The 104,968-nt window shown below is 59.0% G+C and carries 127 protein-coding genes; 67 read left to right on the top strand and 60 right to left on the bottom strand.

The window, feature by feature from the left end:
• Both J7394_RS18105 and J7394_RS18100 read left to right on the top strand, forming a co-directional pair.
• A partial coding sequence (locus J7394_RS18105; RefSeq protein WP_209255176.1) for a hypothetical protein occupies positions 1 to 215 on the top strand: 215 nt, incomplete at its 5' end.
• Positions 216 to 498: 283 nt separating this feature from the next.
• Complete coding sequence (locus J7394_RS18100) at positions 499 to 1,197, top strand: hypothetical protein (protein WP_209255174.1); 699 nt, start codon at positions 499 to 501, stop codon at positions 1,195 to 1,197.
• On the opposite strand, the gene tnpB is transcribed toward J7394_RS18100, so the two are convergent.
• The 5 genes from tnpB to J7394_RS18075 form a co-directional block, all read right to left on the bottom strand.
• Positions 1,132 to 1,416 carry an IS66 family insertion sequence element accessory protein TnpB gene (gene tnpB / locus J7394_RS23130; protein ID WP_371812073.1) on the bottom strand — a complete coding sequence of 95 codons (285 nt, stop codon included), beginning with the start codon at positions 1,414 to 1,416 and terminating at the stop codon, positions 1,132 to 1,134. The genes J7394_RS18100 and tnpB overlap by 66 nt on opposite strands.
• Positions 1,417 to 1,478: 62 nt before the next feature.
• Entirely contained in the window at positions 1,479 to 1,916 is a 438-nt protein-coding gene (locus J7394_RS18090; protein ID WP_209255164.1) for a hypothetical protein, read from the bottom strand.
• 194 nt (positions 1,917 to 2,110) lie between these two features.
• Positions 2,111 to 2,425: a DUF1244 domain-containing protein gene (locus J7394_RS18085; protein ID WP_209255162.1), complete on the bottom strand. Its 315-nt coding sequence runs from the start codon at positions 2,423 to 2,425 to the stop codon at positions 2,111 to 2,113.
• A 76-nt stretch (positions 2,426 to 2,501) separates the two neighbouring features.
• Positions 2,502 to 2,741, bottom strand: coding sequence for a DUF6868 family protein (locus J7394_RS18080; protein WP_170642471.1), 240 nt, complete (start codon positions 2,739 to 2,741; stop codon positions 2,502 to 2,504).
• Between the two features lie 61 nt (positions 2,742 to 2,802).
• The gene (locus tag J7394_RS18075; protein ID WP_209255160.1) at positions 2,803 to 3,540 is read right to left on the bottom strand and encodes an N-formylglutamate amidohydrolase; all 738 of its coding nucleotides are present in this window, start codon (positions 3,538 to 3,540) and stop codon (positions 2,803 to 2,805) included.
• Positions 3,541 to 3,667: 127 nt separating this feature from the next.
• Between J7394_RS18075 and pyk the strand changes: the two genes are divergently transcribed.
• From pyk to rplT, 5 genes are all read left to right on the top strand, one after another.
• On the top strand, positions 3,668 to 5,113 hold the full coding sequence (gene pyk, locus J7394_RS18070) for a pyruvate kinase (RefSeq protein WP_170475104.1): 1,446 nt from the start codon (positions 3,668 to 3,670) through the stop codon (positions 5,111 to 5,113).
• Between the two features lie 245 nt (positions 5,114 to 5,358).
• Positions 5,359 to 5,796, top strand: a complete 438-nt coding sequence (locus J7394_RS18065; protein ID WP_209255158.1) for a universal stress protein — start codon at positions 5,359 to 5,361, stop codon at positions 5,794 to 5,796.
• 14 nt (positions 5,797 to 5,810) lie between these two features.
• A complete protein-coding gene (locus J7394_RS18060; RefSeq protein ID WP_209255156.1) occupies positions 5,811 to 7,361 on the top strand; it encodes an alanine/glycine:cation symporter family protein in 1,551 nt (516 codons plus the stop codon).
• Positions 7,362 to 7,542: 181 nt separating this feature from the next.
• On the top strand, positions 7,543 to 7,743 hold the full coding sequence (rpmI, locus tag J7394_RS18055; RefSeq protein WP_010443552.1) for a 50S ribosomal protein L35: 201 nt from the start codon (positions 7,543 to 7,545) through the stop codon (positions 7,741 to 7,743).
• 14 nt (positions 7,744 to 7,757) lie between these two features.
• A complete protein-coding gene (gene rplT / locus J7394_RS18050; protein ID WP_008756009.1) occupies positions 7,758 to 8,123 on the top strand; it encodes a 50S ribosomal protein L20 in 366 nt (121 codons plus the stop codon).
• 91 nt (positions 8,124 to 8,214) lie between these two features.
• Here the strand turns inward: rplT and J7394_RS18045 are convergent, their stop codons facing one another.
• Both J7394_RS18045 and J7394_RS18040 read right to left on the bottom strand, forming a co-directional pair.
• A complete protein-coding gene (locus tag J7394_RS18045; protein WP_209255154.1) occupies positions 8,215 to 9,033 on the bottom strand; it encodes a DUF2189 domain-containing protein in 819 nt (272 codons plus the stop codon).
• A 142-nt stretch (positions 9,034 to 9,175) separates the two neighbouring features.
• Positions 9,176 to 10,567, bottom strand: a complete 1,392-nt coding sequence (locus tag J7394_RS18040) for an aspartate aminotransferase family protein (RefSeq protein WP_209255150.1) — start codon at positions 10,565 to 10,567, stop codon at positions 9,176 to 9,178.
• Between the two features lie 224 nt (positions 10,568 to 10,791).
• On the opposite strand from J7394_RS18040, the gene J7394_RS18035 reads away from it, so the two are divergent.
• The gene (locus J7394_RS18035; protein ID WP_209255142.1) at positions 10,792 to 12,420 is read left to right on the top strand and encodes an acyl-CoA synthetase; all 1,629 of its coding nucleotides are present in this window, start codon (positions 10,792 to 10,794) and stop codon (positions 12,418 to 12,420) included.
• Here J7394_RS18035 and J7394_RS18030 read toward each other — a convergent pair.
• The 4 genes from J7394_RS18030 to hmgA all read right to left on the bottom strand — a co-directional run bounded on the left by J7394_RS18030 (position 12,417) and on the right by hmgA (position 16,105).
• Positions 12,417 to 12,752 (bottom strand): DOPA 4,5-dioxygenase family protein, encoded by a 336-nt coding sequence (locus tag J7394_RS18030; protein WP_209255134.1) that lies wholly within the window; start codon positions 12,750 to 12,752, stop codon positions 12,417 to 12,419. The two genes, J7394_RS18035 and J7394_RS18030, sit on opposite strands and share 4 nt — an antisense overlap.
• 90 nt (positions 12,753 to 12,842) lie before the next feature.
• The gene (fahA, locus tag J7394_RS18025) at positions 12,843 to 14,099 is read right to left on the bottom strand and encodes a fumarylacetoacetase (RefSeq protein ID WP_209255132.1); all 1,257 of its coding nucleotides are present in this window, start codon (positions 14,097 to 14,099) and stop codon (positions 12,843 to 12,845) included.
• Between the two features lie 20 nt (positions 14,100 to 14,119).
• Positions 14,120 to 14,743 carry a LysE family translocator gene (locus tag J7394_RS18020; protein ID WP_209255130.1) on the bottom strand — a complete coding sequence of 208 codons (624 nt, stop codon included), beginning with the start codon at positions 14,741 to 14,743 and terminating at the stop codon, positions 14,120 to 14,122.
• Positions 14,744 to 14,749: 6 nt separating this feature from the next.
• A complete protein-coding gene (gene hmgA / locus J7394_RS18015) occupies positions 14,750 to 16,105 on the bottom strand; it encodes a homogentisate 1,2-dioxygenase (RefSeq protein ID WP_209255128.1) in 1,356 nt (451 codons plus the stop codon).
• Positions 16,106 to 16,162: 57 nt separating this feature from the next.
• Between hmgA and J7394_RS18010 the strand changes: the two genes are divergently transcribed.
• The 3 genes from J7394_RS18010 to J7394_RS18000 all read left to right on the top strand — a co-directional run bounded on the left by J7394_RS18010 (position 16,163) and on the right by J7394_RS18000 (position 19,341).
• Positions 16,163 to 16,603, top strand: coding sequence for a MarR family winged helix-turn-helix transcriptional regulator (locus tag J7394_RS18010; protein WP_209255126.1), 441 nt, complete (start codon positions 16,163 to 16,165; stop codon positions 16,601 to 16,603).
• Positions 16,604 to 16,662: 59 nt separating this feature from the next.
• Positions 16,663 to 17,919 carry an adenylate/guanylate cyclase domain-containing protein gene (locus J7394_RS18005; protein WP_209255124.1) on the top strand — a complete coding sequence of 419 codons (1,257 nt, stop codon included), beginning with the start codon at positions 16,663 to 16,665 and terminating at the stop codon, positions 17,917 to 17,919.
• A gap of 81 nt (positions 17,920 to 18,000) precedes the next feature.
• Positions 18,001 to 19,341 (top strand): serine hydrolase, encoded by a 1,341-nt coding sequence (locus tag J7394_RS18000; RefSeq protein WP_209255122.1) that lies wholly within the window; start codon positions 18,001 to 18,003, stop codon positions 19,339 to 19,341.
• Positions 19,342 to 19,501: 160 nt separating this feature from the next.
• Here J7394_RS18000 and J7394_RS17995 read toward each other — a convergent pair whose 3' ends face one another.
• Positions 19,502 to 20,437, bottom strand: a complete 936-nt coding sequence (locus tag J7394_RS17995; RefSeq protein ID WP_209255120.1) for a hydrogen peroxide-inducible genes activator — start codon at positions 20,435 to 20,437, stop codon at positions 19,502 to 19,504.
• Positions 20,438 to 20,560: 123 nt separating this feature from the next.
• Between J7394_RS17995 and J7394_RS17990 the strand changes: the two genes are divergently transcribed.
• A complete protein-coding gene (locus tag J7394_RS17990; RefSeq protein ID WP_209255112.1) occupies positions 20,561 to 21,247 on the top strand; it encodes a GNAT family N-acetyltransferase in 687 nt (228 codons plus the stop codon).
• Between the two features lie 57 nt (positions 21,248 to 21,304).
• Here J7394_RS17990 and J7394_RS17985 read toward each other — a convergent pair whose 3' ends face one another.
• Positions 21,305 to 22,114, bottom strand: a complete 810-nt coding sequence (locus tag J7394_RS17985) for a division plane positioning ATPase MipZ (RefSeq protein ID WP_170380504.1) — start codon at positions 22,112 to 22,114, stop codon at positions 21,305 to 21,307.
• Between the two features lie 217 nt (positions 22,115 to 22,331).
• Here J7394_RS17985 and J7394_RS17980 point away from each other — a divergent pair, with 217 nt between their 5' ends.
• Together J7394_RS17980 and J7394_RS17975 are read left to right on the top strand one after the other, a co-directional pair.
• A complete protein-coding gene (locus J7394_RS17980) occupies positions 22,332 to 23,219 on the top strand; it encodes an AEC family transporter (RefSeq protein WP_170641585.1) in 888 nt (295 codons plus the stop codon).
• 80 nt (positions 23,220 to 23,299) lie between these two features.
• Positions 23,300 to 24,886, top strand: coding sequence for an MFS transporter (locus tag J7394_RS17975; protein ID WP_170662453.1), 1,587 nt, complete (start codon positions 23,300 to 23,302; stop codon positions 24,884 to 24,886).
• 121 nt (positions 24,887 to 25,007) lie between these two features.
• Here the strand turns inward: J7394_RS17975 and rpmE are convergent, their stop codons facing one another.
• Both rpmE and rplS read right to left on the bottom strand, forming a co-directional pair.
• Positions 25,008 to 25,229, bottom strand: a complete 222-nt coding sequence (gene rpmE, locus J7394_RS17970) for a 50S ribosomal protein L31 (RefSeq protein WP_170380502.1) — start codon at positions 25,227 to 25,229, stop codon at positions 25,008 to 25,010.
• A gap of 11 nt (positions 25,230 to 25,240) precedes the next feature.
• Positions 25,241 to 25,624, bottom strand: coding sequence for a 50S ribosomal protein L19 (gene rplS, locus J7394_RS17965; RefSeq protein WP_170380501.1), 384 nt, complete (start codon positions 25,622 to 25,624; stop codon positions 25,241 to 25,243).
• Positions 25,625 to 25,990: 366 nt separating this feature from the next.
• Between rplS and J7394_RS17960 the strand changes: the two genes are divergently transcribed.
• On the top strand, positions 25,991 to 26,797 hold the full coding sequence (locus J7394_RS17960) for a GH25 family lysozyme (protein ID WP_209255110.1): 807 nt from the start codon (positions 25,991 to 25,993) through the stop codon (positions 26,795 to 26,797).
• 6 nt (positions 26,798 to 26,803) lie between these two features.
• Here the strand turns inward: J7394_RS17960 and trmD are convergent, their stop codons facing one another.
• From trmD to J7394_RS17905, 11 genes are all read right to left on the bottom strand, one after another.
• Positions 26,804 to 27,604, bottom strand: coding sequence for a tRNA (guanosine(37)-N1)-methyltransferase TrmD (gene trmD, locus J7394_RS17955; protein WP_209255108.1), 801 nt, complete (start codon positions 27,602 to 27,604; stop codon positions 26,804 to 26,806).
• Positions 27,601 to 28,410, bottom strand: coding sequence for a hypothetical protein (locus tag J7394_RS17950; protein WP_209255106.1), 810 nt, complete (start codon positions 28,408 to 28,410; stop codon positions 27,601 to 27,603). Before J7394_RS17950 ends, trmD begins: the two co-directional genes overlap by 4 nt.
• A complete protein-coding gene (gene rimM, locus J7394_RS17945; protein ID WP_170681331.1) occupies positions 28,410 to 28,913 on the bottom strand; it encodes a ribosome maturation factor RimM in 504 nt (167 codons plus the stop codon). The genes J7394_RS17950 and rimM overlap by 1 nt, the downstream gene beginning before the upstream one ends.
• A gap of 143 nt (positions 28,914 to 29,056) precedes the next feature.
• Positions 29,057 to 29,692, bottom strand: coding sequence for a 5,6-dimethylbenzimidazole synthase (gene bluB / locus J7394_RS17940; protein WP_209255104.1), 636 nt, complete (start codon positions 29,690 to 29,692; stop codon positions 29,057 to 29,059).
• A 12-nt stretch (positions 29,693 to 29,704) separates the two neighbouring features.
• The gene (gene rpsP / locus J7394_RS17935; RefSeq protein WP_170350323.1) at positions 29,705 to 30,094 is read right to left on the bottom strand and encodes a 30S ribosomal protein S16; all 390 of its coding nucleotides are present in this window, start codon (positions 30,092 to 30,094) and stop codon (positions 29,705 to 29,707) included.
• Between the two features lie 42 nt (positions 30,095 to 30,136).
• A complete protein-coding gene (locus J7394_RS17930) occupies positions 30,137 to 30,433 on the bottom strand; it encodes a chorismate mutase (protein ID WP_039541590.1) in 297 nt (98 codons plus the stop codon).
• A complete protein-coding gene (locus tag J7394_RS17925) occupies positions 30,430 to 30,969 on the bottom strand; it encodes a GNAT family N-acetyltransferase (RefSeq protein ID WP_209255097.1) in 540 nt (179 codons plus the stop codon). The genes J7394_RS17930 and J7394_RS17925 overlap by 4 nt, the downstream gene beginning before the upstream one ends.
• Positions 30,966 to 31,514: a GNAT family N-acetyltransferase gene (locus tag J7394_RS17920; RefSeq protein WP_209255096.1), complete on the bottom strand. Its 549-nt coding sequence runs from the start codon at positions 31,512 to 31,514 to the stop codon at positions 30,966 to 30,968. Before J7394_RS17920 ends, J7394_RS17925 begins: the two co-directional genes overlap by 4 nt.
• Positions 31,511 to 32,089 carry a GNAT family N-acetyltransferase gene (locus tag J7394_RS17915; RefSeq protein WP_209255094.1) on the bottom strand — a complete coding sequence of 193 codons (579 nt, stop codon included), beginning with the start codon at positions 32,087 to 32,089 and terminating at the stop codon, positions 31,511 to 31,513. The genes J7394_RS17920 and J7394_RS17915 overlap by 4 nt, the downstream gene beginning before the upstream one ends.
• A gap of 56 nt (positions 32,090 to 32,145) precedes the next feature.
• On the bottom strand, positions 32,146 to 33,648 hold the full coding sequence (gene ffh, locus J7394_RS17910) for a signal recognition particle protein (RefSeq protein WP_209255092.1): 1,503 nt from the start codon (positions 33,646 to 33,648) through the stop codon (positions 32,146 to 32,148).
• 208 nt (positions 33,649 to 33,856) lie between these two features.
• The gene (locus J7394_RS17905) at positions 33,857 to 34,375 is read right to left on the bottom strand and encodes a hypothetical protein (RefSeq protein WP_209255090.1); all 519 of its coding nucleotides are present in this window, start codon (positions 34,373 to 34,375) and stop codon (positions 33,857 to 33,859) included.
• Positions 34,376 to 34,463: 88 nt separating this feature from the next.
• Here J7394_RS17905 and J7394_RS17900 point away from each other — a divergent pair, with 88 nt between their 5' ends.
• Positions 34,464 to 34,994, top strand: coding sequence for a prolyl-tRNA synthetase associated domain-containing protein (locus tag J7394_RS17900; RefSeq protein ID WP_209255088.1), 531 nt, complete (start codon positions 34,464 to 34,466; stop codon positions 34,992 to 34,994).
• Here J7394_RS17900 and J7394_RS17895 read toward each other — a convergent pair whose 3' ends face one another.
• Together J7394_RS17895 and J7394_RS17890 are read right to left on the bottom strand one after the other, a co-directional pair.
• Positions 34,995 to 35,735 (bottom strand): aspartate/glutamate racemase family protein, encoded by a 741-nt coding sequence (locus tag J7394_RS17895; protein ID WP_209255086.1) that lies wholly within the window; start codon positions 35,733 to 35,735, stop codon positions 34,995 to 34,997.
• Between the two features lie 73 nt (positions 35,736 to 35,808).
• Positions 35,809 to 36,390, bottom strand: a complete 582-nt coding sequence (locus J7394_RS17890; RefSeq protein ID WP_209255077.1) for an FMN-dependent NADH-azoreductase — start codon at positions 36,388 to 36,390, stop codon at positions 35,809 to 35,811.
• Positions 36,391 to 36,502: 112 nt separating this feature from the next.
• Here J7394_RS17890 and J7394_RS17885 point away from each other — a divergent pair, with 112 nt between their 5' ends.
• From J7394_RS17885 to J7394_RS17870, 4 genes are all read left to right on the top strand, one after another.
• The gene (locus J7394_RS17885) at positions 36,503 to 37,381 is read left to right on the top strand and encodes a LysR family transcriptional regulator (RefSeq protein WP_209255183.1); all 879 of its coding nucleotides are present in this window, start codon (positions 36,503 to 36,505) and stop codon (positions 37,379 to 37,381) included.
• Positions 37,378 to 38,283: a DMT family transporter gene (locus tag J7394_RS17880; RefSeq protein WP_209255067.1), complete on the top strand. Its 906-nt coding sequence runs from the start codon at positions 37,378 to 37,380 to the stop codon at positions 38,281 to 38,283. The genes J7394_RS17885 and J7394_RS17880 overlap by 4 nt, the downstream gene beginning before the upstream one ends.
• A 59-nt stretch (positions 38,284 to 38,342) precedes the next feature.
• A complete protein-coding gene (locus J7394_RS17875; protein WP_209255065.1) occupies positions 38,343 to 38,618 on the top strand; it encodes a hypothetical protein in 276 nt (91 codons plus the stop codon).
• 84 nt (positions 38,619 to 38,702) lie between these two features.
• Positions 38,703 to 39,116, top strand: a complete 414-nt coding sequence (locus tag J7394_RS17870) for a universal stress protein (RefSeq protein ID WP_209255063.1) — start codon at positions 38,703 to 38,705, stop codon at positions 39,114 to 39,116.
• On the opposite strand, the gene J7394_RS17865 is transcribed toward J7394_RS17870, so the two are convergent.
• Entirely contained in the window at positions 39,109 to 39,453 is a 345-nt protein-coding gene (locus tag J7394_RS17865; RefSeq protein ID WP_209255061.1) for a metalloregulator ArsR/SmtB family transcription factor, read from the bottom strand. The two genes, J7394_RS17870 and J7394_RS17865, sit on opposite strands and share 8 nt — an antisense overlap.
• A 4-nt stretch (positions 39,454 to 39,457) precedes the next feature.
• Complete coding sequence (locus J7394_RS17860) at positions 39,458 to 40,114, bottom strand: hypothetical protein (protein ID WP_209255059.1); 657 nt, start codon at positions 40,112 to 40,114, stop codon at positions 39,458 to 39,460.
• A 363-nt stretch (positions 40,115 to 40,477) separates the two neighbouring features.
• Between J7394_RS17860 and J7394_RS17855 the strand changes: the two genes are divergently transcribed.
• The 8 genes from J7394_RS17855 to J7394_RS17820 all read left to right on the top strand — a co-directional run bounded on the left by J7394_RS17855 (position 40,478) and on the right by J7394_RS17820 (position 45,881).
• Positions 40,478 to 40,810, top strand: coding sequence for an AtpZ/AtpI family protein (locus tag J7394_RS17855; protein ID WP_209255058.1), 333 nt, complete (start codon positions 40,478 to 40,480; stop codon positions 40,808 to 40,810).
• 2 nt (positions 40,811 to 40,812) lie between these two features.
• Positions 40,813 to 41,571 (top strand): F0F1 ATP synthase subunit A, encoded by a 759-nt coding sequence (locus tag J7394_RS17850; protein WP_170641464.1) that lies wholly within the window; start codon positions 40,813 to 40,815, stop codon positions 41,569 to 41,571.
• 48 nt (positions 41,572 to 41,619) lie between these two features.
• Positions 41,620 to 41,844: a F0F1 ATP synthase subunit C gene (locus J7394_RS17845; RefSeq protein ID WP_005981269.1), complete on the top strand. Its 225-nt coding sequence runs from the start codon at positions 41,620 to 41,622 to the stop codon at positions 41,842 to 41,844.
• 86 nt (positions 41,845 to 41,930) lie between these two features.
• Positions 41,931 to 42,482: a F0F1 ATP synthase subunit B' gene (locus tag J7394_RS17840; protein WP_170494159.1), complete on the top strand. Its 552-nt coding sequence runs from the start codon at positions 41,931 to 41,933 to the stop codon at positions 42,480 to 42,482.
• 5 nt (positions 42,483 to 42,487) lie between these two features.
• Complete coding sequence (locus J7394_RS17835) at positions 42,488 to 43,048, top strand: F0F1 ATP synthase subunit B (RefSeq protein ID WP_209255056.1); 561 nt, start codon at positions 42,488 to 42,490, stop codon at positions 43,046 to 43,048.
• A gap of 88 nt (positions 43,049 to 43,136) precedes the next feature.
• Positions 43,137 to 43,952: a hypothetical protein gene (locus tag J7394_RS17830; protein ID WP_209255054.1), complete on the top strand. Its 816-nt coding sequence runs from the start codon at positions 43,137 to 43,139 to the stop codon at positions 43,950 to 43,952.
• Between the two features lie 100 nt (positions 43,953 to 44,052).
• Positions 44,053 to 44,910: a glycosyltransferase family 2 protein gene (locus tag J7394_RS17825; RefSeq protein ID WP_209255052.1), complete on the top strand. Its 858-nt coding sequence runs from the start codon at positions 44,053 to 44,055 to the stop codon at positions 44,908 to 44,910.
• A 185-nt stretch (positions 44,911 to 45,095) separates the two neighbouring features.
• A complete protein-coding gene (locus J7394_RS17820; RefSeq protein WP_209255050.1) occupies positions 45,096 to 45,881 on the top strand; it encodes a class I SAM-dependent methyltransferase in 786 nt (261 codons plus the stop codon).
• A 4-nt stretch (positions 45,882 to 45,885) separates the two neighbouring features.
• Here the strand turns inward: J7394_RS17820 and J7394_RS17815 are convergent, their stop codons facing one another.
• A complete protein-coding gene (locus tag J7394_RS17815; RefSeq protein WP_209255049.1) occupies positions 45,886 to 46,656 on the bottom strand; it encodes a FadR/GntR family transcriptional regulator in 771 nt (256 codons plus the stop codon).
• A gap of 149 nt (positions 46,657 to 46,805) precedes the next feature.
• Between J7394_RS17815 and J7394_RS17810 the strand changes: the two genes are divergently transcribed.
• The 5 genes from J7394_RS17810 to J7394_RS17790 all read left to right on the top strand — a co-directional run bounded on the left by J7394_RS17810 (position 46,806) and on the right by J7394_RS17790 (position 52,980).
• Positions 46,806 to 48,014: a PLP-dependent aminotransferase family protein gene (locus tag J7394_RS17810; RefSeq protein ID WP_209255048.1), complete on the top strand. Its 1,209-nt coding sequence runs from the start codon at positions 46,806 to 46,808 to the stop codon at positions 48,012 to 48,014.
• 35 nt (positions 48,015 to 48,049) lie between these two features.
• Positions 48,050 to 48,445: a hypothetical protein gene (locus tag J7394_RS17805; protein ID WP_209255047.1), complete on the top strand. Its 396-nt coding sequence runs from the start codon at positions 48,050 to 48,052 to the stop codon at positions 48,443 to 48,445.
• A 141-nt stretch (positions 48,446 to 48,586) separates the two neighbouring features.
• A complete protein-coding gene (locus tag J7394_RS17800) occupies positions 48,587 to 52,042 on the top strand; it encodes an AAA family ATPase (RefSeq protein WP_209255046.1) in 3,456 nt (1,151 codons plus the stop codon).
• 55 nt (positions 52,043 to 52,097) lie between these two features.
• Positions 52,098 to 52,448, top strand: coding sequence for a hypothetical protein (locus J7394_RS17795; RefSeq protein WP_209255045.1), 351 nt, complete (start codon positions 52,098 to 52,100; stop codon positions 52,446 to 52,448).
• A 193-nt stretch (positions 52,449 to 52,641) separates the two neighbouring features.
• Positions 52,642 to 52,980, top strand: coding sequence for an acyl-CoA thioesterase (locus J7394_RS17790; RefSeq protein WP_170463236.1), 339 nt, complete (start codon positions 52,642 to 52,644; stop codon positions 52,978 to 52,980).
• A gap of 13 nt (positions 52,981 to 52,993) precedes the next feature.
• On the opposite strand, the gene J7394_RS17785 is transcribed toward J7394_RS17790, so the two are convergent.
• Genes J7394_RS17785 through cobD form a run of 3 tightly spaced genes read right to left on the bottom strand, consistent with a single transcriptional unit; the run spans position 52,994 to position 56,044 of the window.
• Complete coding sequence (locus J7394_RS17785; protein WP_209255044.1) at positions 52,994 to 54,157, bottom strand: lytic murein transglycosylase; 1,164 nt, start codon at positions 54,155 to 54,157, stop codon at positions 52,994 to 52,996.
• Positions 54,158 to 54,167: 10 nt separating this feature from the next.
• On the bottom strand, positions 54,168 to 55,088 hold the full coding sequence (cbiB, locus tag J7394_RS17780) for an adenosylcobinamide-phosphate synthase CbiB (RefSeq protein ID WP_209255043.1): 921 nt from the start codon (positions 55,086 to 55,088) through the stop codon (positions 54,168 to 54,170).
• Positions 55,085 to 56,044, bottom strand: coding sequence for a threonine-phosphate decarboxylase CobD (cobD, locus tag J7394_RS17775; protein ID WP_209255041.1), 960 nt, complete (start codon positions 56,042 to 56,044; stop codon positions 55,085 to 55,087). The genes cbiB and cobD overlap by 4 nt, the downstream gene beginning before the upstream one ends.
• A gap of 181 nt (positions 56,045 to 56,225) precedes the next feature.
• On the opposite strand from cobD, the gene J7394_RS17770 reads away from it, so the two are divergent.
• Positions 56,226 to 56,588: a response regulator transcription factor gene (locus tag J7394_RS17770; RefSeq protein WP_170556374.1), complete on the top strand. Its 363-nt coding sequence runs from the start codon at positions 56,226 to 56,228 to the stop codon at positions 56,586 to 56,588.
• Here J7394_RS17770 and J7394_RS17765 read toward each other — a convergent pair.
• Positions 56,570 to 57,559: a glutathione S-transferase family protein gene (locus J7394_RS17765; RefSeq protein ID WP_209255036.1), complete on the bottom strand. Its 990-nt coding sequence runs from the start codon at positions 57,557 to 57,559 to the stop codon at positions 56,570 to 56,572. The two genes, J7394_RS17770 and J7394_RS17765, sit on opposite strands and share 19 nt — an antisense overlap.
• 212 nt (positions 57,560 to 57,771) lie before the next feature.
• Here J7394_RS17765 and J7394_RS17760 point away from each other — a divergent pair, with 212 nt between their 5' ends.
• Positions 57,772 to 58,125: a hypothetical protein gene (locus J7394_RS17760; protein WP_170380466.1), complete on the top strand. Its 354-nt coding sequence runs from the start codon at positions 57,772 to 57,774 to the stop codon at positions 58,123 to 58,125.
• 96 nt (positions 58,126 to 58,221) lie between these two features.
• Here J7394_RS17760 and J7394_RS17755 read toward each other — a convergent pair whose 3' ends face one another.
• Positions 58,222 to 58,749, bottom strand: coding sequence for a murein L,D-transpeptidase family protein (locus tag J7394_RS17755; RefSeq protein ID WP_209255034.1), 528 nt, complete (start codon positions 58,747 to 58,749; stop codon positions 58,222 to 58,224).
• Positions 58,750 to 58,752: 3 nt separating this feature from the next.
• A complete protein-coding gene (locus J7394_RS17750) occupies positions 58,753 to 59,925 on the bottom strand; it encodes a MalY/PatB family protein (RefSeq protein WP_209255027.1) in 1,173 nt (390 codons plus the stop codon).
• A 94-nt stretch (positions 59,926 to 60,019) separates the two neighbouring features.
• On the opposite strand from J7394_RS17750, the gene def (J7394_RS17745) reads away from it, so the two are divergent.
• From def (J7394_RS17745) to speB, 6 genes are read left to right on the top strand one after another with little or no spacing between them, the layout of a single operon-like run.
• Positions 60,020 to 60,538 carry a peptide deformylase gene (def, locus tag J7394_RS17745; RefSeq protein WP_209255024.1) on the top strand — a complete coding sequence of 173 codons (519 nt, stop codon included), beginning with the start codon at positions 60,020 to 60,022 and terminating at the stop codon, positions 60,536 to 60,538.
• A complete protein-coding gene (gene def, locus J7394_RS17740) occupies positions 60,535 to 61,029 on the top strand; it encodes a peptide deformylase (protein ID WP_209255022.1) in 495 nt (164 codons plus the stop codon). Before def (J7394_RS17745) ends, def (J7394_RS17740) begins: the two co-directional genes overlap by 4 nt.
• A gap of 43 nt (positions 61,030 to 61,072) precedes the next feature.
• On the top strand, positions 61,073 to 61,987 hold the full coding sequence (gene fmt / locus J7394_RS17735; RefSeq protein WP_209255020.1) for a methionyl-tRNA formyltransferase: 915 nt from the start codon (positions 61,073 to 61,075) through the stop codon (positions 61,985 to 61,987).
• A gap of 6 nt (positions 61,988 to 61,993) precedes the next feature.
• Positions 61,994 to 62,230 carry a hypothetical protein gene (locus tag J7394_RS17730; protein WP_170380460.1) on the top strand — a complete coding sequence of 79 codons (237 nt, stop codon included), beginning with the start codon at positions 61,994 to 61,996 and terminating at the stop codon, positions 62,228 to 62,230.
• A 1-nt stretch (position 62,231) separates the two neighbouring features.
• Positions 62,232 to 62,468, top strand: coding sequence for a GlsB/YeaQ/YmgE family stress response membrane protein (locus J7394_RS17725; protein ID WP_209255018.1), 237 nt, complete (start codon positions 62,232 to 62,234; stop codon positions 62,466 to 62,468).
• Between the two features lie 59 nt (positions 62,469 to 62,527).
• Positions 62,528 to 63,349 carry an agmatinase gene (gene speB, locus J7394_RS17720; protein ID WP_209255016.1) on the top strand — a complete coding sequence of 274 codons (822 nt, stop codon included), beginning with the start codon at positions 62,528 to 62,530 and terminating at the stop codon, positions 63,347 to 63,349.
• Positions 63,350 to 63,351: 2 nt separating this feature from the next.
• Here the strand turns inward: speB and J7394_RS17715 are convergent, their stop codons facing one another.
• The 7 genes from J7394_RS17715 to J7394_RS17685 all read right to left on the bottom strand — a co-directional run bounded on the left by J7394_RS17715 (position 63,352) and on the right by J7394_RS17685 (position 67,825).
• Positions 63,352 to 63,954, bottom strand: a complete 603-nt coding sequence (locus J7394_RS17715) for an alpha/beta hydrolase (RefSeq protein ID WP_209255014.1) — start codon at positions 63,952 to 63,954, stop codon at positions 63,352 to 63,354.
• Positions 63,955 to 63,990: 36 nt separating this feature from the next.
• Positions 63,991 to 64,614, bottom strand: a complete 624-nt coding sequence (locus J7394_RS17710) for a trimeric intracellular cation channel family protein (RefSeq protein ID WP_209255012.1) — start codon at positions 64,612 to 64,614, stop codon at positions 63,991 to 63,993.
• Positions 64,611 to 65,078, bottom strand: a complete 468-nt coding sequence (gene rnhA / locus J7394_RS17705) for a ribonuclease HI (RefSeq protein WP_209255010.1) — start codon at positions 65,076 to 65,078, stop codon at positions 64,611 to 64,613. Before rnhA ends, J7394_RS17710 begins: the two co-directional genes overlap by 4 nt.
• Positions 65,071 to 65,664, bottom strand: a complete 594-nt coding sequence (locus tag J7394_RS17700) for a class I SAM-dependent methyltransferase (RefSeq protein ID WP_209255001.1) — start codon at positions 65,662 to 65,664, stop codon at positions 65,071 to 65,073. Before J7394_RS17700 ends, rnhA begins: the two co-directional genes overlap by 8 nt.
• Positions 65,661 to 66,113: a DUF3429 domain-containing protein gene (locus J7394_RS17695; RefSeq protein WP_209255000.1), complete on the bottom strand. Its 453-nt coding sequence runs from the start codon at positions 66,111 to 66,113 to the stop codon at positions 65,661 to 65,663. The genes J7394_RS17700 and J7394_RS17695 overlap by 4 nt, the downstream gene beginning before the upstream one ends.
• Entirely contained in the window at positions 66,110 to 67,060 is a 951-nt protein-coding gene (ispH, locus tag J7394_RS17690) for a 4-hydroxy-3-methylbut-2-enyl diphosphate reductase (RefSeq protein WP_209254999.1), read from the bottom strand. The genes J7394_RS17695 and ispH overlap by 4 nt, the downstream gene beginning before the upstream one ends.
• Before the next feature lie 189 nt (positions 67,061 to 67,249).
• Positions 67,250 to 67,825 carry an NYN domain-containing protein gene (locus J7394_RS17685; RefSeq protein ID WP_039541714.1) on the bottom strand — a complete coding sequence of 192 codons (576 nt, stop codon included), beginning with the start codon at positions 67,823 to 67,825 and terminating at the stop codon, positions 67,250 to 67,252.
• Between the two features lie 138 nt (positions 67,826 to 67,963).
• Here J7394_RS17685 and folK point away from each other — a divergent pair, with 138 nt between their 5' ends.
• The 9 genes from folK to rnc all read left to right on the top strand — a co-directional run bounded on the left by folK (position 67,964) and on the right by rnc (position 75,206).
• Positions 67,964 to 68,533: a 2-amino-4-hydroxy-6-hydroxymethyldihydropteridine diphosphokinase gene (gene folK / locus J7394_RS17680; protein WP_209254998.1), complete on the top strand. Its 570-nt coding sequence runs from the start codon at positions 67,964 to 67,966 to the stop codon at positions 68,531 to 68,533.
• A 96-nt stretch (positions 68,534 to 68,629) separates the two neighbouring features.
• Complete coding sequence (gene rpoZ, locus J7394_RS17675) at positions 68,630 to 68,983, top strand: DNA-directed RNA polymerase subunit omega (RefSeq protein ID WP_170380450.1); 354 nt, start codon at positions 68,630 to 68,632, stop codon at positions 68,981 to 68,983.
• Positions 68,984 to 69,009: 26 nt separating this feature from the next.
• Positions 69,010 to 71,142, top strand: coding sequence for a bifunctional (p)ppGpp synthetase/guanosine-3',5'-bis(diphosphate) 3'-pyrophosphohydrolase (locus J7394_RS17670; protein ID WP_209254997.1), 2,133 nt, complete (start codon positions 69,010 to 69,012; stop codon positions 71,140 to 71,142).
• A gap of 16 nt (positions 71,143 to 71,158) precedes the next feature.
• Positions 71,159 to 71,857, top strand: coding sequence for a DUF2062 domain-containing protein (locus tag J7394_RS17665; protein ID WP_209254996.1), 699 nt, complete (start codon positions 71,159 to 71,161; stop codon positions 71,855 to 71,857).
• A complete protein-coding gene (locus J7394_RS17660; RefSeq protein ID WP_209254994.1) occupies positions 71,850 to 72,596 on the top strand; it encodes a pyridoxine 5'-phosphate synthase in 747 nt (248 codons plus the stop codon). The genes J7394_RS17665 and J7394_RS17660 overlap by 8 nt, the downstream gene beginning before the upstream one ends.
• Positions 72,593 to 73,216 (top strand): LysE family translocator, encoded by a 624-nt coding sequence (locus tag J7394_RS17655; RefSeq protein ID WP_209254992.1) that lies wholly within the window; start codon positions 72,593 to 72,595, stop codon positions 73,214 to 73,216. Before J7394_RS17660 ends, J7394_RS17655 begins: the two co-directional genes overlap by 4 nt.
• Positions 73,213 to 73,632 carry a holo-ACP synthase gene (gene acpS, locus J7394_RS17650; protein WP_209254990.1) on the top strand — a complete coding sequence of 140 codons (420 nt, stop codon included), beginning with the start codon at positions 73,213 to 73,215 and terminating at the stop codon, positions 73,630 to 73,632. The genes J7394_RS17655 and acpS overlap by 4 nt, the downstream gene beginning before the upstream one ends.
• 57 nt (positions 73,633 to 73,689) lie before the next feature.
• Positions 73,690 to 74,529, top strand: a complete 840-nt coding sequence (gene lepB, locus J7394_RS17645; protein ID WP_209254988.1) for a signal peptidase I — start codon at positions 73,690 to 73,692, stop codon at positions 74,527 to 74,529.
• On the top strand, positions 74,526 to 75,206 hold the full coding sequence (gene rnc / locus J7394_RS17640; protein ID WP_209254986.1) for a ribonuclease III: 681 nt from the start codon (positions 74,526 to 74,528) through the stop codon (positions 75,204 to 75,206). Before lepB ends, rnc begins: the two co-directional genes overlap by 4 nt.
• A gap of 129 nt (positions 75,207 to 75,335) precedes the next feature.
• Here the strand turns inward: rnc and J7394_RS17635 are convergent, their stop codons facing one another.
• Positions 75,336 to 76,712 carry a multicopper oxidase family protein gene (locus tag J7394_RS17635; RefSeq protein WP_209254984.1) on the bottom strand — a complete coding sequence of 459 codons (1,377 nt, stop codon included), beginning with the start codon at positions 76,710 to 76,712 and terminating at the stop codon, positions 75,336 to 75,338.
• A 158-nt stretch (positions 76,713 to 76,870) separates the two neighbouring features.
• On the opposite strand from J7394_RS17635, the gene era reads away from it, so the two are divergent.
• The 3 genes from era to J7394_RS17620 all read left to right on the top strand — a co-directional run bounded on the left by era (position 76,871) and on the right by J7394_RS17620 (position 78,533).
• Positions 76,871 to 77,779 (top strand): GTPase Era, encoded by a 909-nt coding sequence (gene era, locus J7394_RS17630; RefSeq protein WP_209254982.1) that lies wholly within the window; start codon positions 76,871 to 76,873, stop codon positions 77,777 to 77,779.
• Complete coding sequence (locus tag J7394_RS17625) at positions 77,776 to 78,105, top strand: DUF1491 family protein (protein WP_209254980.1); 330 nt, start codon at positions 77,776 to 77,778, stop codon at positions 78,103 to 78,105. The genes era and J7394_RS17625 overlap by 4 nt, the downstream gene beginning before the upstream one ends.
• A gap of 104 nt (positions 78,106 to 78,209) precedes the next feature.
• Positions 78,210 to 78,533 carry a SemiSWEET transporter gene (locus J7394_RS17620; protein WP_170662549.1) on the top strand — a complete coding sequence of 108 codons (324 nt, stop codon included), beginning with the start codon at positions 78,210 to 78,212 and terminating at the stop codon, positions 78,531 to 78,533.
• Between the two features lie 7 nt (positions 78,534 to 78,540).
• Here the strand turns inward: J7394_RS17620 and J7394_RS17615 are convergent, their stop codons facing one another.
• Positions 78,541 to 79,209, bottom strand: coding sequence for a hemolysin III family protein (locus J7394_RS17615; protein ID WP_209254978.1), 669 nt, complete (start codon positions 79,207 to 79,209; stop codon positions 78,541 to 78,543).
• A gap of 122 nt (positions 79,210 to 79,331) precedes the next feature.
• Positions 79,332 to 81,617, bottom strand: coding sequence for a fatty acid cis/trans isomerase (locus J7394_RS17610; protein ID WP_209254974.1), 2,286 nt, complete (start codon positions 81,615 to 81,617; stop codon positions 79,332 to 79,334).
• A 141-nt stretch (positions 81,618 to 81,758) separates the two neighbouring features.
• Between J7394_RS17610 and recO the strand changes: the two genes are divergently transcribed.
• On the top strand, positions 81,759 to 82,484 hold the full coding sequence (recO, locus tag J7394_RS17605; protein ID WP_209254971.1) for a DNA repair protein RecO: 726 nt from the start codon (positions 81,759 to 81,761) through the stop codon (positions 82,482 to 82,484).
• On the opposite strand, the gene J7394_RS17600 is transcribed toward recO, so the two are convergent.
• The 3 genes from J7394_RS17600 to J7394_RS17590 all read right to left on the bottom strand — a co-directional run bounded on the left by J7394_RS17600 (position 82,468) and on the right by J7394_RS17590 (position 85,340).
• Positions 82,468 to 82,860 carry an META domain-containing protein gene (locus tag J7394_RS17600; protein WP_209254969.1) on the bottom strand — a complete coding sequence of 131 codons (393 nt, stop codon included), beginning with the start codon at positions 82,858 to 82,860 and terminating at the stop codon, positions 82,468 to 82,470. The two genes, recO and J7394_RS17600, sit on opposite strands and share 17 nt — an antisense overlap.
• Before the next feature lie 43 nt (positions 82,861 to 82,903).
• Complete coding sequence (locus J7394_RS17595; RefSeq protein WP_371812069.1) at positions 82,904 to 83,452, bottom strand: hypothetical protein; 549 nt, start codon at positions 83,450 to 83,452, stop codon at positions 82,904 to 82,906.
• Positions 83,453 to 83,648: 196 nt separating this feature from the next.
• Positions 83,649 to 85,340 carry an acyl-CoA dehydrogenase family protein gene (locus J7394_RS17590; RefSeq protein ID WP_209254967.1) on the bottom strand — a complete coding sequence of 564 codons (1,692 nt, stop codon included), beginning with the start codon at positions 85,338 to 85,340 and terminating at the stop codon, positions 83,649 to 83,651.
• A 144-nt stretch (positions 85,341 to 85,484) separates the two neighbouring features.
• Between J7394_RS17590 and J7394_RS17585 the strand changes: the two genes are divergently transcribed.
• Complete coding sequence (locus J7394_RS17585; RefSeq protein WP_209254965.1) at positions 85,485 to 86,249, top strand: sulfite exporter TauE/SafE family protein; 765 nt, start codon at positions 85,485 to 85,487, stop codon at positions 86,247 to 86,249.
• A 4-nt stretch (positions 86,250 to 86,253) separates the two neighbouring features.
• Here the strand turns inward: J7394_RS17585 and J7394_RS17580 are convergent, their stop codons facing one another.
• The 3 genes from J7394_RS17580 to J7394_RS17570 all read right to left on the bottom strand — a co-directional run bounded on the left by J7394_RS17580 (position 86,254) and on the right by J7394_RS17570 (position 89,062).
• The gene (locus J7394_RS17580; RefSeq protein ID WP_247748283.1) at positions 86,254 to 86,718 is read right to left on the bottom strand and encodes a hypothetical protein; all 465 of its coding nucleotides are present in this window, start codon (positions 86,716 to 86,718) and stop codon (positions 86,254 to 86,256) included.
• A 111-nt stretch (positions 86,719 to 86,829) separates the two neighbouring features.
• Positions 86,830 to 87,120 (bottom strand): hypothetical protein, encoded by a 291-nt coding sequence (locus J7394_RS17575; protein WP_170380432.1) that lies wholly within the window; start codon positions 87,118 to 87,120, stop codon positions 86,830 to 86,832.
• Between the two features lie 343 nt (positions 87,121 to 87,463).
• Positions 87,464 to 89,062, bottom strand: coding sequence for a phosphoenolpyruvate carboxykinase (locus tag J7394_RS17570; protein WP_209254963.1), 1,599 nt, complete (start codon positions 89,060 to 89,062; stop codon positions 87,464 to 87,466).
• A 60-nt stretch (positions 89,063 to 89,122) separates the two neighbouring features.
• Between J7394_RS17570 and J7394_RS17565 the strand changes: the two genes are divergently transcribed.
• Genes J7394_RS17565 through J7394_RS17530 form a run of 8 tightly spaced genes read left to right on the top strand, consistent with a single transcriptional unit; the run spans position 89,123 to position 94,833 of the window.
• Complete coding sequence (locus J7394_RS17565; RefSeq protein WP_209254961.1) at positions 89,123 to 89,389, top strand: hypothetical protein; 267 nt, start codon at positions 89,123 to 89,125, stop codon at positions 89,387 to 89,389.
• 21 nt (positions 89,390 to 89,410) lie between these two features.
• Positions 89,411 to 90,115, top strand: coding sequence for a response regulator transcription factor (locus J7394_RS17560; RefSeq protein ID WP_209254960.1), 705 nt, complete (start codon positions 89,411 to 89,413; stop codon positions 90,113 to 90,115).
• A 32-nt stretch (positions 90,116 to 90,147) separates the two neighbouring features.
• Entirely contained in the window at positions 90,148 to 91,866 is a 1,719-nt protein-coding gene (locus tag J7394_RS17555; protein ID WP_209254958.1) for a sensor histidine kinase, read from the top strand.
• Positions 91,867 to 91,869: 3 nt separating this feature from the next.
• On the top strand, positions 91,870 to 92,340 hold the full coding sequence (locus J7394_RS17550; RefSeq protein ID WP_209254956.1) for an HPr kinase/phosphorylase: 471 nt from the start codon (positions 91,870 to 91,872) through the stop codon (positions 92,338 to 92,340).
• Positions 92,337 to 93,218, top strand: a complete 882-nt coding sequence (gene rapZ / locus J7394_RS17545) for an RNase adapter RapZ (protein WP_209254954.1) — start codon at positions 92,337 to 92,339, stop codon at positions 93,216 to 93,218. The genes J7394_RS17550 and rapZ overlap by 4 nt, the downstream gene beginning before the upstream one ends.
• Complete coding sequence (locus J7394_RS17540; RefSeq protein WP_170484001.1) at positions 93,215 to 93,607, top strand: PTS sugar transporter subunit IIA; 393 nt, start codon at positions 93,215 to 93,217, stop codon at positions 93,605 to 93,607. The genes rapZ and J7394_RS17540 overlap by 4 nt, the downstream gene beginning before the upstream one ends.
• Before the next feature lie 16 nt (positions 93,608 to 93,623).
• Positions 93,624 to 93,893: an HPr family phosphocarrier protein gene (locus tag J7394_RS17535; RefSeq protein ID WP_170380425.1), complete on the top strand. Its 270-nt coding sequence runs from the start codon at positions 93,624 to 93,626 to the stop codon at positions 93,891 to 93,893.
• A gap of 40 nt (positions 93,894 to 93,933) precedes the next feature.
• Entirely contained in the window at positions 93,934 to 94,833 is a 900-nt protein-coding gene (locus J7394_RS17530) for a lysophospholipid acyltransferase family protein (protein ID WP_209254952.1), read from the top strand.
• A 75-nt stretch (positions 94,834 to 94,908) separates the two neighbouring features.
• On the opposite strand, the gene J7394_RS17525 is transcribed toward J7394_RS17530, so the two are convergent.
• On the bottom strand, positions 94,909 to 95,784 hold the full coding sequence (locus tag J7394_RS17525; RefSeq protein ID WP_209254950.1) for a 3-hydroxybutyryl-CoA dehydrogenase: 876 nt from the start codon (positions 95,782 to 95,784) through the stop codon (positions 94,909 to 94,911).
• 173 nt (positions 95,785 to 95,957) lie between these two features.
• On the opposite strand from J7394_RS17525, the gene J7394_RS17520 reads away from it, so the two are divergent.
• A complete protein-coding gene (locus J7394_RS17520) occupies positions 95,958 to 96,785 on the top strand; it encodes a DUF6473 family protein (protein ID WP_247748282.1) in 828 nt (275 codons plus the stop codon).
• Positions 96,786 to 96,844: 59 nt separating this feature from the next.
• Here J7394_RS17520 and J7394_RS17515 read toward each other — a convergent pair whose 3' ends face one another.
• From J7394_RS17515 to J7394_RS17490, 6 genes are all read right to left on the bottom strand, one after another.
• Positions 96,845 to 97,774, bottom strand: a complete 930-nt coding sequence (locus tag J7394_RS17515) for an electron transfer flavoprotein subunit alpha/FixB family protein (RefSeq protein ID WP_209254948.1) — start codon at positions 97,772 to 97,774, stop codon at positions 96,845 to 96,847.
• The gene (locus J7394_RS17510; RefSeq protein ID WP_170463230.1) at positions 97,774 to 98,532 is read right to left on the bottom strand and encodes an electron transfer flavoprotein subunit beta/FixA family protein; all 759 of its coding nucleotides are present in this window, start codon (positions 98,530 to 98,532) and stop codon (positions 97,774 to 97,776) included. The genes J7394_RS17515 and J7394_RS17510 overlap by 1 nt, the downstream gene beginning before the upstream one ends.
• A 423-nt stretch (positions 98,533 to 98,955) precedes the next feature.
• Positions 98,956 to 99,528, bottom strand: a complete 573-nt coding sequence (locus J7394_RS17505) for a cob(I)yrinic acid a,c-diamide adenosyltransferase (RefSeq protein ID WP_170380420.1) — start codon at positions 99,526 to 99,528, stop codon at positions 98,956 to 98,958.
• Between the two features lie 2 nt (positions 99,529 to 99,530).
• The gene (locus J7394_RS17500; protein WP_209254947.1) at positions 99,531 to 99,731 is read right to left on the bottom strand and encodes a twin transmembrane helix small protein; all 201 of its coding nucleotides are present in this window, start codon (positions 99,729 to 99,731) and stop codon (positions 99,531 to 99,533) included.
• A gap of 79 nt (positions 99,732 to 99,810) precedes the next feature.
• Entirely contained in the window at positions 99,811 to 100,638 is an 828-nt protein-coding gene (locus J7394_RS17495; protein ID WP_209254946.1) for an SDR family NAD(P)-dependent oxidoreductase, read from the bottom strand.
• 69 nt (positions 100,639 to 100,707) lie between these two features.
• The gene (locus J7394_RS17490; protein WP_247748281.1) at positions 100,708 to 101,334 is read right to left on the bottom strand and encodes an SH3 domain-containing protein; all 627 of its coding nucleotides are present in this window, start codon (positions 101,332 to 101,334) and stop codon (positions 100,708 to 100,710) included.
• 202 nt (positions 101,335 to 101,536) lie between these two features.
• Here J7394_RS17490 and parC point away from each other — a divergent pair, with 202 nt between their 5' ends.
• The 3 genes from parC to J7394_RS17475 form a co-directional block, all read left to right on the top strand.
• Entirely contained in the window at positions 101,537 to 103,885 is a 2,349-nt protein-coding gene (gene parC, locus J7394_RS17485; RefSeq protein ID WP_209254940.1) for a DNA topoisomerase IV subunit A, read from the top strand.
• A gap of 97 nt (positions 103,886 to 103,982) precedes the next feature.
• Entirely contained in the window at positions 103,983 to 104,573 is a 591-nt protein-coding gene (locus J7394_RS17480) for a hypothetical protein (protein ID WP_209254938.1), read from the top strand.
• Positions 104,574 to 104,688: 115 nt separating this feature from the next.
• Positions 104,689 to 104,968 (top strand): GTP-binding protein (locus J7394_RS17475; protein ID WP_209252860.1); only part of this gene is annotated, 280 nt, incomplete at its 3' end.

The raw sequence follows: 104,968 nt of genomic DNA, 5'->3' as shown, positions 1-104,968 counted from the left end.
AAGTCGTTGTTGTAGGCTTTGCTGACGCTACCAGTTTGTTGGATGTAGCGAGTTGGAGTGAGCTAGCGCGCACCCCTTCAAATCCGCCGCTCAACAGCAAGACGCAGTGGCTCGCAAGTCAAAACAAGCAATTCATGATTGACCGAGATAGTCTTTCGATAACCGAACCAAGGTTCCTCCGTCCGTTACCCAAGAAACTGGTTTATTTGAATTAGCGGCCATTCGCGCAATCGTTGCAAATTGGCACTTTGTCCCACCGACCTACCATCCGACACTGAAGTTTGAACGTCTGGAATGTGCGGTTAGCATCCTGCCGCATGAGCAATATCCTAAAGCACGATCAATGGCGGCTTCGGGCTCAGTGCCACCACTGAACACTTAAGCAGCAAAGGACTGTTACAGGGCGATCCACAAAGTACATTGCACACTCGGTACCAACGATTAAGTTGAAACAAAGCAGAGTTGTCTCATCCAACTGATCCTATATTTTTGTAAGATATGAATAATTTTGATGCCACGGATTGGGAAATCCGACTGTCCAATGCTTTGAGCGGACTTGCAAAAGTCCAAGACAGTTTCTTGCGAGATTATTGGGAAACCAATGGGTATCCGACGCAGTATACTTACAATGGAAAGGACGAAACTCCATTTCCGACAGAGGCCTACTACCAAGTCTACAATGATGCATTGACCGCCAAACTGGGCGATCAAAGGCGATACTACAAACCGCTAGTAGGGGCGCTTGCGCCGGTAAGATCTCTTCTGCGCATCCACCCAGCATTTGCTTCGATACTCAGGATGCAGCTTGGACCTGAAGCTGTTCATGTTGGAATTTTGAACGGCAGCACTTACACTGACGTCGCCCAACTCATTTCTGGGGTGATGGCTCGACAATACTATCGATCCAGCAAAAAATTCCTGAACACTGTCCAGGAGTTAAATTCTTTGCTGTCGCTTGCGTCGCGACATGCGACCTCGCCCTTGAGTAGTGATTTCGACTTGGGCTTGGATGTCGATCTGTTTTATGGCGTAGAAATTCCGCATAAGATCGAGCTGGGCTATGGGCTCGTAGGGGAAATTGCAGAGGTCGTGGACAGCGGTAGTTGGACCATTGCCAGCAATAAAAGAATATCATGCAGCCACGGGGCGTCGGCTGTATCGCGGTGTAACGCATTTCCAATCAAGCCCTTCAAATAGAGCTTCAAACTGCGATTTGTTGATGCTGATAACGCCATCCCGCATTTGCGGCCATTCAAATCCCCTGCCTTCTATTCGCTTGTAGGTCATCACAAGACCAGTTCCATCCCAGACGATGAGTTTGAGTCGATCCGACCGCTTGGAACGAAAAATGAAGATAGCGCCACTGAATGGGTCGAGGTCAAATTCGTTCATAACAATGGATGCTAATCCGTCCATACCCTTCCTGAAGTCGACCGGCCTAGTTGCAACGTAGAATTTGAAGTTCCCTGCTGGCGCGATCATGTGTCGCCCTCAAACGATTTGATCAACGCAGTGAGCTGATTGAGTGGGTAATTTGAAGGAAGCAGGACCTCACAGGTGCCACGCTTGAAGATGATGTGCCCTTGTGCCACTGGCATCGGCTCTTCGACCGCGTCGACCTTAATCTCTGCAAAGACAGGTTGCGATTTTACCTTCAGAGTAGAGTGCGGTCCTGGAGCTTTCCGCTCAGCGTCTTTTTTCCATTCGGAGGCGGTACCACTTGAGATGCCGCATGTCTTTGCGACATCGCGTGTTGATAGACGTCCAGTTCTCATGCGTTGACCCACTTCATTTTTGAATTTTCTGGGCCACAGTCGACGGCCGTCCTTCCCAACGGGAATTGAATAGCCATAGGCATGGAAGACTTTTTCGATTTTCTGGTCACTTGCGAGTTCACCTAGAGCTTGAGAATTCATGATGCCTGTATCCTTTTGGAGGCATCATGTACTTCTAGGTGTTGGCTGATGAGATACTATCTAAGGGGTCAGATGCAACGCTTACCATCAACCTAAACTCGAGAAATGTGAGCACGCATCAAAACGTGCTCTTGGGTGCTGCCATACGGGAACTAGTCATCAGTCGGAGTAATTGGCCTATTGGCGTCAAGGTTTCAGCCCCTCTTTGTGACATTTTCCTCAAACGCGACCTTGAAGGCGGCCTGTTTGTCGGGGCTGGCTTCGGTCTGGTAGTTGGCTTTCCATTCATCCATGGTCATGCCGTAGAAAATCTGACGGGCTTCGTCTTTGCCAATCTCTATGCCTTTTTCGTTGGCCGCCTCCTGATACCAGCGTGACAGGCAGTTGCGGCAGAAGCCGGCCAGATTCATCATGTCAATATTCTGAACGTCCGTGCGATCTTCCATCAAGTGCTTTTGCAGCCGACGGAATGCTGCGGCTTGAAGTTCGATTTCGGTTTGCTTGTCCATGGTCTGGCTCCGAAGAATTGGATGGGGTCTGTTTCCGAATTAACGCTCTGATGTGCGTGTTTCAACTGACTCTGCATTAGGCCAGTTTCAATGCCAGCCACGGAATGATGCAGAAAATCAGCGTGAGGATTTTGTAGTTGGCCAGATAGCGAAAATAGGCACGCTTTACATCAGGCTGTTCCATTTGGAACATTCCGGCATGAACGCCTGCAATCCAATCCTGTAGCAGCACAATCATAAGGGTTGTGAACAGCAAAACAGCGATGTTCAGTATTGCCATCCAGCCAAAAACACTTGTCACCAACTCGTGTGTCATGGTCACCTCCTCCCCAGTCTCTAATGTGGGGGCTGAAGGTGCAGCTCACAATAATGTGCGATCAAAGGCCGCTGTCTGCTAGCGCATCCTGAAGGATCACTGCGAGCCGTTCTGCCCAGGCCCGCTGTCCCGCGTGATCCGCGATCAGATCATTGCGAAGCTCGATCAATGCATTTGGTCGACCGTGCGAGGTGCAATGCGTGTCGATGGCATCGCCGGGCAGAACGCCGGTATAGGGCTCATTCACGCCGACGCACAAACCGTCTTCGGCCTTCAGGCGGTTGATCAGAGGGCGTGAGAAGCGCTCATCCGGGGTGTGCAGAACGCCTACATGCCAAGGGCGTGGTTCGCGACCGCGGAGTTGGCGGGTGAAAGAGTGCATAGACACGATCACCGCATGGGGTAGGGCGGCCAACCTCCCAAGCGCGTCGTGATAAGGACGGTAGCACATGTCCAAACGCCGTTCACGCTCGGCCGCATCAGCGTGGCGATTGCCGGGTATGATCGAACCGTCATAGAGCTTCATCAGCAGGGTCGGGTCATCCTCACCCCGGTTCGGATCAATCACAAGGCGCGAGAAATTGGCTGCGATGACCGGCGCGTTCAGGATCTCGCCCAGATGTTTCGAGACCTCGTAGGCGCCGACATCATAGGCGATGTGGCGTTCCATATCTTCGCGCGGCAACCCCAGATCCCCGCCGTTGATTTCGGGAGGGACGGTGTTGGTCGCATGATCGCAGGTGATCAGCCATCGGGACGGGCGATCCTCGCCATGGATAAAAAACGGAGTGTATGTCATGTGCCTGTCATCAAGTTTGCGGCAGGTGTATGGCAGTTGCTTCCAAAAGGGAATTGCGCAATAACCACCCACATACTGTTTGCGGTAACATTGCCGCATGACCGAGGGATTGAGGAGAGCGAAACCAGTGCGACGCCTTAGAAATGTAAAAATCGTGGCGACGCTGGGACCGGCGTCCAATGACTATGACACCATCCGGGCTTTGCATGAGGCAGGGGCCGACGTCTTTCGCCTGAACATGAGCCATGGCAGCCATGACGAGATCCGCGAACGGCATCGTATCATTCGTCAGGTGGAAAAGGATCTGGACAGCCCGATCGCGATCCTGGCCGATCTTCAAGGCCCGAAGCTGCGCGTTGGGGTTTTTGCTAATGATGCGGAAGAACTGGTAGAGGGCGCGGCATTCCGGCTGGACCTCGACCCCGAGGCCGGAGACATCAACCGTGTCTGCCTACCACACCCAGAGATTTTTGCGGCGCTGGAACCCGGTGCGCGGTTGCTGGTCAATGACGGTAAGATCCGTCTGACCGTGCAGGATTGCGGTCAGGATTTCGCCAATTGTACTGTCGAAGTCGGAGGGACGATTTCGAACCGCAAGGGTGTGAACGTGCCTGATGTGCTGCTGCCACTGGCGGCCTTGTCAGCCAAGGATCGCGACGATCTGGAGTTTGTGTGCCAACTGGGCGTGGATTGGCTGGCGCTTAGCTTTGTGCAGCGGGCCAAGGACGTGTTCGAGGCGCGCGCGCTGGCGGATGGACGAGCGTCGATCCTGTCGAAGATCGAAAAGCCCGCAGCGGTTGAGGCGTTTGACGATATCCTCGACGCATCGGATGGGATCATGGTGGCCCGTGGCGATCTGGGGGTTGAGCTGCCGGTTTCGGCTGTTCCTCCGATCCAGAAACGTCTGGTTCGCAAGTGCCGCGGGGCGGCTAAACCGGTGATCGTGGCGACCCAGATGCTGGAGAGCATGATCGAAAGCCCGATGCCAACCCGCGCCGAGGTCTCGGACGTTGCAACCGCGATTTACGAAGGCACGGATGCCATCATGCTCAGCGCGGAATCTGCGGCCGGTTCTTACCCGATCGAGGCCGTGCAGACCATGAACAAGGTCGCCATCGAGGTCGAGGCCGACCCGACCTACACGCAGATCATCGCGGCCTCGCGGACTGCCAAAGGGTCGACCATCGCGGACGGTATCGTGGCAGCTGCGCGCGAGATCGCGGAAAAGACTGACATCAAAGCGATCTGCTGTTTCACTCAAAGCGGCACCACAGCGCTGTTGACTGCGCGTGAACGGCCCGGCGTGCCGATCATCGCCATGACGCCAGCGACCGGAACCGCCCGCCGCCTGTGCCTGAGCTGGGGCTGCCACTGTGTGATGACGCCCGAGCTTGAGCGGTTCAAAGGGGCCGTGGTCAATGCGGCCCGCGCCGCGCGCGCAGGGGGCTTCGCCGCCGAGAGCGATCAGATCGTTGTCACTGCAGGCGTTCCGTTCAATGTCCCCGGAACCACCAATATTCTGCGTATTGCCCCTTGTGACGAGCGTCTGATCTACAACACCGATCCGGGATGAGTCCGCCCGGATTTCAGGAAGGATCATATTGAGAATTCCCAAGCCGCCTATTTTTGGGCGGCTTTTCTTGTTTGTTTTCAAGAGGAAGGTGCCCGTAGGGTTGTATTCAGCAAAAATACCTCTGTTTTTTGGTGATTTTGCCGGATACTGAGCCTTAGGGCGATCATCTTAGATAGTTCCAGGTTCCGGTCGCCCAACCGGGGGCACGGGTCCCGGTCAAACCAGAAAAATAATGGAGGAACGTCATGACAACAAAGATTGTCATTGGACTGGACGGGACAGAAACCGGAGAGCGCGCCATCGCCTTTGCCAAGGATTTGGCCGGGCGAATTGGCTCATGCGAAATGCTGGTTGTCTATGTCATCGAATGGTCCCCTTTCACTTTCCAAACACCGGAAGAAAACGCCCAACGGCACAAGCGGCGCGAGGAAGAGGTCGAACTGGCCACGTCGCGGATCATTGCCCCTACGGTTGAGGCACTGAAGGCCGATGGGTTCGAAGCAAACGGCATAGTGCGCCATGGCGACGTGGCCGAGACGCTGAACGCGATCACGGTTGAAAACGGCGGCACTCAGATCATCGTCGGCCGCGCCTCGGCGGACGGGTTCAAGAAACGGCTGTTTGGAAGCTCGACTCAGAACTTGGTGATGCATGCCGACGTGCCTGTCACGGTCGTGAACTGAGCGGAGGGATTAGGATGAATATGCTTCAAAAACTGGGCTTTGGTGCGACCATGGCTCTGATCTCCGGCCCCGCTTTCGCGCAAGAGGCGCCGGGTCTGGACGACAAGATCAATCAGGCTTTTGCCGATGCTACGGGACCCTTCGTCAGCTTTATCTTCGCGCCGTTTCCGGGCACTGGATTCCCATGGATTGTGGGGTGGCTGGTCGTCGCGGCCACAGTGTTTTCGCTCTATTTTGCCTTTGTGCAATTCCGATTCTTCGGACACTCGATCAGCTTGGTTAAAGGCGATTACTCCGACCCCAATGACGCGGGTGAGGTCAGCCATTTTCAGGCCCTTGCCACCGCGCTGTCGGGGACCGTTGGTCTTGGCAATATCGCCGGTGTGGCGGTTGCCATAGGGATCGGTGGTCCGGGTGCAACATTCTGGATGATCGTTGCGGGCCTGCTGGGCATGGCGTCGAAATTCACCGAATGTACGTTGGGTGTGAAATACCGCAACGAATATGAAGACGGCACCGTCTCGGGTGGCCCGATGTATTACATGTCAAAGGGCTTTGCCGAGTTGGGCCTGCCGGGCGGCAAGATCCTGGCCGTACTGTTCTCGATCTTCTGTATCCTAGGCGCATTGGGCGGCGGCAACATGTTCCAGGCCAATCAGGCGCACCAGCAGATTGCCGGGATTGTCGGAGACTATCCGGGCTGGATCACAGGTCTGGTCTTTGCGGGCATCGTCTTTGCGGTGATCGTGGGTGGCCTGAAATCCATTGCGCGCGTGACCGAAAAGGTCGTGCCGTTCATGGGTGTCATGTACGTGCTGGCGGCGCTGGTCATCATCCTGATGCACGCCGACCAGATCGGCTGGGCCTTTGGTCAGATCTTCGCAGGTGCCTTCACCGGGCTTGGCGTTGCTGGCGGCATGGTCGGTGCGCTGATCCAGGGCTTCCGTCGTGCGGCGTTCTCGAACGAAGCGGGCGTGGGTTCCGCGGCGATTGCGCACTCGGCCGTGCGGACCAAAGAACCGATCACCGAGGGCTTCGTCTCGCTGCTTGAGCCGTTCATCGACACGGTTGTGATCTGTACCATGACTGCGCTGGTGATCATCATCACCCAGCAACTGATCGTTGACCCGGCAACCGGCAACTACATGCTAAACGAAGCGGGCAATGCGATTGCAACGGTCGACGGCAATACCGGCGTCAGCCTGACCTCGGCGGCCTTCGGCAGCGCGTTCAGCTGGTTCCCGTTCATTCTGGCGATTGCCGTGGTCCTGTTTGCCTTCTCGACGATGATCAGCTGGTCCTATTATGGCCTCAAGGCCTGGACCTATCTGTTCGGCGAAGGCCAAACCAAAGAGTTGGTCTTCAAGATCATCTTCTGCATCTTCGTTGTCATTGGTGCGGCGGCCAACCTTGGCCCGGTCATCGACTTCTCGGATGCGGCGATCTTTGCGATGGCGGTTGTGAACGTCTTTGCGCTCTACTTCCTGATGAAAGTGGTGCGTCAGGAGCTGGCCTCCTACTCCGAACGTCTGAAGAGCGGCGAAATCCGCAAATTCAGCCACTAAACACTTTACCGGGGCAGCCCTGTGCTGCCCCGGTGCATTGGCCACTGCGAAAAGCGCAGATTCTGAGCCAAACCCCCTTGCCAGTATGACCGAACTTGCGTAAACGGCGCATCTGATCGCGTGACCGGCCGAGATGGCATGCCGAGTCGCGTTTAGTACCGAACCCTGAAAGGAGACGGAAATGCCTAAGATGAAGACCAAGTCGAGCGCCAAGAAGCGCTTCAAGGTGACTGCGACCGGTAAGGTCCTTGCTGGCCAGGCCGGCAAACGGCACGGCATGATCAAGCGGACCAAGAAGTTCATCCGCGATGCTCGTGGCAACACCACCCTGTCCGCCCCCGACGCCAAGATCGTCAAGGGCTACATGCCCTACGACCGCTAAGAGGAGATTAAGAGATGTCCCGCGTTAAAGGTGGAACCGTAACTCACGCCCGTCACAAGAAGGTTATCAAGGCCGCCAAAGGTTACTATGGCCGCCGCAAGAGCACCTTCAAAGTTGCCCGTCAGGCCGTAGACAAGGCCAACCAGTATGCAACTCGCGACCGTAAGAACCGCAAGCGCAACTTCCGCGCGCTGTGGATTCAGCGTATCAACGCTGCTGTCCGTTCGCATGACGAGGCTCTGACATATTCCCGCTTCATCAACGGCCTGAACCTGGCCGGTATCGAAGTGGACCGCAAAGTTCTGGCCGACCTGGCCGTACACGAACCGGAAGCGTTCGGTGCGATCGTCGCCAAAGCTCAGGCCGCTCTGGCTGCCTGATCTCTGAAAAGAGAGACAGTGAACAAAGGGCCGTCCCATTTGGGGCGGTCCTTTTTGTTTCGGATGTGCCTGTCCCCTAATGGGGCCAAGATCAATCCTCGGCTGGTGGAACGGCACGCTGATATAGGTGCCACGTGGTGTGGCCAAGGATCGGCAGGGTGAAGATCAGGCCCAGAAAGGCTGGGATCAGCGAGAGCAGCATGGTTGCCGAGATGATTGCCGCCCAACCCAGCATCACCACCGGGTTCTCGGTGACGACCCGGATCGAGGCCAGCATGGCCGATACGAAGTTGGTCTCTCGGTCCAGAAGCAGCGGCATAGCGACGACGGTGACCGAAAACAGCACGGCCGAAAGGCCCGCGCCGATGCAGGTGCCAATGGCTAGAAACGTCCAGCCCTCGGACGTGAAGAAGACGGTGTTCAGAAACCCGTCAAAATCCGAGAAGGAGGCATTCTGCAGGATGATCGCCAACCAAAGGCGCACCTGATAGACCCAAACCCAGAATATAAACAGGGTGACAAAGGCCATCCAGCCCATCTCGCGTTTGCGTTGATTGGCCATCACCGTCAGGATATCGGACCAGCCGAACTGTTCCCCACTCTGCAATCGTCGGGACATTTCATACAGCCCGGCAGCGGCAAAGGGCGCGACCAGTGGAAAGCCCACAATGGCCGGAATGATCATCCAGACCTTGCCGAGCCAGATCAGGCACCACACAAAGACAAGGCCAAAAACGGCGTAGAACAGGCCGAAAAACCCGCTCATGACAGGGCGGGCCAGAAAGTCCGCCACGCCCGCCTTCAACGAGTCCTTGATATCCTGCGCGCTTACAGTGTTGACCTTGAGCGCTGCACCTTGCGGCGATGCCATATCGCCCGACGGGTCCGTGTCTGAGGTTTTGGGTGTCATGATACACTCCTCTGCATGCAAGTCTGCGCCGGTTGATACGCAAGAGCAAGAGGTGTGTCTGATCTTCTGGTTAGTAAAAAGGCTTGCGACCCAGAGGTCGGGAAACCGGGGCGCGATTGCCCGGTTTCCCGTTTTTCATTCTCTAGCCGAACACACGTCCCAGCGCGCCGTCGACCGCATCGGTGATCTGGTCGATATCATCCGCCGTCGCGATGAGCGCAGGCGAGAAACACAGCGTGTTGTTGCGACCCGGCAGCGAGCGGTTGGTCGCGCCGATGATGACACCCTGCGCCATGCAGTCTGCCACCACGGCCTGTACCTTCTTTTCGTCCATCGGTTCACGCGTGGAGCGGTCTGCAACCAGTTCAGCGCCCAGGAACAGGCCTTTGCCGCGCACATCGCCGATGACCTTATGCTTCTCCATTAGCGCTTGCAGGTTACCCATCATGCGATCGCCCATGTCGACGCAGTTGCCCAGCAGGTTCTCATCCTCGATGATACGCATATTCTCGATCGCAGCCGCCGGGCCAGCGGTGCAGCCCCCGAAGGTCGAGATGTCGCGGAAGTAGTTCATCGGATCCGCCGCATCGTCTTTGAACATGTCAAAGACCTCTTCGGTGGTAACCAGACAGGCGATGGCCGCATAGCCCGAGGCAACGCCTTTGGCCATGGTGACAAAGTCAGGCTTCACGCCATACTGCTGGTAGCCGAACCAAGTGCCTGTCCGACCGACGCCGCACACGACCTCATCAATATGCAGCAGCACATCGTACTTCTTGCAGATCTCCTGAACGCGCTGCCAGTAGCCTTCGGGTGCTTCGATCACGCCGCCACCTGCGGTCACCGGCTCAAGGCAAAGTGCGCCAACGGTGTCTGGCCCTTCGCGCAGGATGACCTCTTCGATCTGGTCCGCGGCCCATTCGCCAAAGTTCTCTTCCGGCGCGCCGTTCAGTTCGTGCTTGCGGTATTCCATGCAATGGGGAACACGTACGAAATCCGGAGCAAACGGGCCGTATTGCGCGTTGCGCTCATCCTGACCACCCGCCGACATCGCCGCCAGGGTCGAGCCGTGATAGTCGCGGTCGCGATACAGGATCTTGGTCTTCTTGCCGCCGTATTTCTTGTGGGCGATCTGGCGAACCATCTTGAAGGCTTTCTCATTCGCCTCAGAACCCGAGTTCATATAGTAGACGCGGCTCATGCCCGGCATCTTTTCAATCAGCTTTTCTGCGAAGATAGAACCGGGAATCGACCCTGCCGAATTCGCAAAATAGCAAAGCTTCATCAGCTGATCATAGACCGCCTTGCAGATGGATTCGCGGCCATAGCCGACGTTCACCGTCCAGACGCCGCCCGAGACCGCATCCAGATGCTCTTTGCCTTTCTGGTCCCAGACACGCATGCCTTTGCCTTCGACAATGATGCGGGGATCGTTTGTTTCAAAGGGTTTATGCTGGATCAGGTGGTGCCAGATATGGGCGCGGTCGGCCTCGACCACGCGGGAAAGATCGTTTTCGTTGAACGTGCCGTCCATGACATGTCCTTTCAGTCTGATGCGGTGTGCAGATTGCGGGATCGGTCCCACGATAGCATGAAATTGCGATGGCCCAGATCACCGCGAATGGGGTCGCGAATATAGGGCCAGATGTCATCATAGCGTATCGCCAGAGCCCCGCCACTTGTCGTATTTCTACAAGATGGTCACAGCCCCGTGTTTATGGTCATGTGGCGACACACGCGAATTGGGAGGGTTGGCGGATGCAAGCAGCCAATATGTATGAGCGTCATCTGGATAAGAACCGTGCGAATTACACGCCGCTATCCCCGCTAAGCTTCATTGAACGGACGGCGGCGGTGTATCCCGATTACCCGTCCGTCGTCTATGGAGACCGTCGCTACAGCTGGGCGCAGACCTATGCGCGCTGCCGCCGTCTTGCCAGCGCCCTGACGGCCCGTGGGGTGGGCAAGGGCGATACCGTCTCGATCATCGCCGCGAACATCCCTGAGCTCTATGAGGCCCATTTTGGCATTCCCATGGTTGGCGCTGTTTTGAACGCGATCAACACGCGCCTCGATGCGCCGATCATCGCCTTCATCCTTAACCACTCCGAGGCCAAGGTGCTGCTGGTCGACCCTGAGTTTTCCGCCGTCGTTAAAGAGGCGCTGCCGCAGGTCGATCATGACCTTCTGGTGATCGATATCGAAGATCCCAGTTTTGAGGGTGGCGAACGCCTTGGCAGCCTGACTTATGAGGCCCTGCTGGATGAAGGCGACCCCGAGTTTGAATGGTCTCTGCCCGCGGATGAGTGGGACGCGATCACGCTCAACTACACCTCTGGCACGACCGGCAACCCCAAGGGCGTGGTCTATCACCACCGAGGCGCGGCCCTGAACGCCCAGTCCGACCTGCTGGATTGGGGCATGCCGAAGCATTCGGTCTACCTGTGGACCCTGCCGATGTTCCACTGCAATGGCTGGTGTTTCCCCTGGGCCATGGCGCTGAATGCCGGGGTCTCGGTCTGCTTGCGTGCGGTTCGGGCCGAGCCGATCTATGCCGCCTTCCGGGAAGAGAAAGTCACCCATTTCTGTGGCGCGCCGATCGTGCTGAACATGCTGGCGCATGCCCCCGATCACCTCAAGGATTTCGACCACCAGATCAAAGTGATGACTGCCGGTGCCCCGCCGCCTGCCGCCGTAATCGAAGCGATGGAGGGGATGGGCGTCGAGGTGACCCATGTCTACGGCCTGACCGAGACTTATGGCCCTTCGGTCGTCTGCGCGTGGAAGGATGAATGGAACCAGAAGAGCGCGGCTGAACGGGCCGCCCTCAAGGTTCGGCAAGGCGTGCGCTATTCGGCGCTTTCGGGCCTGATGGTGGCCGATCCCGAAACGCTAGAGCCTGTGCCCGCCGATGGCGAAACCATGGGTGAGATCTTCATGCAGGGCAATGTGGTGATGAAAGGCTACCTCAAGAACCCCGATGCCACCGACAAGGCGTTCAACGGCGGTTGGTTTGCCTCGGGCGATCTGGGGGTGATGTACCCCGATGGTTATGTCGCGCTGAAGGACCGGTCCAAGGACATCATTGTCTCGGGCGGTGAGAATATCTCATCCGTCGAGGTTGAGGGGGTTCTTTACAAGCACCCTGCCGTCATGGAGGCCGCAGTGGTCGCCCGCCCGGATGAGAAATGGGGTGAAACCCCCTGCGCTTTCGTTGAGCTAAAGCCCGAGGCCAGCGCAACCGAGGCTGATCTGATTGCGTTCTGCCGGGACAACATGGCCCATTTCAAAGCACCCAAGACCGTGGTGTTCGGGACTTTGCCCAAGACATCCACCGGCAAGGTTCAGAAATTCGTGCTTAGGGATCAGGCGCGGGCGTTGGGCTAGGCCTTGTCGAAAATCGACAGGTCCAGATCCAAAAGCTCTCCCATCCACAACGCGTGATCACGGTGGTCGGCCAAGTGATCGCCGGTCTCAGCATGGGTGAAGATCGTCAGGCCCTGCCGGTTGAACATCAACCACGGGATGACCTGATCAAACGCGTCGGCGGCAAAGCCCAGTTGGCAGCTCCACCTCGGATGCGGGCCAACCGGGCGCGCGTGCATGCGTCCCATCTGCACAGGAAAAAGGCGGGCCGCCTCTTCGCAGATGTGTTGCGCTAAATCCTGTGTGTCGGCGTCGAAATAGACATGGGCGTGATAGCCGGTGATCTCAGACATCGGGGGCCTCATTGCTTGGATGCAATGAACCTAGGCGGTCTTGGTCCTCAATCCTACCAACACCGGCACACAGGTGCTGTGCGGCATGGCTCAGGGTTTGAGAGGGTCCTCCAGCGCCGGAAGTACAGTGCCATGGCAGGTTCCGAACCCGATTGTATAGCCATCCCCTTGCGCAGAGCCGGACAGGGTGAGCGTGTCTCCGTCTTCAAGGAAGCTGCGGGACTCACCAGTCTCAAGGCTCAACGGGTCCTTGCCGCCCCAGCTGAGTTCCAGCAGCGAACCTCGGGTATCGCGCGTCGGCCCGGAAATCGTGCCGGAGCCCAGCAGATCACCGGTGTTCATCGGGCAGCCTGAGCTGGCGTGATGGGCCAGTTGTTGTGCGGCGGAATAGTACATCTCGCTGTAATTCGTGCGGGTGATTGTGGTCGCCGCCTGGCCTTCGGGGGCCAGCGTCACCTCAAGCGAAAGGTCATAGAGCATCGGGCCACAATCCTTTAGGTGATCCAGCAACTCGAATTCGCGTTCGGGAGTGTCACAGCGGAACGGTTCCAGCGCTGGTTTGGTTACGATCCAAGGGCTGATTGATGTGGCCGTGGCCTTGGCTTGGAACGGCCCAAGGGGCTGATACTCCCACGCTTGAATGTCACGGGCGGACCAGTCGTTCAGCAGAACGTAGCCGAAGATATGATCGTCCGCCTGCTGCACCGAGATCGGGCCGTCGGACGGAGTGCCAACGATTGCCCCCATTTCAAGCTCAAAGTCGAAGCGGCGGCTGGGCAGGAAGGCGGGTTTGTCCTGATCGGGCGACTTCAGTTGCCCCCACGGACGGCGGATATCCGTACCCGACACCACGACCGAGGATGCCCGGCCATTATACCCAATCGGTATATGCAGCCAGTTCGGCGGCAGCGCGTTCTCGGGGTCCCGGAACATCGAGCCCACGTTGAAGGCGTGATGCCGGCCGGCGTAGAAATCGGTGTATTCGCTGACCGCGAAGGGCATGTGCATGACAACCGCGCTTTGCGGTACCAGCAAGGGCTCCACCACCTCTTGCTCCGTCGCGCCTTCGGACAGAAGCGCCGTTAGGCGGTCGCGCAGGGCGGCCCAGACGGCAGGGCCTTGCTCCATCAAAGGGTTCCAGAACGGCAGGTCGAAAAGCGGCTCATCGGTCAGAGTGATGACCCCTTCGGCCTCGGCTGCGGTGACATCCAGGATCATGTCCCCAATGGCAACGCCGCATCTGGGCTCCTCATCGCTAAGGGCAAAGACCCCATAGGGCAGGTTGTTCAACGGAAAGGGATGGGTCGCGTCATTGGCCGAGGCGACCCAGGATTTCAGCAAAGGCATCTTTTGATCCTTGTCTTGGTTTATTGAGCGTCTCGCAGGGACTTCAGCCCCAGCAGAACGGCAGCCAGAATCATGAACCCGCCACCCGCGCGATCCAACCACAGCCGCGCAGACCCTTTGAGCCGCGTCGCGAGCCAACTGGCGCTGGCACCGTAAGCGGTCAGAAACAAGCCGTCCATGATCAGATAGGTGGCTGAGAGGATCGCGAATTGCGGCCAGAAGGGCAGCGCGCTGTCGATGAACAGCGGAAACAGTGCGGCAAAGAACACTACTGCTTTGGGATTGGCGGCTGAAGTGATGAAGCCCTGCATCCACAAGGTTTTTCGGCTGGCCAGCTGTGCGGTTTGCGCTGTTTGAGGTTTGGCTTTGACAATCGCTTTGACGCCGAGAAAGACAAGATATGCGACGCCCAGCCATTTGATCACAGCCAGCGCGGTGCCCGAGGCCGCAATGATCGCGGCAAGCCCGAGACCCGCCGCCAACATCTGCAACAGGTTCGCCGTCAGATCACCAGCAGCCGTGAACACGCCCCGGCGCAGCCCGTTGGTGGCCGAGTTCGACAGCATCAGAAGCTGGCTTGGTCCTGGAGTGCTCATCAGCAGCAGGACGGTGGCGACATAGGTGATCCAGATATCAAAGCTCATGGCAGGTTATTTCTTTCCCGGTGTTCCATCGAACTTTTTCTTAAGCGAGGACCAGCAGTCAATATAGTCGTCCTGCAAGGGGGCCTCGGTCGCGGCGAAGGCGGTCAGATGCTGTGGGAAGCGGGTTTCGAACATGAAGGACATCGTGTGATCCAGCTTGTCCGGCCCCAGATTGGCGTTTGAGGCCTTTTCGAACGCTTCGCGGTCCGGGCCGTGGGGGATCATCATGTTGTGCAGGCTCATGCCGCCGGGAACAAAGCCCTGAGGTTTGGCGTCATACTGGCCGTAGATATTGCCCATCAGCTCGGACATGATGTTCTTGTGGTACCACGGCGGGCGGAAGGTGTCTTCGGCCACCATCCAACGCTCGCGGAACAGGACGAAGTCGATATTGGCTGTGCCGGGCTGGCCCGAAGGGGCCGTCAGGACGGTGAAAATCGACGGATCCGGGTGGTCGAACAAGATTGCGCCGACCGGGCAGTAGGTGCGCAGGTCGTATTTATAGGGCGCATAGTTGCCGTGCCAGGCCACTACGTCCAGCGGGCTATGACCGATCTGAGTGACGTGGAACTGCCCGCACCATTTGATCGTCACGGTTGAAGGCACCTCTCGGTCCTCGAACGCCGCGACGGGCACTTTGAAGTCGCGCGGATTGGCCATGCAATTGGCACCAATCGGACCGCGCCCTGGCAGTTCGAATTTCTGCCCGTAATTCTCGCAGACAAAGCCCCGAGCGGGACCTTCCAGCACTTCAACACGGTAGAGCAACCCGCGCGGCAGGATCGCGATTTCCTGTGGCTCCAGATCAATGATCCCAAGCTCGGTCACAAACCGCAGGCGGCCGTCTTGCGGAACCACCAGCAGCTCGGAATCGGCCGAGAAGAAATAGTCGTCCACCATCGAGTCGGTGACCAGATAGACATGGCTGGCCATGCCGACCTGCGTGTTCACATCCCCCGCCGTTGTCATGGTGCGCATACCGGTCAGCCAGGTCAAAGAGGCGTCAGAATGCGGAACCGGGTCCCAGCGATACTGACCAAGGCTGATCACATCCGGGTCGATACAGGGCGCGGACTTCCAATAGGGCAGGTCGATTTTCTCATAGCGATGCGAATGCTTGACCGACGGGCGAATGCGGTAGCACCACGTCCGCTCGGGCGGATTGGCCGTGAAGGCCGTGCCGCTGAGCTGTTCGCCATAGAGGCCATAGTTGCAGCGTTGCGGGCTGTTCATGCCCTGCGGCAACGCGCCAGGCAAAGCCTCGGTCTCAAAGTCATTGCCGAAGCCTGGCATATAGCCGGGATGCGTTCCTACAGGTGTGACGGCCTGCGTCAGACCATGCGGTTCAGCCTTGTTGGACATCGTGAACTCCTCGGTTTTCTGCTTGTGAATTATTAGTTGTTTTTGTAACTAACAAGCATGTCCCAAGAAAAAGATGATTTTGATCTGCAGAATTTTTTGCCGTTCCTGTTGAATCAGGCAGCTGAAGCAGCCTCATTGGAGTTTCAGCGCCTCTACAAGGAACGCTATGGCATGCTGCGCAGTGAATGGCGGGTGCTGTTCCATCTGGGTGTCTTCGGCACTCTGACCGCGAAAGAGATTGGCAAGCGCGCGAAGCTGCACAAAACCAAGATCAGCCGCGCGGTGTATAAGCTGGAACAAAGCCGCTACCTCAAACGTACAAGGGATGAGGATGACCGAAGGGTCGAATGGCTGACGCTGACGCCCGCCGGTCAGACCGTCTATCGTGAACTGAGCGGTATAGCTGAGCGCTATGACGCGAAACTGGCGGGCGCATTCTCGGAAGAAGAGGCCGCCATGCTGAGGAAAATGCTGCGGCGACTGGCAGGGATGGCTTAAGGTCTGGTAATTTCCATCACGCAGCCCACATTCAGGGCAGTACTTTGACGGACAATTCCATGACCTCTTCAGATCCTATCTTTGACCTTATCGACTGGCTTGTTTCCAAAGGGCTTGAAGGGGCTGGTCAGGAAGAATTGCTGGATGGCTTTTGCAACCGCCTGATTGATCTGGGCCTTCCCCTGATGCGATTCCACGCGGCGCAGTCGACGCTGCATCCGCTTTATGGCGGCACTGGCTATAGCTGGTATCGGGATTCCGGCGGGGAATCCGAGCGGTTCGCAAACACCGACACCCCCAGCGAAGTCTGGCAACGCAGCCCTCTCTATGCGCTTTTGCATGAGGACATGGATGACCTGCGCGTGCGGTTGGTGGACCAGAACGAACCAAGCCGTTTCCCCTTGTTGAATGACCTGCGCGAGATCGGAGCGACGGATTACTACGCAACGGGCGTGTCGTTTGAACGCTCCGAACAGGTCCGTCCGGCGGGTGAGAAAAAGATCGGTGACGGAGTGCTGATGTCCTGGACCAGCGACGCTCCCACCGGTTTTGATGACAGCGATCTGGGGAAAATCCATGTAGCTCTGCCGCATCTTGGGCTTGCGTTGAAATCCGCCAAGAACCAGACCATGGCCAAGGATCTGATGCGCGTCTACCTTGGACGCGATGCGGGGCGGCGTGTCCTGTCTGGCGAGATCCGTCGCGGTTCGTTGCAACAGATTGATGCGGTGATCTGGAACTTCGACCTCGAAGGCTTCACCACCCTGTCCGAGGATCTGCCGGGTCACGAGATCATAGACATGCTGAACGACTATCTTGCCGTTGCCGTGGGCGTCGTGCACGACAATGGCGGCAACATCCTGAAATTCATGGGTGACGGGCTGATGGCCATGTTCGACGTGGGAGAGAGCGACGCTGATGCCCGCGCGGCTCTGGCCGCTGTCGCCATGCTGCAAAGCCGGATGGAAGAGCTGAACGCGCGGCGACTGGTAGATGGGCAGAGGGTGGCAAATTTCACCCTGGCGCTGCATTCGGGTGAGATCCTCTATGGCAATATCGGATCAGAAACTCGGCTGGATTTCACGGTGATTGGTCCTGCGGTGAATCAGGCGGCCCGGATTGCCGGGATGCACCGGTCGTTGGGCCAGAGGATTCTCGTCTCCGACGACGTTGCCCGTGCCGCTCAACCCTGCGCGCAGGAGTTGATCTCTGTCGGGCGCTACATGTTGCGCGGCGTTAACGAACCGAAAGAACTTTTCACCATATACAAACAAGCAAGCGGCGCCAAAAAGTCAGAGGTCAAGAACGCAACGTAACGGTGGCGCGATGTTCGCGGGGGTGAAACCCTCTGATCAAATGGCATAGAGGGGCGGGCCGCTGAGGTCCGAAAGGGGCGCATGTTCGAGAAGGTTCTAAAATACGCGGTTGGCGCATGCGCGCTGGCTGTTGTTGCAGCAGGTGGCTACCTGTGGATCGCGCCACCGGATTTGTTGAAAGTGGGCACCAACTATTCGGCCAAGATCGTCTGTTCGAACGTGTTCCTGGCCGGGCGCGATGCCGATACCGTGCTACAAAGCGATGTGCAAGCGCCGGGACATCCCTTGCTGAAGCAGGTTTCGGTCAGTGTCGACGAACAGGCCCAATCGGTTGAGGCGCGGATGTTTGGATTCTTCGCTCCGGCCACATCCCAATACCGCCCCGGATTGGGATGCACTAATGTGCACGACGTAGAGCTGACAGATCACACGCTGCCCGAACCCGCACCTGTACCCAACGGTCTTTGGCCGCATGGAAATGAGGTCGTTCTGTCCGCGAACCCCGCGCTGACCGATGTTTTGTCGGACCCGTCCTTGCTGGGCGAAGGCTATCGCGCGGTCGTGGTCGTCAAGGATGGACGCATCATTGCCGAGGCTTATGCTGATGGCTTTGACACCGAAACGCCCTTGCTGGGATGGTCGATGACCAAAACGATCACCGCAGGGTTGATTGGTACGCTGATCCAGTCGGGCGACATGGCGCTGGGCGATGATCTTACGGATGTTTTCCCCGACTGGGCCGAAGACTCGCGCCGCGACATCACGGTCGAGGACATGCTGGCCATGTCCAGTGGCCTGCAATGGGATGAGGAATATGGCGACGTCTCGGACGTAACGCGCATGCTGTATCTCAAGGATGACATGGTCGATTTCGCCGCCGGACGCCCCGCTGCATATCCCACGGCGACCGAGTTCAGCTATTCCTCGGGCACGTCCACAGTTCTGTCTCGTGTGTGGCAGGGCCAGCTTGAAGAGGGCGACCTCAGCTACCCCCGCACAGCGTTGTTCGACCCTCTGGGCATGCACTCAGCTGTGGTGGAGACCGATGGGGCGGATACATTTGTGGGCTCAAGCTACATGTACGCCACCGCGCGCGACTGGGCGCGCTTTGGGCAGTTTCTGCTACAGGGCGGTGTTTGGAAAGGGCAGCGGATCTTGCCCGAAGGCTACACCGATTGGATGTTTGAACCCGTCGCGACCTCAGACGGGGCTTATGCCAAAGGGCATATGTGGTTGGACGGCCCACGTGGTGAGCCGCAATTCGAGGACACCGTCTGGCTGCAGGGTCATGACGGCCAATCCGTCGGCATTTTTCCCTCGCATGATATGGTGGTGGTGCGTTTGGGGCTGACGCCGTCACGGTTGGGATATTCGCCACTGCCTTTGGCCAAAGCTCTGATCGCGACTGTGGGTGACGGCTGAAGTGCTGCAGCGTACAGACGGCGGTCGCAGGTTTTCCTCTTGCTCAGACCTGTTGCGTCGATCTCTGAAAAGAGATTCCAGAGCGGATTGGCCAAATTCGGGTTTCTATCCTGAAATAGAAACACCTGCTCGCAGGCAAATCGGTCCAAACGCAATCCTCCTAGCCTTCGATGCTGACCAGTCCCGAAAACTCATTTCTGGCGACACTTAGAATAATCTCCGAAAGGAAGGCGAACGTCTGGTGGTGACCGCTAGATTTTCGCCAAACCAGACCGATGGACCTGTTCAACCGTCCCGGGCGATAGGGCACCAGAACCACATCTCCGCCAACCTCTGGAATTTCAGATGCGGCGTAAAGCGACGGAAGGAAGGACACGCCGATATTCATCGCTGTCATCTGCCGAATTGCGTCAAGACTCGTGCCTTCGTAGTCGTAGAGGAGGTTGGCCCCCAAGCTATTGGCGAGGTCTGCAACTTGGTTGTGAAGCGTGAATCGACGAGAGAGCGCCAGAATGCTCTCACCCTTCAGATCTTCGTCATTGGCCAATTCTTTTTGGGCAAGGCGGTGATTTCGGGCCACCGCAAGTTTCAGAGGTTCCCGAAGCAGGCGTAGGATCGTGACGTCTGACGAGCTCACCGGCAGTTGCGTCAAAATGAAATCGTGCACCCCGCTCAGAAGCTCTTGCAACAGCTCGGACGGTGCCCCATCTCGCACGATCAGTTTTAGGCTCGGGTGGTTTTCGTGCAGGTGGTGAAAAACACGTGGCAAAAGGTACGGGCCGAGGGTTGGTGATGATCCTAGTCGGAACGTGCCCGCAAGCTCGGATTTCATCCGACCGGAAGTTTCTTGCAGCAAAGCGACCTCTGACAAGATGCTCCGAGTTTTTTCCAGTACTTCGCGCCCTTCAGGTGTCAGCACAGCTCCGGCTCTGCCGCGCTCGACCAGTTTCAGTTCAAGCGCGGCTTCGAGATTGGCAATCTGCAGGCTGAGAGATGGCTGGCTGATACCTATCCGCTCAGCGGCTTTTCTGTAGTGACCAGTTTCGGCCAGCGCTCGAAAGTAAGCCAGTTGTTTTAGCGTCAGTTGCAATTCCATTGATAGGTTTTTCCAATCAAAGATTCTAACACAATAGGCTATTATACTGGGCCGAAACAACCATCATTACCAAGTGGCCTATTTTAGAGCGCTTGTTTTTGGTGCGTTTGCTCGGAGGATTTCATGAATATTCAAAACGAATTCGCTAGAACTGACGGCGTCCGCGCGTTGCGAGACTCAATCCAATTGCCAACTTCGCGTTCGCAGGGTGTCCTTTCGCAGGGCGAAATTGACTGGTGCAAGGTGCGCGGCATTGAATTGGCATATGATCCTGTGCAAATCGGATGGGTGCCTCTGCTCTGTGAGGATGACATATCTGAAACATCCAGCCGGCCTCAATCTCGGCAAATTCAGTTACGCCCTTGGCAGGCGCAGGATGCAGCTGACTATGCTGCCATGCTGTCGTCAGAACGCTTGTGGCATTATTTGCCCGACCGATACCCGGGCCCAATCAGCGAGGATGACGCGCGACAGTTGATCGAGTTGACGGGTGAAGACCATCACGAAGTCTTGGCCGCTTCGATAGACGACACTGTCATCGGACAAGCCCGAATGCTGAGAGTGGGACAAGACAGCGCCGAAATCAGCTATTGGATCGGTGAGCAGCATTGGGGCAAAGGGTATGCCAGCTCTGTCGTGGCGCAATTCTGCACTCAGTGCTTGCGTCAAAACCCTGAGATTATTCGGCTTTTTGCGGTTGTGCACGAGAGCAATATTGCATCTCAATCAATCCTCAAGAAGTGCCGCTTCACCGAGGCCTCTCGCGACACTGTCTGGATAACATTCGAACGCTTCCGTCGCGCATCTTAGGCTGTCGTGCCCGAAAGGGGGCGGCGCGGTCTGGTGGGGAAGGGGTTCAAGTAGCGCCTAGAAGTCGATTTCGACGCCGGGCAAGTTCAACTCGCGCATCATGTCGCGCAGTTCCTGACGCGCTGCGATGTTAGAGATGTTCAGCTGTTTGACGCCTATATCTTTGAGGTCCAGCAGGGTCAGGCCGCGAGGAAAAAGCTCACGGAAGATGACCCGCTCGGAAAAGCCCGAAGCGACGCGGAACCCGATGCGTTGCGACAGCATCTCGATCGCGCGTTGCATTTTTTCCTTGTTGACCATGCGCTGAGTACCGACCCGGTTGCGCACGACGACCCAGTCGATCGGTTTCAAGCCTGCCTGCGCCCGCAATTGCCGCGCGTTCCAAACCATTTCGGAATAGACCGACGGGCCGAGGATCTTCTCACCTTTGGAGTCAATCCGGGCTAGCAGGTCGAAATCAATGAAACTGTCGTTCAGCGGTGTGATCAGCGTATCGGCCAGCGAATGCGCCACTTGGCTGAGACGGGTATGTGAGCCAGGGCAGTCGATCAGGATAAAATCGCTGTCATTCTCAAGCTGCGAAACAGCCGCCGACAGGCGATGGTCATAGATATTCTCGCCAGGTTTCAGGGTGCTGGCGTCGATCTCGGGCAGGTCGTGGTGGCGTGGGCTGGGCAGGCTTGCCTCAGCGTTTTTCAAAAAGTTCGCCCGGTTCTCGAAATAGCGTCCCAAGCTTCGCTGCCGCAGGTCAAGATCCAGCGTGCTGACCTTGCGGCCCAGACGCGCCAGAGCGGTGGCCACATGCATGGAAACGGTCGATTTGCCTGCGCCGCCCTTTTCGTTCCCCACTACGATGATATGTGCCATGCCGTCGTTCCCAAGCCCTGCCGTGTTTGTCCACACGTTGTTATTAGCCACTATATGTTGTGTCAGCGGGGAAGAAAAGAACCTCGGGGCGTTGTTTCGACCAATATCAGGCTCTAATTTGGAAAACCCAATCGCTTTGGCAGTTTAGAACGCCATGCTTGCCAAAACCGGGCCCGTGATTCACTCTTTAATCGAGGATCGGACAGGAGGATACCGGTTGGAGCAACTGTTCCTGAGCGTTCTGAACGTGGTTTTACCGGTCCTGATTTGCGTGGGCATCGGGTATGGGCTGGCGCTTACCAAGTCTCCGTTTGACAATAAAGTGGTCGGAGGGATCGTCTCGCGGGTCGGCTATCCGACCCTGATCCTGTCGCATCTGGCGGGCACCAAGCTGAATGTGGGCACGTTTCTGGATATGATGAGCGCTGCTGCGCTGGCTGTGGCCAGCTTTGGCGTTCTGGGCTTTGTGGCTTTGCGGCTTCTGCGCCTGCCTGTAAGGGCGTTCCTGACGCCCCTGATGCATGGGAATGTGGGCAATATCGGCCTGCCGATCACTCTGCTGGCGCTGGGCGACGCGGGGATGGCCTACACAATGGCCTTTGTCGTCGTTGTCCTGATCAGCATCTTTACCGTTGGAATGTGGATCCCGGCCGGTGTGTTCTCGGTTAGAAAGCTGGTCACATCACCGATCATCTATGCCGTGGCCCTGTCGTTGATCCTGATGGCCACAGGGACCAGCCTGCCGCAACCGATCGCCAAGTCCTTCGATATCCTGGGCGGGTTGTCGATCCCGCTGATGTTGCTGACACTGGGCCACACGCTGGCGACGCTAAGGATTGCCAGTCTGGGGCGTGCAGTCTTGCTGACCGGACTGCATCTGGTCATGGCTGTGGGTATTGCCATGGGTCTGGTCTGGCTCTTCGGCTTCACGGGTGCCGAGCGCGGCGCCCTGATCCTGTGCTGCCTGATGCCATCCTCGGTGGCAACATACCTGTTCATTGACCAGCACGTGCCGGAATACGGCCCGGATGTCGCCGGGTTCATCCTAGTGTCTACCTTGACGACCATACTCGTTCTACCGCTGGCCTTGACCTATTGGATTTGACGTAAACCCTATGCGTGGCTGCAAAAATCGCTAATCTACTGATAAATTGCGGTAAAGAGCCACAAGCTCAGGGTGACACGATGAACGGAAAGACGCCGACAGACGTAACCCCACAAGCCCGCGCCCGCGTGGTGCTGGCAATGACGGCAATCTGCATGATGGTTGTAGGGTTTAACACCACCGCCGTTGCGACGATCCTACCTAACCTGAAGGCCGAATTCGACCTGACACCGTCCGGCCTGCAATGGGTAATGGCGATCTATACCGTCGCAAGCGCCTCACTTGTTACCATCGTCAGTCGTCTGGGCGATATCACCGGCAAGATGGGGGTTTTCTTCTTTGGTATGGTCGTCTTTGCCTTTGGGTCTGGCTCGGTCCTGTTTGCGCAAGACGCAACCATGCTGTTAATCGGGCGCGGTGCGCAAGGCGCGGGGGCAGCGGCGTTGTTCGGAACTTCTCTTTCCCTGCTGACAGCGGCGACACCTGAGGAACAGAGAGCCGGTGTCACCGGTTTCTGGGGCGCGATTGTCGGGCTGGCTATCGGAGTTGGTCCCATCGTAGGCGGTGCCTTTGGGCATTACATTAGCTGGCGCGCGGTGTTTGCCGCCGATCTGGTTCTGCTGGTCGTGGCCTTCACCATTGGATTGCATGTCAGCAAACGGAAGTACGTGCCTGACACGCGCCTTGCCGGGGCACGTTTCGACTATCCCGGAGCAGTTGCCATTCTGCTATTTCTCGGGCCGCTGTCCTTTGCGCTTAGCAATGGGGAAAGCGGCGGGTGGAGCACACCACTGACGCTAATACCGCTGGCTGTGGCGGCCCTGGCGACCGTCCTGCTGGTCATTGTCTCGCGTCGCAGTGATGACCCGTTGATCGAGCTGCGGTATTTCCGTCATCCGCGTTATTTCATGGCCGCCGCGGGAATGTTCTTTACCGGTTTCACGCTTTTCTGTTTCTTTGTCTATTTCAACACGTTTGTGCAATCGCCGGATGCCTTTGGCTATACCTCCATCGGCGCGGGATTGGCGATCATGCCGCTTAGCCTCAGCATGTTTGTCATATCTGTCACCGCGCCCCGGTTTCTGGCACCCTACAGTTTCCAGTGGCCGGTTGCGATCGGACTGGGGGCAATGGCATGTGGGTTCCTGTTGCTGACGACAGTCTCGAATACCACGCAATATTCCGAGATCTGGTGGAAGCTGCTGATCGTCGGGATCGGGTTGGGTATCTGTTTCTCGCTCCTGCCGCGCCTTGGCCTGCGCCTTCTGCCCGAAGAGCATGTTGGACAGGGCTCAGGCGTGATTAACGCCTGTCTCTATTTCGGAGCAACCATGGGGGCAGTGGTCGGTGGGTTGGCAGAGTCTATCACCATACGTCGTGGCTTGTCCGAAGTGATTGACGCACTGCCCTCCGGATCAACGCAGCGTGCTGATCTGGCGCATGCGCTGACCCACGGCAAACCTGGCGAGGTCCAGCAGTTACTCACCAGCTTGGAGCCGACGGCAGGAACAGCTCTGGCTGAGGCTCTGCGGGATTTGCAGGACAACGCCTTTGACAGCGCAATGGTGGTCGCTGCGATTGCCGCTCTGATCGGGATGGTTTTGGCGCTGTTGCTGCTTCGCGGGCCAGTGCCACCACTGCACAGTGCAGTGGAGCTGACGAAGTAAGAAAGTTGCCGATCCGATTTTGTTTTCGAAACAGGTCCGCGTGGCGTGCATCATGCATTTAGTCGGAAACAAAAAAGGCCGCCCCCAAGGGACGGCCTTACGAAATCGAACATGGCAAGACTTAGAAGCCCAGACCTTCGTATTTCTTTTTGAACTTCGACACGCGGCCGCCGGCGTCCATCAGGCGCGACGAACCACCAGTCCATGCGGGGTGCACGGAGGGGTCGATTTCCAGAGCCAGCTGATCGCCTTCGCTGCCCCAGGTGGATTTCATCTGAACAACGGTGCCATCGGTCATTTTGACGTCGATGACGTGATAATCGGGATGGATGTCTTTTTTCATCTTTCCGTTCCTTACGCTTCGGCGCCAGCTTTGGGCTTGTAGTTGGTGACCTCTGCGATACGTGCGGATTTACCACGACGGGTGCGCAGGTAGTACAGTTTGGCGCGACGGACGCGGCCACGGCGAACAACGGTGATGCTGTCGATGTTGGTCGAATGCAGCGGGAACACACGCTCTACGCCTTCGCCGAACGAGATTTTGCGGACGGTGAACGAACCGGCGATGCCGTTGCCACCTTTACGCGCGATGCAGACACCTTCGTAGTTCTGCACACGGGTACGCGACCCTTCGGTCACTTTAAAGCCGACACGAACGGTGTCACCGGCTTTGAAATCGGGGATGTCTTTCCCCAGGGCGGCAATCTGTTCCGCCTCAAGCTGTGCGATCAAGTCCATCGCATTCACTCCTATCTGCTCGTGGTTGGTCCACGAAGTTTGGGCACGGCCTGAGAGCTCTTGGTCTTCATCGGGTCCTGCGTACAGCCCGCCAGAGGTCAGATCGAATGTTCCTTTGGTCCGGTCTGCCCTGACACGCGTTGCCCGAAGAAAGCCAAGCGGTGCGCCATGAAACAAACCAAAACACCGGAGTCGCATCACGCGGCACCGGATTGCGCTGCTTTAGGGGGTTTGCGGACAGGGATCAAGCCTAAATCGCAGGCACCGGCGGTGGGATTTTGCCAATTCCTGAATGCGACGTTGCTTTGTGCGTTGGATCAGGCATTCTGAGGTCAATTACAAGAGCAGTTATTTCAGGCTGAAACAATGACCCGATTTGCAATCATGCTGGCCCTGGCGGCCGCTGTTTTGGTGTCCTGCGGACGCAGAGGACCTCCGCCGCAGGTCGTAGAGGTCACGCCGGGCGTAGACCGGACCGCGCCCGCCGTAATCTACCCCGATTTTGGCGATGCAGATCCACATGACTGGGATGGGCGACATCCCGGGCTTTACCCTGTTCACGGGTTGGATGTATCGCGCTGGCAGGGGCCGATTGATTGGCGTCAGGCCAAGGCCTCGGGCGTCAGCTTTGTGTTCATGAAAGCGACCGAGGGGGGTGATTTCCTCGACCCGATGTTCGCAGAACATCGCCGCGGCGCGCAGGCAGCGGGTGTGCCGTGGGGGGCGTATCACTATTACTATTTCTGTCGGCCAGCCCGTGAACAGGCGCAGTGGTTCATTCAGAACGTCCCGAAAGGTGCGGACCTGCCGCATGTGCTGGACATGGAATGGACGCCGCATTCTAAAACTTGCACCCTGCGTCCCGATGGCAAGATCGTCCGGGCCGAGGCGCAAAAGTTCCTCGATATCCTCGAACGTCATTATGGCCGCCGACCAATCGTCTACACCACTGTGGACTTCTACCAGGACACTAACATCTCACGGCTTCCAAAGACTGATTTCTGGCTGCGCTCGGTAGCGGGACATCCCCGTCAGGTTTATCCCGGCGCGGTCTGGAGGTTCTGGCAATACACAGGCACCGGTCTGGTGCCGGGGGTTCAGGGTAAGGTCGACATAAACGTCTTCAGCGGCCCGCCCGAGATCTGGGCGCAGTGGAAGAACCGCCCATCCTGAGTGGTGTCAGCTTTCGCGTGACTTCTTGTAGTCGTCCCAAACATCAGGCCGCCGTTCCCGCGTTATGTCCTCGGCCATCTGATGCCGCCATTCTGCGATGCGCCCGTGGTGACCGGACATCAGGACCTCGGGGATTGGGCGGCCGTTCCATTTCGCGGGGCGCGTGTATTGCGGGTGTTCTAGCAGGCCCGAGGAAAAGCTCTCTTCCTCGGTCGAGGCTTGGTTGCCAAGCACGCCGGGGATCAGCCGCACGGTGGCGTCGATCAGAGCTTGCGCTGCGATCTCTCCGCCGGTCATGACGAAATCGCCGAGGCTGACTTCTTGCACGCCGTAATGCTCCAACACACGCTCGTCTACGCCTTCAAAACGGCCGCAGAGCAAGGTCATCCCGTCGCAACGCGCGAGGTTCTGCATCATCCGCTGGTCCATGCGCTTGCCCCGCGGGCTAAGGTAGATCAGTGGCCAGTTGCCCCTGATACCGGCCATGGTCTGTTCGATGGCAGGCCCCAAAACGTCGGCGCGCAATACCATACCCGCGCCGCCGCCTGCGGGTGTGTCATCCACATTGCGGTGTTTGCCGATCCCGAACTGCCGCAGATCAACCGTTTCCAGTTGCCAAAGCCCCTCTTGCAAGGCTTTGCCCGTTAAGCTTTCGCCTAGAACGCCGGGGAAGGCGCTGGGAAACAAGGTGATGATCTTGGCCTTCCACACGCCGTGCAGATCCGGGGTCGGAGTCATCAACTCGCGCGGTTGCAGAGTGGGGCGGATGGCCTTGCGGCCGTGGGATTTGCTTGGTGTATCTGTCATGACTGGGAAACCAGATCGTCCTTGGCGCGTTTGATGAGGGCCTTCTTTTGCGCCATCAAAGCCGCATCGTCCAGCGCCGAACGGTTCAACTCGAGCAGTTCCAGCAGAACTTCATCGGTCGGACGGGCCTTGTGCGGCTCCGGCGCGACCAATTTGAACATCTTGTCGCGCGGGAGGTTCAGAAATGTCGCAAACGGAGCGCCCGGCCCGAAGCGGCGCTTACGCAGGTCCTCCATCCACTCGGTCTGGACTTTGACCAGCGGCAGCCGGTCCTGAAGCGTATCCGCCGTCTCTTTCGGCGAGGGCAGGTGGTTCAGCGCCTCCCGGAATTCGTCATAGTCCTGCACCAGCCGTGTCCGCCGCAGATCATGTGCCCAGAGGCTGCGCAGCCAATCCTCACGCTGTCGCAAGGACAGATAGATCGTAAGGTCGACCGGCCCCAGCCGATCTGTCACCTGCTCCACCAGCGTCGTCGCCAATTCCGGGGTCGCCCCGTAGCCTTCGGCGCTGTTGCGACTCGGGCGCAGTCCGGCAAAGTTCTCCTCGCTCAGGATCAAGCCGCGCCTGGTGCCAAAGTCGATGGGGTCCAGAAGCGCGCGGAAACCGGTTTCGAACTCGGCCAGTGTGCTGTGCAGCCGATAGATCGAATGCCGCGTGGCGATGTCTGCAATTCCGGTTTTGCGGGTCTTGTAGGGCAGGATCAATGAAAAATGCGGCCAGATCAGCTGACGGTTCTTGTAGAGAAACGACTGCGCAACGGTGGTGCCGGTCTTGTGCAACCCCAGATGCAGCAGAACGCGCCGCATCAGATCAGGCCTTCTGGCGGGTCAGCGACGATGCGACCGGCCTCAAGATCAACTGTCGGAACAGCGTCCAGAGTAAAGGGCAGCAGGACAGTCGATTTCAGACCCGGCCCGTGCAATTCCAACAAATCCGCCGCGCCGTGATTTTGCACGGATTTCACCCTACCCAGCAAGGTGCCGCCGGTGTCATACACCTCGAGCCCGATCAGGTCGGTGTGATAGAACTCGTCATCCGGCAGTGAAGGCAGTTGATCCCGCCGGGCATACAGGCGCAGACCGTTCAGGGCGTCCGCCTCTTCCTTGGTTTCAACCCCGCCCAGACGCGCAGCAAATCCGTTCTTGATCGCGCGGGTGAGCACCACGGGAAAGCGCTCTTTGCCGTCTTCGTCGGTTAGTGGCGAATAGGCTTCGATGTCTTCTGGCACGGCGCAAAAGCTTTTCAGCCGCACCTCGCCGCGCACACCGTATGATCCCGCAATGCTGCCGACGCAGATCAGATCACTCATTTGAGCCTTCCGTTATACATAGTCCGTTTCGCCATTGCCCGATCACTTCGCAGGCTTCACGCTGGTTATTGCGTTCAAAGAACACGCCGACAATAAATGCGATCAGCAACAGGATGGGAAGCCGTAACAATCCGAACATCGGCCTATCGCACCTCGATCGGCAGAGTCTCGTCGCGGTCTTCCCAACCGGCCCGTTCCAGCTCGGGCGTGTCGGACTCTTCTTCCGGCCAGCCGACGCAGAAATAGCCGATCAGCCGCCAGTTGTCTGGGACGTTCAGATCGGTGTTCATCTGCTCGGGATCCAGGATCGAAACCCAGCCCAGCCCCAGCCCCTGCGCGCGCAGGGCCAGCCAGAACAGGGTGATAGCGGAGACAACGGAATAGCGCCGCATCTCGGGCATGGTGCCCGCGCCCAGACCCTGGCCTTTGCTGGTGGTGTCATCGCAGAACACCGCCAATTGCACCGGCGCTTCTTGCATGCCCGACAGTTTGAGGCCGCTATACAGCTGTGCTTTCTCACCGGAATACCCGGCCAGAGCGTCCGCATTGGCGGTTTGGAAATTCTTGAGCGCCGCGTCGCGCGCGGCCTTACTTTCGACGCGGATCACGCGCCAGGGTTCGCTGAGTCCCACGGATGGGGCCAGCAGAAATGCGTCGAGGCAGCGCGTCAGCACTGCCTCGTCCACAGGGTCGGTGCGGAACCGACGCACATCGCGCCGGAGCCGCATCAACAGATCGAACTGCGTGCGAAAATCCTCGGTGAAAGCCTGATCCTGCACGCGTCAGCCTGCTTATTCTTCTGCTGCAGCTTCTTCAGCCGGTGCAGCAGCAGCCTCGGCAGCTTCAGCAGCCTTTGCAGCTTTCTCTTCCGCGCGCTCTTGGGCTTTCTTGCCCGGAGTACCCTTGTTCGGGTTGTTGCGCTCGGCTTTGTCACGGGTGCCAGCAGCTTCGAGCATACGCGCGATACGGTCGGTGGGCTGAGCGCCCTGATCCAGCCAGTACTGGATGCGTTCCATGTTCATTTTCACGCGCTCTTCGCTGTCTTTCGGCAGCAGCGGGTTGTAGGTGCCCAGTTTCTCGATGAAACGGCCATCGCGGGGCATACGGCTGTCAGCCGCAACAATGCGATAGAAGGGACGTTTTTTCGAGCCGCCGCGGGCGAGACGAATTTTCATTGCCATGGTGGTATCTCCTTTGAATGGCGTATCCGGCGTGGTGCCGGTTTAGTTCTGGTGTTTCTTATGGTGTCGGATGACTTCCTGAATGATGAAATTCAGGAAAGCCTTGGCGAAATCGGGGTCCAGATCGGCCTCTTTCGCCAGGTCTTCTAACCGTGCAATCTGCGCAGCCTCGCGCGAGGGATCGGACGGGGGAAGGTCGTGTGCGGCCTTGAGCTTGCCAACGGCCTGCGTGTGCTTGAACCGCTCACCCAGCGTGTAGACAAGGATCGCATCCAGCCGGTCGATGCTTTCGCGATGGTCTTTCAACAGCGCGGCGGCCTGAGTCACGGGGTTGGTCATTGGCCGGTCCTCTCGGTGGTCAAATCTATCTTCGGATGGCGCCAGATCTGGGCGTGTTTGCCCAGCAGCTCAGCTCTTTCGATTTCCAGCGTCGCACCAAGCCGCTCCGCCAAAACGCGCGAGCGATCGTTGGCATGGGCGATGTACGAGATAACTCCGTTCAGCCCCTGATGACGTGCCGCATAGTCACGCGCTGCATACGCAGCTTCGAAACCCAGCCCTTTGCCTTCGGCCTCGGCCATCAGTGTCCAGCCCAGTTCGGGCTCGGCCCATCCGGGGACGTAGATCATGCCAGCCCACCCGACGAACGCACCGCCGGCTTTCTCGGTCAGATGCCACAGGCCATAGCCACGCAGCGCCCAATGTCCCAGCCGGTTCGACAATGAGCCCCAGCATTCGAAGGCATCCTTGGGTCCGCCGACCATATGGCTGCGGCTTGTCGCGAAGAATTCGGTCATCGCAGGCAGATCATCCAAATGTGGCGCGCGCAGAAGCAGGCGGTCGGTTTCGACGGTGGGGATTGTGAAGGTTGTCATGCGTAGGCCTCCATACCGCCATTGATCAGATCGCCCGGGGCAGGGTGCCGCCAGATTTCGGAACGCCCATATTTGGGGTGGTCATAGTGGTATTCGAACTGCGCGCCCAGGCGTTTGGCCACTGCCTTGCTGGCGTGGTTGTCCAGATCGATCAGCGAGATCGCCGTCTCCCATCCCAGCACATCATAGGCATGCGCCCGGGCGGCCATCGCCGCTTCGGTCGCATAGCCTTTGCCGGTGGCATGATTCATCAGTGTCCAGCCGATCTCAGGTTCGGGCCAGCCTTCGGGGAACCAAAGGCCGATGCGCCCGACATAAGCGCCGGTGTCTTTCTCGTCGACGCTCCAATACCCGTAACCGCGCACAACCCAATGCCCCAGAAGCGAGGCAAACACCCGCCACACCTCATCCCGGCGCAGCGGTCCACCGACGAATTTCGCGGCCTCGCTGGCGAAGAACGCGGTATCGGCGTCCAGATCAGCCTCAGACGGCGCGCGCATGATCAGGCGTTCGGTTTCAAGTTGGGGAATAGTAAGCAAGGTCATACCAATTCCCCGGCTTGGGCAGGCAGGTGACGATAGACCAGAGTGGTCCCATCGGCCTCAGCAATCTCACGTTCGACGGACGCGCCCAGCCGTTCGGCCAGACGTTGCGACCGCGCATTTCCCTTCACGATGAAGCTTGCGATTGTGTTCCAACCCAACTGGTCGAAGGCAAAATCACGCGCCGCGCTGGCTGCTTCGAACGCATATCCGTGGCCTTCGCCCTCTTCGGTGAAGATAAAGCCCAGCTCGGGTTCCGGGTCCTCAGGCTCGAACCCAAGAACGACGAAGCCCAGCAGTTGACCATCGGCCTGCGCTTCAACCGACCACAACCCGTGGCCGCGCAGCGACCAGATGGCGACCATCTGTGCGAAATCGTACCACGCGTCCTCACGCGACATGACGGTCAAATACCGCGCTCGCGGACTGGCAACGATCTGGGCGTAGGTGTCGAAATCCGACAATTGAGGCGCGCGTAGAATCAAGCGCTCGGTTTTGAGCGTTGGAATCGCAGCCGCCACCCGAACCGCTAGCTCAACCCCCTGAGCGTTCGGCGCAGCTTCAAACCGGAAGGTCATTGCAGGACCTCCGGTTTGGCGCATGAGCGCATGGATATACAGGGGTGAAGGCCACGTTACTTCTTCTTCCCGAACCCGCTGAGCCCCGGAGGTAGGGCCATGCCGCCACCCATTCCGGGCAAGCCGCCGCGGCCACCCATCGCCTTGGCCGCCTGTTCCAGCGCCTTGGGGTCCATGCCTGCGGCCATGTCCTCGGGCGAGGGGCCGCCTTTGCCGAACATGCCCTTCATGGCCTGTTTCAGCATCTTGCCTTTGCCCATCTTGCCCATCTTCTTCATCATGTCCGACATCTGCCGGTGCATCTTGAGCAGTTTGTTGAGGTCGCTGACCTCCATCCCCGACCCTGCGGCAATGCGCTTCTTGCGGCTGGCCTGCAGCAGCTGCGGGTTGGCGCGTTCGCGTTTGGTCATCGACTGGATCATGGCGATCTGCTGGCGCAGGATCTTGTCGTCGAGACCAGCCTGATCCATCTGCTTGGCCATCTTGCCCATGCCCGGCATCATACCCATCATGCCCTGCATGCCGCCCATCTGGATCATCTGTTCCAGCTGCATTTTTAGGTCATTCATGTTGAACTGACCTTTGACCATGCGCTTCATCATGCGCTCGGTCTGTTCCATCTCCATCGTTTCCTGGGCTTTTTCGACCAGAGCAACGATGTCGCCCATGCCCAGAATACGACCGGCGATCCGGTCCGGCTCGAAAGTTTCGAGCGCATCCATCTTTTCGCCCAGACCGACAAAGCGGATCGGCTTGCCGGTGACCGCGCGCATCGACAGCGCTGCACCACCGCGTCCGTCACCGTCCATTCGGGTCAGGACGACGCCCGAGATGCCGACCTTGGCGTCAAATTCCTCGGCCACTTCAACGGCCACCTGACCGGTCAGGCCGTCGACGACCAGCAGAGTTTCGCGCGGATCAACCGCGTTGCGGACCTGTTCCACCTCGTCCATCAGGACTTCGTCGATATGCAGACGGCCCGCGGTGTCGAGTATGTAGACGTCATAGCCGCCCAGTGTCGCCTGCTGCTTAGCGCGTTTGGCGATGTCGACCGGCGACTGGCCCGGAACGATCGGCAGCGTATCGACGCCGACCTGAGACCCCAGGACGGCCAGCTGATCCATCGCCGCCGGGCGATAGACGTCGAGCGAGGCCATCAGGACCTTCTTGCCCTCTTTCTCTTTCAGTCGTTTGGCGAGCTTACCGGTGGTGGTCGTTTTGCCCGAGCCCTGCAGGCCGACCATCAGGATCGGAGCGGGTGGGTTGTCGATCTTCAGTTTGCCGGGGTCTTCCTCGCCACGCAGGGTTTCGACCAGTGCGTCATGCACGATCTTTACGACCTGCTGACCGGGTGTGATCGACTTGGTCACCGCCTGTCCGGTCGCCTGTTCCTGCACCTTTTTGACGAACGCGCGTGCGACGGGCAGCGAGACATCGGCCTCAAGCAGGGCAACGCGAACCTCGCGCAGGGCGGTTTTGACGTCTTCCTCGGACAGCGCGCCTTGTTTGGTCAGCCGGTCAAAGACGCCAGAGAGGCGTTCGGATAGATTTTCAAACATGCCTTCGGCCTCCTATGCCGGTTTAGATGTGGCATCCCCTAAGTAGGAAACGCCGGTTAAATGCACAATTGCCCCCTCCCACTGAATTAGACGTGGGGGTAATGCCAAATGGCATTGCCCCCACGGGCGAAACTCGCTGGTGGGGGGCGATCCCTGAACGACTCAAGGGACCGGAAGGTCATACGCTTCCGGATGTTTGGATGGGGCTTTAGGCGGATTGGCTGTCAGAGTCAACCTTGTGCGCCGGAAGCCAATCATTGACCGCATCGACCAACCTCTGCGCGCCGCCTCCGCTGACATAGGCTTCGACAATCGGGTGACGGCCGGCGCTCATACCCTTTTCCAGGATTAGAACAGGGCGATGCATCTTGGACGAGGTTCCTTTGCGGCTCGAGGTGGTGGTCTCCACCTCGGCATGGGAGAGGTTCGACAGATCATGTTCCACGGTGTCATAACCAAAGATCGATTGGCGACGGATCACGATGCTGTTTGTGCGACGGTCGAGTATGACCTGCACGCGTCGCACAAAGACGCAGAAGGCGCCAAAGCCCAAACCTCCACCGACCAGTGCAAAGAAAATGCCAAAAAAGATACCCTCACCCCCTTCGGTGGCCATGAAGAGGCCTGCGCCGACGAAACAGAGGATGAAGACAACCAGCATGATGCCCATCAGCCAGGGTGTATTGGATAGGATCAATTGGTCGGGGGTGTTGCGCGTAACTTTCATGGCGGCACGCTAGCATCGAATTCTGGGGCTGTCGTGGCTTGAATTTGCCCGCGTGTTGCGCGATGAGCGCTTCAAACAGGAGGCTCTCATGGACGCATCATCCGCCTATCAAGATACATTGCCGCTCAGTTCCGATGCGTTGTTGGCGCAGTTGGATGATTGGGGGTTGGCGTATCGGCTGCATTCTCATGTGCCACTGCGCACAGTTGAGGATGCGAAGGCAGTTGAGGGCCAGTTCATGGTGCCGGGCGAGAATGCGTTGCGGTTGAAGAACCTGTACCTGCGCGACAAGAAAAAGCGCAATTATCTGGTGACGCTGGAGCAGAGCCGCGAGATTGACCTCAAAGCGCTGGGCGCTGAATTGGGGATCGGTAACCTGTCTTTCGGCTCGGCGGATCGCTTGGTGGAGAACCTCGGCATCCGTCCGGGTGCAGTCAGCCCGCTGGCGATGATCAACGGGGTGCAGAATAACGTGCGGTTCTTCATGGATGCAGCGGGGCAGCAGGCCGATGTGATCTATATGCACCCGCTGGTCAATGACCGAACCGTCGCGATGACGCAGTCCGATTTGATGGCGTTCTTCGACCGGATCGGATGCGAGGTGACCTGGCTGGCTTAGTCATTCTTCCAACGCCTGTTTCAGTGCAGCGGCGACATGGGCCGCCGACGGGTTGATGAACAAATGTCCGTCGGCTTCGAATACCGGGTCGTCCAGATGGTTGGGGAAAGCCAGTGGCAGTTCCGTACAAGCCAGAAGGATGGCCGTGCCCGGTTCTGCATGCTTGTTGCAAAAGGTGAGTAGCCGGTCATGAGCGGATTCTGACGCACCGCCGTAAAACTCGCTGTCGATCATGGCCTGCATCTCGGCGATTTCGGCTTCGGGCAGCCGATCATTCGCGGCGACGCCCTCCTGTGCCAACCTGTCGGCGTAGTTGGTCGCCTGCATGGTCACGGTTGTACCCAAAACCAGCGCCCGTGAAGCGCCTGTTGACGCGGTGACCTCGGCCGTCGCGTCGAAGATGCTGAGAATTGGCATCGACACGCCCTGCCGGATCGCATGAAGACGCGCGTGCGGAGTGTTGGAGGCGATGATTCCAAAATCACATCCCGCGTTCTCCAAGGTCAGAAGCGCCTCTCGAAACACCGCGTCGAATGCGGTCCAACTGGCCTCATCGCCGGCCATACCGCGCAAGGCCCGTGTTTTGGCTTGCGTGACGGATTCGATTGTCATCGGTGGAATGGGTAGGGGGGACTCGTGTCCGCGTTCGGCGAAATATCGCCCGGCCCCTTCGGAAATCGCGCGGTAGTAGTCCACCGTCGAGGCCCAGCCGACGCCCCCAAGAATTCCGATCTTTTTCATGACAAACGCCCAATCCGCAAGAAGCTACTGCGGCGCAGATTGGACGTTTCGATCTTCTTTGACCAGAGCCTGATCAGGCGGCCAGTTCACCAATGGCTTTGTGGGCATTTTTGACCGACGAGTCGGCGTCAATTGCCAATTGATCTGCAGCTACGATGTCAACGTCAGTGATGCCGATGAAGCCTAGAACATGTTTGGCATAGTCGGTTGCAAAGTCGATTTCAGATCCGACGGCCGTGCCACCTGATGCGATTGCCAGAACGGCGCGTTTGCCTTCCAGCAAGCCTTTGGGACCGTTTTCGGTGTAGGAGAATGTCAAACCGGCCCGGGCAACCAGATCAATCCATGCCTTGAACGCCGCCGGGACCGAGAAGTTGTAGATGGGCAGGCCGATCACGATGGTATCGGCGCGTTGCAGTTCGTTCACCAGTTCGTCGGACAGGGCCAGTTGATCGCGCTGAACAGCATCGCGTTGGTCTGCCGGAGTGAAGTTAGCGGCGATCCAGTCCTCGGTCAGCAGGGGCAGGGGGCTGGCCAGATCGCGGCGGATGATGCGTTCCGCGCCAAGATGCTGGACGACGCGATGCGACAGGTCGCGGGTTGCTGATCCGGTACGGCGGGCCGAGGCGTCGATATGCAGGATCGTTTTGGTCATGATGTCCTCATTGGGGAAATTTCGCTCTGCTCCCAATATGAGCGTTGCGCTGACGAACAAAACTCGGCTAAGTCAACATTGAGTGTTTGAAATTGCACACTATGAGGTCGTGATGGACAATTGGGACGAAGTCAGAACCGCGTATCAGGTGGCCCGTATGGGAACGGTCAGCGGCGCGGCCGAGGTTCTTGGCGTGCATCATGCAACGGTCATTCGCCATATCGACGCCATTGAGGCGCGTCTGGGCGTGAAACTGTTCCAGCGTCATGCGCGCGGTTACACCCCGACCGAGGCGGGTGAGGACCTGTTGCGCGTGGCCCAAGCCACAGAAGATCAGTTCAACCAATTGGTTGGTCGCATGAAAGGGCGCGGCGATGACGTCTCGGGTGAGCTGGTCGTGACCTCTCTGGCGTCGCTGGCCCCTCTGGTCGTGCCGACATTGACCGAGTTTCAGAAGTCACATCCGGGCCTGATCGTGCGCTATCTGACCGGAGATCGTCTGTTCCGGCTGGAATATGGTGAGGCGCATGTGGCCATTCGTGCAGGCGCCGCGCCCGATCAACCTGACAACGTGGTACAGCCCTTTGTCGCGCAGGAGGTGGGGCTCTACGCCAGCAAGGATTATATCGCGCGGCGCGGCAAACCTTCGGGTGTCGAGGATTTTGGCAACCATGCCTTTGTCGGCAATGACGATGAAAACAGCCGTGCGCCGTTCTCGCGCTGGCTGCGCGCGAACGCACCGGCCGAAGCGATGACCTTCCTCTGTTCCAACAACTTCACCTGTGGTGAAGCGGTTCTGGCCGGCGCAGGGATAGGCTTCATGGCCCGGTGGGAGGCCGCGCGCCATCCTGAACTCGAAGAGGTCATGGAGCCGCTGCAGGAATGGTCCGGCAAGCTGTGGCTGGTGACCCATGTGGACCTGCATCGCACAACCAAGGTGCAGTCTTTCCTGCAATTCCTGAAGGACCAGTCCAAGGGCTGGCTGCCATGAGCCCACAAGCGCGTGGCCATCTGGCCATGCTGGTCTTCTCGGCCCTGGTCGCGGGCAGTTTCTCGTTGGGGTCGATCATCGCCAATGAGATCGCCCCGGCGGCGCTGAATGCGGTGAGGTTCGGGATAGCAGCAGGTGTGATCGGCCTTGCTGCATTGGCCACCACCGGTTTGCCACGCAGTGCAGCGCAAGCGCCTTGGCGGTATCTTGTGCTTGGCGCGTTGTTCGCCACCTATTTCGTGCTGATGTTCTACGGGCTGCAAACCGCCCCACCGGTCAGCGCGGCTGCAGTGTTCACCTTGACGCCCGTGATCGCCGCCTTCGCTGGGTGGACGCTGTTGCGTCAGGTCACAACGCCCCGGATGGCACTGGCCTTGGTGGTCGGTGCGACAGGCGCGCTTTGGGTGATTTTTCGCGCTGATTGGCAGGCGTTCCGGGCGTTCTCGATCGGAGGGGGCGAGATCATCTATTTCTGGGGCTGTGTCGCCCATGCAATCTACACCCCGATGGTGCGCAAACTGAACCGGGGCGAGCCGGCCGTGGTGTTTACCTTCGGCACGCTCGTCGCCGGGTGCCTGTTGCTGACCGGCTTTGGCTGGCGCGATATCCTTGCAACCGACTGGGCCAACCTTCCGGGTATCGTGTGGCTGGGCCTGTTCTACCTGTCCTTCTTTGCAACAGCTGTCAGTTTCGTACTGGTGCAGTTCGCCGCTTTGCGCCTGCCCTCGGCCAAGGTGATGGCCTATACCTATCTGGTCCCAAGCTGGGTGATCTTGTGGGAGATCGCGCTGGGCAACGGCATCCCGACAGGCCTTATTCTTGGTGGGGTCGGGCTGACCATCCTCGCGCTTCTGATGCTGTTGAAGGACGAAGCGCCCGCTCCGCAAACAGCGCCGGAGTGACTCTTGTGCTTGATCCCAGCTGCGGCAGAATTCGACTATTGCACGAAAGGAACGCAAAAATGACCCGAGTTTTGGTGATTGGAACGGCCCTTTTCCTCTGTGGCTGTGCCTCGAACGGCTCTGACCAGAAAGGATCAGATCTACAGGCCAGTTGTGAGGCGCTGGTCTCGGCGGAAACTGGGGTGGCATTTGGTGATGTCCAAGCGACCTCAACCCAGTCAGAGGCAACGGGAACGGTCGTGAGCGTCTCTGTGGCGGGGGCTGAAGCACCTTGGATTTGTCGGGCCGATGTGACCGGTGTGATCACCGATGTAGAATACAGCCAAGAGGGGTAAACCGGCCCTTCTAGGGGGTTGAGCCAGATCAAGGCCTTAAATTGCGATGTCCTCTAATCTCAAACCCGGAGAGAGGAGAAATTCATGTACAATCACATAATGATCCCTGTCGACTTGCACATGCCGCCTGAGGTCCAGAAGGCAACTGCAGTCGCGACTGAAATCGCCAAATGGCAGAGCGCCAAGGTTACCCTCGTCAGCGTGACGGGTATGCAGCCTGGCGAGGCCTTGCAAACGGATGAGGCGATTGCCGAAAGCCTATCCGCGCTGGCAGACGAGATCGGCAAACTAAGTGGCACCGAGGTTGAGACGCGCAATATCCACTCTGTCGATGTGGCCGCTGAAGTGGATGGGGATCTTGCGAAAGCCGCCGAAGAGATTGGCGCAGACCTGATCGTTGTTGGCACACACGCCCCCCGGATCACAGACTACATCTTTACGAGCCACGCCGGGAAACTGGCGCAGCATTCGAAAGTGTCGGTCTTCGTGGTCAGATAGCTTCGGGGTCGTCTCCCGACGGTAGCTCGACTTCCAAAAACCGTTCGAACGCGTCCAGATTGACGGGTTCGAACTGCCCGAAGCCCTGCATCCAGACCGAGGCCGCGCGCAGGGCGTCCGGCTCCAGCTTGCACCATTTCACCCGCCCGCGTTTTTCCTGACTGATCAGCCCGGCCCGGGTCAGGATGACCAGATGTTTCGAGATCGCGGCCAGAGACATCTCGAACGGTTCGGCCACATCGGTGACGGCCATGTCATCCTCCAGCAGCATCGCAAGGATGGTGCGGCGAGTCGGATCGGCAAGGGCCGCGAATACGGTGTCGAGGTCGTTGGGCATGTGCTTAGTCCGAAATCACATTACAGCGTAGCAGGTCCCAGTCCTTTGCCACTTTCGCTGCATTCAGGGCGGTGGCGAGGCGGTCGCTCAGGATCGGCGCGTCAATGATAACTGGATCGAACCAAATGTCTGGGCCAGTCAGGACCATTTCTGAGAAAACCAAATCCCCATCGTTCACATGATCATTGCCTCGCACCATGAAGAGTTCAACCGGATCTCCTAAGGGTGTGACCCCTTTAGATGAATCTCCCTCAAAACAAGGCTTTCCATCCCCTAGCACAAGGTAGTGCCAATCTCCATCTAGCTTGGTCTTTTGATCAGGGTGCAGAAGTTCAACGGGGACAAGTCTTGATGATCCCATATCGTGGTCGCGTAAGATATTTGCAGAAGTGGATGAGACGACCAGCGCACCGCCAGCACTAAAAATATTTCGTTTGCGTCGCTTATGATGTGCCCAACGCCTAACAGCGTAAAGCTGTCTTGGAAATTCGTGATCTTCGATGGGCAAATGCTCGGTTTGCCGCTTTGTGACAGAGCTAAATGCGACTCCAATTTCATTGTCCCTCGGCGGCCTTGGCACATCCGGAAACCCTACCGGTCGATAGCCGTAAGTCGCAGAAGGATTGCGGTGCATATTGCTCAGCCAAACTACATCGCTCATTCTCTGCCCTCATGTTCTCAGGCGCTTCTTGTTTCAAAGGTGACTCCCTTGAGAGCGCAGAGGCAAATTCATTTCTTCTGTCGTTTGGCCCGAACTTGGCAGTGCTAACCAAAACCGATTTGGCGCCAACACGCTGCGTAAGCTACTTATGGGGGGACAAAGATCAACCAAAAGGTTGAATATGCGGATTCAGGTGAATTTGCCCAACCCGTCTGTGCTGCATCGGATGATGCCTATTCGTGATCATATTTTTTAGTATAAGAATCATGCCCTTATTGGGGATTTGGGTGCGACCTATACGCCGTTGACTCTGCGCCCCATGCCCCTTAGCACCCTACACAAGACTGTACGAGGGAAACGCCCGTGACCGATAACGACCAAAAGCAGCGTATGGCGCAGCTTGAGGCCAAGATCGACGCGGCGAAAAAGGCGAAACAGCCCAAACCCCGTGCAGATGCTGACGTGTCCGGGGGCGAGCTTGCCTGGAGGATGGTCATCGAAATGGTATCCGGTCTGGGGATCGGATTTGGCATCGGATACGGGCTGGACAGCCTGCTCGGGACAATCCCGATCTTTCTGGTGCTGTTCACATTGCTGGGCCTTGTCGCGGGCGTGAAGGTTATGCTCCGCAGCGCGAAAGAGGCCCAAGAGAAACAAATGGCGGCGACGGCTGCCGAGAAGGACGAGAGGGACTGAACGTGGCAACTGAGACCACCGCAGCAGAAGGCAGCAGCCTGGTATTCCACCCAATGGATCAGTTCATCGTCAAACCGCTGTTTGGCGACGGCGCTGTTGGCATGTTCACCATCACCAACGTGACACTGTGGCTGTTCTTTGCAATCGTCGCGGTTGTTCTGCTTCTGGTTCTGCCTACGTCGAAACGCGCAATCGTTCCGACGCGTATGCAGTCTGTTGCAGAGCTGACCTACGGTTTCGTCTACAAGATGCTTGAAGACATCTGCGGCAAGGAAGGCGTCAAGTTCTTCCCCTATGTCATGACCCTGTTCATGTTCATTGTCTGCGCCAACTTCCTGGGCCTGATCCCGACCTCGTTCACTACAACCTCGCATTTCGCGGTCACCATCCCGCTGGCGCTTGCTGTGTTCCTGACCGTGACCGTTTTGGGCTTCGTCAAAAACGGCGCCGCGTTCCTGGGCCTGTTCTGGGTGTCCAGCGCGCCTCTGGCCCTGCGCCCGATCCTGGCGATCATCGAGCTGATCTCGTACTTCGTGCGCCCTGTCAGCCACTCAATTCGTCTTGCCGGTAACGTCATGGCTGGCCACGCGGTTATCAAGGTTTTCGCAGGCTTCGCTGCGGTTGCCGTAATCTCGCCCGTGTCCGTTCTGGCGATCACCGCAATGTATGGTCTTGAGGTCCTGGTGGCCTTCATTCAGGCCTACGTATTCACCATTCTGACCTGTGTTTATCTGAAAGATGCGCTGCATCCGTCGCACTAAGGTCCGAACACCCAACATCGAAACTTCCAATTCGTAAGGAGATACATCATGGAAGGCGATCTCGCACACATCGGCGCAGGCCTGGCAGCAATCGGTTCCGGCGCAGCCGCAATCGGGGTGGGCAACGTAGCAGGCAACTTCTTGGCCGGCGCTCTGCGCAACCCTTCGGCGGCTGCTTCGCAGACCGCAACCCTTTTCATCGGTATCGCGTTCGCAGAAGCCCTGGGGATCTTCGCATTCCTGGTCTCGCTGCTGCTGATGTTCGCCGTATAATCTGCGGAACCTGATCCTTACGCGCAGGTGGGCCCAAGCCATAGCGGCCCACCTGTTGTAAAGACACGTTTCCGACGGAGGATATCATGGCGACTGAACCCATTACAAAAGAGGTAGCTGGCTCGTGCGTCGACTCCTATGGCTCTGCCATCGGGATGCCGCAGCTCTGCTTCGATTGGTTCCCCAACCAGATTTTCTGGCTGGTCATTACGCTGGTCGTCATCTTTCTGGTCCTGTCCCGCGTGGCTCTACCCCGCATCGCGGCAATCCTTGCTGAACGTCAGGGGACCATTACAAATGACCTGGCTGCGGCCGAAGATCTGAAGGCCAAGGCGGTCGAGGCCGAAGAGGCCTATAACAAGGCGCTGGCCGATGCCCGTTCTGAGGCACAGCGTATCGCAGCGGAAGCCCGCGCCGAAATCCAGTCGGGTCTGGATGACGCGATTGCCAAAGCGGATGCGGAAATCGCTGCAAAGGCGGCTGAATCGGAGAAGGCAATTGCCGACATCCGTGCCGGTGCGCTGGAAAGCATTCAAGTGGTTGCCAAGGATACGGCGGCTGAACTGGTGACTGCACTGGGCGGCGAGGCAGATGCCAAAGCCATCGACAGTGCCGTTGACGCGCAGATGAAAGGATAAGTGACATGCGGAACACTCTTGCCCTTATCCTGACCTTCGGCGCAGCCAGCCCCGCATTGGCGGCCAAAGGCCCGTTCTTCTCGCTGGGCAACACCGACTTTGTCGTCCTTCTGGGCTTCATCGTCTTCATCGCGGTTCTGTTCTACTTCAAGGTCCCCGGCATGATCGGTGGCGCCCTGGACAACCGTGCCGAGGGCATTAAGTCCGAACTCGACGAAGCCCGCGCCCTGCATGAAGAAGCCCGCAGCCTGCTGGCCTCGTATGAGCGTAAGCAGCGTGAAGTGCAGACGCAAGCGGACGCGATCGTTGCTGCTGCGAAAGAAGACGCAGCCCGCGCGGCCGAGCAGGCCAAGGTCGATCTGGAACAGTCCATCGCACGCCGTTTGGCTGCCGCGCAGGATCAGATCGCTTCGGCTGAGGCTTCGGCGGTTAAAGAGGTTCGCGATCAGGCGATCTCGGTTGCGGTATCTGCTGCAAACGCCGTTCTGGCGAAGCAAATGACCGCGACGCAGGCGAACAAGCTCATCGACGCGGCAATCGCCGATGTTGGCGAAAAGCTGCACTGATAAAACCTTGTACTTTTTTGGATGACCCGGAAGCACGCTTTCGGGTCATCTTCGTTTCAGAGCCCAGATTGAGAGTGCCCGAATCCTTATGAACATTCTTGGAGTTGTTCGAGATGGCGGCACGGCCCTAAGTGCGACCCTCTCGCGCATTCAGAGCCTAGGAGAGCGACTTGAAGACAGTCGTGTCATCATTGCAACCAATGATAACTCTGACGGCACTGATCAGGTTTTGGCGAGCTATGCCGCCTCCCATGAGAATGTCGAAATACTCACTCTTGAGGGCCTGGCCGCGCGCCATGATGAGAGGGTCGAGCGTATTGCGGCAGCCAGAAATGCCGTGTTGAAGCATCTGTTTGCCTGCGGAAAGCAATTTCCGTTCACGATGGTTCTCGACATGGATGGTCCGAACACGGAGTTGGATGCGGATCAGGTTTTGCGCGCGCTTTCTCGGGAAACCCCAAGGTGGGACGCCGTATTCGCAAATTCACACCCTGTTTACTATGACCTCTACGCGCTACGCCGAGAAGGTTGGTGTGCCGCTGATCCGTGGCGGGAACTCGTCAGTTTGACCCCGCCCAGAATGCTGCGCAGCGTTTGGTTTCGCCGCATGAAACGCAAAGTCATTTACTCCAGACAGTACCATATACCGTCCGACGTCCCTCTTATCGAGGTTGATAGCGCTTTCGGCGGGCTCGGGATCTACAGAACCGACGCGTTGCGGAAAGCAGAATACGCGGCGCGTGATGCTTCGGGTATGATCACATGTGAGCATGTCATGCTGCACCAGTTGCTGAGGGAACAGGGCAAGTGTCTTTTCATCGACCCCGGGCTGCTATCGGTTGCGCAGACGGAGCATACCGGACCGGGAAGTGGCCGCAGAATTCCCAAGCACTTAATACGATGAACTTTGCCTCGGACCGTGAAGAAGGGGCCTTGAGCGCGCTGGTTGCTTTGCCGGTATGAGAGTATCTAAATTTGGTTTTTGGCTGTAAGGATCTGAGACAATGGAAATCCCGAAAATAAGTTTGGTGATTCCCAATCTGAATTGCGCTGAGTTCCTGGAGCAAACGATTGTTTCGGTGATCGAACAGTCCTACCCGAATCTCGAACTCATTTTGTCCGACGGCGGCAGCACAGATGGGTCATTGGACATTGCCGAGCGATATCGGGATGCGTTTGCCCATATTATTTCGGAACCAGACACGGGTCAGGCCAATGCGGTGAACAAAGGGTTTGCCTTGGCAACTGGCGATGTCATGGGATGGATAAACTCGGACGACGTCTTGATGCCGGGTGGCCTTGCGACCGTAGGGTCGATTTTAGGTCAGCACGACTCTGTGAACTGGTTGACCGGGCGTATCACGACCATAGACGAAGCCGGCGATATCTTGCACTCACATCGCGCAAGACGCGTATCTTACCCGAGGTTTCTGGCAGGCGACTATCAATGGATTCAGCAGGAATCCACGTATTGGCGGCGAAGCCTGTGGGACAAGGCAGGGGGGCAGTTGGATGAAAGCCTCAAACTTGCCGTCGACGGAGAGTTGTGGATGCGGTTCTTGCGGTTCTCCGAATTGGTGCCCGTTGATGCCCGGATTGGTGCGTTCAGATTTCGGAAAGGGCAGCGATCCGAGGCAATGGATGGCTATCATGAAGAGTTGCTGAACGCGATTGAGAGGGAGCGCCTGAAACCCGCCCTGGACAACAGTCTGACGCGTAGCGTCTTGGGCACCCCTTTGGCTTTGCGCAGCAAGAAAGAAGCGGACAAAGAGTTTCCTGGCTTGTCGATGGCTGATCCCGCCAATTTCTCGCGGTGGCGACTTTGGGCGTTGAAAGCCGCAAGCGGGTGGCGGTCGGCTTAATGCACGCTGGATAGCCACCAGTCGTTATGTTAGATCGCAAAACAGTGCTCGCGGCTGCGTTGAATTTCGGGAATTTGTTTCGTGTTTGTCTGAATGGTTTCCATGCGGTGCCATCCAAGAACGCGGAACGAGAAATCCGGTCACGCCGCCTAAAATATTGCCCCATCTAGAGGACTTCAAAAGAAATGCCGAATTCACCGCTGACCGGGCAAGAAGGAAAGCTCCTGTTTGAAGCAAAGGTAATTGGTCGCCATCCAGCCCGATACTTCCTCGACGAAAGCTGTGGATACATCTGGGTCGATAGTCCGACCTGGTTGGACGAAGCCTATAGCGACGCAATCGCGCTGACAGATACTGGAATTGTCATGCGCAACCTCGGAAATATTGAGACTATTTCAATGACCATGTGGGCGAATGGTCTGCAAAACAAAAAGGGCGTGGACATCGGCGGCGGTTACGGGCTTCTTGTGCGTGGGTTGCGCGATATTGGCGTGGATTTCTACTGGTCCGACCCTTACGCGGAAAACCTGCTTGCACGTGGTTTCGAAGCCGAAGCGGGGGCGTCGTACCAGGTTGCCACCGCCTTTGAAGTGCTAGAGCATTTGCCAAATCCGTTGTCCCACCTTGAAGCTGCCCGTTCGGATTTCGGCTTTGATACGGTCTTCTTCTCTGCAACCTGTTTCGATCCCAAAAACATCCCCGGTCTGGACTGGTGGTATTGGGCATTTGAAACCGGTCAACACATCAGTTTCTTCTCGGAAAATTGCCTGGACTTCATGGCGCAGAAACTGGGAATGAAGAAGGTCCACATTCGCGGTGAGATCTATGCATTCACAACCTTGGATGAACTAAACTGGCCCCGCAGTTGGAAGCGACGCAAGCTGGAGAAGCAAATCAAGGAATGCAGTTTGACCCAGCAGGACTATGAGGCAATGAAACGACGTGTCAAAGGGATGCAAAGCCAAAGCTAAGCAATCACGATCGGCTTGTTTCGTTCATGAGGCGCTGCTGCGCAATAGTCTCGTTCCGCTCCGCCTTTTGCTGATCCTTCATACAGCGCTCGACGAAATCCAAATGCAGTTCCACCGCCAAACGCGCCTCGGCAGGATTGCGCGCTTGTAAGGCGGCGTTGATCGCCCGGTGCTGGTCGAGGATGGCTTCGCGGGTTGCGCGTTGCTGGAACATCATCTGTCGGTTGTAGAACACGCCCTGACGTAGCAGGTCATACATTGACCTCATCATATGCAGCATGATCACATTGTGGCTGGCCTCGATGATGGCCATGTGAAAGTCCGCGTCCAGTTGCGCCTCATCTTGGGTGGCGCCGCGGTCATGGGCTGCCTCCATCCGGTCAAAGATCGCCTGAACGACCTTCAGGTCACTGGTCGACCCCAAACGCGCGGCACGCTCGGCGGCCAGCCCCTCTAGGTCGCGGCGGAAAGAGAGGTAGTCGAACACCGCCTCTTCATGGCTGCCAAACAATCGGATCAGCGCTGGTGAAAAGGCAGATCCCAGCACCTCGGCCACATAGATTCCCGATCCGGCTTTTGCGGTCAGCAGGCCCTGCTCCTGCAATTCGGCGATGGCGTCGCGCAGGGACGGGCGCGAGACACCCATCCGTTCGGCCAGTTCTCGTTCTGACGGCAATCTCTCGCCGGGGCGTAGGATGCCACGCAGGATCAGCAGCTCAATTTGCCGAACCACAGCAATCGATAGCTTCTCGGTCTGAATTTTCTGAAAGGGCATAGGGTCGTCCGAAATTGGTCAAAACATATGACCACAGGGCGCGTGCGGGTTCAAGAACAGGGCTTCACATCGTATGAAACATTGGGTCAGTATTGTTGACTTTATTTAGTGTCCGCATAGGCTGCGCGCATTGAGATCGGAGGAGCCCAATGACTACACATCCGCTATTCGCCACTCGGACACAGAACATGAAGGCATCCGAGATCAGGGAGCTGCTGAAACTCCTCGATCAGCCGGATATCATCTCATTCGCCGGTGGTATCCCCGATCCTGCCCTGTTTCCGGCGGACGCGTTTGCGCAGGCTTTTCAGACGGCCCTTGGTCCGGGCCGGCAGGCCCAAGCGCTGCAGTATTCTGTGAGCGAAGGATATGCTCCGCTGCGCGAATGGTTGGTCGACCATATGGCATCAATCGGGGTCGCGTGTGACATGGACAACATCCTGATCACTTCAGGCTCACAGCAAGCGCTGGACTATTTGGGCAAGCTGTTTCTGTCTCCTGGCGATACCGCTCTGGTCGGGTGGCCGACCTATCTGGGGGCAATCTCTGCGTTCAATGCCTATGAGCCTCTTTTCGACCGACTCAGCATTCCCGGCAATCAGGGGGCCGAGGAATACCGAAAAGCCGCAGGCGCGGGACGGGTCAAATTCGCGTATCTCTCGCCTGACTTTTCCAATCCCACAGGTGAAACTGTCGATTTGCGTGGGCGCGAGGCGCTGCTGGATTTGGCCGAGGATCTGGACTGCGCGACAATCGAAGACGGGGCCTATCAGGCGCTGCGCTATGACGGTGCGCCGATCCCTCCGATTCTGGCGCTGGAGCAAGCGCGGAAGGGGTCGATTGAGGCCTGTCGGACGATCTATTGCGGCAGTTTCTCGAAAACCCTGTCGCCGGGGTTGCGGGTTGGTTGGGTTGTGGCGGCCAAACCTATCATCTCGCAGCTTGTTCTGATGAAACAGGCGGCGGATCTGCATTCGGCCACGATCAACCAGATGGCCGTGCATCAGGTGGCGCAGGCCTGTTTCGAAAGCCATATCCCGAAGGTCCGACAAACCTATCGCGCGCGTCGCGATGCCATGCTGACGGCGTTGCAGGCGCATATGCCCGAGGGCGTCTCCTGGACCAAACCCGAAGGTGGGATGTTCGTGTGGCTGACGCTTCCCGCCGGGACCAGTGGAGCTGCGCTTTTGGCCCGAGCTCTGGACACGGTCAAAGTGGCCTTTGTGCCCGGTCAGGCGTTTTTCCCGGATGGCAGTGGTGAAAACACCCTTCGACTGAGTTTCTCAAACTCTGACGAGGACACCATCCGCGAGGGCATTCTGCGCCTTGGGCAGGTGCTGCGTGCTGGCGGTCAGTAAGGCTTCGTTAACCATATCGCCGTTAGAACGGCAGCATGATGCGCTTACTTCCTATCCTGCTGCTGGCTGCCTGTTCGGGTGGCTCGCCTCATTTCCGCGATATGCCTGCAACGCGGATCGCGGTGAATGGCAGTGTCTTTGACGTGCGTGTGCGTGGCCCTCTGGCCGAGGCGGTGCGGGTGAACTCTCAATACGCGCCGCGGCTGGGGCCGGTTCGCGACCGGGCAGCGCTGGCCATGGCGCAGGTCTCGGGCTGTCCGTTGATGGACGTGCTGGGGGATGCGGCGGTGACGGTGGGCGTGTTGGGCTGTGATAAGGAACTTGGGGAAAAGCTGATCTTTGGCGCGCTGCTGCTGCGGTCCTATGAATGCGTCAACTATGGCTATTCCGGCAGTTCCGGCTATCAGGTCTTCGAGTGTACACCCTACTAGCGCGCGCCGCATTGCGCGTGAAACTGCCAAGATGTTGTGGATAACTCGGGTCCATCGCCCATATCCTGCGCATATCCGTTGACTCGGCCCCAATCCGTTGCGCAGACTTCCCTGTATTAGGAATCATGGGACAGGCGGCCTTTGCGCTTTAGCAAACTCAAACTGACTGGCTTCAAAAGCTTTGTTGATCCGACCGATCTGATCATTGCGGACGGGTTGACCGGTGTGGTGGGTCCCAATGGCTGCGGCAAATCCAACCTTCTTGAAGCTCTGCGCTGGGTGATGGGCGAAAACCGTCCCAAATCCATGCGTGGCGGCGCGATGGAGGATGTGATATTCGCCGGTGCAGCCACGCGGCCCGCGCGCAATTTTGCCGAAGTGGTCCTGACCATGGACAACTCGGAACGTCTGGCGCCTTCGGGCTTCAATGACAGCGATCAGTTGGAGATCATTCGACGCATCACTCGCGATGTCGGCAGCGCCTACAAGACCAACGGCAAGGACGTGCGCGCCCGCGATGTGCAGATGCTGTTTGCCGATGCCTCGACCGGGGCGCACTCGCCGGCATTGGTGGGTCAGAACCGCATTGCCGAGCTGATCAACGCCAAGCCCCGCGCCCGACGCCGCATTCTGGAAGAGGCTGCCGGGATCTCGGGCCTCTACCAGCGGCGGCATGAGGCCGAGTTGAAGCTGAAAGGCACCGAGGCCAACCTGACCCGTGTCGATGACGTACTGGAACAGTTGGGTGGCCAGCTTGCGCAATTGGCGCGTCAGGCCCGTCAGGCGGCCCGCTACCGCGAGATTGGGGAACAGTTGCGGCAGGCCGAGGGGATGCTGCTCTATCGGCGCTGGAAAGAAGCCGATATCGCCCGCCAGGTTGCTGAAGACAAGCTGCGCGACCGGATCACCGAAGCTTCACGCGCCGAGGCCGCTGCCCGCGAAGCCGCCGCCAAACGCGCTAAGATCGAGGAATCCTTGCCGCCCCTGCGCGAGGAAGAGGCCATCGCCGCCGCCGTCCTGCAACGCCAGCAAGTGCAGCGCGATCAGCTCTCGGATCAGGAAACCCGCGCGCGCCAGACCATTGAAACGCTGACCAACCGCATTCAGCAACTCGGCAACGATATCGAACGCGAAACTGGCCTGAACCGCGATGCAGGCGAAATGATCGAGCGCTTGGAATGGGAAGCCCGCGAGCTGATCAAGGCTGCGGAAGGTCATGATGAGAAGGTCGCCGAAGCAGCTGAGGTGGCTCGCGAAGCGGCTTCGATCCTGCAGGAACGCGAAGACCACCTGTCTCAACAGACTGAGGATATGGCCCGCCTGGTCGCACGCCACCAGTCGGCGCAGCGCTTGGTTGAGGACAGCCGCAAGACCTTGGCCCGCTCTGAGGGCGAAGAAGAGAAAGCGCGGGTGGCGGTGGACGAAGCAAAGTCTGCCCTGACGCGCGCGGATGACGCTTTTGAGGCGGCGCAAGAGGGTGAAGAAGAGGCCCGCGAAGCTGCCGAAGCGGCCGAAGAAGCGCTGGCTGCCGCTGATGAGATGCGGACCGAGACGCAGGCGCGCGAGGCTGAGGCAAGGGCCCAACGGTCCGAGGCTGAGGGTGAGTTGGGGGCCATCCGGGCTGAAACCACCGCGTTGGCCAAGCTGGTCGAACGAGACACTGCCGAAGGCGGGCAGGTGCTGGACCTGTTGCGCGTCGCACCGGGCTTTGAAAAGGCGCTGGGGGCGGCTTTGGCTGATGACCTGCGCGCGCCGTTGGTTGAGGGCGACGGACCATCAGGTTGGGTTCAGGTCGCGGGGTATGACGCCGACCAGCCTCTGCCAGAAGGGGCCGAACCTTTGGCGCTGCATGTCTCGGGGCCGGATCGCCTCAGCCGCCGGATCGCGCAGATCGGCTTGGTGGATGGAGAGCTTGGCGCGCGGTTGCAGACGTCCTTGAAACCGGGTCAGCGGCTGGTGTCGCGATCCGGTGATCTGTGGCGCTGGGACGGGTTCCGCGCCTGGGCCGAAGATGCCCCAAGCGCTGCCGCCTTGCGGTTGGAGCAGCTGAACAAGCTGGAGGCCCTAAAGCAGGAACTCGCCCGCACCGAGGCGCAGGCCGAAGGGGCCCGCGCTGCGCATGAAGCCCTGTCGCAGCAATTGGCCGATGTTACCGAAGCCGACCGCCGCGCGCGTGAGGCTCGCCGCGCTGCCGATCAGCGCATGGCCGAAACTGCCCGCGCCTTGTCGCGCGCCGAAGCGGATCGCAATCTGGCGCAGGGCAAGCTGGAAACTCTGACCCTGTCTGTGGATCGCCACAAGGACGACGCCATGTCCGCCCGCGCGCAACTGCGTGAGGCCGAAGCCGCGCTGGCCGAACTGGGTGACCTGGACAGTGCCCGCGCGCAGGTCGAAGACATCAAGCAAACGGTCGAAGCCGCGCGCATCACCATGCTGACCCACCGCTCGACCCATGATGAGTTGCGCCGCGAAGGTGAGGCTCGGACACGTCGCAGCCAGGAGGTGACAAAAGACCTCAGCGGGTGGAAGCACCGGTTGGAGACCGCCGAAAAGCGGATTTCCGAACTGGCTGACCGCAAGGAGGGGTCCGAGGAGGAACTCTCCGAGGCCATGGCCGCGCCCGCCGAGATCGCCGAGGCACGGGAAGAGCTGAACGAGATGATCGAAGCCGCAGAAGCCCGCCGGGCTGAGGCCGCCGATAAGCTTGCCGAGGCCGAAACCCAGCAGCGAGACGTGGTTCTGGCCGAGCGAGACGCGGAACGCTTGGCCTCAGAAGCGCGCGAAACCCGTGCGGCCGCCGAGGCGCGCTGCGATGCGGCCAAGGAAGGCGTCGCGGCAGCGGCGGAACGGATTGCCGAAGATCAGCAGCTGACCCCGAACCAATTGCTGAACCAGTTGGACGTGAACCCGGATCAGATGCCTGCCGCCGATGCGCTCGAGGCAGAGGTCAACCGCCACAAACGCCAGCGCGACGCGATGGGCGCGGTGAACCTGCGGGCCGAAGAAGACAGCAAGGAAGTGCAGGAAGAGTTCGACACTCTGAACGGCGAAAAGGCTGATCTGGAAGAGGCAATCAAGGCTCTGCGCAGCGGCATTGCCAGCCTCAACCGCGAAGGGCGTGAGCGTCTGCTGACCGCGTTTGAACAGGTGAATTCGAACTTCGCCATGCTGTTCAAGCACCTGTTTGGCGGTGGTGAGGCCAATCTGGTCATGGTCGAAAGCGATGACCCGCTGGATGCGGGGCTTGAGATCATGTGCCAGCCGCCGGGCAAGAAGCTCTCGACCCTCAGCCTATTGTCGGGCGGTGAGCAGACTCTGACCGCGACCGCGCTGATCTTTGGCGTTTTCCTCGCCAATCCGGCCCCGATCTGCGTGCTGGACGAGGTCGACGCGCCGCTGGACGATGCCAACGTTACCCGGTTCTGCGACCTGCTGGACGAGATGTGCCGCCAGACCGACACGCGGTTCCTGATCATCACCCACCACGCCGTAACCATGGCACGGATGGATCGGCTGTTCGGCGTCACCATGCAGGAGCAGGGCGTCAGCCAGCTGGTCTCGGTTGATCTGAAAAAAGCCGAGCAGATGGTCGCCTGACCCCCTCACCGCAACGTTATGCCTGTTTCACGACGCTTCGGGCTAGGGTGGCGGCATGATACGTTTTCTGTTGCTCGCCCTGCTATCCGCCAGCCCGCTTTCTGCCGCCGAATGGGCCGTAAAGCCCGGAGACGTGCCTTTAACCTCTGAAGAGCTGAACGGCTTGGCGGGCCGGACTTTGACCTTCTTTGACGACGGTCAGTCCAAATACTCAGCCGGAGGAGCCTATTCCTACACCTACGCCAGCGGAGAATCCGCCTTTGGCACCTATTCCATTGCAGAGGATGGCAGCGTTTGTATCGCCTATCGCAACGGGTTCAGCCGGTGCGATCTCTATGTGCGAAGTGGTGAGCGGCTGATCCTGATAGATGAAAAGGGCAACCGCTATCCCGTGCGGCCCGAGTGATGTTTGGCATTGTGCTGCGGCGCTGGTCTTGCGTAACTGTTCTGAGACCGGCGGAATAGCTGGCCGGATAGTCGCCTCGTAAAGGAATTGATCAGTGACCCAGGACATCGACGCACGGCTGGCCCGCGGAAAGAAGCTCGGATCGCATGGCCGTCAGCAAGCGGAGGGTGTGCTGGTCATTCGCACCATTGCCATGCCTTCGGACACCAACCCGGCTGGTGATATCTTTGGCGGCTGGTTGATGTCGCAGATGGATCTGGCGGCGGGCAATATGGCCGGGCGCGTGGCGCAGGGGCGGGCGGCGACCGTCTCGGTCGAGGCGATGCAGTTTTTGCAGCCTGTCAAGGTTGGGGATGAAGTGACCCTCTATGCGACGCTGGTTCACGTCGGGCGCACCTCCATGCGTGTGCACGTGGATGTCTGGGCGCGCCCTCGGCAATCTCAGAATGGGCAAAAGGTCACGGATGCCGAGTTTGTCTTCGTCGCGTTGGACGAAAATGGCGCGCCACGCCCCGTATTCAAAGATGACTAAGGCAGGCTGAGCCTTACAGCCTGTTCAACAACTCCGCCGTCGGCCAAGCATCTGCAGGTAGGCCCAATCGTTTCTGCTCGGCCTGCACTGCCGCTCGGGTACCAGCCCCTAAAATCCCGTCGATTTTGCCCACGTCATAGTCACGCGCCTGCAGTTTGCTCTGCAATTGCTTCATCTGTGCGCCGTTCAGGCCCGCGGCCGGATTGCCCGCGTCATAGATCTGCGCGCCTTCCAGCCTTGTGCCGAAATAGGCGGCGGTCAGGACATAGGTAAAGCTTTGGTTCCATTCGAAATAGACGTCGAAATTCGGATAGGCCAGAAAGGCCGGCCCTTTGTGCCCCTGCGGCAGGATCAGCGAGGCAGGCAGGTTGGCCAGCGAGCCGCTACGGGCCTGCACACCCATCGCCTGCCAGTCAGAGACGGAACGCGGTTTGCCCGGCCCAGACAGAGACCAATCCATTTGCGCGGGCACCGTGACCTCTTGCAGCCAGGGTTGGCCCGGTTGCCAACCCAGATGGGATAGCATCTTACCCCCCGACATCAGCGCATCCGGGGCCGAGGTTTTTAGCGAGACCTTGCCGTCTCCATCCCCATCCACGCCGTTTTCCAGTATGTCGCGGGGCAGCATCTGAACCATGCCGATTTCTCCGGCCCAGGCGCCAGTCGTGCGGGCGGGGTCGAAATTGCCCTGACTGTACAGCTCCAGCGCGGCGAAGATTTGAGGCCGGAACAACTCGGGGCGGCGGCAGTCGTGGGCCAGCGTGACCAGTGCGTTGCGGGTGTTGAAATCGCCTTGAACCGCGCCGTAGTCGGTCTCAAAGGCCCAGAAGGCCAGCAGGACCCCGCGCGAGACACCATATTCGCGCTCGATCCGGTCGAAGACCGCGTCGTATTTCTGCGACATGGCCTTGCCTCGGTCGATCCGGTTTTGTGAGATCAAGCGGCGCGAAAAGTCGATGAACGGTTTTTGGAACACGCCCTGCGCGCGGTCGGCTCTCAGAACCGCATTGTCCTGCTGGACGCCCTTGAAGAAGGCGTCGACAGTCGGTTTGTCGAACCCCTGCTGGACGGCCTCGGCCTTCAGCCCTTTGACGAAGGAATTGAACCCTCCGCCACATTGCGCAAAGGCGGGCGAGGCGAACAGGGCGGCGGCGAAAAGGCCGGACAGAAAGCGCATGAGGCGTCCTTTAGAAGATCACGTTGATCCCAACCCACACTGAGACGAGGCCAAGCGCAAGCCCCCAGACACGCCAGAGCATGTCGCATGCGCGGAAAACCTCTGCCGCGCCGATCTGACGGCGCGCATCGCCATTGACCCAGGCCAGGTCGCGCAATTGTCCGTCATAGCTACGCGGCCCGGCCAGTGCGACGTCGAGCGCGCGGGCCACGGCGGCCTCGGGCCAGCCTGCATTGGGCGAGATATGGCGGTGGGCGTCCTGCAGGATATCGTTCCAACGTGCCCATTGACCTGACAGCGCCACGATCATCATGCAGGTCAGGCGCGCAGGGATCAGGTTCAGCAGATCGTCGAACCGGGCCGAGGCCCAGCCAAAATCGCGGTGTTTCTCGGTGCGGTAGCCGATCATGCTGTCAGCGGTATTCACTGCCTTGTAGACCAACAGCCCTGGTAGACCCGCCACCAGAAACCAGAAAGCGGGCGCGATAACGCCGTCGCTGAGGTTCTCTGCCGCGCTTTCGATCGCGGACCGGGCGACCTGTTCCTCGGTCATGTCGCGTGTGTCGCGCGAGACGATCATGGCCACCTGCGCGCGCCCGTCCGCAAGCGAGGCGTGTAGCCCTTCGCCGACGGCGCGGACATGGGTCACAAGCGACTTCTGCGCCAACAGGATCGCACAGACCAGAATCTCGATCACTCCGCCCAGCTGTGCCAGTACCCAGCCGACACCAAGGGCTGTCACGACCAGCAGGATCAGCGTGCAGACGCCTTTGGCGCGCCGCCCCGCCCCGTGGTTCAGCCGATTGTCCAGCCATCCAATGGCGTTGCCGATTACCACCGCAGGGTGCCGGATGCGGGACCAGAGCCAGTCCGGCTCACCCAACGCCGCGTCCAGACACATGGCGCAGACCAACAGAAAGGGGATGCTCACAGCGCGGCCTCCAGCCGATCCCATCCATGTGTGGGAGGCAAGCCGAGGCGCAGATAGCGTTGGGAGTAGGGGAAAATGCGGCTCCAGATATATGCCTGTGCCAATCGGTCTTGCCAGAGGGCCGCATCATCGACCTCGTAAAGGCGGAACAGGCTTGTGCCTCCGACCAGCCGCGCGCGTTTATCAGTAACCATGGCGTCCAGTCGGGTGGTCTCGGCCTCCAGACGCACGCGGGTCTCGCGCGCCCAATCCGTGTCCTGCAGGGCTTGTGTTCCGACCCGCAGCGCAGGGCCCGAGACAGCCCACGGGCCGGTCAGGTCGTTCAGTCTGGCAATCAGGTCCGGCGCGCCGATGGCAAAGCCCAGACGCATCCCGGCCAGCCCCCAGAACTTGCCAAAACTTTTCAGCACGATCACGCCGGGCTGTCCGGCCAGATGGATCAGTGAGGCACAGGGCATCACGTCGCAAAAGCTCTCGTCAATGATGGTCAAAGGCGCGGTGGCGTCGCTGACCTGCCACACCCGGCCATCCGGATTGTTCGGGTGTACAATCACGCGCGCATCAGCAGGGCCGGTTTCCTGCACCGACCAGCCTTGAGCCTGAAAGGCGGCGGCATGTTCGTTGTAGGTGGGCATCGTGATCTGCACCCGGCCTTGCGCTGCCAGTGCGGGAATGCGCGCGATCAGAGCCGAAGCTCCGGGCGCGGGCAGGATTGCCGCCTCAGCCGGGACATTCCAGAATTGGCGAGCCGCAGTGCTGAGCCGCTCGAACGCCCCATGATCGGGCAGTTCGGTCCAATCCGAGGGGTGCAGCCCTGCGATCGGGTAGGGATGCGGATTGATGCCGGTGGACAGGTCGATCCAATCGCTGCGTGCGCCGCCATATTGCGCGATGGCCCCATCCAGACCGCCACCATGGTCGCGTTTCGCACGAGGATTCAATTCGCTATCGTTCATCCCACCGCATATCCCAAATGACGTATTCGCCCCGCTTCAAGCGGATTTTCGCCGTTTTGACAAGCAAATCCGCGTGATCAGACCCGTCAGCAGGCAGAGTTAACACTTTGTTAAGGAAATGGCGTGATCACGGGTCTTGGGGGTCGGCACCACTCACCACACCAAGTGCCGAGGTTGTAGTATGAAAGTTTTGATTGTTGAGAGTAACCCCGATCTGGGTCGGGTCTGGAAAAGGCATCTTGAACGACAAGGTGCCGAGGTGACGCTTGTGGCCGGGCAAGAGGCCGCGATACTGGCGCTCTATGGCTCTGAGTTCGAGATTATCGTGCTGGATCTGGTTCTGGAAACCGGCAGCGCGCTGGCTGTGGCCGACTTCGCCAGCTACCGCCGCCCTGAGGCGCGGGTGATTTTTGTCACCAACACCACCTTCTTCTCGGACGGGTCGATCTTTGCCCACAGTCCCAATGCCTGCGCCTATGTGCAAAGCGGCACCCCGCCCGAGGATCTAGCGGCGATGGTGGAACACTACGCGGCGGGGCGCTGATCCCGTCCGTGCGGTTCAAGATAGTCGAGGGTCGGGTTCACCGGGATGATCCGGTGCGGATTGATGCTGTCGTGACTGTAGTGATAGTGCCGCACGATATGGTTCATGTTCACGGTCTGCGCGACGCCCGGCCATTGATATAGCTCACGCGTATAGGCCCAGAGGTTGGGGTAGTCGATCAACCGGCGTTTGTTGCACTTGAAGTGCAGGTGATAGACCGGATCGAACCGGATCAGCGTGGTGAACAAACGCCAGTCAGCCTCGGTCACGCGGTCGCCCATCAGGTAGCGGTTCCGGGCCAGCCGGTCCTCGAGCCAGTCTAACGTGTCGAACAGGGGGTGGATGGCGGCGTCATAGGCCTGCTGTGAGGTGGCAAAGCCGGATTTGTAGACACCATTATTGACGTCCGAATAGATCCGCGCGTTGACCTCTTCGATCGCATCCCGCATTGCCTCGGGCCAGTAGTCATCGCGGTTGCCCGTGATCTCGTTGAAGGCCGAGTTGAACATGCGGATGATTTCCGAGCTTTCGTTCGAGACGATCGTCTCCTGCTGTTTGTCCCACAGGATCGGCACCGTAACCCGACCGGAATAGGCGGGGTCGGCCTTGGTGTAGACCTGATGGGCGTAGTCCAGACTGTAAAGATCATCTCCGGTCGCGCCGTGATCGTCGGTTTCAAAACTCCAGCCCTTGTCCAGCATGTCCGGATGCACCACCGAGACTGAGATCAGATCGGTCAGCCCTTTGAGTTCCCGAAAGATCAGTGTGCGATGGGCCCAGGGACAGGCGTGACTGACATAGAGGTGATAGCGCCCGGGTTCAGCCTTAAAGCCACCTTTGCCGGAGGCGCCAGCGCTGCCATCAGCCGTCAGCCAATTGCGGAATTGAGCGGCGCTGCGCTTGAACGCGCCGCCAGTGGATTTGGTGTCATACCAGGTGTCGTGCCAGGTTCCGTCGACCAACAGGCCCATCTCGCGTCCTCCGTATCTGCGTTTCGGCAAAGATAGGGCGCAGAACCCGGCCTTCCTATCACAGCCCGCGCGCATGCAGCCTGCACCTGCGCACATCACCGGTCTGAGATGTGCGCGCAACATCTGCGAGCGCTTTGAAGTTATGTGGCCAGCTTCACTGGATTTTTACAGTTTTGCCTCCACAATAAGAGATATCGAAGGGGGGAAATTTGATGAGTACCTATGTTTCCAAGGAAATGAGCGCTGAGTTGGAGGCTGCGCGAATCGCCACTTTGAAAAAGACCAGCCGTTTGCGGGTGGAAATGGGCGACAATTACTTCAAAATTCTTAGATTGTGGAAGAATGGCTTTACAGTCGAGGCCGAGACCACGCCGCGTCTGCGCGGGCTAGTCGATATCCATGACGGCGCGAACCATTTGTATCAATGCCTGATCGTCGCGGACGAGGAAGAGGCAGGCGAAATGCGCTATGAGTTCAAGCGCAATACGGCTGCTTCCGACAAAGCTCCGCTGGATTTCTACCGCGCGCCGGATGCGCCGATTGCCCTGCTGGGGCACGAGGACTAAAGCGTTTTGCGTTTTACTTGAGGCAAGTCCATTGAAAGGCGCGTTCGACCGAAGGGAGAGGCAGCGTATGCCGCCTCAAATCAAACGCAAAACGATCTAGGGTCGAATTTCGACGGTCGTTCCGGTCGGAGTCAGGCTCCACAGCTGGGCCATCTCGTCATTGGACAAAGCGATACAGCCAAGCGTCCAGTCTCCGGGCAGGGTGAGGCCAACAACGCCGTTTGGTTGCCCGTGAATGAAGATATCTCCGCCGGGGTCTATGCCCTGTTGCTGGGCGCGGGCGATGTCATCGGGTTGAGGGTAGTCGATCCCAAGTGACAGGTGGAACGCACTGTTCGGATTGCGGCGGTCGATGGTGAACACTCCGACGGGCGTCTTACCGTCACCTTCCTGCTCCTTGTCCCCTTCCGGTGCGAACCCCAACGCAATCTCGCTCTGCAGTACGATGGCGCCGTCCAACGTTGCGGTCAGGCGACGGGCAGATTTTTCGATCAGAATGTGGTCGATCTGTGCAGCGTCAGGCGCCACGGCAGGCGCGGGAGGGCGCGGCCAGTATCTCTGCCAGCCGATCCAGCCTAGCGCTGCGATCAGAAAGACCAGCGTGATCCGAGCCAGCAGGCGCATCCGTTACTGCAGATCCCCGAACGCCTGCTTCAGCCGCGCGCAGGCCTCTTCGACGCGGGCGCGTTGGGTGGCAAGATTGAAGCGTTCGAAAGTCTCGCCGCCCGCACCAAACCCGGGGCCTGACGAGGTCGCGATGCGCGCATCCTTGCGTAGGCGTCGAACAAACTCATCATGGCTCATCCCGGTGCCCGAGAAATCGACCCAAGCCAGATAGGTTGCCTGTAGGGGCATCGACCAAAGGCCGGGAATCTCGGCGATCGTGGCGTCAAACAGCTGGCGGTTTCCATTCAGATGCGCGACCTGAGCATCCACCCACTCCGCCCCTTCGGGCGTGTAGGCGGCGGTGATCATGGCCACGCCAAGGGCGCTTGGTTCATAGTCCAACGTGTCCAGCCGGTGGCGCATCGCCGCGCGCAGTTTCGGATCGGGGATGATCATGTTGCCGGTGCGCTGTCCCGCAATGTTGAACGTCTTCGATGCCGCCGTAAGGGTCACGGTCCAAGGCCGTGCCTCAGGTGCTGCGACATCCATCGGGACGAACTTCGCCCCCGGGTAAACCAGATCATGATGGATCTCATCCGAAACCAGAATCAGCCCGTTGCGCCCGGCGAATTCAGCCACGGAGCGCAGCTCCTCAGTCGTCCAAACCCGGCCCGACGGGTTTTGCGGCGAACACCACAGCAGCAGCTTCTCCGACCCGTCCAAGCGCGACTGCGCGTCGTCCAGATCAATCGCGTAGCTGTCTCCCTCGCGCACCAACGGGCATTCCACCACGCGGCGTCCGGATTTGTTCACCTTATGGGCAAACTCATGGTAAACGGGCGTGAAGATCACAGCGCCATCGCCCGGTTCGCTCCAGACATCCAGACAGAGGGCGATTGCATTGCCCAAGCCCTGCGAGGTCAGCACCCAATCGGTGTCGATCTGCCAGTCATGGCGGGTTTGCATCCACCACTGAACCGAAGCCAGATATTCAGGGTGTTTCCACGAATAGCCGAAGACCCCATGCTCAGCTGCACAGCGCACCGCATCAATCACGCAAGGCGCGGTCTGATAGTCGGAATCTGCCGTCCACATCGCCAGCCCATCATCGGGGGATACGCCGTAGAGTTGCTCCATCTTGTCCCATTTTGAACTGTGGGTGCCGCGGCGGTCGGTTGGGGTATTGAAAGTCATGTCTGCTCCATCTGTCGAGGCGAAAGCTAACTACAAATCGGGCGGGTGCAAGGGGGGCGTTGCGGCGACGGGCGGGATGCCCTAAATCAGCCTCATGAAACGCCCTATTCTGATCCATCCCGATCCTCGCCTGAAAAAACTCTGCGCCCCGGTTGCCGATCTGTCAGATGATCTGCGCAAGCTGGCCGATGACATGCTTGAGACCATGTATGATGCGCCCGGCATTGGTCTGGCCGCGCCGCAGATCGGAGTGCTGGATCGCCTGATCGTTCTCGATTGCGTCAAGGAAGAAGGCGAGGCCCCCCGTCCGCTGGTCATGTTCAACCCCGAAATCATCGCCTCGTCGGACGAAACCAACGTCTACGAGGAAGGCTGCCTGTCGATTCCGGATCAATATGCCGAGGTCACGCGGCCTAAAACCGTCGAGGTGGCCTGGATGGACCAGAACGGCAACGCGCAGCAGGAAACCTTTGATGGGCTCTGGGCCACCTGCGTGCAGCATGAGATCGACCACTTGGATGGCAAGTTGTTCATCGACTACCTCAAGCCGCTGAAACGGCAGATGATCACCCGCAAAATGCAAAAGCTCAAGCGCGAGAAGGCCCGCACATGAGTGTCCGCACCTGCCTGCCGTGGCCGGACAAACGCTTGCGGACCAAGGCCGAGGATGTGTCTGAGATCACCGATGAGATCCGCGCCATCTGGGACGATATGATCGACACGATGGAGGCGATGCCCGGTGTTGGCCTCGCCGCGCCTCAGATCGGGGTGATGCTACGTCTGGCCGTTGTCGATGGCTCGGCTGAGCGAGGTCGGGTGATAAAACTGGCGAACCCGGAAATCCTGCACAGCTCGATCGAGTTACGCGAACATGATGAGGCCAGCCCGAACCTGCCGGGTGTGTCGGCCAAGGTGAAACGCCCTCGGGCCGTGACGGTCAAATTCCTGAACGAACAGGGCATCATTGACCGCCGCGATTTCGTGGGGATCGAGGCCACCAGCGTACAGCACCAGATCGACCATCTGAACGGCCGGATGTATTTCGACCGCCTCAGCAAAGTCAAACGCGACATGCTGCTGCGTAAAGCCAAGAAACAGGGGTAGGTCGGGCTTTAGCCCGGCACCCGGAAACTGACCGGAGCGGAACATGCGACTAATTTTCATGGGCACGCCCGATTTCTCGGTCCCGGTATTGGATGCTCTGGTCGATGCGGGGCATGAGATCGCCGCCGTCTATTGCCAGCCCCCGCGCCCCGCTGGTCGGGGTAAGAAGGACCGCCCGACGCCTGTCCATGCGCGGGCCGAGGCGTTGGGGCTAGAGGTCCGACATCCAGTCTCGCTGAAATCGCCCGAAGAACAGGCCGCGTTTGCCGCTTTGAACGCGGATGTGGCGGTGGTCGTCGCCTATGGCCTGCTTCTGCCTCAGGCCATTCTGGACGCACCTGCGCAGGGTTGCCTGAACATCCATGCGAGCCTGTTGCCACGCTGGCGCGGGGCCGCGCCGATCCATCGCGCGATCATGTCGGGCGACGCGGAAACCGGGATCTGCATCATGCAGATGGAGGCGGGTTTGGACACGGGCCCCGTTCTGATGCGTCAGGCCACGCCGATTGAACCTGAGGAAACCACCGCGCTGCTACACGACAGGCTCTCGACCATGGGAGCTGCGTTGATCACCGAAGCCTTGACCCAGCTGCCGGACCTCACCCCTCAGCCACAACCCGACGAGGGCGTCACCTACGCCTCAAAGATCGACAAGTCCGAGGCGCGGGTCGACTGGTCCCGACCCGCAGTTGAGGTCGACCGCCAGATCCGGGGTCTGTCGCCCTTTCCCGGCGCGTGGACCGAGATGGAGGGCGCGCGCCTCAAGCTGCTGGCTTCACGCGTGGCCGAGGGGCAGGGCGCCCCGGGAGAGGTCCTGACAGCCGAATTGCATATCGCCTGCGGGCAGGGCGCGGTTGAACTGTTGCGCTTGCAACGGGCAGGCAAAGGCGCGCAGGATAGGGAAACCTTTCTGCGGGGCTGGCCCATCCCGGTCGGCACCCGCCTGACATCGGAGTAGAGACAGATGTTCATGGTCCTGATGGGCACCGTCGTTATTGCCGGGATAGTCGGCTACCTGTCCGAGAAGACCGAATTCACCCATAACGGTTACCTGCAGTCCATCATCATCTGCGTTGGCGGCGCGTTCCTGTTCTACTTCGTCCGCATCATGTTCGGCATCAGCTTTGGCCCGCCTGGGCTGGACGCGGTTCTGTCCTCAATCGGTGCGCTGATCATCGTGCCGACCCATTGGAGGCGATGACATGCCTGTTGTCGCCCTGATCGTGATCGGAGCCGCCGCAGGGTTCCTCGCCACCCGCCTGATGCGGATCGAGGCCGATATTCCCACGACCATGCTGATCGGTATCGTCGGTGCCTTGGTCGGCGGATTCCTGTTGCGCACACTGATCACCGTTTCCGGCTGGTTGTCCGGTTTTGTAGGGGCCGTGCTGGGCGCGTTGCTGGTGATCTGGATCTGGCAGAGCTTAAAGCGCCGATAAGGCTTGACCTTTCCCTTGGGTCGCCGCCAGATCAAGCCGAGTTTTTAAGCAGGTGACCCATGCCTTGTGATCTGAACGCTGGTGATGTTGCCCTGATGGGCGTTCCACTGGATTTGCATTCCTCATTTCTGCAGGGTCCGGCCTTTGCGCCCGGTCGCATTCGCGAGGCTTTGCATTCCGGTGCGGCCAATCTGACGGCCGAGGATGGCACCGATCTGGGGGCCACGGATCGGTTCAAAGATACCGGTAATCTGGATGTGTTCGAGATGCGTGGGCAAGAGCCGATCGACCGGATCGAGGCCGGTGCCGCCGCGCGGATCGAAACCGGCGCGCGGCTGTTGTCTCTGGGCGGAGATCACTCGGTCGCTTTCCCGCTGATCAAGGCCCATGCCGAGCGGTATGAGGGGCTGAACATCCTGCATATCGACTCGCATCCCGACCTGTATGACACGCAGGATATCGGCCCTCTGGGTCATGGCTGCCCTTTCGCGCGGGTGATGGAGACCGGCAAGGTCAAACGTCTGGTGCAGGTCGGTATCCGCACCATGAACAAGCACCAACAGGAGCAGGCGGACAAGTTCGGGGTCGAGGTGATCGACATGCGCAATTGGCGTCCCGAGCTGGAGATCAGCTTTGACGGACCGGTCTACCTGTCGCTGGATCTGGATGCGTTGGACCCGGCCTTTGCGCCGGGCGTGTCACATCACGAACCTGGCGGGCTGAGCACGCGCGAGGTGATTAACCTGATCCATCGTTTTGAGGGGCAGTTGGTCGGTGCAGATATTGTCGAACTTAACCCCCATCGCGACCCGTATGGCATGACCGCAATGGTGGCCGCGAAATTCGTTAAAGAGATCGGCGCGCGGCTGTTATCGCGCTGAGATCAGCGCGCGTCGCAGGTCGCAGTTGACCCCAGCCGCGCCACGCGCGTGGTGGCCATGTCGTAGCTGTTGGCCTCGGCGGCTGTCATCCAGTGCATTTCGTCCTCAGAGGCGACTTCTAGCGTGTACCAATAGAAATCATCGGACACGCCGATATCGTCATAATAGTCCAGATATCGGTCGTGTTCGGGGTCGTCCTCGGGCAGTTCGGTGGCGATAATGCCCCCTCCGCCCCAGCTATGAACGCCGACGCATGCGCCCGGTTGCAAGATGCGCCTGTTGCCCGCCAGAAAAAGATCTGTCCCACCCGAGGCGACCATGCCATCGGACGGCACGACCGTGTCAAAACCCCGGTTGCGGACCTCGCGCGAGAAGATCACGTTTGCATCGTCATCCACCGATCCTTCGATGCTCTGCAGGACAAGCGTTTTGATTTGCGGGTTGTCGGCAGCCACCTCTCGGAAGGTATCCAAAGTGGTGTGATCGATGGCCCCAGTGACGACGATCTGATCGCCCTGGGCCACGAATTGCGTCGGGCTGTAGGGTTCCGCGCAAGCGACGAGGCAAAGCGCACTGGCGGCGAGCAAAGACAGGGCAGGTTTCACAAGCGGGCCTTCGGTTTGTTTCGGGCGGTATTCGCCCTATTGGCGCGGCGGGCGGGCTTTGTAGACGGGAAGCCTCCAGCCGAAGATAAGCGATCCGGCGCGCAAGGCCCAGCAGATCGCGGCACATAGCGCCAGCGCGGGCAAGCCTTCGAGCCCAAGCCGTGTCGCGACCACTGCCGTCAAGGCACCGGCAAACGCGCATGAGACGTAAAGCTCTCCCTGTTTCAGGACCAGGGGGACCTCATTGCAGACCACATCGCGCATCAACCCGCCCATGCATCCGGTGGTGACGCCCATCAGCACCACGATGATGCCGGATTGGTCCAAAGACAGTGCCGCCCCGGTCCCTGCAGCTACGGCAATGGACAGAGCGAAACTGTCCAGCCAGATCAGCCAGCTATAGCGGCTTTCGACCAGATGCGCGGTGAAGAACACCAGAACAGCGGCCCCGACTGCGATCAGGATGTAGTCCGGCTGGCCGACCCAGAAGACGGGATGGCGATCCAGCAGCAGGTCGCGCACGGTGCCGCCTCCGACCGCAGTCAGGCAGGCGATGAAGGCAAACCCGACCAGATCAAGCTGCGCCCGGCTGGCCACCAGCGCCCCGGTCAGCGCAAAGACCAGAACCGAGGCATAGTCCAGCAGGGCAAGCGCGCTCACTCCTGCGCCTTTGCGGGTTTGAAGGGAGCCATGCCCGCGCGGGCCAGCTCATCTGCTTTTTCGTTTTCGGGATGGCCCGCATGGCCTTTGACCCATTCCCATGTCACGTCATGACGACCCTGCGCCTCGTCCAACCGCTGCCACAGGTCGACATTCTTGACGGGTTTCTTGTTCGAGGTTTTCCAACCGTTCCGCTTCCACCCGAAAATCCACCCCGTCACGCCGTTTTTCACATAGGCGCTGTCGGTCACAACGGTGATCTTGGACGCGCGCTCCAGCGCCTCTAGCGCGTTGATTGCGGCAAGCAGTTCCATCCGGTTGTTGGTGGTCTCGGCCTCGCCGCCCTTGAGTTCTCGTTCTTTCAAGACCGAGTCGCCCTGCTTAGCGCGCAGCAGCACTCCCCAGCCACCGGGACCGGGATTGCCGGAACAGGCCCCATCGGTATAGGCAAAAAGCTCAGGCATGGGCGGCAAGCCCAATCCAGTCCGAGACCGAGCCATCCAGCCCGGTTCCGCTGCCAAGTCGTCGTGCGGTGACGGTAAAGCCCGCCTTTTGCATATAAGTTTTCAAGTCTTCCTCGGAATAATAGCTGTAGAAGCGCCCCAAACGATCCGGCCCTTCACCCTGTCCCAGCTTCATGGCGATATAGAAGACGCCCTTGGGTTTCAACGCCCGGTGAATGGCGGCCAGATGGTTCGGGAAATCCGCGCGTTTGGCGTGCAGAAGGCTGAAATTGGCCCAGATGCCGTCATAGATTCCCTCGGCCTTCAGGTCCGAAAACGCCGCTTGGCGGGCGGAAAATCCCGGGTGGGCCGAGGCCAGCCGGACCATCTCGGCAGAGGCATCCATGGCCTCAACCTCCAGCCCCGCCTGCGCCATGATCACTGATGAGGCACCGGGACCGCAGCCCAGATCCAGCACCTTGCCGCCTTTTGGAACGGCCTGGATGAACCGGGTAAGTTGCGGGTCTTCGGTGTTGGCTTCATCGGTCAGATCCGCGTAGCGCGCGGCCTGTTCGTCATAGACTGAGATCGTCTCACGATCGCTCATAGATACACTCCGACAGCCAGGCACAGCAGGACGATGGCCGTCAGCAGGATACGCAATCGCATCCACCAGCGTGGCGCGAGGCCCCAATACCAGAACAGGGCGTCCAGCACCAAAAGCCCGGCAAAGCCGATCATCAGATTGGTGCCGGCGCTGATCGGCCCGCCGCCTGTCATGAAGAAGGCCCAAAGGGCGGGAAGGACCGACAGGGTATAGCTGACGGTCGCCTTGCTGCCCGATGTCTTGGTGGCAAAGCCCCACAAGACACCTGACATGAAACTCAGGATAACCGAGCCATAGAACAGTTGGATGTAAGGCCCTACAAAACGAGAGCCCAACTCGCGCGTGCCCAGATCGTGGAGGTCCGAGTTCAGATAAGTCAGCGCCCCCCAAATGAACGGGATCAGCCCCGCCAACCCTAGATAGAGCGCGGATTTGGGGACGCCGTTCATGCCGGTTGCCTCAGCACGCGGGGGACTTTGAACTCGACGTTTTCGACGGCGGTTTCCACGAGGGCGACGGTGACGTCGTAGTGATCGCCGAACGCCTCGATGACCTCATTGACCAACACTTCGGGGGCTGAAGCCCCGGCAGTGATGGCAATGCTCGAAATTCCCTCAAGCGCGCGCCAGTCGATATCGGTGGCGCGTTGCACCAACTGCGCATAGTTGCATCCGGCGCGTGAGGCGACTTCGACCAATCGCCGCGAGTTGGACGAGTTCGGCGCGCCCACCACCAGCAGCGCATCCGCTTTCGGCGCGACGGCTTTCACGGCCTCTTGCCGGTTGGTGGTGGCGTAGCAGATGTCTTCCTTGTGCGGGCCGACGATCTTGGGGAACCGCTCTTCAAGCGCCGCGATTATATCCTTGGTGTCATCAACCGACAGGGTGGTCTGGGTGACAAAGGCCAGCTGATCGGGATTGCGAACCTGAACCGTGGCGACATCTTCTACGGTTTCGACCAGCAGCACCTCACCTTCGGGCAGTTGTCCCATGGTGCCGATGGTCTCGGGGTGGCCTTTGTGGCCGATCATGATCATCTGCAGGCCGTTGTCCGAGTGGCGCTGCGCCTCAACATGGACCTTCGATACCAGAGGGCAGGTGGCATCGACATAGATCATCTCACGCCGGGCAGCGTTGGCAGGGACGGATTTGGGGACCCCATGAGCCGAGAAGATCACCGGTCGGTCATCTGGGCATTCATCCAGTTCCTCGACAAACACGGCCCCCTTGGCGCGCAGCCCGTCGACCACGAATTTGTTGTGGACGATCTCGTGCCGGACATAGACCGGCGCGCCCCATTTCTGCAGTGCCATCTCGACGATCTTGATGGCGCGATCCACGCCCGCGCAGAACCCGCGCGGCGCGGCAAGGTGCAAAGTCAATGGCGGCTTGGTCATGTCGCTGTCTCCTTGCGCCACAGGTAGGTCTTTTCACGGCCTTGGTCCAGACAGGGCGGCGTCATTGATCTGACATGAATCACTGATAGCCGTTAGGTGTTTCAGTACCAAACCTTAGTTAAAGAAGCGCGGTCAGGGTTTCATACCCTGACCGCGCTAATCTCATCCCCAATTTTGTGACGCCGTGGGCTAGTGCCCGCCGGCGGCAGCAACACTGCGTGGTTCGGTCGGCATTTCCCGAGGCGGGCGGCCGATCACGTCGCGCAGGTCTTCCAGTTCGATGAAGTTGTCGGCCTGGCGGCGCAGCTCGTCCGAGATCATCGGCGGCTGGCTGCGGATGGTCGACACGACCGAAACCCGTACGCCCTGACGTTGCAGGCTGGCAATCAGCGGGCGGAAATCCCCATCGCCCGAGAACAGCACGATATGATCAACGCGTGGTGCCAGTTCCATGGCATCGACGGTCAGTTCGATATCCATGTTACCCTTGACCTTCCGACGCCCCATGCTGTCGGTGTATTCCTTGGCCGGTTTGGTGACCATGGTGAAGCCGTTATAGTGCAGCCAGTCAACCAATGGCCGGATCGGAGAATATTCGTCATTCTCCAAAAGCGCTGTGTAGTAGAAAGCACGCAGAAGCTTGCCACGGCGCATGAATTCCTGCCGCAGAAGCTTGTAGTCGATGTCGAAGCCCAGTGCTTTTGCGGCGGCATAAAGATTCGAGCCGTCGATGAACAGCGCTAGCCGTTCGTCTTTATAAAACATAAATAGGTCCTTCCGGTATAATCCAGCCCGCTGCGCGTTTAAGTGTGAGTGGTGTAAAATTAAGCGTGCTGGTGTGCCTATAATTAGGACTTTTAATGCGCATCGCAAGTATGCATTTGGCCGAATATGGGGGTAAAAATGAGCAAAACCACGTCAAATGCAGTTGTTGCGCTGGGCGCAAATCTCAATCTGAGCGGACTAGGGCCCAAGGTGACACTTCGCAACGCAATCACAGCACTTGCGGACCGTGGGGTGGTGATTCGCGCCGAAAGCCGGTTTTTTGAAACCCCCTGTTTCCCTCCGGGTGCGGGCCCCGACTACGTCAATGCCGCCCTTTTGATCGAGACCGACCTTTCGCCTGAGCAGCTGCTGGAGGTCTTGCACGAGGTCGAACGTAAGTTCGGTCGCGAACGGGTGCAGCGCTGGGGGATGCGGACGCTGGACCTGGATCTGGTGGCCTACGAGGATCAGGTATTGCCCGATCCTGCAACCTTCGATCGTTGGCTGACCCTGCCAGCAGATGCGCAGCGTCAAGAGGCCCCCGAGCAGCTGATTTTGCCCCATCCCCGACTGCAGGACCGGGCGTTTGTGCTTGTGCCCATGGTCGATGTGGCCCCGGACTGGAACCATCCGGTTCTGGGTCAGACCGTCCTGCAGATGCTCGAGGCGCTGCCAGCTGAAGACATAGCAGCGGTCACACCTTTGTAGATTGGTGGATTTGCGCTATTTCCTGCTTGTCAAGGCGTTCAATCGGTCTTAGATACAACGCTTCCTGATATGGACTCAGCAACGGAGTAGCGTTCCATGGCCCGCGTGACGGTTGAAGACTGCGTAGACAAGGTTCCCAACCGGTTTGAACTGGTGATGCTTGCCGCCCATCGTGCGCGTGAGATTTCCGCCGGTGGACCGATCACTGTGGACCGTGACAACGACAAGAACCCCGTTGTCTCGCTGCGTGAAATCGCCGACGAAACCCAGAGCGCGGATGAACTGCGTGAGCGTCTGATCGAGGCCAACCAGACCCAGATCGAGGTTGATGAGCCCGAAGAAGATCAGATGGCTCTGCTGATGGGTGCCGAATCGGACAAGCCTGCCGAAGATGACATGTCGGAAGAAAAACTCCTGCGCGCTCTGATGGAGGCTCAAGGGCAGGGGTAAGCCCTCAAAACGAAGGTGCGGACCGGATGATTTCTGCTGACGACCTGATTGCGCTGGTCCGCAATTATAACCCAAAGACAAACGCTGAACGCATCGCAAAGGCCTATGAATTCGGCCAGCAGATGCATGAAGGGCAGTTCCGTCATTCCGGCGAGCCCTATTTTACCCATCCCGTTGCCGTTGCCGCCATCTTGACCGAACAGCGTCTGGACGATGCGACCATTATCACGGCGCTGTTGCATGACACGATCGAAGACACCAAAGCCAGCTATGGCAAAGTGGCCGAGCTGTTCGGGGATGAGGTCGCCAAACTGGTCGACGGCGTCACCAAACTGACCAACCTGCAACTCTCCAGCCGCGAAACCAAACAGGCCGAGAACTTCCGCAAGCTGTTCATGGCCATGTCCAAGGACTTGCGGGTCATTCTGGTCAAGCTGGCGGACCGTCTGCACAATATGCGCACGATCAAGGCGATGCGCCCCGAAAAGCAGATCGTCAAAGCACGCGAGACCATGGATATCTACGCGCCGCTTGCGGGTCGGATGGGGATGCAGTGGATGCGCGAGGAGCTCGAAGACCTTGCCTTCCGAGTGTTGAACCCCGAAGGGCGTCAGTCGATCATCCGCCGCTTCATCACCCTGCAGCGCGAAACCGGAGACGTGATCCACCGGATCACTGGTGACATGCGCCATGAGCTGGAGAAAGCGCGCATCGAGGCAGAAGTCTTTGGCCGTGCCAAGAAACCCTATTCGATCTGGCGCAAGATGCAGGAAAAGGATCAGGGCTTCTCGCGCCTGTCCGATATTTACGGATTCCGCATCATTACCGAAACCGAGGAAGACTGCTACCGCACCCTCGGCGCAATCCACCAACGCTGGCGCGCGGTGCCCGGCAGATTCAAGGATTATATCTCTCAGCCGAAATCGAACGGCTACCGCTCGATCCACACCACTGTTTCGGGGCGTGACGGCAAACGGGTCGAAGTTCAGATCCGTACCCGCCAGATGCATGACGTGGCCGAAACCGGTGTGGCCGCGCATTGGTCTTATCGCGACGGTGTCCGGACCGAGAACCCATTTGCGGTCGACCCGGCCAAGTGGATTTCGAACCTGACCGAGCAATTCGACAATGAGGAAGATCACGAAGATTTCCTCGAGGCCGTCAAGCTTGAGATGTACTCGGACCAAGTGTTCTGCTTCACGCCGAAAGGCGATGTCGTAAAACTCCCACGCGGGGCGACGCCGATTGATTTTGCCTACGCCATCCACACCCGTATTGGGCACGCATGTGTCGGGGCAAAGGTCGACGCGATCCGCGTGCCGCTCTGGACCCGGCTGAAGAACGGGCAGTCGGTCGATATCATCACCGCTGACGGCCAGACCCCACAGGTCACCTGGCTTGAGATTGCGGTAACCGGAAAGGCTCGGACTGCGATCCGCCGCGCCCTGCGTGAAGTTGATCGCGAACGGTTCATCAAACTGGGCAAAGAGCTTGCGCGTTCCGGGTTTGAACATGTCGGCCGCAAATCCACAGACAAAGCGCTGGATACAGCCGCCAAACACCTGCGTCTGAAAGACCGGCATGAGCTTCTGGCACGATTGGGCAGTGCCGAACTGACAGCCCATGACGTGGTTAGCGCCGTCTATCCGGAACTGACACAGGATGACGGCGATGCGATTCCGTTGCGGCGCGCCGTGATTGGCCTTGAGCCGGGACAGAAATTCGACCGCGCCCCCTGCTGTCAGCCCCTTCCGGGCGAGCGGATTGTCGGCATCACGCATCGTGGCAAGGGTGTCGAGGTTCACGCCATCGACTGCAACCGACTCGGCGCATATGAGAATGAGCCCGAGCGTTGGGTCGATCTCCACTGGCATTCTGGTACCCACCCGGCGGTCTATGGCGCGACACTTGACCTCACCATCGGCAACGATGCGGGCGTCCTGGGGCGTATTTGCACATTGATCGGCGAGAAAAAGGCCAATATCTCGAACCTTGAGTTCGTCGACCGCAAACCGGATTTTTACCGACTGCTGATCAATGTCGAACTGCGAGACCTTGAACAATTGCATTCGCTGATGCTGATGCTCGAGGCAGAAAGTGATGTGGCCGCTGTCGAACGGTACCGAGAGCGTGAAAATGCCGCCCTGCCGGCTGGTTGAGATGAGGTGATCAGGAGTGGTTTTCAAGCGCCGAGATCGACGCTCTCCCATTCAGGTCGCATCTGAACTTGTCTATCCACGTGGCGGATGGACCCGCGCCTTTCACTATGTCAAACATCGCGTTCGCCGCTTGCCGGACTCGCCTGAACGGATCGCACGCGGTATCGGTGCAGGGGTGTTTGCGGCGTTTACCCCCTTCTACGGCCTGCATTTTCTGGTCGCCGCCATCGGCGCGCGCCTGCTCAACGGCAATATCGTGGCTGCCCTCAGCGGCACGTTCTTCGGCAATCCGCTGACCTATGTTCCGATTGGCGTCATCTGCTTGCAGACAGGGCATTTCCTTCTGGGAACCGAATTCGAAAAAAGCGAAACCCGCGGCCTAATGGGGAAATTCGCAGATGCGATGGGCGATCTGAAGAACAACTTTCTCGCCATGTTCACTGACCGCGTCGCAGATTGGCACGGCTTGGGCTTATTCTACCGCGAGGTGTTCTACCCCTATATGATCGGTGGCATTCTTCCCGGTTTGCTGGCGGGGGTGATCTGCTTTTACCTAAGCCTGCCGCTGATCCGCACTTACCAACAGCGCCGCCGCGCGCGGATCAAAGCCAAATTCGACGAAATCAAACGTCGGGCCGAAACCGAGGCTGACACTTCCGTGGAAAAGGTACTAGCTTCAGCTCAAACCGTGAAAAAGGAATCGCGCGATGTCTGACACTTATCTGCGACTTGGTGTGAATATCGACCACGTTGCCACCGTGCGCAATGCACGCGGTGGGGCTTACCCCGACCCGTTGCGTGCCGCCAAACTGGCCGAAGAGGCCGGGGCCGATGGCATTACGGCGCATCTGCGCGAAGACCGCCGTCACATCTCGGATGCGGATATCGATGGTCTGATGGACGTCCTCTCGGTCCCGCTGAACTTTGAGATGGCTGCCACCGACGAGATGCAGAAGATCGCCCTGCGGCACAAACCTCATGCAGTCTGTATCGTGCCGGAGAAGCGCGAGGAACGCACCACCGAAGGCGGGCTGGAAGTCGCGCGCGAGGAAAACAAACTGGCCCATTTCATCGCCCCTTTGCGCGATGTCGGCTGTCGTGTGTCGATCTTCATCGCCGCTGACCAACGCCAGATCGAGGCCGCCCACCGCATCGGCGCCGAGGTGATCGAGCTCCACACAGGCGCCTATTGCGACGCCTTCGCCGAAGGCCGCATGGAAGAGGCCGAGCGTGAGCTGGAAGGCCTGCGCCAGATGTCGACGTTTGCCCATTCGCTGGGCCTCGAAGTCCATGCAGGCCATGGGTTGACCTATGAGACGGTGAAACCCGTCGCGGCCTTCCCCGAGGTGCGTGAGTTGAACATCGGCCACTTCCTGATCGGCGAGTCGATCTTTTTGGGCCTCACCCCCGCCATTCAGGAAATGCGCCGCCTGATGGATGAGGCGCGGGCGTGATCACGCCAGCTTTCATAGCGATCTGGTTTGCCTGGCTGATGGCCGGTGGCTCGCCCGGTCCTGCCACCATGGGCATTGCCGGTACCGCCATGACTGAGGGTCGCCGCGCAGGGCTGGTCTTTGCACTTGGCATATGCGCAGGCTCTGCTGCTTGGGGGATCGCCGCCGCGCTGGGCCTGTCGGCGATCATGCTGGCCAATGTCTGGGTCTTCGAGGTGATCCGTTACTTTGGTGTCGCCTATCTTGGCTGGCTGGCCCTCAAGGCTCTGCGCCGCGCGGTGACCGCCGGTGAGGTACCATTGGGCAAACCAGTCACCGGGTCGATGCGCACAATCCTTGCGAAAGGTGCAGCCATTCACCTGACGAACCCCAAGGCGATCCTCAGCTGGGGATCGATCTATGCGATCGTGGCGCCAAATGACGCCAGCCTATGGGTCTTGTTGGGGTATTTCAGCCTACTCTATGCAGGGTCTTTGCTGATTTTCATTGGGTACGCCTTTCTGTTTTCCTCGGCGCGTATGGTCAGCGCCTATCGGCGTGCTCGACGTTGGTTCGATTTTGCCTTTGCGGGGTTCTTCGGCGTCGCCAGCTATAAGATTTTGACGGTGCGGTTGTCTTGATCCTTGGCGTTGGCACAGATCTCGCGAATATCGAGCGTATCCAGCGCACGCTCGACCGTTTTGGCGACCGTTTCCGCAATCGCGTTTTCACCGAGACCGAGAAGCGCAAGGCCGAACGTCGCCACGACACCGCAGGCACTTATGCCAAACGCTGGGCCGCGAAAGAGGCGTGTTCCAAGGCGCTGGGCACCGGCCTTCGCATGGGCATTGCCTGGAAGGACATGGCGGTCAGCAACCTGCACACGGGTCAGCCCGTGATGCATGTGACTGGCTGGGCCGCCGACCGGCTGCGCCAGATGACGCCAGAGGGTCATGAGGCGATCATCCACGTCACCCTGACTGATGACCACCCCTGGGCGCAGGCCTTTGTGGTGATCGAGGCGCGCCCGCTTCAAGAAGCCGGTACGCAGCCTTGACTTGCCCCCGCATGGCCCGCATGTAGCACCCAACACACCAAGGAGCGAAAGAGCAGTATGGCCGAGGACGTCAAAACCGGAAATCCCATCTGGGAGACGATCAAAACCATTGTCTACGCCCTGTTGATCGCAGGCGTTTTCCGCACCCTGTTCTTCCAGCCCTTCTGGATTCCCTCCGGCTCGATGAAGCAGACCCTACTGATCGGCGATTTCCTCTTCGTCAACAAGATGGCCTACGGTTACTCCTACGCCTCCTGCCCCAGCCTGATCATCCCCAGCGTCGGTCTGAATATCGACGCCGAGGATATCTGCGGCTGGCTTCCAGGTAACGACAATACCCGCATCTGGGGCGGAGAGCCCGAACGCGGCGACGTGATCGTCTTCCGCCACCCTGTTACGGGGCGTGACTATATCAAACGCCTCATCGGTCTGCCGGGCGATCGCGTTCAGGTTCGCCAAGGGCAGATCATCCTGAACGGCACACCCGTCCCACAACAAGCGGATGGCGTGTTCACCGAAGTGGCGGCTCCGCAAGGTCCGCAACGCCTGCGTCCGCGCTGCTCCAACGGTCCGGTCGGCATCGGTGGCGTTTGCGAGAAAGAGCGCTTTGTCGAAACCCTGCCCAATGGCGTGTCGTATGATGTGCTGAATATCGGCAATCAAGGGTCCGACAATACCGGCATCTACACGGTACCCGAAGGCCACTATTTCTTCATGGGTGACAACCGCGACAACTCCGCTGACAGCCGCCTGCCGCAATCTGCTGGCGGTGTAGGCTATGTGCCCTACGAAAACCTGATCGGCCGCGCCGACCGGATCATGTTCTCTTCGGCTGGCCGGTCTATGCTGTTCTTCTGGACCTGGCGTAGCGACCGGTTCTTCAAGGCGGTCAATTGAAGGTATCGGCCGATATAAAGGCGTTTCAGCATCGCTTGGGGTACGAATTCTCGAACCCCGAGCTGTTAGTGCGGGCATTGACCCACGGTTCGGTTTCGTCCGCCACTCGGCCCGATAACCAACGACTCGAATTCCTGGGCGACCGTGTTCTGGGCCTCGTAATGGCAACAGCCCTGCTGGAGGCGGACAAGAAAGCCTCCGAAGGCCAACTGGCCCCTCGCTTTAACGCGCTGGTGCGTAAAGAGGCCTGCGCCGATGTCGCCCGCCAGATTGATCTGGGCGCAGTGCTCAAGCTTGGCCGGTCCGAGATGCTGTCCGGTGGTCGCCGCAAACAGGCGCTTCTGGGCGACGCGATGGAGGCAGTGATCGCTGCCGTTTACCGCGACGCCGGTTTCGAGGCCGCTCGCGATGTAATCCTCGCCCTCTGGGGGGATCGCATCCACGCCGTCGAAGCTGACGCTCGCGACGCGAAGACCTCGCTCCAAGAATGGGCACAGGCCCGCGGCCAGAAACCGCCCAGCTATATCGAGGTCAAACGCAGCGGGCCCGACCACGCCCCGGTTTTCACCATCGCCGCCCGCCTGCAGGACGGGACCGAGGCACAGGCTACCGCTGGATCAAAGCGTCAGGCCGAACAGGCGGCGGCAAAAGCCCTTCTGGGTTCACTGCCAAAATAGCGCCCGTTCATCTTCCAAAACCCGATTCGCTCTTCATCTGGCTAAAAATATCCCGGGGGTGAGGCCGGATGAAATCCGGACGAGGGGGCTGGCCCCCTCCCGGTCGGATTGGCGCAGCCAATCCAATCCCTAGACCACCCGGATATACCCGGTCAGACCAGTTTTCTGATGCTCGATCACATGGCAATGAAAGGCCCAGTCACCGGGATTGTCGGCGACCAGAGCGATCTCAACGACCTCATCCTTCAGAAGCAGCATGGTATCGGTCAGCAAAGGCGGCAGTTTGCGTAGGTTCGACTTCAAAGGCGTAAATACAAGCCCATGCAAATGGATCGGGTGCAGGTTCGGCGATTCGTTTCGTAGCCGCAGAACATAGCTATTGCCCATCTCCAATACGGCCAGAGGGCCAACGCCCTCGGTGGCATCTCCCGCCCACGGGGTCCGGTTGATCGACCAGAAATTATACCCCAGAGAGCCACAGAACCCGTTATTCGGTTCACCACCTTCGGGCGTCCAGCCAAAGACGAACTCATGCAGCTCGGCCGTGGCCAGATCAGGCCGTGCAACCGGGTTCGGGGGCAGTTGTTTCAACTCCCGCAAGTCCCGCGCAACATCCGCGCCTACGGCCCGAAGACGTGCCATCGGGCGATGTGGCTGACCCGGCAGTTTCGCGACCAGATCCACCATCTGCCCCTCGCCTGAGGGCATCGCCACCGCGAAATCCACCCGTTGGCCCGGTCCGACCAGCAACGGGTCCTCGGCGTTTGGTAGGGGCACCTCGACATCCACCGGATGTCCGTCCCATGCGATGATGCGGGCCTCGGCGCCTTCAAGATGCAGCCGATAGATCCGGGTCGTGTCCGTGTTCACCACCCGCAGCCGCACCAACCCGCCCGAGATGTGGTCGTAGACCGGTGTATCCAGCCAGTTCGCGGTTTGCAGATTGCCGAATGTCCCGGCTCGCGCCGCGCCGCGCTGGGTGTAGGCGGGCAGGAACTGGTCCTCCTCATCCAGACGGAAATCACGTAGGTTGATAACCTGTTCGCTGTCAAATCCGGGGTCTTCGGCCTCGGAAATAACCATCACGCCGGTCAGGCCATGGGCCATCTGCTCCATCGTCATGCAATGAGGGTGGTACCAATAGGTTCCGGCGTCAGGGGGCGTGAACTCATAGTCGAACAGCTCATTCGGCCCCACTGGCATCTGGGTCAGATAGGGCACGCCGTCCATCGCATTGCGAATACGCAACCCGTGCCAATGCATCGCGGTGTAGTCCAGTGTCGAGTTGCGCACCGGCAGGCGCATCGCCTCACCCTGACGGCCCCGCAGCACCGGCGGAGGCGCATCCGGGGACAGGCTGACCATCCCGGTCGTCACCTGATCGCGCAGTGCAAAACTGGCCGATTGGATGACCAGTTCAGGCGCGGCCGAGGCCAGCCCGAACCCTCCCAATCCGATTGCCCCAGCGGCGGCGCTGCTGCCCAAAAGGAACTCGCGACGTTTCATGATTTGCCTCTTTGATGAAATCCTCGCCTGGCTGTCATCGGCGTGGCGTATGGCTACAGTTTCACTGCGCACGACGGATCGCAATGCGACAAAACCCTCTGGCCCGCGCGGGCATTCTGCTATAGGGGTGCGCACTTGCAAACAGGATCGCAACAGACATGACCACACGCGCCGGATTTATCGCCCTGATCGGAGAGCCAAACGCAGGCAAATCCACCCTTTTGAACCGCATGGTCGGGGCCAAGGTCTCGATCGTGACGCATAAGGTGCAGACCACCCGCGCGCGCATTCGTGGCGTGGCGATGGAGGGCGACGCGCAGCTGGTCTTTGTCGACACGCCCGGCCTGTTCAAACCGCGCCGCCGTTTGGACCGTGCGATGGTTGCCGCCGCCTGGGGCGGGGCGGCTGATGCGGATGTGGTTGTCCTGATGATCGAGGCCCATCGCGGCATCACCGAAGGCGTCGAGCGGATCCTCGAAGGTCTCGAAGAGATCGGGCAGGGCCGCACCATCGCGCTGGCCATCAACAAGATCGACAAGGTGCCGTCCGAGAAGCTGTTGGCGCTGGCAAGCGACTTGAACGCACGCTATCCTTTTGCCGAAACCTTCATGATCTCGGCCGAGAAAGGCCACGGCGTCGACGACCTGCGCAAATGGCTGGCCGGTGAGTTGCCCGAAGGCCCGTGGCTTTACCCCGAGGATCAGATCGCCGATCTGCCCCTGCGCATGATCGCCGCCGAGATGACGCGCGAGAAGCTGACCCTGCGTCTGCATCAGGAGCTGCCCTATCAGCTAACCGTCGAAACCGAGAGCTGGGAAGAGCGCAAAGACGGCTCGGCCCGGATTGATCAGATCATCTACGTCATGCGCGACGGCCACAAAGGCATCGTGCTGGGCAAAAAGGGCGAGACGATCAAGGCCGTCAGCCAGGCCGCGCGGGCGGAACTGGAAGAGTTCCTTGACCGCAAGATTCACCTGTTCCTGCAGGTCAAAGTCCGGCCCAACTGGCTGGAGGAATCCGAGCGTTACTCGGAAATGGGTCTGGATTTCAAAGACGGCAACGCATGACCCGTCTGACCGCAGACTTCTGGGTCCATGCTTATCTGGCGCGCCTACGGTTTCAGGAAATCCCGGCCTTTGTGGTGGCGCATGGCGATGACACGGCGGGTGCGGTTCTGGTCAAGCTCAACACGCTTGATGGGATGGCGGTGGCCTTTCAACGCAGCTTTGACCTGATGAGCGGCGCGCGCAAATGGGTGGAACTCTCCAGCGGCGCCGAGGGTAATGTGGACGAGGCCATCCAGCGCCAACGTAGCTTTGACCCTGATCTCTGGGTGATCGAGGTCGAAGACCGGCAGGGGCGGCATTTGCTGGATGAAGAGGGTCTGGAATAGCTCCACTTTCGGGGACTTGGACAGGCGGCTCAAACCGTCTAGTTTGAAGGGCAGATCGGCAAAGGCCGATCGTTTAGAAAACCGCAAAAAGGTCAGGTGTTGGCGTGGCTGAAACACTCGCTGAGAAACTTGAAAAATCGAACCTGGGTCATTGGATGCAGCGATTCGAAGGCTTCATGGTCTTCATTGGTGTCGTCGGCCCCTTTGCCACGCTGCCGCAGCTGATCAAGCTGTTTTTCACCCACTCGCAACACGCCACTGGCCAGTCGCTTTTGTCCTGGTCGCTTTATGCTGCGCTGTCATTTCTGTGGTTTGCTTATGGGTTGGTGGTCGGGAAGCTGCCGATTTACGTGGGCAATGGGATTTCGATGATCCTCAACCTGTTGATGGTGGTTGGTATCCTGATGCACGCGGGCCTGACGTTCTGAGCGGGCACTAGCCCAGCACCAGCGGCTCCAGCGACACCCGTAGCGATACTGCGGCGAAGAACAGAACACTGCCTGCCAGTACGAAGACATGCCATATCGTGTTGTGATAGGGCATCCAGTCGGACAGGTAGAAGATGACGCCTGCGGTGTAGACTACCCCTCCGGCAATCATCAGAGCGAGTACCGAAGGTGGCAGCTCGTCCAGCAAAGCGTGCCCGCTCCAGACGGCGGCCCAGCCCATTCCCAGATACAAGACCAGCCCGATCCAGCGAAAGCGGTGCGGGTCCACCATTTTCAGCACCGACCCCAGCGTGGCCGAGGACCAAAGACCGATCATCAGCCCTGGGGCTTGTGCTCCGGACAGCAGCAGGAACGGCGTGTAGGTGCCTGCGATCTTCACATAGATGCCCGAGTGATCCAGCCTGCGCAGAACTTCGGACCAGCGGTCGCTGACGACCATATTGTAGAGCGCAGAAAAGCTGAGCATCAGGATCAGCGTCACACCGTAGATCGACGCGCCCATGACTGCGTCCGGTTCGGCGCGATAGTACATCGTCATGACAATCAGAATGGGAACCGCGATGAGGGCCAGAAAAAGGCCCAGAACATGTACAACCCCGTCACTGATGCGCTCGGCCCGGCTATAGGCTGGCCGGATATGTGCAAAAGATCGCATAGTAAAAGGGTAGGGCCGCTGTCAACTTTGGGCAAGTCTGCCGGGCTGAACTTCTCGTGTGGGTGCCACAGCTTGCGGCGCTGGCGGGTGTTTTTCATCCCCTCTTTATCAAACCGCAATGCTCAAGTTGGATCATCGCCGGACTTTGGGTCTTTGTACCGGTTGAGGTCCAGAATGCCCGCCTGAATTGGTTTGTCCTTCAGAAAACGGGCGTGGATCTGATCGCTGATGGCCCAGAAGTCTTCGCTGGTCCGGCGCACGCCGAAATCGGCAATCAACTGCATCCAGTCCTCTTGCGTGGCGACACCTTTCACAGCCTGAACAAAGTCGGGCAATTGCGCCTCAGGCAGTTTGAAGAAGAAGTTTGGGTAGCTTCCGATCATCTCAGGTAAAATGGTCAGAACGTCTTCTTCGGGTTCTCGCCGGGCGGTCTCATCGAACAGGAAGGCTATATTGGTATGGGCCTTGTCGTGGATCAGGGTGAAAACTTCGGCTTTCTCGTCGCTTGTCTCGACCACCAACAAGGACAGATCGGGTAGAAACTTGACCCACGGCCCGGTCTGGCTAGTGAGGGAAGTCAGGGCATCCTGCGCGCAATCCCCACCATCGCATCGGTTGATCGGGTCTGAGCGCGACCATAGCCCGTTGCCGCGGGCCAAAAGCTGCAGAAAAAACTCCTGCTTGGGGGCGTCCGTTTCAAACGTAATCCCGGTGGGCATCGTGTCGTCGATGCGACGGGTGTGCCAGAAAGTGTGCAATCTGGCCAGAACGCCTCGGTACCAGTTTTCGTGCATCCCCGGCCGCAGATTGCGTGGCATGAAGGTCAGGAAGTTGTCCTCACTCTCCATACGCAATTCGTCCATGTAGATGCGGGTCGCCAGTTGGTGTTCGACACGTCCGAACACATCATATCCAGCGACCAGATTATAGTAGATCCGTTCAAACACCGGATAGTCGATGACCCAGGCGGTTTCAGGGATATCGCCATGAAACCCAGTCAGGGCCGAGGCGTTGTCGAAGTGTCGAAACACGGTGATCAGGGCGTTCGGGTTGGATCCCTCGCCATCCCAGATCGCGTCATAGCCCCAACCGGTTTGATGCGCAGGGCTGTTGCGATAGCGGGTATCGCGAAACTCAAGGTACTGGGCCTGATTCTGATGCGAGAACATGTGCAGGTCGCCCAAGCTTTGGCCTACCTGCGCGACGGGCAGCTCAAGAAGCGCAGCGCCTTCGGCCAGAAAACTTGGGTCGGTGATCGAGAGGTCGGCGTCAGGGTCAAGGAAACTGACCCAGAACCGGTCCTCGATGACGTCAACGGCAGTCTCTCCGTGACAGACGGGGCCGCGGATGAAACTGCGCACGAAGAACAGTGCGTCGTCCAACAGGAATTGATAGCGGCTACGCACGGGGATCGCCGCGAAGGTCGAGAACGGGTCTCCGCCCTCGGCATCGCCATAGGAGGGCAGGTCGGTCAGTGCCCAGTTGGGCTGCAGGAACAGCGCCTGAAACCGCGCCATGCGATCCGGGCTCAGCGTATAAACCAGGTGTTCTTTGTGGACGATGGTTTCATTGACCGGTTGTAGACGGTAGTAGAACGGGTTGGAGCCCGGATCATCAAACGGGCGGCGGGTGGCGATGATGTCGATCTTTTCTCCGCTGGGCGTTCTGGACCGGACCATTTGAAAGAACCGCCGTGGGTCGTCGCCTTCGAAATGTAGGCGGGCCAGAAACAGGTGTTCGAACAGATACCGGTTCATCAATTGCGCGCGCGGGTCGGGGGCGTTCAGAAATGCCTCCCACACGGTAACCTGCTCTTGGATATCGTCCGGCAATGGCGTGGTCGCCTCAGGCAAGGCTGCTCCGTTCTGCAACCAGTCCATCAACAGCGCATGCTCTGAGGCTGCCAGTGGAGCAGTCCCATAGGGCATTCCGGCCATGGGATGACTTTCGCGAAAGGCGTCGAACTCTTTATTTGTTGGGCAGACCAAGGGGCGGTCAAGTGCCAGCCCCAACGTTTCCGGCAGGGGCGCGTTTGTGGGCAGAGGGTTCTCGGCCCCCAGTGCCAGATAGCGCTCCAACAAGCTGGTCTCGCCTTGCGCCTGTGGAAGAACCGGATGGAATCCCAAGTCCCGCCACCCCTCAAGCGTTGTAGCATCCTGCCCTAAACGGGTTGGCTGGGCATCTTCCAGACGCTGCGAATGGTAAACCGCCAGCTTGCTGCCGCCGCGCAGCAGCCCCTCGGGCGAGGTCAGCTTGACCTGACAGGGCGCGTCGTAGCAGCCGTGGCAAACCACGCATCGCTTGTCGAGAACCGGCTTGACCTGTGACCAGTCTGCCTGACCAGAGGCGGGAAGAGGGCTAACGCCGATCAAGCTTGCAAATAGGGTAACCCAAATTCTGGCTGGCATCGTTGTCCCCCCAACTATCGCGCGCACAACCACAATCTTGGTCCAAGCGCCCGGTTTGTCGAGTCCCCCATCCCGCTTGCGCCCGGCGTGCAGTTGCGCTCTTGTGAGGCGACCGATTTCCAACCCCGACCGGAGCTTGCCTTGGACTGGCGCGATCACGGCATCTTACTGACCACGCGCCGCCACGGTGAAACGGCCGCGATTATTGAGGTCTTCACCGAGACTCATGGCCGTCATGCGGGCGTGGTGCGCGGTGGAACCAGCCGCAAGATTGCGCCGATCTTGCAGCCCGGCGCGCAGCTGGACGTGCTGTGGCGGGCGCGGCTTGAGGAACATATCGGCACCTTCCAGGTCGAACCCTTGCGTTCGCGCGCGGCGGCGGCGTTCTCCGGTCGGCTGGCGCTGGCGGGGTTGAACGCGGTGGTGTCTTTGTTGTCCTTCTGCCTGCCCGAGCGCGAGCCGCATCCCGCCATCTACACCCAGACCGAGCAGTTGATGGATCTGCTAGGGCAGGATGAGATTTGGCCGCTGGCCTATCTGCGTTGGGAACTTGCGCTGCTTGAGGAGCTGGGCTTTGGCCTCGATCTGTCCTCTTGCGCTGTAACCGGCGCGACCGAGGGGTTGGTCTATGTCTCACCCAAAACGGGTCGGGCCGTCAGTGTGGAAGGCGCCGGAGAGTGGGCCGACCGCCTGTTGCCCCTGCCGCCCTGTCTAAGAGGCGAAGGGACGGCACCGGATGCCGAGATCGTGCAGGGGCTGAACACGACGGGGTTTTTCTTGGAACACCGCGTTGCACCCGCGCTGGGCCATCACCCGTTGCCCGAGGCGCGGGCGCGGTTCATTGAGAGGCTTACTCGGCGGCTTTGAACACCATCTCGTGCCCGTCCTCATTGCGCAGAATAAGAACATCGCCCGAAACCTCGGATTGGGTCATCGCCAACAGGGCGGCGAAATACATTCCCTCGGCCTCAAGCGCGGCACAGGCGGCGCGGGTGGCGGCAAGGTCCTTGATCTCGAACCATGGATAGGGCGCGTTCAGCGTGCCATTGTAGCTGTTGCAGGGGGCGTTGCCCGCGATTTTGCCCTCCTCGGGGAATTGCAGCAGGGCGCTGGCTTCAAAGGGCTGTCCGTCAATCTCCTGCAGGACCCAGGACCGGTCAGATGCGCCATAGGCCGCCACGGTTTCATCGCGGTCGCATTGAAACAGGGCCATCAAGGGCAGAACGAGGGTCAGTCGGAGCATGGGCACAATCTAGCGTGTCTTCGGGTGCGGCTGAACCGGAATCTCAGCTGCCCGCGCTGGCCGAGATCAGCTCTTCGCGCACCTCCAGCCGGGGCCGCCAGTTGTAGCGGTCGTCTTCCGAGATCTCGCCCCAGAACAGGTCGCCGCTCTGCCGCCAGGGGTCAAGGATCACGCCGTCTTCCAAGCTATCTCCCCGCGCGCTGATCGCGGCCGAATGGTGGATGATGCGGAACGTGGTCGGAGGAGAGGTGGCCCAATGCACATCCAGCGTTTGAAAGTTCTCTTGCTGCAAGCGCCGGGTCATGGCCTGCGCCCAGTCATTGCACAGGCCGTAGTCGCGAAAGCCGTTGATGACCTTGGCGTTGTGAACGATCGGCGAATCCGTCACGTTCCAGTCCCGCTTCAACTGCTGCGAATAGCTGAACGAGATTTCCGCGGCGCGGCGGGCCTCGGCCGGATCGACATCGGGGCCAAGGTTGCGGATCTCAAGCGCCAGCCCATCGACATTCGCCCGTGTGACGGTCGAAGACGGAGCGCAAGCCCCAAGTGTCAGTATCACCAAGGCAGCCAGCAGCGCGGTCAGGCGTATCACGTTTGTCTCTCCGTCCGGGTTTCGAAAGGTCGTGTAAGTGATCTGCGCAGGATCGGGAAGGGGGAAGTTGCAGTGAGGAGTGTTCAGAATTGGTTATGTACGCGTGGTTAGCGCCGCGGACAAAATGTGCAGTTCAAGAAAAAAACCCGGCGCGAACGCCGGGTTCAGTTGGGGAAATGAAGTTGCCGAATTTCGGTCAGCCCAGCAGACGCCGTGCGATGACCTGTGCCTGAATTTCGGCAGCCCCTTCGAAAATGTTCAGGATACGCGCGTCGCACAGGACGCGGCTGATCTTGTATTCCAGCGCAAAGCCGTTGCCACCGTGGATCTGCAGCCCGTTATCCGCCGCGGCCCAGGCCACGCGAGCGCCCAGCAGCTTGGCCATACCGGCCTCAAGATCGCAGCGCTGGCCGTGATCTTTTTCCCAGGCCGAGAAATAGGTCAACTGCCGCGCGATCATGATCTCAACCGCCATCATCGCCAGCTTGCCGGACACGCGCGGGAAGTTGATCAGCGACTTGCCAAACTGCTTGCGGTCTTGCGCATATTGCATCGCGATATCCAGCGCACTTTGCGCCACGCCTATAGCGCGGGCGGCAGTTTGGATACGGGCGGACTCAAAAGTCTCCATCAATTGCTTGAAGCCTTTACCTTCTTCGCCACCCAGAAGGTTCTCACCCTTCACATGGAAGCCGTCGAAGCCCAGCTCGTATTCTTTCATGCCGCGATAGCCCAGCACCTCGATCTCACCGCCGGTCATGCCGGGGGTGGGGAAGGGGGCCTCATCTGTGCCCGGCGTCTTTTCGGCCAGGAACATCGACAGGCCGCGGTGGTCGGTGCTGTCAGGATTGGTACGTGCCAGCAGGGTCATCACATGGGTGCGGGCCGCGTGGGTGATCCACGTTTTGTTGCCAGTAATCTCATAGTCGCCATCGGCGTTTTTGACCGCGCGGGTGCGCAGGCTGCCAAGATCCGAGCCGGTGTTGGGTTCGGTGAACACAGCTGTCGGCAAGATTTCAGCGCTGGCCAGTTTCGGCAGCCAGTTTGCTTTTTGCTCATCCGTGCCGCCTGCGATGATCAACTCGGCCGCAATCTCGGAGCGCGTGCCTAGTGAGCCAACGCCGATATAGCCACGCGAAAGCTCCTCGGACACCACGCACATTGAGGCTTTGGAAAGGCCGAACCCGCCGAACTCTTCGGGAATGGTCAGGCCGAAAACGCCCATCTCGGCAAGTTCTTCGATGACCTCGATCGGGATTAGTTCGTCCTTGAGGTGCCAGTCATGGGCGTGCGGTTCGACCTTTTCGACGGCATAGCGACGGAACTGGTCGCGGATCATCTCAAGTTCTTCGTCCAGACCCGACGCGCCGAACATGGTGGCTCCGGCCTGGTCTTCCATGAGAGCGACAAGGCGCGACCGCGCGGCTTGCGTATTGGCCTGCGCCATCAGCGTCTGGATCTCAGAAGTCTGGAACCCGGACAGAGCGTCCCAGCCCAGCCCCAGATCCTGCAGGCGGACAACCTCGCCCTGGTTCATGGAGATGCCACCAGCGACCTGATGCAGATACTCACCAAAGGCGATCTGGTGCAACAGTTGCTCAATCTCGCCAAACTTGCCGTCCGCCTCAAGCGCTTCGGCCCAGCGTTGCATCTGTGCAAGGGACTGATGATAAGTTGCCAGCCATGCAAGCCCGTGGGCAGCTGTCTGGTTCGCCTCGATCAACGCACCCGAGATGCGACCGTCAGCCTCGACCATGGACCGTACCGAATCGCGTGCACGCTCAAATACAGCGTCGACCGCTGGTACAGCGGCCTTTGTCAGGGCCAGAAGGTCCGGCAAAATCGCAGCTGTCGTCATCTGGGTCATATCCTGTCCGTCATGGGCCATGAATCACGTCCTCTTTTGCGTCGTCTGGTCATATCATGCTGCGCGTGCAGCGCAACAAAAATACTTATTACGCTGCGAAAAAGTTCAAAAATTACCTTGGCGTTTTTGCAGTGCAGAGAGCGTGCAGGGTGATATCTAGACGGCATGACATTGTTTTCCACACTCTCTCCGACCGATCTTGCTCTTGCCGCTGCGATTGCGTGTCTTGCCGGATGGGTCAAAGGCATGGTCGGGTTTGCGATGCCGATGGTTCTGGTTTCTGGTCTGAGCATGTTTCTGTCGCCCGAGCTTGCTGTTGCCGGTCTGATCTTCTCGACCGTTGTGACCAACGGCGTTCAGGCGCTGCAGGAAGGGGGGAGAGCGGCTATTGCGTCGATCCGGCGGTTCCGGGTTTTTCTGAGCGTCGGTTTGATCTTTCTGCTGATCGGGGCCCAATTGGTGACGCTGGTTCCGGCCTCGACCTTCCTGATGTTGATCGGCATTCCGGTGACGGGTTTTGCATTGCTGCAGATCCTCGGGGTCACCTTTTCCCTCAAGACGGCATCAGCGCGTTTCGAAGCGATCTTCGGAGCAATCGCCGGATTTGTCGGTGGGATGTCGGGCGTGTGGGGGCCTCCGACCGTGGCGTATCTGACAGCCCTGAACACCCCAAAGCAAGAGCAGTTGAGAGTGCAGGGCGTGATCTATGGTTTGGGCGCTGTGGCTTTGACAGTGGCCCATATCGGATCAGGGATACTGAATCGAGAGACAGCACCGTTCTCAGCCGTTTTGGTCGTGCCGGCCCTTGCGGGGTTGTGGCTGGGGATGCGGTTGCAGGACCGCATTGATCAGGCCCTGTTTCGGAAAATAACCCTGTTGGTGCTTCTGGTTGCTGGGTTGAACCTTGTCCGCCGAGGCCTGTTCGGTTAGCGGATCACGCCCGCTTGTCTGCAAAGCGAAACGCGAAATAGAGGCCGAGCATTAGGAAGAACAGGCCCGAGACGTCTCCGATCAGAAAGGCAATGTACTCTGCGGTCGCACTGCCGAAGGCCAAATTCGTTAGACCTGAGACCAGGAACGAGGTCACAACTCCGACGCCCATGATGCAAATCCAGCAGGGTTTGCGGTCGGCGCGTGGAAACAGATCCCAGCCGAGCCATTTGCAGAGATAGAAGACCGCTGGAACCGTGGTTACGGCGATTGCCATTGCCATAATACGGCTTGGCAGGAACACATCGCTGCCGCCGAGCGCTGCGAAAACGATGAAAACACCGGGAAGAAGGGCAAAGATCGCCCTCCAGCCCAATAGCCACGCGGATAAAACGCGCACGCCATGTGGCAGAAACAGCAGACTTGCCCGGCTTGGATATTCGGGAAAGAACAAGTTCTGCAAAGGCATCAGGACCTCAAAAGTGAGGAAGGATGCGATCACATAGGCCAAAGAGGCAAAAAAAGTTTCCGAGGCCCACTTGCGCACGTCGATCAGCCGTTGATCTGCCGGGGCGCGGCGTCACCGTGGTGCATGTACGATATACCGTCCGCGATTGGCTGTGCCGCTTTGCGACAGATAACCCTTTTCCACCAGCGACTTCAGCGCACGGAAAAAGGTGGGCCGCGAAACGCTCTGAACCAGAGTGTGTTCGATCAAGCCGAATGTCCGGACTTCTTGGTCGGCTTTCGATAGCTCTTCGGCCGCGTAATAAATGTCGCGCTCGACCGGGGAAAGCTGTTCAAGGCCCAGTGTGCGCTCCATGCTTTGCATGAGCTTGCGAAGTTCGGTGAGTTTCGAGATTTCGGTCATATCTTACCTGTCATTTTCGTGCCAAATTGGCCAAAGCCGAAACCTGGAAATATGTCCAAACACCGTGGTGTCTGACTGGTTTCATATTGACACTTTACCCCATCTACATAGACTAGTGTTGTGATTAGGTTGCCCAATTCGCCGGTGTGAGTGTCCGCGCATGAGCTGCCCAAAGGTTATTTTAAGATTTGGCCCGGTGCAAAAGCCCCGGGCCAATTTAATGCACCGACTGTAGCGTATCGGAAACTTCGGAACAACGCATTTGTATACGCTGTTTCTGCTCGGTAACCGGAAGGTGAACGTTCAGGCACAGAAAAGGGCGCCGAAGCGCCCTTGAGACAGGTCAGCCGATGGCAACGGCCTTGATGTCTTCGTCGATGAACGGGATATACTGTTCAAAGTTTTCCGCAAACATCTGCACCAGTTTCTCGGCTTGCTTGTCGAACGCAACCTGATCATCCCAAGTGCGGCGCGGGTCCAGCAGAACCTCGGGCACGCCGGGAACCGAGACAGGCACGTCAAAGCCAAAATTGGCGTCCTTGCGGTACTCGGCATCGGCCAGCGAACCGTCCAGCGCGGCGGTCAGCAGGGCGCGGGTGGCCTTGATCGGCATCCGGCTGCCAACGCCATAGGCGCCACCGGTCCAGCCAGTGTTCACCAGCCAGCAAGTTGCGCCATGCTGGGCGATCTTGTCACGCAGCAGGTTGCCATAGGCCTCAGGGCGGCGCGGCATGAAGGGCGCGCCAAAGCAGGTCGAGAAGGTCGGCTGCGGCTCGGTCACGCCCCGCTCGGTGCCTGCGACCTTCGAGGTGAAGCCAGACAGGAAGTGATACATCGCTTGCGCCGGTGTCAGCCGCGCGATCGGAGGCAGCACGCCGAACGCATCACAGGTCAGCATGATAATGTTCTTGGGATGACCGCCCAGAGCGCTGCTGGATGCATTCGAGATATACTCAAGCGGGTACGCACAGCGCATGTTCGCGGTCAGCGAGTCATCGTCGAAATCCAGTTCTTTGGTTTCGGGATCGAAGACCATGTTCTCGATCACCGTTCCGAATTTCGAGGTTGTCGCGTAGATCTCGGGCTCGGCCTCGGCGTTCAGGTTGATGGTCTTGGCATAGCAGCCGCCTTCAAAGTTGAAGGTCCCGCGATCCGACCAGCCATGTTCGTCGTCACCGATCAGAATGCGTGCCGGATCGGCGGACAGCGTGGTCTTGCCGGTGCCCGACAGGCCAAAGAAAACGGCGGTGTCGACCGGGTTGCCAACGGCGTGGTTGGCCGAGCAGTGCATCGGCATCACGCCTTTTTCCGGTAGCATGTAGTTCAGCAGGGTAAAGACGGATTTCTTGTTCTCGCCCGCGTATTCGGTGCCGCCGATCAGGATCAGCTTGCGGTCGAAGTTCAGTGCAATCACAGTCTCGCTGCGGCAATTGTGCTTGGCGGGATCGGCCTGGAAGCTGGGGCAGTTGATGATGGTGAAGTCAGCCGTGAAGTCATCCAGATCTTCGCGATCCGGGCGGCGCAGTAGATGGCGGATGAACAGGTTGTGCCAGGCCAGCTCGGTGACCATGCGCACGTTGATCGAATAGGTCGGATCGGCCCCGCCAACGAGGTCCTGCACAAAATAGTCGCGGCCTTTCATATGGGCCAGCATGTCTTCGTACAACGCATCAAAGCCTTCGGGGCTCATGGCGGCGTTGTTTTCCCACCAGATGCTGTCGGCGACGCTGTCGGTTTTCACGACGTGTTTGTCCTTAGGCGAACGGCCAGTAAACTTGCCGGTGGTGACCAGAAAGGCCCCGCCATTGCCAAGAATGCCTTCGCCGCGCTTCAGCGCTTCTTCGATCAGCGCTGGTTCCATGAAGTTGTAATAGACATTGCCCAGACCCTCTATGCCCTGATCTTCGAGGCGGAATTGCGGGTTAACCCGTCCAGATGTCATGTGTGTCTTCTCCTGTGGCGGCGCAGAGGCAGTTCGGCCCGGTGCGCTCTTGGGGCAATCATGCCGGACGACTCCGGCGGACAGGCGTCCTCTTATCATGGTCATTTGGGGCATGAACAGGAGGCTTTGACGCAGTTAGCGCAACCAAGTTCAGGTTTAGCGCCATCACAAATTTCCTGTCGGAAAACCCGGCAGCATTTTGCGGTCAGCAAGGCATTTTTGCCGCAGAACTGCCGCAAGAATGGCTTGATTCGTGGTTACGGATTGATTCGGCGCCTTAAAACCGCCAACAATATCCTACAAAAAAGCGTATTATTGCGTATGTGAGCAGGAATAGGGGTGACCCCAATGTCAAAGATTGCACTGGTGGATGACGATAGAAACATTCTGACGTCGGTATCCATGACGCTCGAAGCTGAGGGTTTCGAGGTTGAAACGTATAACGACGGTCAGGCTGCGCTGGATGCTTTCAACAAAAAGCTGCCTGATATGGCTGTTCTGGATATCAAGATGCCGCGCATGGACGGGATGGACCTGCTGCAGCGGCTGCGCCAGAAAACCCAGATGCCTGTGATCTTCCTGACCTCCAAGGATGATGAGATCGATGAGGTTCTGGGTCTGCGCATGGGCGCGGATGACTATGTGAAGAAGCCGTTTTCGCAGCGCCTTCTGGTCGAACGTATTCGCGCCTTGCTGCGTCGTCAGGAAGCCACCGAGGGCGATAGCACCGCGGTCAGCACCGGTGATGCGAAGGTCATGGAACGTGGTGAGTTGCGGATGGACCCGCTGCGCCATGCGGTGACCTGGAAGGGTAATGATGTTTCACTGACTGTGACCGAGTTTCTGCTTCTGCAGGCCCTGGCGCAGCGCCCTGGCTTCGTCAAAAGCCGCGACCAGCTGATGGATGTGGCCTATGACGATCAGGTCTATGTCGACGACCGCACCATCGACAGCCATATCAAACGTCTTCGCAAGAAGATGCGCGCCGCTGATCCTGAGTTCTCGGCTATCGAGACGCTCTATGGTATCGGCTACCGCTACAACGAAGAATAGGCACGCGCCCCGTTTGAAGGTATTGTGGTCCCGTGCGTGACACTGACCAATCTGACGAGCTGCACGACGGTGATGTCGTCATCGGGGATGACTGGGTTATCCCGCAAGACCCCGAGTCTGCCGAACTGCGAGAAAAGCGGTCGCGGAGGAACCTGTTTTCTCTGCGCGGCTCGCCTTTGGCACGCAAGATCGTCACCTTCAACCTGATCGCCCTGGTCATTCTGGTAACCGGGCTTTTGTATCTGGACGATTCCCGGAAGGAACAGGTTCAGCAAACCGCGCGCAACCTCATGGGCGACGCGCAGCTGGTTAGCAACGTGTTCGAGGCTCAGATTCGTCAGAACGCAGCCGCGGGCGCTCAGAATCCGCGGGTGCTGGATGTGGGTGACACTCTGGCAGGGTTAAGCCTACCAGAAGGTGGCGAAGTTTTCGTCTACGATGCAAGCGGCACGTTGATCGGCTGGACGCGTGGTGCCTCAGTTGCTGTGGATCTGTCGACCATCCTGCAATCGGAGGCGGACATCCAAACCGGAAGCACCGTTATCAGTGACGCTTTGAATGCGGTATGGACCGGGGTGTCCAGGGTGTTCAACTGGTCAACGACTGACGAGGCCCCGACACTGGCCCAACGGGTGCAATCCATCATCCCCGATACGCTTGGCGGCAGAACGCAGGTGCAGGCCGTTCAAGACGAGATGGACGAGACGGTGATCGTTGCCGCCTCTCCCATCGTGTTCAACGACGCGACGGTCGGAGCTGTTGCCATAACCGGACCGGCAGGTGAGATTGACGCGCTGGCCCGGCGCGAGCAGGAGCGTATTCTGCAAATGTTTGTTGTCGCTCTGCTGGTCTCGGTTGGTCTTAGCCTTGTTCTGGCGTCGACCATTGCCAATCCTCTGGCCGACCTAGCCGCCGCCGCCGAGATGGGTAAGGACCGGGGTACAGGCGTCAATCCGGGCCGCATTCGCATCCCGGACCTCAGCGCACGCCCCGATGAGATTGGTCGTCTTAGCTTGGCGCTGCGGGGCATGGTCACGGCGCTTTACAACCGGATTGACGCGAATGAACAATTCGCAGCGGACGTGGCGCATGAGATCAAGAACCCGCTGGCCAGCCTCCAATCCGCTGTGGGAACGCTGCGGATGGTCAAGCGCGACGATCAGCGTGAAAAGCTCATGGGCGTCATCGAACATGACGTGCGGCGTCTGGACCGCCTTGTCAGCGACATCTCCAACGCCTCGCGGCTGGATGCGGAGCTTGTGAAAGAGGCCGAACAGCCCTTTGATCTGCTGAAATTGCTGGACAATCTGGGTCAGTTTCTGGGCGAAGATGCCAAGTCCAAGGGCATTGAATACGCCACAGACCTGCCCGCCGAACCGATCGTGATCAATGGGCTTGAGGCGCGCTTGGCGCAGGTTTTCGTCAACCTGATCACGAACGCAATTTCCTTCTGCGAAGACGGCGACGCAATCCGTGTCTGGGTACGTCAACGCGACCACCGCGTGCTTGTCGTTGTCGAGGACACAGGCCCCGGCATTCCGGAACAGGCCCTGACCAAGGTCTTCAAACGCTTCTACTCTGAGCGCCCCGAGGAGCATTTTGGCAATAACTCGGGCCTCGGGTTGGCGATCTCGAAACAGATTGTCGAGGCGCATGGCGGTGTGATCTGGGCCGAGAATATCCGACCGACCGAAGCCGATGTAACCTCGGAGCCGCTGGGAGCGCGTTTCGTCGTGGGGCTTCCTGTCTAGGACATGAGCAGTCAGACGCTTTCAGACATTGCGGACAAAGACAGCGCCTGTGTTCACGCGACCTGTGTCGCGGTTCAGGGGCGGGGGCTTCTGATCGTTGGGGCCTCGGGGTCGGGAAAGTCCTCACTCGCCCTTCGCATGATTGCCCTTGGGGCCGATCTGGTTGCCGACGACCGGGTCAATCTGCGGCGGGACGCGGGTGCGGTGATTGCCGACGCACAGCCACAGATTTCTGGCCTGATCGAGGCGCGCGGCATCGGACTGTTACGCGCTGCCCCTTGCGGCCCGGTGGCTTTGGATTATGTGCTGGACATGGACCAGAAGCAGCCCGCCCGCCTGCCAGAACCCGTTACTTTGCAGTTGCTGGGGCACTATGTAGCCTTGTTGTTTGGCGCCGGTGTGCCCAATTTGGCCGAAGCACTGATGCAATTGCTTAAAATGGGGCGCGTAGACCCGGAATGGACCAGCACATGACAGCGCAACGGCGGATCGTTCTGGTGACCGGGCCGTCCGGGGCAGGCCGATCGACAGCTATTCACGTGCTTGAGGATCTGGGGTTCGAGGCGATCGACAATCTGCCCATGGGTCTGCTGACACGCCTGCTGGAAGGCGCGGGGGACGATCGGCCCATGGCGTTGGGGATTGATGCGCGCAACCGGGATTTCTCGACCATCGGCTTCATCGAACTGGCCGCCAAGCTGGGCCGTATGGAACAGGTTGACCTGACCGTCCTCTATCTGGATTGCAGTGATGAGGTTCTTCTGCGCCGCTTCTCGGAAACCCGCAGACGTCACCCTGTGGCGAAGGACGCGGGCCCTGAAACCGGCGTGCGTCAGGAAAAAGAGCTGCTGGCCCCGATCCGTGAAATTGCCGATACCCTGATCGACACCAGCGCCCTGAATGTTCACCAGCTGCGTGAAGAGGTCGAACACTGGTTCGCCCCACAGGGTGGCCGCCATCTTGCGGTCTCGATCGAGTCTTTTTCCTATAAACGCGGCCTGCCGCGCGGCCTCGACATGGTGTTCGATTGCCGTTTTTTGGCCAATCCCTATTGGCGACCGGAATTGCGTGCCGCCGACGGTCGAAACGCTGACGTGGCGCGCTATGTCCAATCCGATAAGAACTACGCTCCGTTCTTTGACCGGGTGGTTGGAATGCTGGACCTTCTGCTGCCTGCCTTTCGCGCCGAGGGCAAAGCCCACCTGTCGGTTGCTTTCGGCTGTACCGGCGGCCAGCACAGATCTGTCGCATTGGCCGAGGCGGTTGCGATAGCCCTTGCAGACAGGGGGCAGCAGGTGGCAATTAGGCACCGCGAGATGGAACGACGCGCATTGAATGTGAGGCCGGATTGATCGGGATAGTGATCGTAGCGCATGGAGGGTTGGCCAAAGAGTATCTGGCCGCCATGCAGCATGTTGTCGGGCCTCAGCCCGGCCTCGTCGCGATTACGATCGAACCCGATCATGACCGCGATGAAAAGCAGGCCGAAATCTGCCGCGCCGCTAACGACGTTGATATGGGCGGCGGAGTGGTGATCGTTACGGACCTGTTCGGCGGCAGCCCGTCGAACCTCAGCCTCAAGGCATGCGCGCCGCAGGATCGGCGCATTTTGTATGGCGCAAATCTTCCCATGCTGATCAAACTGGCCAAAAGTCGCCACTTGCCCGTGGCTGACGCCGTGCGTCACGCGATGGAGGCTGGACGCAAGTACATCAATGCGCAAAATGTGACATTGGACTAGGACCGGACGTATTGAAATGACCAATCGAAGCTTGAAAATCATCAATGAAAAGGGCCTGCACGCCCGCGCCTCGGCCAAGCTGGTTGAGGTGGTGGAAGGTTTCGATGCCAGTGCCGAAGTCTCGAAGGACGGACTTTCTGCATCAGGCGACAGTATCATGGGCCTTTTGATGTTGGCAGCCTCGCGCGGAACCACTATTGACGTCGAGACCTCCGGGCCGGATGCTGAGGCATTGGCAGAAGCCTTGGAAACGCTTGTGAACGACAAGTTCGGCGAGGGGTTCTAAAGCCACCCCGCCGGGACAAGAAGAACGGGAAGACCAGGAATTGGCGGAAACAACGCACGACACCAAGACAGGCCCCGTTGTCGACGGGACAGATGATCAGGGCGAGATCTACGACCGTAGAACCCTGACCTACGCCAATTCATTCGACGATGCCTGGACAGCGACGGCAATCCGCGCCATCGAATGGTGTACCGGAAAGCTGACCATTCTGCGGATGGTCAATAAATTCGAAAAGAAAAACGAGCAGTATCGCGGCCAGCGGTTCTGGGGCGGTGCGCTCAAGACGATGGGGATCACCCTCACCACGCCCGAGGAACAGATCGCACGTATTCCCAAAACCGGCCCTGTCGTTGTTGTTGCCAACCACCCGCACGGCATGGTCGACGGTATGATTTTTGCCGAATTGATCGGACGTGTCCGTAGCGACTACCGTATCCTGACCCGCTCGGTTTTGACTGGTCTGGATGAGGCCGCGACCTCGTTCATGATCCCCGTTCCTTTCCCGCATGACCCCGAAGCGCAGGCCAAAATGCTTGAAATGCGGACCAAAGCGATGGACCACCTGAAAGAGGGTGGCGTGGTCGCCCTGTTCCCCTCGGGCGTTGTGATGTCCTCGGATGATTGGTTTGGGCCAGCGATTGAGCGCGAATGGAACGTCTTCACCGCCAAGATGATCCGACGCTCTGGTGCGACCGTGGTGCCGATCTACTTTCCCGGCCGCAACTCGCGCGCCTATCAGATTGCCAACAAACTCTCGCCGATCCTGCGGCAAGGCCTGTTGCTGCATGAGATCGTCCGCTCTTGCAACAAGCCCCAGTCCCCGGTGATTGGAGAGCCGATCTCGGGCGAAGACATGCAGCTGCTCGAACGCGACCCGCGCGGTTTCATGGCGTGGCTGCGAAACCACACGATGTCCTTGGGCGGTACGGCAAAGCGCTGACCCGCTCCTTCTTCTGGCGAAAAAAATTCTGGGGGTGAGACCGGATGAAATCCGGGCGAGGAGGCCTGCCCCCTCTTAGCGCGTCGGAACAGGCACTTCGCCACGATAGTCGTAGAATCCACGCTGGGTCTTGCGCCCCAGCCAACCGGCCTCGACATATTTCGTCAGCAGCGGACAGGGGCGATACTTGGTATCCGCCAGCCCATCATGCAACACGTTCATGATCGCCAGACAGGTGTCGAGCCCGATGAAATCGGCCAGTTCCAGTGGCCCCATAGGATGATTGGCGCCCAGCTTCATCGACTGGTCGATGGATTGAACACTCCCCACACCTTCATAGAGCGTATAGACCGCCTCGTTGATCATCGGCATCAGGATACGGTTCACGATGAAGGCCGGAAAATCCTCAGCGCTGGCAGCGGTTTTACCCAGTTTATCGACCACGGCCTTACAGGCGTTGTAGGTCTCTTCGTCCGTGGCAATTCCCCGGATCAGCTCGACAAGCTGCATGACGGGCACCGGGTTCATGAAGTGGAACCCCATGAACCGCTCGGGCCGGTCAGTCCGGCTTGCCAGACGTGTGATCGAGATCGAGGATGTGTTCGATGTCAGGATTGTATGGGGCAGCAAATGCGGTTGCAGATCCTCAAAGATCGCCTGTTTGATCGTCTCACGCTCGGTCGCGGCCTCGATCACCAGATCGGTCTGGCCCAGACGCGGCAGCTCCAGTGTCGCTGTGATCCGCCCCAAAGCGGCTTGCACAGCCTCGTCCGAGATCTTCCCGCGTGAGGCCTGACGCGCCAGATTGCCTTCTATCGTCTTTACGGCATTGTCCAGCGCGTCCTTGTTGACGTCATTGACCAACACGTCATAGCCCGCCAACGCCAGAACATGCGCGATCCCGTTGCCCATCTGGCCTGCGCCAATCACTCCGACCGATTTGATTTCCATGCTCTGGTGCCTCTGCTCTCAGCTTGCGGCGACATTACCGGCAGTTTGGGGCGGGCGGCAAGAGGCATCAGAGGTCCGCAGACCGGTCAAATTTGCCTCAAATCCGCGCATTAGCAATTTCGCAAGACTTGCGACGGCAAGATGGCAACCGGGTGAAAAATTGGGTGAGTGATATGAGCTATCATCAAACGGGCGCAGCTGTGCCCGAAGACAGTATCTGTCAGTATGGGGCGTCAAAACTGCGATTCCGGGGGCCGTCACGTGCGTTGGACGGGTCCTATTTGGCCTGCATCGGAGGGGACGAGACCTTTGGTCGCTTCGTCGAACGCCCCTATGTCGCGATTCTCGAAGGTCTACTGGACCGTAAATGCGTCAACTTCGGCAGTCTTCTTTGTGGGGTTGAGGCGCTGTGCGGCGATTCCACCTTGGTTAAACTGGCGAATGAGTCCGATCTTTGCGTGCTGCAATTGCCGGGGGCGCTGGGACAATCGAATCGCTTCTACCGGGTGCATCCGCGCCGCAATGACCGGTTTTTATCGCCAACGCCGGACCTGCTGACGCTCTACCCTGAGGTGGATTTTACGGACGTCCATTTCGTACGACACTTGATGGGGCTGTTGCATTCCTATTCGGACGCACGCTTCGAAATCGTCACACACGAACTTCGCAAAAAGTGGGTCGAGGCGCTTGGCGCTTTTCTACAGGGGATCCGGCCTCCGGTCGTTTTGCTGAACCTGCAGGTCGATGGCGAGATCGCCCATGAGGTTGCCGTGCCGCTGGGCTGTGAACCCGTCTTTGTTGATACCGAGATGATGGAAGCACTGAGGCCGTACAGTGCGGATGTCGTTTCGATGTCAGTCCGGATCTCCGGCGAATCGGATGAGTTGGAGGATATGCTGTTCGGGACCCTTCAGCAGCCTATGGCCGAACATATGATCGGCCCGGCGACCCATCGTCGGATCGCAGAAACTCTTTTCCGATCGATCCGTGATTTGCATTGAAAAAGGCCCGCCGAGGGGGCGGGCCTTACAATGGTTTTCCAAGCAACCGCTTGGTTCGATCAGCCGAGTTTCTCGGTCAGTTCCGGCACGGCCTGGAACAGGTCGGCAACCAGACCGAAGTCGGCAACCTGGAAGATCGGCGCTTCTTCGTCTTTGTTGATCGCAACGATGACCTTCGAGTCTTTCATACCCGCCAAGTGCTGGATCGCGCCCGAGATGCCGACAGCGACATACAGGTCCGGTGCAACGACCTTACCGGTCTGACCCACCTGCCAATCGTTCGGGGCATAGCCAGAGTCAACAGCAGCACGCGACGCGCCAACAGCAGCGCCCAGCCTGTCGGCCAGGGTTTCGATCAGTTTGAAGTCCTCTTCCGAGCCGACACCACGGCCACCCGAAACAACAACACCAGCCGAGGTCAACTCGGGACGGTCGCTCTCGGCAACCTTGTCCTCAACCCAGGACGACAGGCCGGGGTTTTCGCCAACCGAGATGGTCTCAACCGCAGCCGAACCGCCTTCGCCTGCCGCATCAAAGGAAGCGGTGCGGAAGGTGACGACTTTCTTGGCGTCGTTCGACTTGACGGTCTGGATCGCGTTGCCTGCATAGATCGGACGCTCGAAGGTCGAGCCGTCAACCACGCCGGACGCGTCCGAGATCACCATCACGTCCAGCAGCGCAGCAACGCGCGGCATGACGTTCTTGGCGTCGGTGGTGGCAGGGGCAACGATGTGCTCATAGCCATCGGCCAGACCTACGATCAGTGCTGCGGTCGATTCAGCCAGGCGGTGGCCCAGCGACTCGTCTTCAGCAACCAGAACCTTGGACACGCCGTCGATCTTGGCGGCAGCCTCACCGGCAGCAGCGGCAGAACCACCCGCGGTCAGAACGGTCACATCACCCAGCGATTTCGCAGCGGACACGGCCTTGGCGGTGGCGTCCAGCGACAGTTCGCCATTGTTGACTTCGGCAAGCAGAAGTACAGCCATTACACAGCCCCCGCTTCTTTGAGTTTCGAGACCAGCTCATCAACCGAGCCGACGACGATACCAGCGGCACGGGCCGGCGGCTCATCGGTTTTGACGATTTCCAGACGCGGAGTGACGTCGACGCCGTAATCGGCAGCGGTTTTCTCATCCAGCGGCTTTTTCTTCGCCTTCATGATGTTCGGCAGAGACGCATAACGCGGCTCGTTCAGGCGCAGGTCAACGGTCACGATGGTCGGCATCTTGACGTTGATGGTCTGCAGACCGCCGTCAACCTCACGGGTGATCTTGGCGGTGTCGCCTTCGATGTCCAGCTCGGACGCGAAGGTGCCTTGGCTCCAGCCCAGCAGGGCCGATAGCATCTGGCCGGTGGCGTTCATGTCGTTGTCGATCGCCTGCTTGCCCGCCAGAACGATGCCGGGCTGCTCTTCCTCGACCACTTTGGCCAGGATTTTCGCAACGGCCAGAGGCTCGATATCCGTGTGGACGTCATCCGCAGCCACAACCAGGATCGCGCGGTCGGCGCCCATGGCCAGAGCAGTCCGCAGTGTTTCCTGCGCCTGCTTCACGCCGATCGAAACAGCAACGACTTCGTCAGCCTTGCCTGCTTCTTTCAGGCGGATCGCCTCTTCAACTGCAATCTCGTCGAACGGGTTCATCGACATCTTTACATTGGCGAGATCAACACCGCTGCCATCCGCCTTAACACGGACCTTAACGTTGTAGTCAATCACGCGCTTGACAGGCACAAGTACCTTCATTTTTGCGTTCGCTCCTTACAAAAACGGCAAGCCGCGTCGCGACTCCACCAATGCTCTCGCGGGACTAGATAGCGCCTCAATCTCATCGACAACAGAGCAAAATCGTCACGTCATGGGCTTGAGACGTCGCGTTTTGTGTTTTTTGACGAATAGGGAGCAGAGTTTTTGACGGTTAGCCGTCGATGATGGGATTTGGTTGCCGGTGGCCAACACGCCCAGCTGAACCAAGACGACTGAATGTTTTGGTTAGCGGTGCGCCGAGTATACGACGCTTTGCGCCCACCCTTCGGGCTGGGGCTCCGCCCTTCTGGTCGCCGGGACGTCCACTTGACGTTCCGCTGCTTTCAGCGGTTCGCTCCCGCCCTGCGGGCCGGGACTTTGTCCTTCCGGTTGCCATAGCGTCCAGTGGACGTCCCGCCGCTTTCAGCGGTTCGCGCCCGGAACCCACAAGACATCATCCTTGCCGCTGTTGTTGGCGCAGCGGGCGGCGACGAAGAACCAATCACTCAGACGGTTCAGATATTTAACCGCGACCTCGTTGACAGGCTCCATATTGGTAAGCTCAACTGCCAGACGCTCAGCCCGGCGTGAGACGGTGCGGCAGACATGCAAATGCGCCGCCAAAGCCGAGCCGCCGGGCAGGATGAAGCTGCGCAGCGGTTCAAGATCAGCATTCATCGCGTCGATTTCAGCCTCGAGCCGATCGATCTGAGCAGGCGCGATGCGCAGCGGTGGGTAGTCGGCCTCGGCGTCCTTTTCCATGTCGGGGCGGCAAAAATCAGCCCCCAGATCGAACAGGTCGTTTTGAATGCGGGCCAGCGCGGCGTCAGTTTCGCCCTCGGCTTCGGTCCTGGCAACACCGACAAAGGCGTTCAGCTCATCTACCGTGCCATATGCGGCCACGCGGCCCGAGTATTTCGCAACCCGCTCGCCATTGCCCAAAGCGGTTTTTCCGTCATCGCCTGTGCGCGTGTAGATCTTGTTCAGAACGACCATCTTCAAACTCCTTGTCCGCGCAGGAAGACGTAAAGCACAATCAGTACTACGGCAATGAATTGAAAGAGGATGCGCAGGCGCATCATCTTGTTGCTTTTCTTGGCGGCATCCATGCCGCTTTTACCGAAATTTGCGATTCCAAGGGTCAGCACGACGACAACCGCCGCCATCGCCAAGAGCAAAACGACCATCAAAGGGTCCATCGTCAGTCACCGTCCGCTTTTTCTTTGTGTGCGCCTGATCTAGCGCCTGCAGTGCCAAAAGCGAACGGGAAATTTTGCCTCAGATGTCTGACAGGATTCGGTCGATGGCTTTTGTTGGCAGAATTCGCCGCAAATAGCCCGCAATATAGGTCGGAGTCGTCACGTAGTAGCGCGCCTTGGGCCGTTTCGCTTCGACCGCATAGGCTAGCTTGTCGGTCACCGCCGAGGCCGGCAGTTCGAACCTGTCAGGCCCCGAGCTTTCGTAGAGCCGTTTCAGCAACGATGCCTCATACCTGTCACGCAGGACCGAGTTCTCCCAATCCACGAACCGCTCGAACACCGGAATCGCCTTTTCGCGGATTTTCGACGTGATCGGACCGGGTTCGATCAGGATGACCTTGACGCCGCTGCCGCGCAGTTCCAGGCGCATCGTGTCGGTCAAGCCTTCGATCGCGTATTTGGTGGCGACATAAGCACCGCGCCAAGGAAACGCGACCAGCCCCAGAACTGAGGAGTTCTGGACAATGCGCCCATGACCCTGTTCGCGCATGACGGGAATGACCTGCCGCGTCAATTCATGCCAGCCGAAGACATTTGATTCGAAGATAAACCGCAAACCGTCGGTCGGCACATCTTCGACCGCGCCGGGCAACCCGTGCGCTCCGTTGTTGAACAGCGCGTCCAAGGTGCCTCCGTTGGCCTCAAGAACTTCGGCCAGTCCGGCGCTGATGCTGTCTGTGTCCTGATAGTCGATTCGCGGGCTTTCAAATCCCTGCGCGCGTAGCCTGTCGCAATCCTGTTGCTGGCGGCACGAGGCAAAGACGCGCCAACCGCGTGCGCGCATACCGTGTGCTGCATCCAGACCGATGCCGGACGAACAGCCGGTAATAAGAATTGATTTCTGCATGATGGCCCCGAACCTCAACGTCCCCAACACCTAGGGCGCGAGAGGAAACAGGGCAATGACGCCCGGACGTCAGTTTGCGGTTTTGCGGACCAGTGACGCCGAAATCCATCCGACCTGTTGCCCGGGAAACACGCGTGTGCGTAGCCAGCCGGTGCCGGAATCGCTCAGGACCTCGACCCGTTGTCCGATCGTGGCCTTGCCGATGATGGGATAGATCGTGCCCGGACCATCGCGCATGTTCACGCGGGTGCCAGAGATTTCGCGGATGTCCTTTTCGGGTTCCGCGACAGGGGCGACGGCGGGTTCTGCGTCGGTTGCGACTTGCTGCAACGCCGTCACGCCGCCTTCCAGCGAGGCCAGCGTCAGCGTGACATCCTGATCTTCGAACAGGGACGGATTCGCCTGCAATCCAGCTGCAACCTGAGACAGAAGCGCCTTGGTCTCTTCCTCTCCCAGAACAGGCTCGGGTTCTGCAATAGGCTCGATCACCGGGATGGGTTGAGCTGCGGCGCGGGTCACCAACTCCTCAACCGGTGCGGCAGCCGGAGGCGTCGCCTTGGGTGCAGGTTCGAACGTGGCCGCCATGCGCTGCGGATTGTCACTGCGCAGGCCGCGCGGCTCGAAATCGGGGCCTCCGCTCATGACGTAGAAGGCCCAGCCAAGGGCGGCAAAAGTAACAAGTATCAGGCGCGTCATGACGCTTCCCCCCGAAGAAATCGTAAATACAAGAATTGGCAGCAGTTTAATTCATGAAAGCATAGCATATTTCGAGGCGGGAGTCGAAAAATGGGGGAAATCCGTGGGTTGCCTCCCCCTGTTGCAAAAAGCGCGACTTGTCCCCAGTAAAATAAGTCTTGGTTGCTTTACCAAGCCGCGCTTGCGTCGTATCACATTATATATGAACGATACGATCGACGACCCCAACATGGAGGCCCCTGACAATGGGGGCGAGGTAGCCGAACCGCTACGCCGCGCAATTGGCGAGCGCTATCTGACCTATGCGCTGTCCACCATCATGCATCGGGCGCTGCCGGATGCGCGTGACGGTTTGAAACCGGTTCACAGGCGAATCCTCTATGCGATGAGGGAACTACGACTCAGTGCAACCGGAGGTTTCCGGAAGTCCGCGAAGATCTCGGGTGATGTGATGGGTAACTATCACCCTCATGGTGACGCCGCGATTTACGACGCGATGGCGCGTCTGGCGCAGGACTTCAACGTCCGCTACCCGCTGGTCGACGGGCAGGGGAATTTCGGCAATATCGATGGTGATAACCCGGCGGCTTCGCGATACACCGAAGCGCGGATGACCATCGTAGCCGAGGCGCTGCTTGAGGGTTTGAACGAAGACGCTGTTGATTTCCGCGACAATTATGATGGGACGCTGACCGAACCGGTCGTGCTGCCCGCGCAGTTTCCGAACCTATTGGCGAATGGTGCCAGCGGTATTGCCGTGGGCATGGCGACGAATATCCCGCCGCACAATATCTCGGAACTCTGCGACGCTTGTCTACATCTGATCAAAACGCCGGATGCGCGCGACGACACTCTGTTGAACTATGTGCCCGGCCCGGATTTCCCGACCGGTGGCGTGATCGTTGAGCCGCCCGAGAACATCGCGCAATCCTATCGCACCGGGCGCGGGTCCTTCCGCCTGCGCTGCAAGTTCGAGGTCGAGGATCTGGGCCGCGGCCAGTGGCAGATCGTCGTCACCGAGATCCCGTATCAGGTCCAGAAGTCCAAGCTGATCGAAAAGATCGCGGAACTGATCCAAACCAAGAAAATCCCTATCCTCGCAGATGTAAGGGACGAATCCGCTGATGACATTCGTCTGATCCTCGAGCCGCGTTCCAAAAACGTCGACCCCGAGGTGCTGATGGGCATGCTCTATCGCAACTCGGACCTAGAGGTGCGGTTCAGCCTGAACATGAACGTGCTGATCGACGGTGTGACGCCTAAAGTCTGCTCGATGAAGGAAGTGCTGCGCGCCTTCCTCGATCACCGGCAAGAGGTTCTGATCCGCCGCTCGCGTCACCGCATGGCGAAGATCGACCATCGGCTGGAGGTATTGGAGGGCTTTATCGTCGCCTTCCTCAATCTCGACCGTGTGATCGACATCATTCGCTACGACGACGACCCCAAAGCCGCGCTGATGCGCGAGGATTGGGGTATCGACCACGTCCGCGCCACAGATGAATCCGACTACATCACACCCAAACCGGGTGAGGGTGAGTTGTCTGAAGTTCAGGTCGACGCCATCCTCAATATGCGCCTACGCAGCCTGCGTCGTCTCGAAGAGATGGAACTGGTCCGCGAACGCGACGAGTTGATGCTGGAGCGCGCCAATCTCGAAGACCTACTGGCCGACCCCGCTCTGCAATGGGCCAAGATCGCCGAGCAGTTGAAAGAGACCAAGAAAACCTTCGGCAAAGACTATGAAGGCGGCGCGCGCCGTACCAGGTTCGCCGAGGCCGGACAGGTCGAGGAAGTGCCGCTTGAGGCGATGATCGACCGTGAACCGATCACGGTGGTCTGCTCTCAGATGGGCTGGATTCGGGCCATGACCGGTCACATCGACCTCAAGCGCGAATTGAAGTTCAAAGATGGCGATGGCCCTCGGTTCATCTTTCATTCGGAAACCACGGATCGGTTGCTGGTGTTCGCATCGAACGGGCGGTTCTACACCGTCAGCGCCTCCAACCTGCCCGGCGGGCGGGGTATGGGTGAGCCACTCCGCCTGATGGTCGATCTGCCGAACGAGGCACAGATCATCGACATCCTGATCCACAAGCCGGGGCGCAAGCTGCTTGTGGCCTCCGACGCAGGCAACGGCTTTATGGTGCCCGAGGATGACGTTCTGGCGCAGACACGCAACGGGAAACAGGTGCTGAACGTCAAAGGCGAAGAGACAGCGATGATCTGTAAACCCGTCGCGGGCGATCACGTCGCAGTTGTCTCACAAAACGGCAAGTTCCTGGTCTTCCCGACCGAAGAACTGCCAGAGATGACCCGAGGCAAAGGCGTGCGTTTGCAGAAATACAATATGGCGCGCGGCCGGCAGGGCACGTTGGAGCTGGATGGCGGACTGTCCGACATCACCACCTTTAACTGGGAGGAAGGGCTCAAGTGGTCCATGGGCGGCGACAAAACCCGGCATGAGGCGGATATGTCCCAATGGCTGGCCAAACGCGCCAGCGTCGGGAAAAAGCCCCCTTATGGTTTCCCGCGTGACTATAAATTCTCGTGATCTTACGAGGGTTTCGGGCGAAATCCGCCGATACGGCTTGGCACAGGCCGTATCGGTGCGCTAGATCAAAGAAAAACAGGCCTATCGAGACGAGATCATGCTGCGCATTTTGACCCTGATTACTGGACTTGCCCTGATGAGCGCCTGCACGCAGACGCAAGTTTATGAAGAACCCGAGTCATTGGGGGAATTCAAGTTGCGCGTAAACTATGCGTTTGCCGACAAAGCGGTGAAGGGACCTGTCTCTCGCGATGCGACGCCGGATGAATGGACCAAGGCAATCCAGAACGCGGTCGATATCCGCCTGGGCCGCTACGAGGGCGCACAGGAATATGATATCGGTATCAGCCTCGAAGGCTACATGCTGGCGCCTCCGGGAATTCCGGTGATCTACAATCCCAAAAGCACGGCGATTGTTCTGGTCAACGTCTATGATGTGAAAAAGAAAGAGTTCCTCGCCAAAGGCAAGCAGTTCCAGGTTCTGGAAGATACGACCGGCGAAAGTGCTTTGGCGGGGTCGGGTCACTCCCGCACCAAAGAAGAGCAGATGAGCGGTTTGGCCTTGAAGGTTGCGGACCGAGTCGAAGAGTGGTTGGCCGAAGAACATAGCGACAATGGTTGGTTTGACCGGCGCCCGGACCTGATCCAGCCGCTGGAAACGAGTGAGCTCACGCAAAATCCAGCGTGATCGGCGCATTTCCCTCAGGATGTGCTTGATTTTCCCCTTTGAACCAAATATCTCGCGCGCGCAGATGTAACCACGGGACCAAGGGTCCCCCAAATCGCAAAAGGGCGCCTGAGGAATGGCAAAGGAAAAGTTTGAGCGTACAAAACCGCACGTCAACATCGGCACGATTGGGCACGTTGACCATGGTAAGACGACGCTGACCGCAGCGATCACCAAGTATTTCGGTGACTTCAAAGCGTATGACCAGATTGACGGTGCGCCGGAAGAGAAAGCGCGCGGCATCACCATCTCGACCGCCCACGTGGAATACGAGACCGAGAACCGCCACTACGCGCACGTTGACTGCCCCGGTCACGCCGACTACGTCAAGAACATGATCACCGGTGCTGCCCAGA

It is taken from the genome of Ruegeria sp. R13_0 (assembly GCF_017743995.1).
GTDB lineage: Bacteria > Pseudomonadota > Alphaproteobacteria > Rhodobacterales > Rhodobacteraceae > Ruegeria.
This window is presented reverse-complemented; position numbering and strand designations above follow the sequence as displayed.

Bases quoted from the DNA above. Each gene is read 5' to 3' on its own strand.
- J7394_RS17565 (WP_209254961.1), top strand. From the start codon at position 89,123: ATGCCGGACGACTCCGGCGGACAGGCGTCCTCTTATCATGGTCATTTG.
- J7394_RS18085 (WP_209255162.1), bottom strand. From the start codon at position 2,425: ATGGACAAGCAAACCGAAATCGAACTTCAAGCCGCAGCATTCCGTCGG.
- J7394_RS17785 (WP_209255044.1), bottom strand. From the start codon at position 54,157: ATGCGCTTTCTGTCCGGCCTTTTCGCCGCCGCCCTGTTCGCCTCGCCC.
- fahA (WP_209255132.1), bottom strand. From the start codon at position 14,099: ATGCCTTTGCTGAAATCCTGGGTCGCCTCGGCCAATGACGCGACCCAT.
- J7394_RS17990 (WP_209255112.1), top strand. From the start codon at position 20,561: ATGAATATTCAAAACGAATTCGCTAGAACTGACGGCGTCCGCGCGTTG.
- J7394_RS17550 (WP_209254956.1), top strand. From the start codon at position 91,870: ATGAGCAGTCAGACGCTTTCAGACATTGCGGACAAAGACAGCGCCTGT.
- J7394_RS17760 (WP_170380466.1), top strand. From the start codon at position 57,772: ATGAGTACCTATGTTTCCAAGGAAATGAGCGCTGAGTTGGAGGCTGCG.
- J7394_RS17840 (WP_170494159.1), top strand. From the start codon at position 41,931: ATGGCGACTGAACCCATTACAAAAGAGGTAGCTGGCTCGTGCGTCGAC.
- J7394_RS17570 (WP_209254963.1), bottom strand. From the start codon at position 89,062: ATGACATCTGGACGGGTTAACCCGCAATTCCGCCTCGAAGATCAGGGC.
- J7394_RS17500 (WP_209254947.1), bottom strand. From the start codon at position 99,731: ATGGACCCTTTGATGGTCGTTTTGCTCTTGGCGATGGCGGCGGTTGTC.
- J7394_RS17520 (WP_247748282.1), top strand. From the start codon at position 95,958: ATGAGCTATCATCAAACGGGCGCAGCTGTGCCCGAAGACAGTATCTGT.
- J7394_RS18020 (WP_209255130.1), bottom strand. From the start codon at position 14,743: ATGAGCTTTGATATCTGGATCACCTATGTCGCCACCGTCCTGCTGCTG.
- J7394_RS17610 (WP_209254974.1), bottom strand. From the start codon at position 81,617: ATGCCAGCCAGAATTTGGGTTACCCTATTTGCAAGCTTGATCGGCGTT.
- J7394_RS17925 (WP_209255097.1), bottom strand. From the start codon at position 30,969: ATGACAACCTTCACAATCCCCACCGTCGAAACCGACCGCCTGCTTCTG.
- rpmE (WP_170380502.1), bottom strand. From the start codon at position 25,229: ATGAAAAAAGACATCCATCCCGATTATCACGTCATCGACGTCAAAATG.
- J7394_RS17905 (WP_209255090.1), bottom strand. From the start codon at position 34,375: ATGAAAGTTACGCGCAACACCCCCGACCAATTGATCCTATCCAATACA.
- J7394_RS17670 (WP_209254997.1), top strand. From the start codon at position 69,010: ATGATTTCTGCTGACGACCTGATTGCGCTGGTCCGCAATTATAACCCA.
- J7394_RS18010 (WP_209255126.1), top strand. From the start codon at position 16,163: ATGTCCCAAGAAAAAGATGATTTTGATCTGCAGAATTTTTTGCCGTTC.
- J7394_RS17480 (WP_209254938.1), top strand. From the start codon at position 103,983: ATGCTGCGCATTTTGACCCTGATTACTGGACTTGCCCTGATGAGCGCC.
- J7394_RS18100 (WP_209255174.1), top strand. From the start codon at position 499: ATGAATAATTTTGATGCCACGGATTGGGAAATCCGACTGTCCAATGCT.
- cobD (WP_209255041.1), bottom strand. From the start codon at position 56,044: ATGAACGATAGCGAATTGAATCCTCGTGCGAAACGCGACCATGGTGGC.
- J7394_RS17830 (WP_209255054.1), top strand. From the start codon at position 43,137: ATGAACATTCTTGGAGTTGTTCGAGATGGCGGCACGGCCCTAAGTGCG.
- J7394_RS17495 (WP_209254946.1), bottom strand. From the start codon at position 100,638: ATGCAGAAATCAATTCTTATTACCGGCTGTTCGTCCGGCATCGGTCTG.
- J7394_RS17580 (WP_247748283.1), bottom strand. From the start codon at position 86,718: ATGCCTTTGCAGAACTTGTTCTTTCCCGAATATCCAAGCCGGGCAAGT.
- speB (WP_209255016.1), top strand. From the start codon at position 62,528: ATGCCTTGTGATCTGAACGCTGGTGATGTTGCCCTGATGGGCGTTCCA.
- J7394_RS17700 (WP_209255001.1), bottom strand. From the start codon at position 65,664: ATGAGCGATCGTGAGACGATCTCAGTCTATGACGAACAGGCCGCGCGC.
- J7394_RS17815 (WP_209255049.1), bottom strand. From the start codon at position 46,656: ATGCCCTTTCAGAAAATTCAGACCGAGAAGCTATCGATTGCTGTGGTT.
- J7394_RS17730 (WP_170380460.1), top strand. From the start codon at position 61,994: ATGTTCATGGTCCTGATGGGCACCGTCGTTATTGCCGGGATAGTCGGC.
- J7394_RS17600 (WP_209254969.1), bottom strand. From the start codon at position 82,860: ATGCTCCGACTGACCCTCGTTCTGCCCTTGATGGCCCTGTTTCAATGC.
- rnhA (WP_209255010.1), bottom strand. From the start codon at position 65,078: ATGCCTGAGCTTTTTGCCTATACCGATGGGGCCTGTTCCGGCAATCCC.
- rplS (WP_170380501.1), bottom strand. From the start codon at position 25,624: ATGGACTTGATCGCACAGCTTGAGGCGGAACAGATTGCCGCCCTGGGG.
- J7394_RS17790 (WP_170463236.1), top strand. From the start codon at position 52,642: ATGCCTTCGGACACCAACCCGGCTGGTGATATCTTTGGCGGCTGGTTG.
- ffh (WP_209255092.1), bottom strand. From the start codon at position 33,648: ATGTTTGAAAATCTATCCGAACGCCTCTCTGGCGTCTTTGACCGGCTG.
- tnpB (WP_371812073.1), bottom strand. From the start codon at position 1,416: ATGGACGGATTAGCATCCATTGTTATGAACGAATTTGACCTCGACCCA.
- rplT (WP_008756009.1), top strand. From the start codon at position 7,758: ATGTCCCGCGTTAAAGGTGGAACCGTAACTCACGCCCGTCACAAGAAG.
- J7394_RS17505 (WP_170380420.1), bottom strand. From the start codon at position 99,528: ATGGTCGTTCTGAACAAGATCTACACGCGCACAGGCGATGACGGAAAA.
- era (WP_209254982.1), top strand. From the start codon at position 76,871: ATGACCACACGCGCCGGATTTATCGCCCTGATCGGAGAGCCAAACGCA.
- rpoZ (WP_170380450.1), top strand. From the start codon at position 68,630: ATGGCCCGCGTGACGGTTGAAGACTGCGTAGACAAGGTTCCCAACCGG.
- rimM (WP_170681331.1), bottom strand. From the start codon at position 28,913: ATGAGTGATCTGATCTGCGTCGGCAGCATTGCGGGATCATACGGTGTG.
- J7394_RS17490 (WP_247748281.1), bottom strand. From the start codon at position 101,334: ATGACGCGCCTGATACTTGTTACTTTTGCCGCCCTTGGCTGGGCCTTC.
- J7394_RS17920 (WP_209255096.1), bottom strand. From the start codon at position 31,514: ATGACCTTGCTTACTATTCCCCAACTTGAAACCGAACGCCTGATCATG.
- J7394_RS18075 (WP_209255160.1), bottom strand. From the start codon at position 3,540: ATGACATACACTCCGTTTTTTATCCATGGCGAGGATCGCCCGTCCCGA.
- J7394_RS18090 (WP_209255164.1), bottom strand. From the start codon at position 1,916: ATGAATTCTCAAGCTCTAGGTGAACTCGCAAGTGACCAGAAAATCGAA.
- J7394_RS17585 (WP_209254965.1), top strand. From the start codon at position 85,485: ATGACATTGTTTTCCACACTCTCTCCGACCGATCTTGCTCTTGCCGCT.
- J7394_RS17810 (WP_209255048.1), top strand. From the start codon at position 46,806: ATGACTACACATCCGCTATTCGCCACTCGGACACAGAACATGAAGGCA.
- J7394_RS18040 (WP_209255150.1), bottom strand. From the start codon at position 10,567: ATGGACGGCACGTTCAACGAAAACGATCTTTCCCGCGTGGTCGAGGCC.
- J7394_RS17510 (WP_170463230.1), bottom strand. From the start codon at position 98,532: ATGAAGGTACTTGTGCCTGTCAAGCGCGTGATTGACTACAACGTTAAG.
- J7394_RS17860 (WP_209255059.1), bottom strand. From the start codon at position 40,114: ATGAGCGATGTAGTTTGGCTGAGCAATATGCACCGCAATCCTTCTGCG.
- lepB (WP_209254988.1), top strand. From the start codon at position 73,690: ATGGCCGAGGACGTCAAAACCGGAAATCCCATCTGGGAGACGATCAAA.
- J7394_RS17915 (WP_209255094.1), bottom strand. From the start codon at position 32,089: ATGACCTTCCGGTTTGAAGCTGCGCCGAACGCTCAGGGGGTTGAGCTA.
- ispH (WP_209254999.1), bottom strand. From the start codon at position 67,060: ATGACCAAGCCGCCATTGACTTTGCACCTTGCCGCGCCGCGCGGGTTC.
- J7394_RS17525 (WP_209254950.1), bottom strand. From the start codon at position 95,784: ATGGAAATCAAATCGGTCGGAGTGATTGGCGCAGGCCAGATGGGCAAC.
- J7394_RS17845 (WP_005981269.1), top strand. From the start codon at position 41,620: ATGGAAGGCGATCTCGCACACATCGGCGCAGGCCTGGCAGCAATCGGT.
- J7394_RS17575 (WP_170380432.1), bottom strand. From the start codon at position 87,120: ATGACCGAAATCTCGAAACTCACCGAACTTCGCAAGCTCATGCAAAGC.
- J7394_RS17590 (WP_209254967.1), bottom strand. From the start codon at position 85,340: ATGGCCCATGACGGACAGGATATGACCCAGATGACGACAGCTGCGATT.
- fmt (WP_209255020.1), top strand. From the start codon at position 61,073: ATGCGACTAATTTTCATGGGCACGCCCGATTTCTCGGTCCCGGTATTG.
- J7394_RS18000 (WP_209255122.1), top strand. From the start codon at position 18,001: ATGTTCGAGAAGGTTCTAAAATACGCGGTTGGCGCATGCGCGCTGGCT.
- J7394_RS17975 (WP_170662453.1), top strand. From the start codon at position 23,300: ATGAACGGAAAGACGCCGACAGACGTAACCCCACAAGCCCGCGCCCGC.
- J7394_RS17625 (WP_209254980.1), top strand. From the start codon at position 77,776: ATGACCCGTCTGACCGCAGACTTCTGGGTCCATGCTTATCTGGCGCGC.
- J7394_RS17875 (WP_209255065.1), top strand. From the start codon at position 38,343: ATGACCCGAGTTTTGGTGATTGGAACGGCCCTTTTCCTCTGTGGCTGT.
- J7394_RS18045 (WP_209255154.1), bottom strand. From the start codon at position 9,033: ATGACACCCAAAACCTCAGACACGGACCCGTCGGGCGATATGGCATCG.
- J7394_RS17755 (WP_209255034.1), bottom strand. From the start codon at position 58,749: ATGCGCCTGCTGGCTCGGATCACGCTGGTCTTTCTGATCGCAGCGCTA.
- J7394_RS17765 (WP_209255036.1), bottom strand. From the start codon at position 57,559: ATGGGCCTGTTGGTCGACGGAACCTGGCACGACACCTGGTATGACACC.
- J7394_RS17985 (WP_170380504.1), bottom strand. From the start codon at position 22,114: ATGGCACATATCATCGTAGTGGGGAACGAAAAGGGCGGCGCAGGCAAA.
- J7394_RS17880 (WP_209255067.1), top strand. From the start codon at position 37,378: ATGAGCCCACAAGCGCGTGGCCATCTGGCCATGCTGGTCTTCTCGGCC.
- rapZ (WP_209254954.1), top strand. From the start codon at position 92,337: ATGACAGCGCAACGGCGGATCGTTCTGGTGACCGGGCCGTCCGGGGCA.
- J7394_RS17900 (WP_209255088.1), top strand. From the start codon at position 34,464: ATGGACGCATCATCCGCCTATCAAGATACATTGCCGCTCAGTTCCGAT.
- J7394_RS17960 (WP_209255110.1), top strand. From the start codon at position 25,991: ATGACCCGATTTGCAATCATGCTGGCCCTGGCGGCCGCTGTTTTGGTG.
- J7394_RS17635 (WP_209254984.1), bottom strand. From the start codon at position 76,712: ATGAAACGTCGCGAGTTCCTTTTGGGCAGCAGCGCCGCCGCTGGGGCA.
- J7394_RS17560 (WP_209254960.1), top strand. From the start codon at position 89,411: ATGTCAAAGATTGCACTGGTGGATGACGATAGAAACATTCTGACGTCG.
- folK (WP_209254998.1), top strand. From the start codon at position 67,964: ATGAGCAAAACCACGTCAAATGCAGTTGTTGCGCTGGGCGCAAATCTC.
- J7394_RS17930 (WP_039541590.1), bottom strand. From the start codon at position 30,433: ATGACCAACCCCGTGACTCAGGCCGCCGCGCTGTTGAAAGACCATCGC.
- J7394_RS17870 (WP_209255063.1), top strand. From the start codon at position 38,703: ATGTACAATCACATAATGATCCCTGTCGACTTGCACATGCCGCCTGAG.
- J7394_RS17515 (WP_209254948.1), bottom strand. From the start codon at position 97,774: ATGGCTGTACTTCTGCTTGCCGAAGTCAACAATGGCGAACTGTCGCTG.
- J7394_RS17685 (WP_039541714.1), bottom strand. From the start codon at position 67,825: ATGTTTTATAAAGACGAACGGCTAGCGCTGTTCATCGACGGCTCGAAT.
- rpsP (WP_170350323.1), bottom strand. From the start codon at position 30,094: ATGGCAATGAAAATTCGTCTCGCCCGCGGCGGCTCGAAAAAACGTCCC.
- J7394_RS17825 (WP_209255052.1), top strand. From the start codon at position 44,053: ATGGAAATCCCGAAAATAAGTTTGGTGATTCCCAATCTGAATTGCGCT.
- rpmI (WP_010443552.1), top strand. From the start codon at position 7,543: ATGCCTAAGATGAAGACCAAGTCGAGCGCCAAGAAGCGCTTCAAGGTG.
- J7394_RS18065 (WP_209255158.1), top strand. From the start codon at position 5,359: ATGACAACAAAGATTGTCATTGGACTGGACGGGACAGAAACCGGAGAG.
- J7394_RS18005 (WP_209255124.1), top strand. From the start codon at position 16,663: ATGACCTCTTCAGATCCTATCTTTGACCTTATCGACTGGCTTGTTTCC.
- def (WP_209255024.1), top strand. From the start codon at position 60,020: ATGAAACGCCCTATTCTGATCCATCCCGATCCTCGCCTGAAAAAACTC.
- J7394_RS17695 (WP_209255000.1), bottom strand. From the start codon at position 66,113: ATGAACGGCGTCCCCAAATCCGCGCTCTATCTAGGGTTGGCGGGGCTG.
- J7394_RS18060 (WP_209255156.1), top strand. From the start codon at position 5,811: ATGAATATGCTTCAAAAACTGGGCTTTGGTGCGACCATGGCTCTGATC.
- J7394_RS18080 (WP_170642471.1), bottom strand. From the start codon at position 2,741: ATGACACACGAGTTGGTGACAAGTGTTTTTGGCTGGATGGCAATACTG.
- parC (WP_209254940.1), top strand. From the start codon at position 101,537: ATGAACGATACGATCGACGACCCCAACATGGAGGCCCCTGACAATGGG.
- J7394_RS17750 (WP_209255027.1), bottom strand. From the start codon at position 59,925: ATGACTTTCAATACCCCAACCGACCGCCGCGGCACCCACAGTTCAAAA.
- J7394_RS17725 (WP_209255018.1), top strand. From the start codon at position 62,232: ATGCCTGTTGTCGCCCTGATCGTGATCGGAGCCGCCGCAGGGTTCCTC.
- J7394_RS17805 (WP_209255047.1), top strand. From the start codon at position 48,050: ATGATGCGCTTACTTCCTATCCTGCTGCTGGCTGCCTGTTCGGGTGGC.
- J7394_RS17995 (WP_209255120.1), bottom strand. From the start codon at position 20,437: ATGGAATTGCAACTGACGCTAAAACAACTGGCTTACTTTCGAGCGCTG.
- J7394_RS17895 (WP_209255086.1), bottom strand. From the start codon at position 35,735: ATGAAAAAGATCGGAATTCTTGGGGGCGTCGGCTGGGCCTCGACGGTG.
- J7394_RS17795 (WP_209255045.1), top strand. From the start codon at position 52,098: ATGATACGTTTTCTGTTGCTCGCCCTGCTATCCGCCAGCCCGCTTTCT.
- J7394_RS17865 (WP_209255061.1), bottom strand. From the start codon at position 39,453: ATGCCCAACGACCTCGACACCGTATTCGCGGCCCTTGCCGATCCGACT.
- J7394_RS18035 (WP_209255142.1), top strand. From the start codon at position 10,792: ATGCAAGCAGCCAATATGTATGAGCGTCATCTGGATAAGAACCGTGCG.
- J7394_RS17820 (WP_209255050.1), top strand. From the start codon at position 45,096: ATGCCGAATTCACCGCTGACCGGGCAAGAAGGAAAGCTCCTGTTTGAA.
- J7394_RS18030 (WP_209255134.1), bottom strand. From the start codon at position 12,752: ATGTCTGAGATCACCGGCTATCACGCCCATGTCTATTTCGACGCCGAC.
- J7394_RS17890 (WP_209255077.1), bottom strand. From the start codon at position 36,390: ATGACCAAAACGATCCTGCATATCGACGCCTCGGCCCGCCGTACCGGA.
- hmgA (WP_209255128.1), bottom strand. From the start codon at position 16,105: ATGTCCAACAAGGCTGAACCGCATGGTCTGACGCAGGCCGTCACACCT.
- J7394_RS17615 (WP_209254978.1), bottom strand. From the start codon at position 79,209: ATGCGATCTTTTGCACATATCCGGCCAGCCTATAGCCGGGCCGAGCGC.
- trmD (WP_209255108.1), bottom strand. From the start codon at position 27,604: ATGACAGATACACCAAGCAAATCCCACGGCCGCAAGGCCATCCGCCCC.
- J7394_RS17835 (WP_209255056.1), top strand. From the start codon at position 42,488: ATGCGGAACACTCTTGCCCTTATCCTGACCTTCGGCGCAGCCAGCCCC.
- def (WP_209255022.1), top strand. From the start codon at position 60,535: ATGAGTGTCCGCACCTGCCTGCCGTGGCCGGACAAACGCTTGCGGACC.
- J7394_RS17885 (WP_209255183.1), top strand. From the start codon at position 36,503: ATGGACAATTGGGACGAAGTCAGAACCGCGTATCAGGTGGCCCGTATG.
- J7394_RS17660 (WP_209254994.1), top strand. From the start codon at position 71,850: ATGTCTGACACTTATCTGCGACTTGGTGTGAATATCGACCACGTTGCC.
- J7394_RS17950 (WP_209255106.1), bottom strand. From the start codon at position 28,410: ATGCGGCGCGTTCTGCTGCATCTGGGGTTGCACAAGACCGGCACCACC.
- J7394_RS17535 (WP_170380425.1), top strand. From the start codon at position 93,624: ATGACCAATCGAAGCTTGAAAATCATCAATGAAAAGGGCCTGCACGCC.
- J7394_RS17770 (WP_170556374.1), top strand. From the start codon at position 56,226: ATGAAAGTTTTGATTGTTGAGAGTAACCCCGATCTGGGTCGGGTCTGG.